119 protein-coding genes and 2 tRNA genes (2 of these 121 only partly in view) are annotated in these 109,123 nt (G+C 62.5%); 57 read left to right on the top strand and 64 right to left on the bottom strand.

What is annotated here, in order from left to right; translation table 11 throughout:
* Positions 1–76 carry the 5' portion of a hypothetical protein gene (locus tag FJ978_RS20365; RefSeq protein ID WP_140573492.1) on the bottom strand. Its footprint begins 125 nt before the window's first position, so 76 of the gene's 201 nt are visible here — the first part of the coding sequence; the start codon lies at positions 74–76; its stop codon lies beyond the left edge, outside the window.
* A gap of 91 nt (positions 77–167) precedes the next feature.
* On the opposite strand from FJ978_RS20365, the gene FJ978_RS20360 reads away from it, so the two are divergent.
* Complete coding sequence (locus FJ978_RS20360; protein ID WP_140573490.1) at positions 168–1,715, top strand: anti-phage dCTP deaminase; 1,548 nt, start codon at positions 168–170, stop codon at positions 1,713–1,715.
* 293 nt (positions 1,716–2,008) lie between these two features.
* Here FJ978_RS20360 and FJ978_RS20355 read toward each other — a convergent pair whose 3' ends face one another.
* Positions 2,009–2,938 (bottom strand): hypothetical protein, encoded by a 930-nt coding sequence (locus FJ978_RS20355; RefSeq protein WP_140573488.1) that lies wholly within the window; start codon positions 2,936–2,938, stop codon positions 2,009–2,011.
* Positions 2,939–3,109: 171 nt separating this feature from the next.
* Positions 3,110–4,075 carry a DUF3592 domain-containing protein gene (locus tag FJ978_RS20350; protein WP_246678170.1) on the bottom strand — a complete coding sequence of 322 codons (966 nt, stop codon included), beginning with the start codon at positions 4,073–4,075 and terminating at the stop codon, positions 3,110–3,112.
* A 110-nt stretch (positions 4,076–4,185) separates the two neighbouring features.
* Here FJ978_RS20350 and FJ978_RS20345 point away from each other — a divergent pair, with 110 nt between their 5' ends.
* Positions 4,186–4,557: a VOC family protein gene (locus tag FJ978_RS20345; protein WP_140573486.1), complete on the top strand. Its 372-nt coding sequence runs from the start codon at positions 4,186–4,188 to the stop codon at positions 4,555–4,557.
* A gap of 37 nt (positions 4,558–4,594) precedes the next feature.
* On the opposite strand, the gene FJ978_RS20340 is transcribed toward FJ978_RS20345, so the two are convergent.
* Positions 4,595–5,218, bottom strand: coding sequence for a class I SAM-dependent methyltransferase (locus FJ978_RS20340; protein WP_140573483.1), 624 nt, complete (start codon positions 5,216–5,218; stop codon positions 4,595–4,597).
* Positions 5,219–5,400: 182 nt separating this feature from the next.
* On the opposite strand from FJ978_RS20340, the gene FJ978_RS20335 reads away from it, so the two are divergent.
* Complete coding sequence (locus tag FJ978_RS20335; RefSeq protein ID WP_013895819.1) at positions 5,401–5,589, top strand: hypothetical protein; 189 nt, start codon at positions 5,401–5,403, stop codon at positions 5,587–5,589.
* A gap of 34 nt (positions 5,590–5,623) precedes the next feature.
* On the opposite strand, the gene FJ978_RS20330 is transcribed toward FJ978_RS20335, so the two are convergent.
* The 6 genes from FJ978_RS20330 to FJ978_RS20305 all read right to left on the bottom strand — a co-directional run bounded on the left by FJ978_RS20330 (position 5,624) and on the right by FJ978_RS20305 (position 10,449).
* Positions 5,624–6,691: a GH25 family lysozyme gene (locus FJ978_RS20330; RefSeq protein WP_140573481.1), complete on the bottom strand. Its 1,068-nt coding sequence runs from the start codon at positions 6,689–6,691 to the stop codon at positions 5,624–5,626.
* A gap of 217 nt (positions 6,692–6,908) precedes the next feature.
* A complete protein-coding gene (locus FJ978_RS20325; RefSeq protein ID WP_140573479.1) occupies positions 6,909–7,700 on the bottom strand; it encodes a phosphodiester glycosidase family protein in 792 nt (263 codons plus the stop codon).
* 132 nt (positions 7,701–7,832) lie between these two features.
* Positions 7,833–8,459, bottom strand: a complete 627-nt coding sequence (locus tag FJ978_RS20320; protein ID WP_140573477.1) for a transglutaminase-like cysteine peptidase — start codon at positions 8,457–8,459, stop codon at positions 7,833–7,835.
* 143 nt (positions 8,460–8,602) lie between these two features.
* Positions 8,603–9,475 (bottom strand): undecaprenyl-diphosphate phosphatase, encoded by an 873-nt coding sequence (locus FJ978_RS20315; RefSeq protein ID WP_140573475.1) that lies wholly within the window; start codon positions 9,473–9,475, stop codon positions 8,603–8,605.
* A 226-nt stretch (positions 9,476–9,701) separates the two neighbouring features.
* Positions 9,702–9,899, bottom strand: a complete 198-nt coding sequence (locus tag FJ978_RS20310; RefSeq protein WP_013895824.1) for a hypothetical protein — start codon at positions 9,897–9,899, stop codon at positions 9,702–9,704.
* A gap of 151 nt (positions 9,900–10,050) precedes the next feature.
* Positions 10,051–10,449 carry a GFA family protein gene (locus tag FJ978_RS20305; RefSeq protein WP_013895825.1) on the bottom strand — a complete coding sequence of 133 codons (399 nt, stop codon included), beginning with the start codon at positions 10,447–10,449 and terminating at the stop codon, positions 10,051–10,053.
* Positions 10,450–10,563: 114 nt separating this feature from the next.
* Between FJ978_RS20305 and FJ978_RS20300 the strand changes: the two genes are divergently transcribed.
* Positions 10,564–11,607 carry a 2OG-Fe(II) oxygenase family protein gene (locus FJ978_RS20300; RefSeq protein WP_246678169.1) on the top strand — a complete coding sequence of 348 codons (1,044 nt, stop codon included), beginning with the start codon at positions 10,564–10,566 and terminating at the stop codon, positions 11,605–11,607.
* 49 nt (positions 11,608–11,656) lie between these two features.
* Here the strand turns inward: FJ978_RS20300 and FJ978_RS20295 are convergent, their stop codons facing one another.
* The 3 genes from FJ978_RS20295 to FJ978_RS20285 all read right to left on the bottom strand — a co-directional run bounded on the left by FJ978_RS20295 (position 11,657) and on the right by FJ978_RS20285 (position 13,577).
* Positions 11,657–12,607, bottom strand: coding sequence for an alpha/beta hydrolase (locus tag FJ978_RS20295; RefSeq protein ID WP_140573471.1), 951 nt, complete (start codon positions 12,605–12,607; stop codon positions 11,657–11,659).
* Positions 12,608–12,670: 63 nt separating this feature from the next.
* Complete coding sequence (locus FJ978_RS20290; RefSeq protein WP_140573469.1) at positions 12,671–13,156, bottom strand: SRPBCC family protein; 486 nt, start codon at positions 13,154–13,156, stop codon at positions 12,671–12,673.
* 172 nt (positions 13,157–13,328) lie between these two features.
* Positions 13,329–13,577 carry a ParB N-terminal domain-containing protein gene (locus tag FJ978_RS20285; RefSeq protein ID WP_140573467.1) on the bottom strand — a complete coding sequence of 83 codons (249 nt, stop codon included), beginning with the start codon at positions 13,575–13,577 and terminating at the stop codon, positions 13,329–13,331.
* 165 nt (positions 13,578–13,742) lie between these two features.
* Here FJ978_RS20285 and FJ978_RS20280 point away from each other — a divergent pair, with 165 nt between their 5' ends.
* On the top strand, positions 13,743–14,159 hold the full coding sequence (locus FJ978_RS20280; protein ID WP_013895830.1) for an acyl-CoA thioesterase: 417 nt from the start codon (positions 13,743–13,745) through the stop codon (positions 14,157–14,159).
* A 15-nt stretch (positions 14,160–14,174) separates the two neighbouring features.
* Here FJ978_RS20280 and FJ978_RS20275 read toward each other — a convergent pair whose 3' ends face one another.
* Positions 14,175–15,134, bottom strand: coding sequence for a LysR family transcriptional regulator (locus FJ978_RS20275; RefSeq protein WP_140573465.1), 960 nt, complete (start codon positions 15,132–15,134; stop codon positions 14,175–14,177).
* A gap of 137 nt (positions 15,135–15,271) precedes the next feature.
* Between FJ978_RS20275 and FJ978_RS20270 the strand changes: the two genes are divergently transcribed.
* From FJ978_RS20270 to FJ978_RS20225, 9 genes are all read left to right on the top strand, one after another.
* Complete coding sequence (locus tag FJ978_RS20270; protein WP_013895832.1) at positions 15,272–16,054, top strand: ABC transporter substrate-binding protein; 783 nt, start codon at positions 15,272–15,274, stop codon at positions 16,052–16,054.
* Positions 16,055–16,118: 64 nt separating this feature from the next.
* The gene (locus FJ978_RS20265; RefSeq protein WP_140573463.1) at positions 16,119–16,766 is read left to right on the top strand and encodes an amino acid ABC transporter permease; all 648 of its coding nucleotides are present in this window, start codon (positions 16,119–16,121) and stop codon (positions 16,764–16,766) included.
* Positions 16,767–16,777: 11 nt separating this feature from the next.
* Positions 16,778–17,437: an amino acid ABC transporter permease gene (locus tag FJ978_RS20260; protein ID WP_140573461.1), complete on the top strand. Its 660-nt coding sequence runs from the start codon at positions 16,778–16,780 to the stop codon at positions 17,435–17,437.
* The gene (locus tag FJ978_RS20255; RefSeq protein WP_140573459.1) at positions 17,434–18,198 is read left to right on the top strand and encodes an amino acid ABC transporter ATP-binding protein; all 765 of its coding nucleotides are present in this window, start codon (positions 17,434–17,436) and stop codon (positions 18,196–18,198) included. Before FJ978_RS20260 ends, FJ978_RS20255 begins: the two co-directional genes overlap by 4 nt.
* Positions 18,199–18,206: 8 nt before the next feature.
* On the top strand, positions 18,207–19,847 hold the full coding sequence (locus FJ978_RS20250) for a N,N-dimethylformamidase beta subunit family domain-containing protein (RefSeq protein WP_140573457.1): 1,641 nt from the start codon (positions 18,207–18,209) through the stop codon (positions 19,845–19,847).
* Between the two features lies 1 nt (position 19,848).
* On the top strand, positions 19,849–21,234 hold the full coding sequence (locus FJ978_RS20245; protein ID WP_140573455.1) for an aspartate aminotransferase family protein: 1,386 nt from the start codon (positions 19,849–19,851) through the stop codon (positions 21,232–21,234).
* A gap of 4 nt (positions 21,235–21,238) precedes the next feature.
* Entirely contained in the window at positions 21,239–22,168 is a 930-nt protein-coding gene (locus FJ978_RS20240) for a 3-keto-5-aminohexanoate cleavage protein (RefSeq protein ID WP_023764204.1), read from the top strand.
* A gap of 210 nt (positions 22,169–22,378) precedes the next feature.
* The gene (locus FJ978_RS20230) at positions 22,379–22,891 is read left to right on the top strand and encodes a GNAT family N-acetyltransferase (protein ID WP_140573451.1); all 513 of its coding nucleotides are present in this window, start codon (positions 22,379–22,381) and stop codon (positions 22,889–22,891) included.
* A complete protein-coding gene (locus tag FJ978_RS20225) occupies positions 22,888–23,916 on the top strand; it encodes a histone deacetylase family protein (RefSeq protein ID WP_140573450.1) in 1,029 nt (342 codons plus the stop codon). The genes FJ978_RS20230 and FJ978_RS20225 overlap by 4 nt, the downstream gene beginning before the upstream one ends.
* A 15-nt stretch (positions 23,917–23,931) precedes the next feature.
* Here FJ978_RS20225 and FJ978_RS20220 read toward each other — a convergent pair whose 3' ends face one another.
* The 3 genes from FJ978_RS20220 to FJ978_RS20210 form a co-directional block, all read right to left on the bottom strand.
* On the bottom strand, positions 23,932–25,200 hold the full coding sequence (locus tag FJ978_RS20220; protein WP_140573449.1) for a cysteine desulfurase-like protein: 1,269 nt from the start codon (positions 25,198–25,200) through the stop codon (positions 23,932–23,934).
* 48 nt (positions 25,201–25,248) lie between these two features.
* The gene (locus FJ978_RS20215; RefSeq protein ID WP_140573448.1) at positions 25,249–26,316 is read right to left on the bottom strand and encodes an aldo/keto reductase; all 1,068 of its coding nucleotides are present in this window, start codon (positions 26,314–26,316) and stop codon (positions 25,249–25,251) included.
* A gap of 121 nt (positions 26,317–26,437) precedes the next feature.
* On the bottom strand, positions 26,438–26,905 hold the full coding sequence (locus FJ978_RS20210) for a hypothetical protein (RefSeq protein ID WP_140573447.1): 468 nt from the start codon (positions 26,903–26,905) through the stop codon (positions 26,438–26,440).
* Between the two features lie 397 nt (positions 26,906–27,302).
* Between FJ978_RS20210 and FJ978_RS20205 the strand changes: the two genes are divergently transcribed.
* A complete protein-coding gene (locus FJ978_RS20205) occupies positions 27,303–27,467 on the top strand; it encodes a hypothetical protein (protein ID WP_013895844.1) in 165 nt (54 codons plus the stop codon).
* A gap of 54 nt (positions 27,468–27,521) precedes the next feature.
* On the opposite strand, the gene FJ978_RS20200 is transcribed toward FJ978_RS20205, so the two are convergent.
* Entirely contained in the window at positions 27,522–28,028 is a 507-nt protein-coding gene (locus FJ978_RS20200; RefSeq protein WP_140573446.1) for a DUF1993 family protein, read from the bottom strand.
* Between the two features lie 140 nt (positions 28,029–28,168).
* Here FJ978_RS20200 and FJ978_RS20195 point away from each other — a divergent pair, with 140 nt between their 5' ends.
* Positions 28,169–29,221, top strand: coding sequence for a DUF1176 domain-containing protein (locus FJ978_RS20195; protein ID WP_140573445.1), 1,053 nt, complete (start codon positions 28,169–28,171; stop codon positions 29,219–29,221).
* Between the two features lie 27 nt (positions 29,222–29,248).
* On the opposite strand, the gene FJ978_RS20190 is transcribed toward FJ978_RS20195, so the two are convergent.
* From FJ978_RS20190 to FJ978_RS20155, 7 genes are all read right to left on the bottom strand, one after another.
* Positions 29,249–30,100: an alpha/beta fold hydrolase gene (locus FJ978_RS20190; RefSeq protein WP_041164266.1), complete on the bottom strand. Its 852-nt coding sequence runs from the start codon at positions 30,098–30,100 to the stop codon at positions 29,249–29,251.
* Positions 30,101–30,330: 230 nt separating this feature from the next.
* Positions 30,331–31,941, bottom strand: coding sequence for a molybdopterin-binding/glycosyltransferase family 2 protein (locus tag FJ978_RS20180; protein WP_140573444.1), 1,611 nt, complete (start codon positions 31,939–31,941; stop codon positions 30,331–30,333).
* Positions 31,938–32,642: an XdhC family protein gene (locus FJ978_RS20175; RefSeq protein ID WP_023776258.1), complete on the bottom strand. Its 705-nt coding sequence runs from the start codon at positions 32,640–32,642 to the stop codon at positions 31,938–31,940. Before FJ978_RS20175 ends, FJ978_RS20180 begins: the two co-directional genes overlap by 4 nt.
* 6 nt (positions 32,643–32,648) lie before the next feature.
* On the bottom strand, positions 32,649–32,987 hold the full coding sequence (locus tag FJ978_RS20170) for an XdhC family protein (RefSeq protein ID WP_140573443.1): 339 nt from the start codon (positions 32,985–32,987) through the stop codon (positions 32,649–32,651).
* 50 nt (positions 32,988–33,037) lie between these two features.
* Entirely contained in the window at positions 33,038–34,282 is a 1,245-nt protein-coding gene (locus FJ978_RS20165) for a VWA domain-containing protein (RefSeq protein ID WP_140573442.1), read from the bottom strand.
* A 3-nt stretch (positions 34,283–34,285) separates the two neighbouring features.
* Positions 34,286–35,215 (bottom strand): MoxR family ATPase, encoded by a 930-nt coding sequence (locus tag FJ978_RS20160; protein ID WP_140573441.1) that lies wholly within the window; start codon positions 35,213–35,215, stop codon positions 34,286–34,288.
* Complete coding sequence (locus tag FJ978_RS20155; protein ID WP_013532115.1) at positions 35,212–35,739, bottom strand: flavin reductase; 528 nt, start codon at positions 35,737–35,739, stop codon at positions 35,212–35,214. Before FJ978_RS20155 ends, FJ978_RS20160 begins: the two co-directional genes overlap by 4 nt.
* A gap of 180 nt (positions 35,740–35,919) precedes the next feature.
* Here FJ978_RS20155 and FJ978_RS20150 point away from each other — a divergent pair, with 180 nt between their 5' ends.
* Positions 35,920–36,987 (top strand): ABC transporter substrate-binding protein, encoded by a 1,068-nt coding sequence (locus FJ978_RS20150; protein WP_041164269.1) that lies wholly within the window; start codon positions 35,920–35,922, stop codon positions 36,985–36,987.
* Positions 36,987–38,012, top strand: a complete 1,026-nt coding sequence (locus FJ978_RS20145; protein ID WP_140573440.1) for a P1 family peptidase — start codon at positions 36,987–36,989, stop codon at positions 38,010–38,012. The genes FJ978_RS20150 and FJ978_RS20145 overlap by 1 nt, the downstream gene beginning before the upstream one ends.
* A gap of 9 nt (positions 38,013–38,021) precedes the next feature.
* On the opposite strand, the gene FJ978_RS20140 is transcribed toward FJ978_RS20145, so the two are convergent.
* A complete protein-coding gene (locus FJ978_RS20140) occupies positions 38,022–38,276 on the bottom strand; it encodes a DUF2171 domain-containing protein (protein WP_013895855.1) in 255 nt (84 codons plus the stop codon).
* Positions 38,277–38,410: 134 nt separating this feature from the next.
* Here FJ978_RS20140 and FJ978_RS20135 point away from each other — a divergent pair, with 134 nt between their 5' ends.
* Genes FJ978_RS20135 through purB form a run of 3 tightly spaced genes read left to right on the top strand, consistent with a single transcriptional unit; the run spans position 38,411 to position 41,012 of the window.
* Positions 38,411–39,136, top strand: coding sequence for a DUF2259 domain-containing protein (locus tag FJ978_RS20135; RefSeq protein WP_140573439.1), 726 nt, complete (start codon positions 38,411–38,413; stop codon positions 39,134–39,136).
* Complete coding sequence (locus FJ978_RS20130; protein WP_181176794.1) at positions 39,133–39,645, top strand: hypothetical protein; 513 nt, start codon at positions 39,133–39,135, stop codon at positions 39,643–39,645. The genes FJ978_RS20135 and FJ978_RS20130 overlap by 4 nt, the downstream gene beginning before the upstream one ends.
* A gap of 59 nt (positions 39,646–39,704) precedes the next feature.
* Positions 39,705–41,012: an adenylosuccinate lyase gene (gene purB, locus FJ978_RS20125; protein WP_140573438.1), complete on the top strand. Its 1,308-nt coding sequence runs from the start codon at positions 39,705–39,707 to the stop codon at positions 41,010–41,012.
* 195 nt (positions 41,013–41,207) lie between these two features.
* Here purB and FJ978_RS20120 read toward each other — a convergent pair whose 3' ends face one another.
* Entirely contained in the window at positions 41,208–42,020 is an 813-nt protein-coding gene (locus FJ978_RS20120; RefSeq protein WP_140573437.1) for a VOC family protein, read from the bottom strand.
* Between the two features lie 239 nt (positions 42,021–42,259).
* Between FJ978_RS20120 and FJ978_RS20115 the strand changes: the two genes are divergently transcribed.
* Both FJ978_RS20115 and FJ978_RS20110 read left to right on the top strand, forming a co-directional pair.
* On the top strand, positions 42,260–42,808 hold the full coding sequence (locus FJ978_RS20115; RefSeq protein ID WP_013895860.1) for an alpha/beta hydrolase: 549 nt from the start codon (positions 42,260–42,262) through the stop codon (positions 42,806–42,808).
* Between the two features lie 137 nt (positions 42,809–42,945).
* Positions 42,946–43,125, top strand: coding sequence for a hypothetical protein (locus FJ978_RS20110; protein ID WP_140573436.1), 180 nt, complete (start codon positions 42,946–42,948; stop codon positions 43,123–43,125).
* Between the two features lie 31 nt (positions 43,126–43,156).
* Here the strand turns inward: FJ978_RS20110 and FJ978_RS20105 are convergent, their stop codons facing one another.
* Together FJ978_RS20105 and FJ978_RS20100 are read right to left on the bottom strand one after the other, a co-directional pair.
* Entirely contained in the window at positions 43,157–43,930 is a 774-nt protein-coding gene (locus FJ978_RS20105) for an HpcH/HpaI aldolase/citrate lyase family protein (RefSeq protein WP_140573435.1), read from the bottom strand.
* Between the two features lie 164 nt (positions 43,931–44,094).
* Entirely contained in the window at positions 44,095–44,415 is a 321-nt protein-coding gene (locus FJ978_RS20100; protein WP_013895863.1) for a DUF1476 domain-containing protein, read from the bottom strand.
* Positions 44,416–44,691: 276 nt separating this feature from the next.
* On the opposite strand from FJ978_RS20100, the gene purC reads away from it, so the two are divergent.
* From purC to FJ978_RS20085, 3 genes are read left to right on the top strand one after another with little or no spacing between them, the layout of a single operon-like run.
* Positions 44,692–45,486: a phosphoribosylaminoimidazolesuccinocarboxamide synthase gene (gene purC, locus FJ978_RS20095; RefSeq protein WP_140573434.1), complete on the top strand. Its 795-nt coding sequence runs from the start codon at positions 44,692–44,694 to the stop codon at positions 45,484–45,486.
* Positions 45,487–45,515: 29 nt separating this feature from the next.
* Positions 45,516–45,758 (top strand): phosphoribosylformylglycinamidine synthase subunit PurS, encoded by a 243-nt coding sequence (purS, locus tag FJ978_RS20090; protein WP_013895864.1) that lies wholly within the window; start codon positions 45,516–45,518, stop codon positions 45,756–45,758.
* Positions 45,759–45,777: 19 nt separating this feature from the next.
* On the top strand, positions 45,778–45,996 hold the full coding sequence (locus FJ978_RS20085; protein ID WP_140573433.1) for a hypothetical protein: 219 nt from the start codon (positions 45,778–45,780) through the stop codon (positions 45,994–45,996).
* Here FJ978_RS20085 and FJ978_RS20080 read toward each other — a convergent pair.
* Positions 45,982–46,728 (bottom strand): hypothetical protein, encoded by a 747-nt coding sequence (locus FJ978_RS20080; protein ID WP_140573432.1) that lies wholly within the window; start codon positions 46,726–46,728, stop codon positions 45,982–45,984. The two genes, FJ978_RS20085 and FJ978_RS20080, sit on opposite strands and share 15 nt — an antisense overlap.
* 119 nt (positions 46,729–46,847) lie before the next feature.
* Here FJ978_RS20080 and purQ point away from each other — a divergent pair, with 119 nt between their 5' ends.
* The 4 genes from purQ to FJ978_RS20060 all read left to right on the top strand — a co-directional run bounded on the left by purQ (position 46,848) and on the right by FJ978_RS20060 (position 49,300).
* The gene (purQ, locus tag FJ978_RS20075; protein WP_140573431.1) at positions 46,848–47,516 is read left to right on the top strand and encodes a phosphoribosylformylglycinamidine synthase subunit PurQ; all 669 of its coding nucleotides are present in this window, start codon (positions 46,848–46,850) and stop codon (positions 47,514–47,516) included.
* 70 nt (positions 47,517–47,586) lie between these two features.
* Positions 47,587–48,252 (top strand): glutathione S-transferase family protein, encoded by a 666-nt coding sequence (locus FJ978_RS20070; protein ID WP_140573430.1) that lies wholly within the window; start codon positions 47,587–47,589, stop codon positions 48,250–48,252.
* The gene (locus tag FJ978_RS20065) at positions 48,249–48,656 is read left to right on the top strand and encodes a hypothetical protein (protein ID WP_140573429.1); all 408 of its coding nucleotides are present in this window, start codon (positions 48,249–48,251) and stop codon (positions 48,654–48,656) included. Before FJ978_RS20070 ends, FJ978_RS20065 begins: the two co-directional genes overlap by 4 nt.
* A gap of 2 nt (positions 48,657–48,658) precedes the next feature.
* Positions 48,659–49,300 carry a Pr6Pr family membrane protein gene (locus FJ978_RS20060; RefSeq protein WP_140573428.1) on the top strand — a complete coding sequence of 214 codons (642 nt, stop codon included), beginning with the start codon at positions 48,659–48,661 and terminating at the stop codon, positions 49,298–49,300.
* A 5-nt stretch (positions 49,301–49,305) separates the two neighbouring features.
* Here FJ978_RS20060 and FJ978_RS20055 read toward each other — a convergent pair whose 3' ends face one another.
* Positions 49,306–49,551 carry a DUF1127 domain-containing protein gene (locus tag FJ978_RS20055; RefSeq protein ID WP_140573427.1) on the bottom strand — a complete coding sequence of 82 codons (246 nt, stop codon included), beginning with the start codon at positions 49,549–49,551 and terminating at the stop codon, positions 49,306–49,308.
* Between the two features lie 92 nt (positions 49,552–49,643).
* Here FJ978_RS20055 and FJ978_RS20050 point away from each other — a divergent pair, with 92 nt between their 5' ends.
* Positions 49,644–51,062: a PLP-dependent aminotransferase family protein gene (locus FJ978_RS20050; RefSeq protein ID WP_140573426.1), complete on the top strand. Its 1,419-nt coding sequence runs from the start codon at positions 49,644–49,646 to the stop codon at positions 51,060–51,062.
* Positions 51,063–51,119: 57 nt separating this feature from the next.
* Here the strand turns inward: FJ978_RS20050 and FJ978_RS32845 are convergent, their stop codons facing one another.
* Positions 51,120–51,284, bottom strand: coding sequence for a hypothetical protein (locus tag FJ978_RS32845; protein ID WP_013895873.1), 165 nt, complete (start codon positions 51,282–51,284; stop codon positions 51,120–51,122).
* A gap of 162 nt (positions 51,285–51,446) precedes the next feature.
* Between FJ978_RS32845 and purL the strand changes: the two genes are divergently transcribed.
* The 5 genes from purL to FJ978_RS20025 all read left to right on the top strand — a co-directional run bounded on the left by purL (position 51,447) and on the right by FJ978_RS20025 (position 56,503).
* On the top strand, positions 51,447–53,678 hold the full coding sequence (purL, locus tag FJ978_RS20045; protein WP_140573425.1) for a phosphoribosylformylglycinamidine synthase subunit PurL: 2,232 nt from the start codon (positions 51,447–51,449) through the stop codon (positions 53,676–53,678).
* Positions 53,675–54,199: a hypothetical protein gene (locus tag FJ978_RS20040; protein ID WP_140573424.1), complete on the top strand. Its 525-nt coding sequence runs from the start codon at positions 53,675–53,677 to the stop codon at positions 54,197–54,199. The genes purL and FJ978_RS20040 overlap by 4 nt, the downstream gene beginning before the upstream one ends.
* A gap of 124 nt (positions 54,200–54,323) precedes the next feature.
* Positions 54,324–54,557: a BolA family transcriptional regulator gene (locus tag FJ978_RS20035; RefSeq protein ID WP_010909092.1), complete on the top strand. Its 234-nt coding sequence runs from the start codon at positions 54,324–54,326 to the stop codon at positions 54,555–54,557.
* 152 nt (positions 54,558–54,709) lie between these two features.
* Entirely contained in the window at positions 54,710–55,045 is a 336-nt protein-coding gene (grxD, locus tag FJ978_RS20030; protein ID WP_013895877.1) for a Grx4 family monothiol glutaredoxin, read from the top strand.
* Between the two features lie 234 nt (positions 55,046–55,279).
* Positions 55,280–56,503 (top strand): multidrug effflux MFS transporter, encoded by a 1,224-nt coding sequence (locus FJ978_RS20025; protein ID WP_181176797.1) that lies wholly within the window; start codon positions 55,280–55,282, stop codon positions 56,501–56,503.
* 64 nt (positions 56,504–56,567) lie between these two features.
* On the opposite strand, the gene FJ978_RS20020 is transcribed toward FJ978_RS20025, so the two are convergent.
* The 5 genes from FJ978_RS20020 to rpsD all read right to left on the bottom strand — a co-directional run bounded on the left by FJ978_RS20020 (position 56,568) and on the right by rpsD (position 59,999).
* A complete protein-coding gene (locus tag FJ978_RS20020; protein WP_140573423.1) occupies positions 56,568–57,005 on the bottom strand; it encodes a VOC family protein in 438 nt (145 codons plus the stop codon).
* 66 nt (positions 57,006–57,071) lie between these two features.
* Positions 57,072–57,500, bottom strand: coding sequence for a hypothetical protein (locus tag FJ978_RS20015; RefSeq protein WP_140573422.1), 429 nt, complete (start codon positions 57,498–57,500; stop codon positions 57,072–57,074).
* Between the two features lie 55 nt (positions 57,501–57,555).
* The gene (locus tag FJ978_RS20010) at positions 57,556–58,383 is read right to left on the bottom strand and encodes an inositol monophosphatase family protein (RefSeq protein WP_140573421.1); all 828 of its coding nucleotides are present in this window, start codon (positions 58,381–58,383) and stop codon (positions 57,556–57,558) included.
* On the bottom strand, positions 58,373–59,248 hold the full coding sequence (gene ttcA / locus FJ978_RS20005; RefSeq protein WP_140573420.1) for a tRNA 2-thiocytidine(32) synthetase TtcA: 876 nt from the start codon (positions 59,246–59,248) through the stop codon (positions 58,373–58,375). The genes FJ978_RS20010 and ttcA overlap by 11 nt, the downstream gene beginning before the upstream one ends.
* Positions 59,249–59,381: 133 nt before the next feature.
* Positions 59,382–59,999 carry a 30S ribosomal protein S4 gene (gene rpsD, locus FJ978_RS20000; RefSeq protein ID WP_013895883.1) on the bottom strand — a complete coding sequence of 206 codons (618 nt, stop codon included), beginning with the start codon at positions 59,997–59,999 and terminating at the stop codon, positions 59,382–59,384.
* Between the two features lie 376 nt (positions 60,000–60,375).
* Between rpsD and FJ978_RS19995 the strand changes: the two genes are divergently transcribed.
* Positions 60,376–60,573 (top strand): hypothetical protein, encoded by a 198-nt coding sequence (locus FJ978_RS19995; RefSeq protein ID WP_013895884.1) that lies wholly within the window; start codon positions 60,376–60,378, stop codon positions 60,571–60,573.
* A gap of 77 nt (positions 60,574–60,650) precedes the next feature.
* Here FJ978_RS19995 and FJ978_RS19990 read toward each other — a convergent pair whose 3' ends face one another.
* A complete protein-coding gene (locus FJ978_RS19990) occupies positions 60,651–60,839 on the bottom strand; it encodes a DUF3008 family protein (RefSeq protein WP_013895885.1) in 189 nt (62 codons plus the stop codon).
* A gap of 114 nt (positions 60,840–60,953) precedes the next feature.
* Between FJ978_RS19990 and FJ978_RS19985 the strand changes: the two genes are divergently transcribed.
* Positions 60,954–62,333, top strand: a complete 1,380-nt coding sequence (locus tag FJ978_RS19985) for an RNB domain-containing ribonuclease (RefSeq protein WP_140573419.1) — start codon at positions 60,954–60,956, stop codon at positions 62,331–62,333.
* Here FJ978_RS19985 and murI read toward each other — a convergent pair.
* Both murI and FJ978_RS19975 read right to left on the bottom strand, forming a co-directional pair.
* Positions 62,303–63,130: a glutamate racemase gene (gene murI / locus FJ978_RS19980; protein ID WP_140573418.1), complete on the bottom strand. Its 828-nt coding sequence runs from the start codon at positions 63,128–63,130 to the stop codon at positions 62,303–62,305. The two genes, FJ978_RS19985 and murI, sit on opposite strands and share 31 nt — an antisense overlap.
* Positions 63,123–64,043 carry an RNA methyltransferase gene (locus FJ978_RS19975; RefSeq protein ID WP_140573417.1) on the bottom strand — a complete coding sequence of 307 codons (921 nt, stop codon included), beginning with the start codon at positions 64,041–64,043 and terminating at the stop codon, positions 63,123–63,125. The genes murI and FJ978_RS19975 overlap by 8 nt, the downstream gene beginning before the upstream one ends.
* A 215-nt stretch (positions 64,044–64,258) precedes the next feature.
* Here FJ978_RS19975 and FJ978_RS19970 point away from each other — a divergent pair, with 215 nt between their 5' ends.
* Complete coding sequence (locus FJ978_RS19970) at positions 64,259–65,470, top strand: NADP-dependent isocitrate dehydrogenase (protein WP_023764159.1); 1,212 nt, start codon at positions 64,259–64,261, stop codon at positions 65,468–65,470.
* A gap of 70 nt (positions 65,471–65,540) precedes the next feature.
* On the top strand, positions 65,541–66,167 hold the full coding sequence (locus FJ978_RS19965) for a glutathione S-transferase family protein (protein ID WP_140573416.1): 627 nt from the start codon (positions 65,541–65,543) through the stop codon (positions 66,165–66,167).
* 235 nt (positions 66,168–66,402) lie between these two features.
* Here the strand turns inward: FJ978_RS19965 and alaS are convergent, their stop codons facing one another.
* A complete protein-coding gene (gene alaS, locus FJ978_RS19955; RefSeq protein WP_140573415.1) occupies positions 66,403–69,069 on the bottom strand; it encodes an alanine--tRNA ligase in 2,667 nt (888 codons plus the stop codon).
* A gap of 262 nt (positions 69,070–69,331) precedes the next feature.
* Positions 69,332–70,432, bottom strand: coding sequence for a recombinase RecA (gene recA, locus FJ978_RS19950; protein WP_013895892.1), 1,101 nt, complete (start codon positions 70,430–70,432; stop codon positions 69,332–69,334).
* A 280-nt stretch (positions 70,433–70,712) separates the two neighbouring features.
* Between recA and FJ978_RS19945 the strand changes: the two genes are divergently transcribed.
* Together FJ978_RS19945 and FJ978_RS19940 are read left to right on the top strand one after the other, a co-directional pair.
* Positions 70,713–71,657 (top strand): carbohydrate kinase family protein, encoded by a 945-nt coding sequence (locus FJ978_RS19945; RefSeq protein ID WP_140573414.1) that lies wholly within the window; start codon positions 70,713–70,715, stop codon positions 71,655–71,657.
* Between the two features lie 73 nt (positions 71,658–71,730).
* On the top strand, positions 71,731–72,648 hold the full coding sequence (locus FJ978_RS19940) for a pseudouridine-5'-phosphate glycosidase (protein WP_140573413.1): 918 nt from the start codon (positions 71,731–71,733) through the stop codon (positions 72,646–72,648).
* A gap of 25 nt (positions 72,649–72,673) precedes the next feature.
* Here FJ978_RS19940 and FJ978_RS19935 read toward each other — a convergent pair whose 3' ends face one another.
* Positions 72,674–72,997 carry a TfoX/Sxy family protein gene (locus tag FJ978_RS19935; RefSeq protein ID WP_023776292.1) on the bottom strand — a complete coding sequence of 108 codons (324 nt, stop codon included), beginning with the start codon at positions 72,995–72,997 and terminating at the stop codon, positions 72,674–72,676.
* Positions 72,998–73,089: 92 nt separating this feature from the next.
* On the opposite strand from FJ978_RS19935, the gene FJ978_RS19930 reads away from it, so the two are divergent.
* Complete coding sequence (locus FJ978_RS19930; protein ID WP_140573412.1) at positions 73,090–73,587, top strand: GFA family protein; 498 nt, start codon at positions 73,090–73,092, stop codon at positions 73,585–73,587.
* A 134-nt stretch (positions 73,588–73,721) separates the two neighbouring features.
* On the opposite strand, the gene sufA is transcribed toward FJ978_RS19930, so the two are convergent.
* The 8 genes from sufA to FJ978_RS19885 form a co-directional block, all read right to left on the bottom strand.
* A complete protein-coding gene (gene sufA / locus FJ978_RS19925; protein ID WP_140573411.1) occupies positions 73,722–74,102 on the bottom strand; it encodes a Fe-S cluster assembly scaffold SufA in 381 nt (126 codons plus the stop codon).
* Between the two features lie 96 nt (positions 74,103–74,198).
* Positions 74,199–74,687, bottom strand: coding sequence for a DUF4375 domain-containing protein (locus FJ978_RS19920; RefSeq protein WP_140573410.1), 489 nt, complete (start codon positions 74,685–74,687; stop codon positions 74,199–74,201).
* Positions 74,688–74,699: 12 nt separating this feature from the next.
* The gene (locus FJ978_RS19915) at positions 74,700–75,092 is read right to left on the bottom strand and encodes an SUF system Fe-S cluster assembly protein (protein ID WP_140573409.1); all 393 of its coding nucleotides are present in this window, start codon (positions 75,090–75,092) and stop codon (positions 74,700–74,702) included.
* A 5-nt stretch (positions 75,093–75,097) separates the two neighbouring features.
* Complete coding sequence (locus FJ978_RS19910; protein ID WP_140573408.1) at positions 75,098–76,339, bottom strand: cysteine desulfurase; 1,242 nt, start codon at positions 76,337–76,339, stop codon at positions 75,098–75,100.
* A gap of 188 nt (positions 76,340–76,527) precedes the next feature.
* The gene (gene sufD, locus FJ978_RS19905; protein WP_140573407.1) at positions 76,528–77,796 is read right to left on the bottom strand and encodes a Fe-S cluster assembly protein SufD; all 1,269 of its coding nucleotides are present in this window, start codon (positions 77,794–77,796) and stop codon (positions 76,528–76,530) included.
* Between the two features lie 25 nt (positions 77,797–77,821).
* Complete coding sequence (gene sufC, locus FJ978_RS19900; protein WP_013895901.1) at positions 77,822–78,577, bottom strand: Fe-S cluster assembly ATPase SufC; 756 nt, start codon at positions 78,575–78,577, stop codon at positions 77,822–77,824.
* A gap of 227 nt (positions 78,578–78,804) precedes the next feature.
* Entirely contained in the window at positions 78,805–80,322 is a 1,518-nt protein-coding gene (gene sufB / locus FJ978_RS19890) for a Fe-S cluster assembly protein SufB (protein ID WP_013895903.1), read from the bottom strand.
* 243 nt (positions 80,323–80,565) lie between these two features.
* Positions 80,566–81,744, bottom strand: coding sequence for a cysteine desulfurase family protein (locus FJ978_RS19885; protein WP_013895904.1), 1,179 nt, complete (start codon positions 81,742–81,744; stop codon positions 80,566–80,568).
* Positions 81,745–81,982: 238 nt separating this feature from the next.
* Between FJ978_RS19885 and FJ978_RS19880 the strand changes: the two genes are divergently transcribed.
* Together FJ978_RS19880 and FJ978_RS19875 are read left to right on the top strand one after the other, a co-directional pair.
* Positions 81,983–82,657, top strand: coding sequence for an alpha/beta hydrolase (locus FJ978_RS19880; RefSeq protein ID WP_013895905.1), 675 nt, complete (start codon positions 81,983–81,985; stop codon positions 82,655–82,657).
* Between the two features lie 43 nt (positions 82,658–82,700).
* Entirely contained in the window at positions 82,701–83,369 is a 669-nt protein-coding gene (locus tag FJ978_RS19875; RefSeq protein ID WP_013895906.1) for an FMN-binding negative transcriptional regulator, read from the top strand.
* A gap of 12 nt (positions 83,370–83,381) precedes the next feature.
* Here FJ978_RS19875 and FJ978_RS19870 read toward each other — a convergent pair whose 3' ends face one another.
* The 4 genes from FJ978_RS19870 to FJ978_RS19855 form a co-directional block, all read right to left on the bottom strand.
* A complete protein-coding gene (locus FJ978_RS19870) occupies positions 83,382–84,044 on the bottom strand; it encodes a phosphatase PAP2 family protein (RefSeq protein ID WP_245264956.1) in 663 nt (220 codons plus the stop codon).
* 183 nt (positions 84,045–84,227) lie between these two features.
* Positions 84,228–85,877, bottom strand: a complete 1,650-nt coding sequence (locus FJ978_RS19865; RefSeq protein WP_013895908.1) for a glycosyltransferase family 39 protein — start codon at positions 85,875–85,877, stop codon at positions 84,228–84,230.
* Between the two features lie 42 nt (positions 85,878–85,919).
* The gene (locus FJ978_RS19860; RefSeq protein WP_013895909.1) at positions 85,920–86,252 is read right to left on the bottom strand and encodes a lipid-A-disaccharide synthase N-terminal domain-containing protein; all 333 of its coding nucleotides are present in this window, start codon (positions 86,250–86,252) and stop codon (positions 85,920–85,922) included.
* Positions 86,245–86,979, bottom strand: a complete 735-nt coding sequence (locus tag FJ978_RS19855; protein WP_013895910.1) for a glycosyltransferase family 2 protein — start codon at positions 86,977–86,979, stop codon at positions 86,245–86,247. The genes FJ978_RS19860 and FJ978_RS19855 overlap by 8 nt, the downstream gene beginning before the upstream one ends.
* A 309-nt stretch (positions 86,980–87,288) precedes the next feature.
* Between FJ978_RS19855 and tyrS the strand changes: the two genes are divergently transcribed.
* Positions 87,289–88,542: a tyrosine--tRNA ligase gene (gene tyrS / locus FJ978_RS19850; RefSeq protein ID WP_013895911.1), complete on the top strand. Its 1,254-nt coding sequence runs from the start codon at positions 87,289–87,291 to the stop codon at positions 88,540–88,542.
* A 7-nt stretch (positions 88,543–88,549) separates the two neighbouring features.
* Here tyrS and FJ978_RS19845 read toward each other — a convergent pair whose 3' ends face one another.
* Positions 88,550–91,930: a DUF3971 domain-containing protein gene (locus FJ978_RS19845; RefSeq protein ID WP_140573406.1), complete on the bottom strand. Its 3,381-nt coding sequence runs from the start codon at positions 91,928–91,930 to the stop codon at positions 88,550–88,552.
* A 95-nt stretch (positions 91,931–92,025) separates the two neighbouring features.
* On the opposite strand from FJ978_RS19845, the gene FJ978_RS19840 reads away from it, so the two are divergent.
* Positions 92,026–92,493, top strand: coding sequence for a peroxiredoxin (locus FJ978_RS19840; RefSeq protein ID WP_013895913.1), 468 nt, complete (start codon positions 92,026–92,028; stop codon positions 92,491–92,493).
* A gap of 74 nt (positions 92,494–92,567) precedes the next feature.
* Here the strand turns inward: FJ978_RS19840 and FJ978_RS19835 are convergent, their stop codons facing one another.
* Both FJ978_RS19835 and FJ978_RS19830 read right to left on the bottom strand, forming a co-directional pair.
* Positions 92,568–93,710 (bottom strand): GNAT family N-acetyltransferase, encoded by a 1,143-nt coding sequence (locus tag FJ978_RS19835; RefSeq protein ID WP_140573405.1) that lies wholly within the window; start codon positions 93,708–93,710, stop codon positions 92,568–92,570.
* Positions 93,707–94,702 (bottom strand): sterol desaturase family protein, encoded by a 996-nt coding sequence (locus FJ978_RS19830; protein WP_140573404.1) that lies wholly within the window; start codon positions 94,700–94,702, stop codon positions 93,707–93,709. Before FJ978_RS19830 ends, FJ978_RS19835 begins: the two co-directional genes overlap by 4 nt.
* A 301-nt stretch (positions 94,703–95,003) precedes the next feature.
* Between FJ978_RS19830 and FJ978_RS19825 the strand changes: the two genes are divergently transcribed.
* Positions 95,004–96,308 carry a M23 family metallopeptidase gene (locus tag FJ978_RS19825; RefSeq protein WP_140573403.1) on the top strand — a complete coding sequence of 435 codons (1,305 nt, stop codon included), beginning with the start codon at positions 95,004–95,006 and terminating at the stop codon, positions 96,306–96,308.
* A gap of 32 nt (positions 96,309–96,340) precedes the next feature.
* Here FJ978_RS19825 and FJ978_RS19820 read toward each other — a convergent pair whose 3' ends face one another.
* On the bottom strand, positions 96,341–97,228 hold the full coding sequence (locus tag FJ978_RS19820; protein WP_181180426.1) for a class I SAM-dependent methyltransferase: 888 nt from the start codon (positions 97,226–97,228) through the stop codon (positions 96,341–96,343).
* 10 nt (positions 97,229–97,238) lie between these two features.
* Positions 97,239–98,417, bottom strand: coding sequence for a M24 family metallopeptidase (locus FJ978_RS19815; protein ID WP_140573401.1), 1,179 nt, complete (start codon positions 98,415–98,417; stop codon positions 97,239–97,241).
* 217 nt (positions 98,418–98,634) lie between these two features.
* Here FJ978_RS19815 and FJ978_RS19810 point away from each other — a divergent pair, with 217 nt between their 5' ends.
* The 6 genes from FJ978_RS19810 (at position 98,635) to FJ978_RS19785 (ending at position 104,066) form a co-directional block, all read left to right on the top strand.
* A complete protein-coding gene (locus FJ978_RS19810) occupies positions 98,635–99,801 on the top strand; it encodes an ROK family transcriptional regulator (RefSeq protein ID WP_140573400.1) in 1,167 nt (388 codons plus the stop codon).
* Positions 99,798–100,562, top strand: a complete 765-nt coding sequence (locus FJ978_RS19805) for an ATP-binding cassette domain-containing protein (RefSeq protein ID WP_140573399.1) — start codon at positions 99,798–99,800, stop codon at positions 100,560–100,562. The genes FJ978_RS19810 and FJ978_RS19805 overlap by 4 nt, the downstream gene beginning before the upstream one ends.
* Before the next feature lie 39 nt (positions 100,563–100,601).
* Entirely contained in the window at positions 100,602–101,642 is a 1,041-nt protein-coding gene (locus FJ978_RS19800; RefSeq protein ID WP_140573398.1) for a sugar ABC transporter substrate-binding protein, read from the top strand.
* Positions 101,643–101,762: 120 nt separating this feature from the next.
* Positions 101,763–102,758, top strand: coding sequence for an ABC transporter permease (locus FJ978_RS19795; RefSeq protein ID WP_140573397.1), 996 nt, complete (start codon positions 101,763–101,765; stop codon positions 102,756–102,758).
* A gap of 30 nt (positions 102,759–102,788) precedes the next feature.
* Positions 102,789–103,559 (top strand): SDR family oxidoreductase, encoded by a 771-nt coding sequence (locus FJ978_RS19790; RefSeq protein WP_140573396.1) that lies wholly within the window; start codon positions 102,789–102,791, stop codon positions 103,557–103,559.
* A gap of 240 nt (positions 103,560–103,799) precedes the next feature.
* Complete coding sequence (locus FJ978_RS19785; RefSeq protein WP_140573395.1) at positions 103,800–104,066, top strand: hypothetical protein; 267 nt, start codon at positions 103,800–103,802, stop codon at positions 104,064–104,066.
* Positions 104,067–104,168: 102 nt separating this feature from the next.
* Here FJ978_RS19785 and FJ978_RS19780 read toward each other — a convergent pair.
* Positions 104,169–104,244: transfer RNA gene (locus tag FJ978_RS19780), tRNA-Val, on the bottom strand.
* A 217-nt stretch (positions 104,245–104,461) separates the two neighbouring features.
* Between FJ978_RS19780 and FJ978_RS19775 the strand changes: the two genes are divergently transcribed.
* Both FJ978_RS19775 and FJ978_RS19770 read left to right on the top strand, forming a co-directional pair.
* Positions 104,462–104,538: transfer RNA gene (locus tag FJ978_RS19775), tRNA-Asp, on the top strand.
* A gap of 342 nt (positions 104,539–104,880) precedes the next feature.
* The gene (locus tag FJ978_RS19770) at positions 104,881–105,396 is read left to right on the top strand and encodes a hypothetical protein (protein WP_181176784.1); all 516 of its coding nucleotides are present in this window, start codon (positions 104,881–104,883) and stop codon (positions 105,394–105,396) included.
* Between the two features lie 196 nt (positions 105,397–105,592).
* Here FJ978_RS19770 and rbsK read toward each other — a convergent pair whose 3' ends face one another.
* From rbsK to ugpC, 3 genes are read right to left on the bottom strand one after another with little or no spacing between them, the layout of a single operon-like run.
* Complete coding sequence (rbsK, locus tag FJ978_RS19765) at positions 105,593–106,537, bottom strand: ribokinase (RefSeq protein WP_140573393.1); 945 nt, start codon at positions 106,535–106,537, stop codon at positions 105,593–105,595.
* A 4-nt stretch (positions 106,538–106,541) separates the two neighbouring features.
* On the bottom strand, positions 106,542–106,994 hold the full coding sequence (locus FJ978_RS19760; protein WP_013895930.1) for an RbsD/FucU family protein: 453 nt from the start codon (positions 106,992–106,994) through the stop codon (positions 106,542–106,544).
* 57 nt (positions 106,995–107,051) lie between these two features.
* On the bottom strand, positions 107,052–108,101 hold the full coding sequence (gene ugpC / locus FJ978_RS19755; protein ID WP_140573392.1) for a sn-glycerol-3-phosphate ABC transporter ATP-binding protein UgpC: 1,050 nt from the start codon (positions 108,099–108,101) through the stop codon (positions 107,052–107,054).
* A gap of 293 nt (positions 108,102–108,394) precedes the next feature.
* Here ugpC and FJ978_RS19750 point away from each other — a divergent pair, with 293 nt between their 5' ends.
* Positions 108,395–109,123, top strand: the beginning of a protein-coding gene (locus FJ978_RS19750; protein WP_013895932.1) for a sugar ABC transporter substrate-binding protein. Its footprint extends 936 nt past the window's final position; 729 of the gene's 1,665 nt are visible here — the first part of the coding sequence; its start codon is at positions 108,395–108,397; its stop codon lies beyond the right edge, outside the window.

The following is a 109,123-nucleotide window of genomic DNA, read 5'->3' as shown; positions in this document are numbered from 1 at the left end:
AAGTTTGAAAATCCTCTCTGCGCCGCTCAATTTCCTTAGATTGATTATTCATGTAGCGACCCTCCAGTTGCGCCATTCGGACTCAGGCGATGATAATTCGAATTGCCGATTTGGAATATAGTAAACCGAAGTTAATGGTACGTTCCTGACACGTTTGTGAGGTCTCGATGGAAACGCAGCTAACGCCGGTGGAGTTCCCGGAATTGGTGATCGGAATTGCAGGGCCAATTGGGGTCGACATCGATCGCCTCACCAGTTCCATCTCTTCGTGTCTGGAACAGGTAAAATATCGTACTCAACTCATCAAACTGACTTCGGAGATGGGCAGGTTTGGAACGCCTGGCAAAAAAGCGGACGGACCGGACCTTTTTAGCCAAATAAATTGGAAAATGGATTGCGCGAATGAAATTCGAACGATGTATGGTCGACCTGACACGCTTGCACGGATCGCAATCCAAACTATCCGGGAATTCAGACGATCTTTCTCTGGCAAGGAAAGCATTCCTGCCCCTTCACAGGCCTATCTCATACGGCAGCTCAAACTTCCCGAAGAAGTTCAGTTGTTGCGTCGCACCTATGGGAGGCAATTCATCCTTGTCTCGGCATATGCAAGCGAAGCGCAACGGTTCGATTTGCTAGCCAGGGATATCGCACGAAGCTTGCCGACGGATACGCCCGAAACCGACATCGCTCACAAGGCTTCCATGCTCATAGCCCGCGATGCTCGAGAGGAAACGGATCCCCTGGGACAGAATCTAAGGGAGACGTTTCACTTAGGAGATGTTTTCACACACGGAGTAGACAAGGACTCCATGGAAACAACACTGGAGCGCTTTTTCCAAGCCTTTTTTGGCAGAAACGATATTACTCCGTCGAGAGATGAATACGGCATGTATACGGCCAAGTCAGCCTCACTGCGGTCAGCTGACCTATCTAGACAAGTTGGATCTGCCATCTTCTCCAAAGACGGCACAATCGTATCCCAAGGCTGCAACGAGGTGCCTAAATCGAGTGGAGGAAATTATTGGGATGGAGACGTTCCAGATTATAGAGACATCAGAAGAGGATTCGATCCGAACGACACTCTTAAAAAAGAACTTCTTCGGAACGTTTTAGAGAGGTTGAGCAACGGCGGCTTTTTGTCAGAGAAAGCTCAGAAAATCGGAAACAGCTTCGATATGGTTGCTAGCATGACAAACAAGAAAGACAAGGAAAACGGCATACTATCTGACGCAAAGATAATGGATGTTACAGAGTTTGGTCGTGTCGTCCATGCAGAGATGAACGCGATTTGCGACGCCGCTCGTATTGGTAACCCGATCCAAGGTACAACCTTATATTGCACCACGTTCCCGTGTCACAACTGCACCAAACATATAGTAGCATGTGGAATAAAGAGGGTTGTCTTCATGGAGCCTTATCCGAAGAGCAAGGCTCATGAGCTGCACGGCGATGAGATCCAAATTGAATCGGAAAGCGATCTCAATCGGGTTTCGTTCGTACCATTCCTAGGCATCTCCCCCTATCGTTACCGAGACATTTTTCAGAAAGATCGTCGGAAGGCAAAAGACGGCAAAGCGGCACTTTGGTATGCCGAGCACCCAAAACCAATGGTCGAGATTGAATTTCCTTCCTATTTGGTGGCCACAGAACCGTGGGCTATTGCGCCTCTCCTTGGCAATATTGAATTGGGGGAAAGCCCAAGCTCCTCTTGAGCGTCGACCCAAACTGAGCGGCCAGCCCGATCGTCTTGTCGGTAACCATTTTGCGGACGCATTTGTCGTTGAACAGGAGCGACGACGCGCCACGGCGAAAAGAGTCACGGATGCAAACAGGGCGCAGTTCTGACGATCTAGCGCGTGGCGTTATTCATCGCGGCATCCGGTCAACGTGAAGGCACCCCACTCAGAGGCGCCGGAATTGGCGCGGGCCGAACCGGCCCATTCGGTGAAGAGCAGGTCGCTCCAAACGGTTGTTCGGAACTGCATCACCCGTTGAAAGAACCGTTCTAAAAGCCCAGAGCCTTTCGGAAAGTAACCTCTTCGACGAAGTTTATGCGACCACCGTTCTCGCGAAGCTTCCGGGCCTCCATGATCTTGGTTCCCTGATGGCTGTGGAGCCAATCGCGCGACGCGATGGCGGCTACGATCAGGTAGTCGGTGCTGCGAGAGACGGTTCTCGATACCAGCCCTCCCCGCTCCACGATCCATCCTTCGATAATTTTTTTAGGCCCAATGCTAAAGGCACCCGTCACTACGAATCCCGCATTCTCAAACACCAACAAGCTCGAGTCTCTCAGGACGCCGTCTATGGCTGGCGTATTCCCGTAGGTTGGTAGCCCCGTGTCTGCGCAACTATCGCCGACCAATCGAACTATCCACTCGCCGATATCTTCCTCTTCCTCCATCGACAAATGCCCATCCGATATCGCCTCGACCGCCACTGCCTTCAAAGCCACAATCCTAGCGTCATCGAGAAGATGAGCATTCCGGTCGATGCGGTGGATCAGCTTTTCGACCTCCTTGATTTTTAGGCGATTGTCGCAGGCGATCCCTGCACAGAACCCGAAGAACCGATTGCAGCAGTCATTTGGGCTGCTCTCGGAAAACGGTCTCAAGCGATAGTCGACGATTCCGGAGATGATTCCGAATATCTCCTCGTGGAAATCACTATATGCCGTGTCTAAGTCTTGGATAAGGTCGGCGGCGTCGGCATCTTCAAAAAGCTGGAGGAACTGTTCAGCTTCGGCTTGGATCGAAGCGACCTCCAAGTTCTCGATGGATTCGCTGGCCAGAACACCTTCAAGAAAACCCAGCCAGTAAGCCTCGGCCTTCCGGCGGTTGCTCTTCGCGTGGATTCGCCCAAGCGCAGATCCGCCATACTTTAATTGATCTGATCCCACAGTCGTCCCCTCCCTGAACAGCAGTTTATGAAGCATATTTGCTATCAGTCATCGGCGCAACGAAATCAGTCACAAGAACTGCCTTGCTCCAGATAGACTTTGAGACAGGGCAATAGCATTCAGCTCAACTAGATCTCGCGCGAGCCGGGTCGTACGTTTTGCCGCCGACGATGCGAAAGGAACACAACCAGCGTTGTCAAAGCCCGTTCAAACCAGCCCGACCAGCAATGCCGCGCCGCCGAGAAAGCCCACCGAACAGACCCACAGCAGCCAGAGCCCGCGCACCCGGCATTCCAGCACCGCAGAGCCGGGATTGGCGGGGTCGTAGTGGACTTCGACCTGGCTGCCCTCGGCATAGCTTCGTGCCTGGCCGCTGACGAGGGCGGGCAGCGAAGCGGTGACCGTGGCGCCGAAGGTGACGCGGTCTGAGGTGTAGCGCTGGCCGGCGACGCCGTAGCTGTAGACGATGCGGGATTTGAAGACGGTGCGCCAGCGTCGATAATTGCTATGGCTGCGGAGCGCCTGCAGGCCCGAGGCGTCAATGCGGCCGGCGGCGACCGGCCATTTCGCGGCCTGCTCGGCAAGCGACTTCTGGGCGAAACCCATGCGCAGCGCGAACAGGCCCATGAACAGCAGCAGTGCCGCGGCGCCGAGGTTCTGCGGCTTGGGCAGATACGGCCGGATCGCCTCCAGCAGACCGCCGACGGAAAACACCAGAACCAGCGCGCCGATCACCAGTCCGGCCGAAAGCTGGAACATGAATTTGAAGGCGCCGTCCGGCATGGTGCGCTCGATGACGGCCTCGCTCGGATCGGCCGGATTGTAGAACACGGTCACGTCGGCGCCGCGCGGAAACTGCGCAAGGGTCTCGGTAACCTCGAAATTCCCCAGATTTTCCTGCACGCTGTAGCGCGAGCTTTGAAATTTCTTGCCGCCCACCTTGTATTCGAAGGTGATCGCCGGAAAATTGCGCATCTCGGTGGTATCGCTGCTGTCCGAGCCAGCGCCCGAGCTTCTGACTTCGCGCGCCTCGACCCGCGACGAGATGATCTTTCCCGGCGTCGGCAACCAGTGGCTGAGCGCCCGCACCTCCCGCCATTTCATGACGGTGATGAACGACAACATGCCGGCGACCGCGCAGACAAAGCCGACAAGCAGAATCTTGAGTTCCACCCTGATCCCCCCGGAGTGCAGGAACCGGCACTAGACAGCACCGCGACGGTATTGTCTCGCTTATTCGCAAAATCGCAAGGCAACCCATCACATCCCAGACGGAGCACCAAATGATCGATCATGTAACCATCGAAGTGGGTGATCTGGAGAAGAGTAAGCTCTTCTACGAACGCGTTTTCGCGCCCCTGAAATATCGCCTGTCCTTCGGCAAGGAAGGCGTATTCTGGGCTTTCGATGTCGGCAATGGCTGCCTGTTCGAGATTCAGCGAACCGGCGAAGCGCCACCGCTATCCCATCTGCACGTCGCTTTCCGCGTCGGCAGCAAGGCAGAGGTCGACGCGTTCCATGGGGCAGCGCTGGAGGCCGGTGCCAAAGACAATGGGGCGCCCGGCCGGCGTCCGGATTATGCCGAGAATTACTACGCCTGCTTCGTGCTCGATCCCGACGGCTACAACATCGAGGCGATGATCAACGAGGCGTGACGCGCGCTTCGACGAGGGAAAAGGGAAAAATATCGCTTCATGCCGGCCTCACAGCCAGAAACGTGTTCCATTCCTCGTTGTTGCGGCCGATGTTGAAATCATCCCTGAGGAGGACCAGTCCGGCGCTTTCGAGACGGGCCGCGAAGTCGTCCCTGCGCCAGTAGACCGTATGATATTTGCCTGATGTCTCGCCATCGCCATTGCGCATCGATACGAGGAAGGCGCCGCCTGGCCGCAGTGCCCCGGCAATCTTGCCAAGCACCTGGTCGGTCTGGTCGCGCGGCACATGGATCAGGACGGCTAGGGCCAGGACGGCGTCATAGGGGCCGCCGAGATCATCGGTGATGAGATCGAGAAGCTCACCATGCCTGCCGCGCGCGGCCTGCAGTTCGAGAAACCGCTTTGTCGCGTCGGTGCGGCGAACCTTCACGCCCAGGCCCTCCAGAAAATCCGCGTCGTAGCCGGCACCCGACCCGACTTCCAGAATCCGGCCGGATGTGCCGGCAATCGCCACAAGGCGCTTCAACGACGCCTGCTCTCTCTCGTTGGGGACATGCCGCACGATGGCATCGTAGCGTTCCGCATAGTCCTCATAGGCATTGATCGTCCGGCGGCTCTTGGCCAGAGCCTTCGACAACATCTTTCCCTCCCTTGCATCCATGCTGGTCAAAGAGCTTCCTTCAGCGAATGGTGCCGGCAAATACGCGTCCGTCAAGCATGCCGATGTCGTCCTGGGAAATGATCCGACATGCGCCCATCGACACGACGACGTGATAAAAGGGTCATTTGACGATCGATGCGATCGGATGAAAAATCCAGGGAGACAACAGCCGGAAGGTGCGCATGAGCGACGAACCCGAGGATGACGGCGACATCGTGAACCAGCTCGCCTATGTCAGGGCCGATCCGACCCAGCACGACACGCTTACGCTTCTCACCATGATCGATGCCGCGATTGCCGAGATCATGGCCTTGAGGAGGAGCCTGCGGCTGAGCGAGGAGCGGAACGACCGGAGCAACCAGCTCCAATAGGCAGCCGGAACGAGCAGCAACGCGCGAAAAAGCCCTAGTCCGCGTCGGCCACCATCTGCCGGCCGCCGGCCCAGGCGCGCCATTGCCGCTCGTCGCCATTGAAGACGTTGAGGTCGATGCGGCCGGTGACACCATGCGACAGGCCGGAGCCGGAATATTGCCAGAACAGCCATTTGCGGTCGGGATAGACCTTTGACGGATGCCTCGCCACCGCGCGCAGCCAGAACGAATAGTCGAGGAATTGGCCCCTGAGATTGTCCCGGTAAAAATCGGGCGCGGTGTAGATGATCGGCCGCTGGCCGTAATGGCGCTCGAGCTTGTCCATGAACACCTGCATCTTCTCCAGCACCTTTTCGCGCGACGGGCGTCGCTTGCAGCTGGAGTCGCCGTTCCACTCGACATCGATCACCGGCGGCAATGCGCCGTCGACCTTCGGCACGTTGCGGATGAACCAGTCGGCCTGTTCGCCGGCGGTGCGGCACCAGTAGAAGAAGTGGTAGGCGCCGCGCTTCAGCCCGGCGGCGTCGGCGTTGCGCCAGTTTTTCATGAACATCGGATCGAGATGGTCGCCGCCGTCGGTTGCCTTGATGTAGGCGAAATTGGCACCCTGGGCGCGCAGCTTCTCCCAGTTCACGTTGCCCTGCCAGCGCGACACGTCGACGCCATGCACGGCAAGGTGCCGTGGCGAGGAGCGGCCGAAATTGATCGGCTTGGCGTCGCGAAAGCCGTAGCGCGTGACTGGACCGGCGAGCATGGCAGGGGCTGCCCGCGTCAGCAGTTTCGGCGGCGAGACCAGGGCTGCCGGCTCGACCGGAGCATCGGCGCTGTCGGGCAATTCGGGCGCTGGAAACGCTACCGTCTCCTCCTCCGCCAGGCCGAAAGGCTGAACATTGTCGTCCGCAGGCGCGGCCTCAGCCACTCTGCGCGCATTGCCGACCTTCGCCATAGGGACGGATGCGATCGGCGCGCTTGGCCGCACCACCGAACTGGTCGTCTCGTTCGACGGCCTCTGCACGTCGAGCGCGTCCATGCCCGATGTCGACGAGCAGCCGGCAAGGCACAGCGATGCGATCATGAAACTGACGACGCCTGGTAACCGCATCTGGACCTGTACTCGAAACACAACAGACCGAGGGCAACGGCCGACGGACAACCGGACCAGTTATGAACGAGAAATTACCAATAAAGATTGAATCAAGTTTTTTACCATGCCTGTGGCCGGTTTCGGACATTCGCCGCCGGCGCCATCGCAGTGATGATCGTCGCCGTGGTCGTCATCAGGCTGCGTGGCAGGCGGGCCGCGCGAACCTGGCCATATCCTAGCCACTTTTCCTGAAGACGCCGATCATCGGTCCCAGATTCCAGTAGTCGTCGTTGCGGCCGAGGGCCGGGGCGAGCAGGCTCGATATCGTGCCGTCGAGAAACAGCGCGTTGTCGCAGCCGAGCGCATCGCGGAACAGCCGGGCGAATGCATGGAACGTCACCGTGCCGTTCGAAATGGCAAAGACCGTGACACCGTCCTTGCGCACCCCGACACCGTCGCGGGTCTTGCGCGATGTGCCGTCGGCCTGAAATTTCGGATGAAGCTGGCCGTCGATCACCAGCATCGGTCCCGATTGCGTCGCATAGTCGGTGGGCGGCCGCTTCCTGACGAAGTCCCTGGTCGCCCGGACCGCGGCCTTGCCGTCGCTGACGTAGAAGATGCCATTTGGCTGCAGCGAGAAATTGCCGCTGCCGGATCCCGTCTTGACCGTCGCCATTTCCCGGCCACGCTCGACATAGAGGCCGACCGGCCTGAGGTCTGGATGGTACATGCCGGCATTGATGGCAAACAGCATCGTGCGGCCAGCCATGCGCTGGGCGGCGTCGAGATTGTGCAGCGATTGAAATGGCTTGCCTGTCTGGTCCTTCCAGAACAGCTCGACCGAATATTGCTTGGGGTCGACCTCGCAGACCAGATAGCTGGTCGCCTCGAAGGTAAAGTCGCGGCACGGCGGCACCGTCGCGAACCATTGGCCGAATGCCACCGTCGTGGCGACCGCCTGCGGCAACGTGGCCTTGATCAAGGCCAGCAGCAGCGGCGCGGAATTGAAAAGCGTCAGAAAATCCATGCACCCACCCAGCTCCAACGAGCTACCGTGGATAGCATCGCTGGCCGGCATTGTGGAAGCTCGGCCTGGAACGGCGTGGATCGGCAATGGGATGTCGCGGACCCGAGGGCACTGGCCGCGGAGCCGACGAGACTATTTGACAGCACTGACCAGCTGTTCGTCGCCACCAAGAATGGAGACCCAGTGTCCGGTGTCGTCGCTCGCCTGCCGCTTCAGATAGCGGTAGCTGGTCTGGTTCCAGAGCCGGACCTTGTCGGTCAGATTGTCGAGGATAAAGTCGCCCTTGTCCGTCCGCACCGTCAACACGGCATGACCTTCACCATCAGGCTTGCGAACCACCGTCATCAGCAGATTGGCTACGGCAATGCCCAGCCTGTTCAGTTCACGCCGCTTTTCCAGCGCGTAATCCTCACAGTCGCCGAAGCCGTTGTCCGGATAGGCCCACCACTCGTCCTTGCCGTAATTGTCCACGTCGCTCATCGGCTTGACGCGCGTGTTGACCGAGAGATTTACGGCTGAGATCTCGTGCAGCAGCTTGCCGGTCATCTGTTCCGGCACGCTGTCGTGTGAGCGGACCGAACATTCGGCGGCATGGATCTTGCAGAAATCATAGTGGCCAATCGGCTGGGAGGTCGAGCCGCCGACAACCATGGAAACAGGAGCCGCGTAGGCGAAACTCGCTGCGGAACACAACGCGGTCAGAGCAACCGCCAGCCCCAGCCCCTTCGCCTTTCGGCGCCAACCCTTCGAGGATGCCATCCGGCCCCGCCCATCTGTTTTGTTAACAGAACGTTAAAGGCTGTTACCTACCGAAGTCAATCAAGCCGGCTGATCACATCTTTGCGGACCGAAGCGTGGAGGTTTCAAGGTTGCTCCCGCGCAACACAGAGCCGACCACGAGCCTAGGCAAGCCACCCGATCGCAACGCCCAGCAGCAAGACGATGCCGAGCAGGCCACGATAGATGACGAAAGGCCAGGCGGAAAACCGTTCCAGCACGCGCATCAGTCCCCAGATGGCGAAGAAGGCGGAAATCGAGGCGACGACCAGTCCGGTGGCGAGAATCGACCATCCGTGGGCATCGAGATGGACCTTGTGCAGTTCCCAAAGCTCCTTGAGGCCGGCAAGAGCGATGGCCGGCAGCCCGAGCAGGAACGAGAAGCGCGCTGCCTCGGCCCGCTTGAAGCCGAGCCCAAGTGCTGCCGTCAGGGTCGAGCCCGAGCGCGAGACGCCGGGTATCAGCGCGCCGATCTGGGCGACGCCGACAAGCAGCGCATCGGCGAGCGAGGCTTCGCCCATGGTGCGCCGGTGGCGGGCGAAAATCTCGGCCAGCGCCAGCAGGACCGCCATGGCGATGCAGGACCAGCCGATCACGCTCAGGCTGCGCAGCGGTGAATTGCAGGCGTTGAGGATGCCTGACAGCGCCACGCCGGCAATGACGATCGGGACCGTCGCCAACACGATCCAGGAAGCCAGCCGGAAATGCCGGTCGGCAAAATCGCGGCGTGTGAGGGCGTCGATGGAACCGAACAGCAGGTCCCTGACATCGCCCCAGAAATAGCTGACGACGGCGGCAAGGGCCGCAAGCTGCATGGCGGCGGAAAAGGCCGACCCGGGATCCTGCCAGCCGAGCACCGCCGGTACGATGCGCATATGGGCGGTCGAGGAGATCGGCAGCAGTTCGGTAATGCCCTGCACAAGGCCGAGAAAGGCGACCTTGGCATATCCCAGGCCGACAAAGCCCGTATCCAGGCCCTGGGTACAGATGTCAGCCATGTCGGGTTCCGTGTGTGAGGGATCGAATTTGCGCGGGTTCGACCAGCCTTGGCCTGTCCCGCCTTGGCCTGTCCCGGGCAAGCCTTACCGTCATGGACGGGATAATCAATTTACGGATTTGTAAGCTGGTGACGCAGCACTGAACGCGCGTCGGTCGGGGCCGGCCCCAATGGGCCGGCCTACGGTCTCACAGGGAGTGTTCCCGCAGGAGAAAAAGACAAGGCGATTACGGACACAGCCAGAGTTTCTGGCAGGTCCTGGCGATCACATGCGCCGGCGGAACGACGGGTTCGTCGACGGAAGGCCGGCGAGCCCGTTCGAGCAGCATGCGCACCTGTTCAGGGCGCACACGATCGCGCTCCATCACAAGCAGGACCATCGGATCGCTCAAAAGCTCGTCCAGGGTGCTGATGCTGTCGTTCATCCGTCGTCTCCTCGAATGCCGGCCCGCGCAGCATAGATAGGAAGACAATCATGGCCCGCCAATGACGTTTTGCCGGCTATCGCGTGATGTTTTGGATTAAATTTTGGTCATCGCCTTACTGTCCCGGCGCCGCCGCGTGGCGAGGGAAAGTCTAGGCTGGTGGCGGAGCGCCTTCATATTGCGGCAAGCCATCATCGAGCACCACCCAAGGCTGTTTCGAGGCGGTGAAAATGTGCATCTGCGGCCTGAAGGCCGACGGGTCGTCGAGCGAACCGGTGGTGACGCCGATGATGCCGGCGGTTGCGCGCCTGGAAAACATTGTCGTGCCACAGCCCGGGCAAAAACCGCGCTCGAGATCCGGCGAGCTGTTCACCGTCGCCAGCGGTCCCTCGATCGTCACATCGTCGATGCGAAACAGCACGCGCGCGTTGAAGGCAGCGCCGATCGCCTTCTGGCACAGCCTGCAGTGGCAGATGCGTTCGTTGATAGGAGCCGCGTCGGTGCTGTAGCGCACCGCTCCGCACAGGCAGCCGCCCTGATGTTTAGCCATCGTCTTGTTCCGCAAATCGAGAAAATAAGCGGCAAGGTAGTCGCACGGCCGACAGGGTCAATTGAAAAGCCTTGATACGATGCCATCGATAATCGGAATGCGATGGAGTTTGTCGTGGCGCAAGAGATCGAGACCATCGGAATTGCCGACCTGTTCGAGCCGCCCTCGCCGGCTCGCGACCATGTCGACACCAGGATCATGGCCGCCGCCTCGGGGATCGGTTTCATGGCTGTCCGTGACTTTCCCGGCGATCACTGGCTGACGCCGGACAGGCGAGCACAATTGCTGCGCATCTTCGCGCTGTCCGAAGCCGAGAAGCAGAAGTTGCTGCGCTGGAATTTCGACCCGACCAGGAAGAACGTCTACCGCGGCTGGTTCCCGCTGCAGCCGACAGCCGTTTCCTACAAGGAAGGCATCGACATCGGGCCGGATATCATCGGACCGGATATCGCCGATGCCGGAGGTTTTTCGGCCTCCGACGATCCGCTGCTTGAGCCGACGCCATTGCCGGTCGAAGACGCCCTGCCCGGCTGGCGCGCCGCGGCGGCGGACTACTACCGGTCGATGGAGAGCGTCGGCAAGGCACTGATGCGGTCGATCGCGCGCGGGCTTGGCCTGCCGGAAACGATCTTCGATGCCTATTTCGATGACGGCGTCTCGACGCTGCGCCTGATCCGCTATCCCCTGCGCGATGCCAACGCCGGCGTCGACACCAGCGGCCCGGAGTTTTCCGTGATCCACAAAGGCGAGACGCGCACCATCATCGGGCGCGAGCATGCCGATTCCGGTTTCGTCACCTTGCTGGCGCAGGACGGTGTCGAAGGCTTGCAGGCCAAAAACCTCGCCGGCGAATGGATCGACGTACCGCCGGCCAACGGCACGCTGGCGGTCAATTTCGGTCAGTTGCTGGAGCGCTGGACCGGCGGGCGCGTCCGTGCGACGCGGCACCGGGTGATCGCGCCGAAGACGGTGCGGCTGTCGATCCCTTTCTTCTACGAACCCCGCGTCGATGCCGAAATTGCGCCGCTGCCATTGAAAGGCGCCGAGCCCTTCGAGCCGTTTCTCTACGGTGACTATCTCTGGGAAGCGGCGACGAATTTCGTCGAGATGAGCGGCATCAAGCATCTCAGGCAGCCGCGCCGCGCCAAGGCTTCATAGGCAACGCCGGCCATCTCGTCGCAGAGACGGCCGGCGGGGAAATGACAGGCTACTCCGTTTCGCCGACCACTTCGTCCCAGCTCTTCACCTTGGTCTCGCCGTTGAGGAAGGGCAGCGCGGCGGCCGTCAGTTCCGGGGCGAAGAAGACGTCGTAATGTGTGCGGTTGGGCAGGATCGCCAGGCGGTTCCGCGACAGGTTCTCGCGCATCCAGCCCGCATCTTTCAGACCGCCGCCGAGCATCTGGTAGAACTTGATCTCGTGCTCGGGTTTGTACATGTCACTGTCGCCATAGGCCAGCATGACCGGCATCTTCAGCTTGGGAACATCGGCCGAGTAGTCCCTGTTCTGGCGCATGAAATTGCCGAGCGCGTCGAGCAATTTGGGGAAGTCTTCCGGATGCGGCGCAACCGCGACGTAGGACTTGTACATCGGCGTGTCCTTCATGAACGGCGCGGCGGCGGCGCTCACCTGCGCCTGCTGCGGGCGCATCTCGTCATAGAAACCGTCCGTGGCATAGCCGGTCGAGACCAGCACAAGGCGGCGCACCATCTCGGGATGGCGGACAGCCATGCGGAAAGCGACACCGCCGCCGAGCGAATAGCCCATGACGTCGACCTTGTCGTAGCCGAGCGCCTTGACGATATCGGCCATGTCGTCACCAATCGCCTCCACGCTGAATGGCCGGTCGCCGAGCGCCGTGCGGCCATGGCCTTGCAGGTCGACGCCGATGACGGTGCGATTTTCGGTAAACTTGGGCAGGATCGGCGCGAACATGTCGGTCGAGCCAAGACCGCCATGCAACAGAAGCAGCGGCTCACCCTTGCCGTAGACGGCGTAATAGTAATTCAGGCCGTTGATCGGCAGCAGGCCGGACTTTTCCGGCTTCAGCGGTGTTCTCGTTTCGGTCGTCATGGCAGGTTCCTTTGCATTGGTGGTGCCCGGGCAGGCGAGAAGCGCCGCGGCCGAAGCAAGAATGGCGAAAAACAGGGTTCTGGACATATCGGTCTCCTCCAGTCCTGCCGGTGTCAAAGCGTCTTGTCGGTTCAAAGCGTCTTGTCGGTGTCAAAGCGTCTTGGCGAGATCTTCAAGCTGGTCGGCGCACTGGCCCCAACCCTGATGAAAACCCATCGCCTCGTGCTGTTCGCGATCGGCGACGCTCCAGTGCCGAACGCGCACGATGTAGCGGGTCTTGCCATCGCCTTCGTCCTCGAAGGTCAGCACCACGGTCATGAATGGCTTTTCCGACGGCTCCCACGCCTGTGTGTAGGCATCGGTGAGGACGATCTTCTGGCCGGGGATAACTTCCAGGAAGACACCGGGGTTGGGAAACTCATTGCCGTCCGGGCTAGCCATGACAACCAGAGTCGAGCCGCCGGTGCGCACATCCATCTCGGCGCGCGGCGTCGTCCACGGCTTTGGCGAAAACCACTGCGTGACCAGCTTCGGGTCGGTCCAGCAGCGATAGACGTTGTCGCGCGGCGCATCGATGATGCGGGCAAGAACCAGTTCGCGATCGTTGTCGGGGGCGATGTCGAGCTTGGTGGCCACGGTGGTCTCCTCGGGTTTGATCGGTTTGATCTTGGGGGTTGATCCGGCTTCCGTCCCCAAGGACGAGCCGATGCAATGCAACCCGACACCGCCAGTAAAAAAATCTGGCGACTGGAGAAAATCTGGCGACGGCTTGTATGGTCTGAAGGCTGGGCGGGAAAAGCGGCCCGTGTCAGTGGCGCTTGGCTTGCACCAGATAGGCGTCGATCTCGGTTTCGCCGAGCCACCTCGCGGCCTCGAGCCGATGCAGGCCTTCGACCAGTATATGGCGCTTGCCGTCGTGGCGGACCTGGATCGGCGTCTTCATGCCGTTCTCCAATATGTCCTCGGCGAGATGGCGGACGGTCTCGGGGTGCAATGTCTTCTTGCGCGCCGTCGGCACATAGATGTCGTCGACCTTGACCTTTTGCACTCTGAGCATGCCGATCCCCGTGGCGGAAAAGCGCCGTCGTCACTCCTGAGATAGTCGGTTTGGTCCGGAGGGCCAAGAGCGCGGCCAACGAATACGGCGAAGCGTTTGCCTGTCATCGCACGTTTCGATATTGCGTCTTCGCGGTCGTCGATGGTCACGGAGCAAGCAATTCCCATGAGCGAACCCCTGGTCACCTTCGTCGGCGTCGCGCATCCCTGGATGTGCGACGTGATGGGACACATGAATGTGCGCCACTACGCGGCAATGTTCGACGACGCCAGTTTCCAGCTGCTCGGCCATATCGCTGAGCAGGACGGCAACCAGCCGTCGCAAACCGGGTGGGCCGACGTGCGCACCGAAATCGACTACCGCCATGAAACGAAAGCCGGCTCGCTCCTCACCATCCGCTCGCATGTGGTGAAGATCGGCCGCACCTCCATCACCTTCGAGCAGGTGATGTCGGGATCGCTCGACGGCATCGTCCACGCATCGAGCCGGACGACCAGCGTGCGCTTCGACCTTGCCGCGAGGGCCTCGGTGGCCCTGGACGAGCCGATGCGCGATCGCGCGGCAGCGTTCCTGATCGAATAGACCGGGCTTGGCCGTTCAGCCATTGTAGATACGGTCGTTGAGCGGCGTCTCCGTGATCAGCGCCTGCAGCCCTGACAGCAATGCCTTCTCGGCACGGTTCATCACCTTGTCGGGATTGGTGAGCAGGAAGATGTCGATGGCCGGCGGCGCATCGTAGGGTGGCAGCCGCCACAACGTGCCGTCAGCCACGTCGCGCCGCGCCACATGCAACGGCAAGGGGCCGATGCCGAGCCCGGCGACGATCATGCGCCGTACCTCCTCCAGGCTTGAGGACACGCCGACGACATCGGCGCTCAGCCGGGCTTCGCTGCGCAACAGCGCGACCGGCCGCAACGCGTCCGAAATATGGTCGGTCTGGAAGGAAACCGAAGGCTCGCCCCGCAGATCCGCCAGCGCCAGTCCGGTTTTCCCGTAGAGCCTGTGCTGGGGGCCACAGAAGAAACCAAAGAATTCGCGATAGACCATCGCATAGTCGAGCGCCGGATCGCGCTGGCTGACCAGGCAGATACCGAAGGAGGCGCGCCGCTCCCGCACCTGCTTGGCCACTTCGGTGCTTGCCGCGACCGAGATGGTGATGCTGGCACGCGGATAATCGCGATGAAACTCCGCCAGCGCCCGGTCGAAGAGCGGCGAGACGACATGGCTTGCCGTGGCAATCACGACGTGGCCGGTGACATCGTCGCTGATGCCGCGCATCAGCAGCGGCAGCTGCGATATCGTGCCGAACACCTCGACGCTCTGCTCGTAGAGAAGCCGCCCGACTTCAGTCAGTTCGAAGCGGGTCGCGTCACGCTCGACCAGCCGCCTGCCAACCCGGTCTTCAAGCCGCCGCAGCGCGTTGCTGACGCTGGGCTGCTTGAGGTTGAGCCGCTCGGCGGCGCGGGTGATGCTCTTCACTTCCGCGATGACGACGAAGGTCCGCAGAAGGTTCCAGTCCAAGTCCCAGACCAGACGTTCGGGGCGCGACAAGGCCATTCCTGATATCTATGCTCCCTATTCGCATTATCTATTTGCGCAATGCTGCCGCAAAAAGCAATCATTGCCGTCAGGAGCGCGCCCCAACGCCTCCCAACAACAAGCCTTCGCGCTCCAATACAGAGGTCAGGAACCAGATGAACAGGGTATTTTCCGGCATTGCGGTCGCGGCGCTGCTGCTTGCGTCGACCTTCACCGCCGTTTCGGCCAAGGCCGACGACCTCGAAAAGATCAAGGCGGCGGGCGAACTGAAAATCTCCATGAGCGGCCAGTACCCGCCCTTCAACTTCGTCAACGACCAGAACGAGGTCGTCGGCTTTGACGCCGATATCGGCAAGGCGATCGCAGAGCGCATCGGCGTCAAGGGCACGATCATCACCACCGCCTGGGACGGCATCATTGCCGGTCTGCTCGCCAACAAATACGACACCGTCGTCGGCTCGATGACGATCACCCCCGAGCGCGAGAAGGTGGTCGATTTCGTGGGCCCCTACTACCACGCCGGCCGCGCGGTCTTCGTGAACCAGGATTCCAAGGTGCAGAGCCTCGACGAACTCAAGGGAAAGACCCTTGGCGTAACGCTCGGCGAGACGCACGAGAAATGGGCGCGCGAACAGGGTGGCTGGGACATCCGCACCTACAAGGGACTGCCGGAACTGCTGCTGGAACTGAAGGCCGGCCGTGTCGATGCCATCGTCGTCGACAACATTCCGGTCATGGTCGCCGTCAAGGAAACCGGCGAGAAGGTCCGCAAACTCGATACGCCTGATATCGAAGGCGGCAGCGTCGCCATCGGCATCGCCATCCGCAAGGACAACCCAGCACTCAAGGCCGCCATGCAGAAAGCGCTGGACGAGATGATGGCCGACGGCACCTACGAGAAGATCTCCAAGCACTGGGTCGGCAGCGACATCCGCTAATTTCCCAGGCCCCAGGCGACGCAAGTTCGCCTGAGGCCGCCTGTCGTTTCTGCTGGGCTGCCCCATGGATTTCTCCTTGATGAGCCGCGTCTTCCCCTTCTTCGTGGAGGCCGCGCTGGTGACGCTGGAACTGACAGCGCTGGCCCTGGTTCTGGGGCTGGCGGCGGCAGCGCTGGCCGCGGCCGCCAAGATGTCGAGATCCGCGATCCTGCATGCGCTCGGCGCTGTTTATGTCAGCCTGTTTCGCGGCACGCCCTGCCTGATCCAGCTGTTCGTGCTCTATTTCGGCGGCCCGCAGATCGGGATCAATCTGGATCCGTTCGCGGCCGGCGTCATCGGCCTTGGCCTCAACATCGGTGCCTACATGGCGGAATCGATCCGTGGCGCGGTGATAGCGGTCGACCGGGGCCAAACCGAAGCTGCCCGCACCATCGGCTTCAGCCGCTTCCAGACCTTGCGCAAAGTGGTGCTGCCGCAAGCCGCCAGGCTGATGATCCGCCCGCTCGGCGTCAACACCGTCGCTCTTTTGAAGGGCTCGGCATTGGTGTCCACCATCTCGGTGGTGGAGCTGACCTACACCGCCCAGCGCTTCATTGGCTCCACCTACAAGCCATTCGAGATCTTCGGTGTCGCGGCACTGCTCTACATGGTCATGGTCTACGCCGTCGCCCGCATCGTCGACATGCTCGACAAGCGCTTTGCAATCGTCTGACGGGGAACGAGATGCAAGGTCTGGATTTCACCATCGTCGCGCCTTACTGGGACCTTCTGCTGACAGGCGCCTGGTGGACCGCCGTGTTGACGATTTCGGCGGGAGCCTTAAGCTTCGTCTTCGGCATCCTGTTTGCCATCACCGTGCTCTATGCTCCGGCAATCCTCGCTTATCCCGTGCGCGCGCTCATGTGGCTGTTCATGGGGACGCCGCTGCTGCTGCAGCTCTTCCTGATCTATTTCGGACTGGTGCAGGTCGGTATCGACATCCCGGCACTTGCCGCCGGTATCGTCGGGCTTGGCCTGCACTTTGCCGTCTACAATGCTGACGTCATCCGGGCAGGTATCGTGGCTGTCGACATCGGCCAGACGGAGGGCGCACGCAGCATCGGCTTCGGCAAGTGGCAGACGCTGCGCTATGTCGTGATACCGCAGGCCATCCGCAACACTGCACCGCCGATCGGAAGCAACCTGATCGCGCTGCTGAAGGAATCCTCCGTCGTCTCGGTCATCGGCATCGCGGAACTGGTTCATTCGGCGCAACTGGCGATCAGCGAAACGTTCCGCCCCTTCGAATTCTACATCACGGCCGCAGCGCTTTATTACGTCTTGAACCTCGTGCTCGAAGCGGCCTTGCATCGGTTTGAAAGACATGTGGAGGTCTCCCGATGACCACGCAGCGGCCAATGGTCGAGGTCCGCGGTGCGCGCAAATCCTTCGGCGCCGTCGAGGTGCTGAAAGGCATAGATTTGTCGGTCGAGCGAGGGCAGATCGTCGCCATCATCGGGCCGAGCGGCTCCGGCAAGAGCACGCTGCTGCGCTCCATCAACCATCTCGAGACATTGGACGGCGGTGAGGTCTGGCTGGACGGCGTGCAGGTCAACCAGCCACTGCACGGCCAGGCTTTCGAGCGGCACATCAACAAGGTGCGCCAGCAGATGGGCATGGTGTTCCAGCACTTCAATCTGTTTCCACACCTGACCGTGATCGACAACATCACCATGGGGCCGATGATCCTGAAAGGCATGCCGAAGGCGGATGCCCGGGCTTTGGCGCATGGGCTGTTGTCCAAGGTCGGGCTCGCCGACAAGATCGACGCCTATCCGTCGCGTCTTTCGGGCGGCCAGAAGCAGCGCGTGGCGATTGCCCGAGCGCTAGCCATGCAGCCCAAGGTGATGCTGTTCGACGAAGCCACTTCGGCGCTCGACCCGGAACTGGTCGACGAGGTCAACGCAGTGATGAAACAGCTTGCCGCGGAACACATGACCATGCTCATCGTAACGCACGAGATGCGCTTTGCAGGCGAAGTGGCGGACCGTGTGCTGTTCATGGACGGCGGCGTGGTGGTGGAAGAGGGACCGCCGGGCGACATGTTTCGAGCCCCACAGAAACAACGCACCCGCATCTTCCTCAAGAAATATCTTTCCGCCTGAGTACGATGATGATCAGATTGCCCACGGAATTCCCCGATTTCGGACTGACGCCAGAGCGGCGCCGTCACGCGGTGCGCGGCCACTACTACGAATGGCCTGGGATGGACGGCGAGCGCGGCGAGATCTGGTGCTACTCGGACCGCTTTTCCTATCGTGCCGGCGAGACGGTGACGCTGCATGTGAGTTCGACGGCTCCGTCGTTTAGCATGACGATCATCCGCGATGGCGGCACCGAAACGAAAGTGTTCGAGAAACCGGGCATCGCGGCACGCTGGCAGGACAGTCCGGACCAATGCTCGGCCGAGGGCTGCGGCTGGGAAGCCTCCTTCGAATTCCGCGTCGGCGGCGACTGGCCGTCCGGCGCCTATCAGATAACGCTGACTGCCGACGGGCGCGACGGCAAACCGATCCAGTGCCATCATCTGTTCATCGTCAGCCCGCAACCTGGCAAGAAGCCCGGCCGCGTGCTGCAGGTTGCGGCGACGGGCACCTGGCTCGCCTACAACACCTGGGGCGGCTCCAACCACTATCAGGGCAACACCGGGCCTGACCGCAACCAGTATTCGCCCATCGTATCGACCCAGCGCCCCTGGTGCCGGGGCTTCGTCGTGCTGCCGAAGGATGCGCCGCGCGTGCCGCTGGAAGTCGCCGTGCCGCCGAAGACCGTGCCGCGCTATCCACACATGGAATGGGCGCTCGCCACCGGCCATTCGAAGAAATACGCTTCGTCGGGCTGGGCCAGCTACGACAGCCATTTCTTCCGCTTCGCCGAGCGGGCCGGCTATGCCGTCGACCTCGCCAGCCAGCACGACCTGCATTTCTCGCCCGACATCCTCGACGGCTATGACTGCGCCGTCTTCGTCGGCCATGACGAGTACTGGACCTGGGAAATGCGCGACGCGGTCGACAATTATGTGGAGCGCGGTGGTCATGCGGCGCGCTTTGCCGGCAATTTCATGTGGCAGACGCGACTGGAGGACGAGGGGCGCCGCCAGGTCTGCTACAAATACCGTGCCCGCGCCGAGGATCCCGCCTATCGCGGCGGCGACGTGACCCGCGCCACCAACTCCTGGGAAGCGCCCGAAATCGGCCGGCCGGGCTCGGCGACCTTCGGGCTGAATGCCACCCGTGGCCTCTATGCCGGCTGGGGCGGCTGCGCGCCGCGCGGCGTGCGCGGTTTCCCGGTCTATCGGCCGGAACATTGGGCCTTTGCCGGCACCGGCATCTACTATGGCGACCTGCTCGGCGCCGACAGCCATGTCTATGGCTATGAGGTGGACGGACTCGACTTCGAGATCCGCGGTGGCCTGCCCTACCCCACGTCAGACAGCGGCGCGCCGGATGGATTGCAGGTTCTCGCCGTCGGCCTGGCTTCCCAGGTCGAGGAAAGCGCCGATATCCCGATCGAGGACCAGTTCCTCACCGACGAGGATGGCCGCTTCAGCGCCGAAACGCTGTTCGGCGAGGGCAGCGACGCCAATCTGGAGAAAGTCAAACGCGGCAACGGCATGATCGTCAATTTTCCGCGCGGCAAGGGCGAGGTGTTCCACGCCGGAAGCTGCGAATGGGTTGCCGGCCTGCTAAGACAGGACCCGATGGTCGAACGCGTCACAAGAAATGTCCTCGATCGTTATCTCGGAAAGTCCTGACATGTCGAAAACCCAGACCGCCGCTCAACCGACTGAAGTCCGGCGAGACTCGCATCTGTTCTATCTCTCCAGCTTGCGCCGACCGCTGATCGACCGCGCCGAAGGCATCTACATGTGGACGCAGGACGGCCGCCGCTTCATCGATGGATCGAGCGGGCCGATGGTCGCCAATATCGGCCATTCCAACCGCAACGTGCTCGATGCCATGAAGCGGCAGATGGACCGCGCCACCTTCGCCTATCGGCTGCATTTCGAGAACGAGCCGGCGGAAGAACTGGCGCGGGAACTCGCGGGGAAACTGCCCGAGGGCATGGATCGCATCTTCTTTGTCTCGGGCGGCTCGGAAGCGACAGAGTCCTGCATCAAGCTGGCGCGGCAATGGGCGGTCGCCACCGGACAGGCCAGCCGTTGGAAGGTGATCACCCGCTTCCCCTCCTATCATGGCGGCACGCTGGGTTCGCTCTCGATCACCGGCGACGATGCGCTGTCCGAAACCTTTGCGCCGATGATGCGGCCGATGCCGACCGTGCCGGCGCCGACCGCCTGGCGCGACCGCGACAATCTTTCAATGGAGCAGCGCGGGGTTCGCTATGCCGACATGCTGGAGGAGAATATCCTGGCCGAGGGTCCAGAAAGCGTGGTCGCCTTCATCATGGAGCCGATCGGCGGTGCCGCCACAGCAGCCCTGGTGGCGCCGGACAGCTACTATGCCCGCATTCGCGAGATCTGCGACCGCCATGGCATCCTGCTCATCCATGACGAAGTGATGAGCGGCGCCGGCCGCACCGGCAAATTCCTCGGCGGTGACCACTGGAACTGCAGGCCCGATATCATCGCGCTGTCAAAGGGACTGGGCTCGGGCTACGCGCCGCTCGGCGCGCTCGCCGCACCGATGCGGCTGGTGCAGCCGTTGCTCGCCTCCGGCGGCTTCCAGCATGGCCACACCTATGCCGGCAATCCGCTCGCCTGCGCCGCCGGTCTCGCGGTTCTGGGTGAAATGGACCGGCTCGACCTGATCGCCAATGCGGCTGCGATGGGCGATGTGCTGATGGACGGATTGAAGGGACTTGCCAAGCGCTTCCCGTTCATCGCCGACGTGCGCGGCAAGGGTCTGCTCACCGGCGCCGAGATGGTCGCCGATCCAGAGACGCTGCGGCCGATCGACCAGGGCAAGAAAGCGACGCAGCGGCTGCTCGACCTTTCCTATGCGCGCGGGCTGATCATCTATGGCCGCAGGGTCAAGGGTGGCGTCGACGGCGACAATTTCATGGTCGCGCCGCCAATGATCGTGACCAGCGAACAGGTCGGCGAAATCGTCTCCATCATCGGTGACGCGCTGGAGGTTCTGGCTTCCGAGCTCGACCTGCCGGTCGAAGGCCGGGGGTAAGGGAATGGCGCCGCGAAAAGTCATCATCACCTGCGCGGTCACCGGCTCCGTGCATACGCCGTCGATGTCGCCCTACCTGCCGGTGACGCCGGACCAGATCGCGACGGATGCCATCGCGGCTGCCGAAGCCGGTGCCTCGATCCTGCACCTCCACGCCCGCGACCCCAGGGATGGCCGCCCGACCGCCGATCCGGACGTCTTCATGCAGTTCCTGCCGCGCATCAAGCAGGCAACCGACGCGGTGATCAACATCACCACCGGCGGCTCGTCGCTGATGACGCTCGACCAACGGCTGGCTGCGCCACTCCGCGCCGAGCCCGAAATGTGCTCGCTCAACATGGGCTCGATGAACTTCGCGCTGTTCCCGATGCTGGACAAACCACGGGAGTGGCAGCACGAATGGGAACCGAAACTGCTAGAAGCCACCCGCGACACCATCTTCAAGAACACCTTCGCCGACATGGAGGGCGTGCTCGAAAGACTCGGAAAAGGCTGCGGCACGCGCTTCGAATTCGAGTGCTATGACGTCGGCCACCTCTATTCGCTGGCGCATTTCCGCGACCGGGGCCTGGTGTCGGGGCCGCTGTTCATCCAGTTCGTGCTGGGTATCCTGGGCGGCATCGGCGCCGACCCGGACAATCTCGTCCACATGAAGCGCATCGCCGACAAACTGTTCGGCGACAGCTACCAGTTTTCGGTGCTGGCCGCCGGCCGCAACCAGATGCCGCTGATCTCGATCGCCGCGGCGATGGGCGGCAATGTCCGTGTCGGGCTGGAAGACAGCCTCTATGATGGCCGCCAGCTGGCGAAATCCAATGCCGATCAGGTGCGGCGCATCCGTGGTATTCTCGACGGGCTGTCGCTGGAAGTTGCCACACCGGCCGAAGCGCGCGACATGCTGGCGCTCAAGGGTGGGGATAGGGTGGCGTTTTGAGATGCCCTTGACTGAGATGTTTGCGTTCCGTCACACCCCCCTCTGTCCTGCCGGACATCTCCCCCGCAAGGGGGGAGATCGGATGTCAATTCGGTTTTCGCAGATCTCCAACGTCAAAACAGTGGCGGCAAGGCCAAAGCTGCCAATCTCCCCCCATGCGGGGGAGATGTCCGGCAGGACAGAGGGGGGTGCCTTGGCACCATACCTGTCTTGAGCAACTCATCCAAAATCCTCCTCCGCCCCGGCCGCATCGAAGACGTCGAAACCATCCACGCGGCAATCCTGAAACTCGGCACCCATATCGGCGCGCCCGAGGAAATCGTCTCGACGGCGGACGATCTCAGAACCTGGGGCTTCGGCGAAAAGCCCGCCTTCTCGACCCTGATCGCCGAAGTAGGCGGCGAGTTCGCCGGGCTGTGCCTGTATTTCCCGATCTTTTCGACCTGGATGGGGCGGCCTGGCGTCTACGTGCAGGATCTCTACGTCGAGGACCGGTTCCGCGGCCGCAAGATCGGCGAGCGGCTGTTGCGGCGCGTCGCAGCGCAGTGCCGAAAAGAAGGCGGGGTCTATCTCAGACTGTCCGTCGACACCGACAATGAAGGCGCCAAGGCTTTCTATGAAAGGCTGGGCATTGCCTGGTCGAGCTACGAACAGACGCAGAAGATCATCGGCGAAGCCTTTTTCGCCTTCGCGGATGCGCCGGAAAATGGGGAGCAGGAATGAAAGCCTTTTATGCGCAGGAGCAGAAACGCCACGACCCCAAGGCCTTTCTTTCCAGCGGTGCCGCACAGCCCAATCCGGAAAAGCCCGAACGCGTCGAGAGATTGTTAGCCGGCGCGATATCTGCGGGCTGCACGATCGAACGGCCGCGCAATCACGGGCTCGGCCCCGTTTCGGCGGTGCACACGCCCGAATATCTCGACTTTCTCGAGCACATCTTTGAACGCTGGCAACGCATCGATGGCGCATCCGCCGAGGTGATCCCCAACATCCACCCGATCGCCCGCAACGGTTCCTATCCGGCCTCGGCGGTCGGCCAGGCCGGCTATCACATGGCCGACACGGCTTGCCCGATCTCCGGCGAGACATGGCAAAGCGCGCTGTGGAGCGCCTGGAGCGCGGTCGAAGCCGCCGAAACGGCGATGGCTGGCGCACCGGCCGCCTATGCGCTGTGCCGCCCGCCCGGCCACCACGCTTTTGCCGATGTCGCCGGCGGCTTCTGCTTCATCAACAACTCGGCCGTTGCGGCTCAGGTTTTGCGCAGAAACGCAGCCCGCGTGGCAATCCTCGATGTCGACCTGCATCACGGCAACGGCACGCAAGGCATCTTCTATGCACGGCCCGATGTGCTCACCGTCTCATTGCATGCCGACCCGGTGCGTTTCTATCCGTTCTTCTGGGGTCATGCCGACGAGCGAGGCGAAGGGCCGGGCCTCGGCTATAATTTCAACTTGCCGCTGCCACGCAAATCCGCCGACGCGGCGTTCCTCGAAGCGCTTGAGGTCGCGTTCCAGCGCATACGTGCCTTTTCGCCGGATGCGCTTGTCGTGGCGCTCGGTCTCGACGCATTCGAGGGCGATCCGTTCGGCGGTCTCTCAGTGACCACGCCCGGCTTCTCGCGCATTGGCGAAGCCATCGCCGGGCTCGGCCTGCCGAGCGTCATCGTCCAAGAAGGCGGCTATCTCTGCGACGCACTCGGCGACAATCTCACCGCCTTCCTCACCGGTTTCGGCGGCAAGGCGCGGTGACAATTCTGGCCGGCGTCAGGATCGCTGCTGCCTGAGCATCGCGATCACCCGGTGCACGCTCTCCAGCGTCTCGTCGATCTCATTGGGTGTGTTGTAGTGGGCGATGCCGATGCGAACGACGCCTTGCTCGGCTGGAATGCCCAGCTGGTGGACGATCTCCCAAGCGTAGTTATGGCCGGACCACAGGAAGATGTTTTCGGCGTTCATCTGCCGGACGATGGTTTCGGGAATGATGCCGTCAACGGTGAAGGAGACCGTCGGTACGCGATCTCCGAGCCGCTTCGGGTCGGTGATGCCGTGGATGGTCAGGCCTGAAATGTCGGCCAGGCTATCGATCAGCCTCTGCGCCAGCGGGTTTTCATAGGCAATGGAGACTTCGAACGCCCTCGCGATCTTCTGCCTGCGCGAACCGCCTTCGCCCGCCGAAGCTCCAACGTCAGCAAAATAATCGACCGCCGCCGTAAGACCGGCCATCAGCTCGATCTGCGGCGTGCCGAGTTCGAACCGCTCCGGCAGGCCATTGGACGAGCAACGGCATTTGTAGGCCTTCAGACCATCGATGATATCCAGCCGTCCCCACAATATGCCCATATGCGGGCCGAAGAATTTGTAGGCCGAGCAGATCAGGAAATCGCAGCCGAGTTCCTGCACGTCGATCAGGCCGTGCGGCGCGAACTGGACGGCGTCGACATAGACCAGCGCGCCGGCCTGTTTTGCAATGGCAGTCAGGGACTTAACCCGGTTGATCGAACCGGTGAGGTTGCTGGCATAGTTCAAGGCGACCAGCCGCGTCTTGTCGGATAGCAGGTCGGCCAGCGTTGCCTCCTCGACCTGCCAACTCCTTTCGTCGAAGGGCAGCCAGCGCACCACAAGGCCAAGATCCTCGGCCAGCTGCAGCCAGGGCGAGACATTGCCCTCATGGTCCATGCGGGTGAGGATGATCTCGTCGCCGGGCTTCATGGTGCGGCCGAGTGTGCGGGACATGTGATAGGTCAGCGTCGTCATGTTGGCGCCGATGATGATTTCCTCGCGGCTCTCCGCGCCGAGGAAATCGGCCATTGCCTGATGCGCGTCATCGACGACAGCTTGAGCGGCGATACTCGTTTCGAAATAGCCGCCGAGATTGGCGTCGGTGGTGAGCAGGCAGCGCGACACCGCGTCGGCGACAGCCTGCGGCACCTGCGTGCCCGCGGGGTTGTCGAGATAGATGCGGCGACGCCCTTTGTCGGTCAGGGACAGAGCCGGGAATCTTGCTCGCACCGCCTCGATCGGAAAGTCCGCCATTGTCTCCACCCTTTTGTCATTCCTGATTAATTCCGTGCCTTGCACCAATCAAGGACAAGGATTGCCGACCCGCTGATGGATCGCATCCACCGCCTTCTGCATCTCTTCGGTCCAGACGACATCCACCGAGGACAACGCCATTTCCAACTGCGAAATAGTCGTGGCGCCGACGATGCTCGAGGTGACGAACGGACGGCTCGATACATAGGCATTGGCAAACAGCGCCGGCTCCAGCCCAAACGAGCGCGCCAACTCGTTGTATTCGAGTTGCACCTCCGCGGCATTGGGCGTCTCGTAGCGCTGGCCGCGATTGAACAGCTGCGAGCGCGACCCTTGCGGGCGGGCGCCATGGTCGTATTTGCCGGTGAGATAGCCCTGCGCCAGCGGCGAATAGGCGAGCAACGACACCTCCTCGCGTTCGCAGACCTCGGCGAGGTTGACCTCGAAGGTGCGGTTGACGAGATTGTAGGCATTCTGGATCGACGCGACGCGCGGACCAACGCTCTTGTCGGCCTCTGTCAAGAAACGCATCACCCCCCAGGAACTCTCGTTCGAGAGGCCGAAATGGCGGATCTTTCCCGCCTTCACCAGTTCCTCGAAGACGGCAAGCGTCTCTTCTATCGGCGTTTCGTCGGTCGGCGCGCCGATCGCATCGGGACGCCGCGCTACGGCGCCGACGCGTGTCGGGTTGGCGCCCCAGGGAATGTCCCTTTCCGGCCAATGAATTTGATAAAGGTCCAGATAATCGGTGCCGAGCTTGGCCAGCGACTTGTCGATGGCGTCAAGAATATCGGCGCGCACCAGTTGCGACGGCCTGTCGCCGCGAAACCAGCTGTTGGCGGTGCGGCCGACGACCTTGGAGGCAAGGATCACCTTGTCGCGGTTGCCCTTGGCCTTCATCCAGCTACCGATGATCTTTTCGGTCCGCCCTTGCGTCTCGGCCTTCGGCGGGATCGGATAGAGTTCAGCGGTGTCGATGAAATTGACGCCGCGCGAAAACGCCAGGTCCATCTGCGCGTGGCCTTCGGCCTCCGTGTTCTGCTGGCCCCAGGTCATTGAACCCAGGCAAATCTGGGTAACAAGGAGATCGGTCCGACCGAGACGGCGTTTGTGCATGGAATTTCTGCTCCGGAGGGAAAGCATGCGCGGCAGCGCGGGAATGAGGTCAGCATCTATAGGGAAAGCAGAGGCGCTCTCCAAGCCTCGGCAAGCCGACTTTTGCGTGAACTGGCGTTGTTTAGCGGCGAGCGCCGGCCACCGCGCGGCGCTTGGCTTCGTCGATCAGCATATTGGCCACCTGCATGCGGATCATGGCGCGCTGGCGCAGATGCGGGGCGACGCGGTCCGGATGGTTGGCGAAGGCAAAGCTGCGGCGCACGCGGCCGAAATCGGCGGTGCTCTTTGGCTGATCCAGTCCCAGTTCGACCGCGATCGATTCAGGATCGATCGGCGGCAATATCTCCTCGGGCTTTGGTTCTTCGCCGGCCAGAGCGAGCTTGGCGTGTTCGAGCAAGGCAGCGAATTCGCTGGCCAAGTCGGTACCCGCCTCACGATATTCGGCCGCGGATACCTTGATACGGCCGGAATGGAGTTCATCGGCAACGGACAGATAATCGAACGGAATGGACGGACGCGCACCGGCCCCGTCGCCCTCGATGCCGTCGCCCCCGATGCCGTCAGACGCAACGAAGAGGTCGTCGAGCAGCGAAGCGAAATCGCGCTTGGCGCTGGTAGCGATGTCAGCCTCCCACTTGCCCGACTGTCTGGGTTACAGACCATAGAACCGGCTCGTTAAAAATACATGCCACCGATGTTAACGAATTTAGCCGTTGCGAGGATTGCCGCCCGAGCACCCAAAGCTCCTCAAACAAAAGCCGGACTGCACTTTCATGCAGCCCGGAAATTCGCCAGGAGTGGCGAGGAAAAACTGGCCATGTGCCAGCGTTCAAGCCTACGGGTCCTGCGGCCCAAAAGTTTCACCAGGCCCCAAAAAAATTTTATGCAAATCATTCCGACATGGCAGGCATGCAAATGCTGCACTGCACAATTGTCACGATTCATCTATATTGCCGGTTGTGGAGGACCAACCAGGAGCCTGAGTCATGGGTTTCTTCACTGAAATGTTCGCCCGGCCGCGCCCGCAGGAACATCTGAGATATCGCGCGGCTCTCGCGCTGCTTCATTCGATGAGCAATGCCGACCGTGCCGACATCGGCGTCAAGCCCGCCGATTTTCCGCGCATCGCCCGCGAAATGTCTATTCGCTAAATGCATATTGCGAGATGTCCCGGATCGGTCCGGGACATCTCGACGTCCAATTCCTCAGCGCGATCCGAGGAATGTCGACTTGCCCAGCGGCACGCCATTGTGGCGAAGAATGTCGTAAGCGGTGGTGAGGTGGAAATAGAAGTTGGGCATGGCAACATGCAGCAGATACTGCATGCCGCCCAATGTGGTTTCGCGCCCGCCAAGCTTCAACTGGATCATCTTGTCGTCCGAACCATCGATATCGGCAGCCGAGAACGTTGCCAGAAGCGCGAGCGTCTTGGCGATCCGCGCCTCGAGATCGGCAAAGCTTGCCTCATTGTCCTCATATTTCGGCACTTCGCGGCCGGCGAGCCGCGACGGCGCGCCCTTGGCATGGTCGGTGGCGATCTGCACCTGCCGGGTCAGCGCGAACATGTCGGGCGCGAGGCGCGCCGTCAAAAACACCTGCGGGTCGATCTTGCGGTCAAGCGCATTCTGTTCGGCTGATGCCAGCACATTGGAAAGTGCTTTCAGCCGGGCCGAAAACACGGGCACGGATGCCTCATACATCGATATCGTCACGTCAAATCTCCCGTCCGGCCGAACGCCGGCGGTCGGGAGGTAGCGCCTTCGCGCTCGATTCTTCAAGCGCCGTCGACGCGGCGTCACCACGCCGCCGCAATCGCCGTGGTAGAATCTTCGTTATCGAGCGGAGATTCCCGATGAGACGCGCCCTTCTCGCAGCGATTGCCCTTCTCTCCCTTGCCACGAGTGGCCAAACGGCCCTGGCCGCCGGTGATGCCGCCGAAGCGCCCTATGTCGATGATCGTTCGAGCGCCGAGGCGGTCATCCATTCGCTCTACAGCGCCATCAACCGGCACGAATTCGCCCGCGCCTGGAGTTATTTCGGCGATACAAAGCCGGCAAAGGATTTTGACAGCTTCGTCAAGGGCTATGACGGCACCGCAAAGGTCGAGGTCGAGACCGGCGCTATCTCGGACGAAGGTGCCGCGGGCAGCATTTTCTACAACGTTCCCGTCGCCATCCGCGCCACCGACAAGACCGGCGGCGAAAAGGTTTTCGCCGGCTGCTACACGCTGCGCCAGGTCAATGCCCAGATCCAGGCCGCGCCGCCTTTCGACCCGATCCACATCGAAAAGGGCGCGCTGAAGCCCTCCACCGCCGATTTCGAGGAGGCGGTGCCGCCTAGCTGCGGCGACGGGCCGCCGCCACCGAAGAAGGACACGGCGTTGGAACAGGCCAAGAAGGCCTTTCTGGCGACCTATGGCGACCAGTGCGACAAGGATCTCGTGGCCAATGAGCCGGAGGTCTTTTCGATCAAGTACAAGGACAAGGATGCCCGGCCCGGAGATCCCGACAAGGAGACGCGGCTGTTCCATTTTTCCTGCTCGGCGGCCGCCTACAATGAAAGCTCGGTCTACTACATGACCGACGAGTTGTCGGCCGTGCAGCAATTGCAGTTCGCCGAACCCAAGATGGACATCCGCTACGAGAACAATGACAGCAATGGCAAATTGCTGGGCATGAGCATCGTCGGCTTCCAGACGAGCGGCTGGGCGGTCAATTCCGACTATGATCCGGATGCCCATACGATCACCACGTTCAACAAGTGGCGCGGTGTCGGCGATGCGTCGGACGCCGGCACCTATCTGTTCCGCAATGGTAATTTCTCGCTGGTCCAGTACGACGTCGACGCGTCCTATGACGGCAAGGAGAACCCGCAGACGGTCGTCGACTACAACACCGCGCCCTGAGCGCCGGCCTGCTTCAAGCCGCGTCGATTACGGCGCCTTCGACAGCATCCAGTTGAGCGTCCCGCGCCAGTCGACCATGCGGATGGGCGTGCCGTGCGTGCCGGTCTCGAAGCGGACGAACCGGGTCGGATAGGCTTTCGATTTGGCGATGATGGAACGGAAGAAGGCCTCCTGGCTTGCCACGGGAAAGACCACGTCATGGCTGCCCTGGCCGAAAAAGACCGGCACGCGGCGCTTGAAGGCAGGGCTGGCGAAAAAGCTGTCGTCCCACAGCGAGCCGAGCAGCAGCAGGCCATTGATGCGGCCGCCGGTGTCCTTGCGGGCGGCCAGCTTCCAGCAAAGCGCACCGCCCATCGAGCCGCAGGCGACGAAGATCTTCGCGCCCGGCGACTGTTCGGCGTAATGATCGATCAGCGCCGCCAGCTGTGCCGCGCCCTTGTCGCCGAAATCGGGAAAATCAGGACTGAGATAGAGGCCGCCATTGGCGGCCATCAGGTTCTTGAGGCGGTTGAAATTGCCGCCGAAGGTGAAGTCGTCGACGCCTTGCTTGCGGCTGCCACCCTGCCCGTGCAGGTAAAGCACGATAATGCCGGCGCCCTCCGTCTTGCCGACGGCGACATGCCTGACGTCGCCGGCATCGGTCTTCAGGAGCAGATCCTGCTGCACCTTGCGCACGCCGGTGTCGGTGTACTGCGCATGCACACGCTTTTCCGGCACCTCGTCGCGCTGGTTGATGTCGCGCATTTCGCGATAGTCGATGACCGTGTAGGCACCGTTGGTGTCGGAGGAAAGCGCAGCCGGATAGGCGAAGAGATCGTCCTTGAAGGATTTTAGGGACAAAGTGTCGGCGTTGGCGGCCGAAGAAAACAAGAAAAGCAAGGCAGCTAGGACAGCGCGGCACGCCCCCCTCTGGCCTGCCGGCCATCTCCCCCTCAAGGGGGAAGATCGGATGTCATCACGGCTTTCGCCAATCACCGCCGCTGGAGAAAGAGTGTCGATGCGGAAGCTGCCAATCTCCCCTCTTGAGGGGGAGATGGCCGGCAGGCCAGAGGGGGGTGCGACGGTACGAATAGCCATCCCCAAGCCATGCTTAATTCAGTTCGGGTTTGTCAATCCTGCAGCACCCCGCCGGCGCCTTCCAGCGCCTCGCGGGTATCGACATCGACGGATGCGCCCTCGCCGATCTCGACGTCGACGACGTCGAGCCCTTCGGCTTCGACCAGATGGCGTGCGCCGGTATCGCCTTCGAGATGGGCGACGGCGGGGAATAGCGAGCGAGGCAGAAGCACCGGGTTGCCGCGCTTCCCAAGATGCGAGGCGCGGACCACGGAATTGCCTCCGGCCCGACGGAATGCGTCGATCAGCCGGTCGAGATCGTTGGACGCGACACCCGGCATGTCTCCGAGAACGATCATCACGCCGGCGGTGTCTTGCGGCAGATAGGCAATCCCGGCTTTCAACGACGTGGACAGGCCATCGGCAAAATCTGGATTGTCGGCGAAGGTGACATCCAGGCCCGACAATGCCGCGCGCACCCGTTCGCGCTGATGGCCGGTGACGACAATCGTGCCCGCGGCCTTCGAGGCGAGAGCGCGCTCGGTGGTGCGGCGCACCAGCGGCTTGCCGTCGAACAGCGCCAGCAGCTTGTTCGGCCCGCCCATGCGGCTCGACCGGCCTGCCGCCAGGAGCACGGTCGCGACCTTGAGCTGGTTCTTGGCCGGCACCGGTTCGCGCGGCTGCGGCCGCGTCGGGATTTCCATCAGCAGCCCGCCGACGCCCATGCCGGCGATGTCGCGCGCGGTGACATCGAGGCCGGCAACCAACCGATCGAGCACCCAGTCGAAGCCGTTTTCCTTGGGGCTGCGGGCGCAGCCGGGCGCGCCGATGACGCGCTTGCCACCGAGCGTGCCGAGCACCAGCAGATTGCCGGGATCGACCGGCATGCCCGCGCGGATCACGGTACCGCCGGCCCTTTCGATCGCCGCCGGCACGACATCGGCGAAATCGCTCATCGCGGAGGCGCCGAAGATCACCACCATATCGTTGTCGCGCGCCAGCGCGGCCGCGGCCTCCGCCACGGGCGCAATCTCATGCGGCGTGCGGCGCTCCGCCGTCAACCTGCCGCCCGAGCGCGCCAACCGCGCTTCGGTGACACGCAGCGTCTTGTCGAGCACGCCAGGCTTGGTGCCCGGCAAGACCGTCTGGATGACGCCGACGCGCACCGGCTGGTAGACGTTGACGGCAAAGATCTCGCCGCCGGCACAGAGTTTGGTCACCGTGTCGACCAGCATGGAGGCGACGGCGAAGGGGATGATCTTGACCGTCGCGACCATCTGCCCTTTCTCGACCGGTGCGTGCTGGGCCAGGGTGGCGATGGTGATGGCGGGATCGACGGCGTTGATGGCATCGATGACCGCGGCATCGACCGTGAAGATACCGGCCGCCTTGGCATGGAGATTGACGCGGCCGGTGGCGGCGGGCCTCGCCTCGATGCCGCTGAATGTCATGCTCTCGGCAATTCTTTGCGCCGCAGCGTCCTCGCCCAGATCGTCCGGGGCCAGCACGGCCGCGACGACCTGCGAAATCCCGGCCCCCTTGAGTATGGAGATGTCTTCGGCGGTCAGCCTGTGCGCCTTGCGAAACCGCCGTTCGCCGGCGGTGGTGGCATGCGCCAGCACCGCGCCTTCGGCCGCGTCGATCGGAATTGGACCGAATTTCACGCTGCCGCGCCTTTTACATCGAGGCCGCGCGAGCGGAAGGCAAGGATGGTCTGCGCCAGAATGGCGACGGCGATCTCGGCGGGGCTCGCGGCACCGATATCGAGGCCGATCGGCGCATGGATGCGGGCGATCTGGTCGGCGCTCGCGCCCAGCGCCAGCAGGCGTTCGACGCGCTTGGCGTGGGTCTTGCGGCTGCCAAGCGCCCCGACATAGAAGCATTTGGCGTCGAGTGCGGCCTTCAGCGCGAAATCGTCGATCTTGGGGTCATGGGTGACGGCGGCGAGCGCCGTATAGCTGTCGAGCGGCTGGCGCGTAAGCACATCCTCGGGCCATTCCGCATGCAAGGCGACATCGGGAAAGCGGTCAGGCGTGGCAAAGGCGGTGCGCGGATCGATAATCTCCAGGGGATAGCCGGCGATGCGTGCCATCGGGGCGAGCGCCTGGCTGATGTGGACGGCGCCAATGACCAGCAGGCGCGGCTGCGGCAGATGCGCGTTGAGAAAGAAGGTCCGCCCCTCCGCCTCGACGGAACCGGAATTGCCCGATCGAAAGGCCTTGGCGATCGCCGTTCCGAGATCGCCGGCGACGTGGTCGCCCTCGCGCACGATACGATCGCGGCCGTCACCGAGATCGGTGACGAGGATCGCCGCACGGCGGGCGCGGCGCTCGGCATTCAAGGTTTTTAGGGTATATGGATCCATCTGAGATCAGCCTAATCGCTCGACATACACCTTGATGCGGCCGCCACAGGACAGGCCGACCTGCCAGGCGGCCTCGTCGGCAACGCCGAATTCCAGCATCCTGGCCTTGCCGGAGCCGATGACGTCGATCGCCTCGGTCACCACGGCGCCCTCGACGCAGCCACCCGAAACCGAACCGTGGAAATTGCCTTCGGCATCGATGACAAGGTGGCTGCCGACCGGGCGCGGCGCCGAACCCCAGGTCTCGACCACCGTCGCGATAGCGACGTCCTTGCCCTCCTTCATCCAGCCTTCGGCGATGATCAGCGGATCGCGGGCTTCATCGAGGTAAAGACTGTCGCTCATGGTTGCTTCTCTCAGGGTCTGTTTTTCAAGGGAACAGGCAAAACATATGGTTATGCGGCATGCCTCTCGCCAGCATCCATCCATCGCCGCGGATCGACCGACAGCGCCGATTTCTTGTCCAGCGAGGCGCAGAGGTCGGCGAGCGCGTCGAGATTGTGCACCGAACGGAATTCGTCGACATGCGGCAGCATCGCCTTGACGCCGCGGGCGCGCGCCTGAAAACCGTCAAAGCGCAGCAACGGGTTCAGCCAGATCAGCCGCCGGCAGGATTTGTGCAGCCGCTCCATCTCCTCTGAAAGCCCGGCGACATCGTCGCGCTCCAGCCCGTCGGTGATCAAAAGCACCACCGCGCCCTGCCCCAGCACGCGCCGCGACCAAATCAGGTTGAACTCGGCCAGCGTGTCGCCGATGCGCGTGCCGCCCGACCAGTCCTTGACCGCCGCCGAACAGTCGGCAAGTGCCACATCGGGATCGCGGTGGCGCATCTGCCGGGTCAGATTGGTCAGCCGCGTGCCGAAAACGAAAGTGTGCACGCGCCGGCGCTTTTCGGTCAACGCATGCAGGAAATGCAGGAAGATGCGGGTGTACTGGCTCATCGAGCCCGATATGTCGGCCAGCACCACCAGCGGCGGGTGGACTTCACGGGCCGAGCGGAATTTCGGCAAGATCAGTTCGCCGCCGGTTCGCGCGGCCGAACGCATCATGGCGCGCGGGTCGATACGGTGGCCATACGCATCGGCCTTGAAGCGCCTGATACGCACCATGTCGACGGGCAGACGCAGCCCGGCGATCGCCTTCCTGGCGTCGGCGATCTCGGCGGCGTTCATCTGAGCGAAATCCTTGCCCCGCAAAACCTCGTTGCCGGAAAAAGTGAAACGGGCATCGACCTCGATCTCGGGGATTTCCTGCGGCGGCTGATTCTTCTGGTGGCCTTCGAACATCGCCTGGCTGACGCGGTTCTCGGCCGCGCGCGGCTTCTGCTTCTCCCTGGCGTCGGGCGCCACAGGCGAAAACATCGCCAGCATCTTCTCGATCAACTCGCGCGATTTCCAGAACAGCCGGAAAGCTTCGTCGAAGATGACGTGATCCTCGTGCCGCGAGACCAGCACAGCACGCAGCGTCCAGTAGAAATCATCGCGCGAACCGATACCGGCGACGAGCACGGCCTCGATGGCGTCCTTGACCGAGGCTGGCCCGACACGCATGCCGGCCTTGCGCAAGGTGCGGGCGAAATAGACAATGTTGTCGGCGATCCGGCCGTCCGCTGTCGCCTCTTTCGGTTCGGGGCGCAGCATGGCCTATTCCGCCGCCGAAAGCTCGGCCTTCACCTCTTTGAGGATGCGCCGGCCTTCACCCTGTTCGATGCGGGCTATGTCGTCCTGGTATTTCAACAGCACGCCGATCGTGTCGGATACCGTCTCCGGATCGAGCGCGACCTTGTCGAGCTCGGTCAGCGCACCGGCCCAATCGATGGTTTCGGCGACGCCCGGCACCTTGAACAGCTCCATCTGGCGCAGTTTCTGGATGAACGAGACCACCTCGGCCGAGAGCCGCTGGTTGGCCTGCGGCACCTTGCGGTGCACGATCTCAAGCTCACGCTCGGCATTGGGATAGTCGACCCAGTGATAGAGGCAGCGCCGCTTCAGCGCGTCGTGTATCTCGCGGGTGCGGTTGGTGGTGATGATGACGATCGGCGGCTCTTCCGCCTTGATGGTGCCGAGTTCGGGCACCGTCACCTGGAAGTCGGAGAGGATTTCGAGCAGGAAGGCCTCGAAGGCTTCGTCGGTGCGGTCGAGTTCGTCGATCAGGAAGACCGGGGACGCACCCGCCTTGCCGGTCAGCGCGTCGAGCACCGGGCGGCGGATCAGGTATTTTTCCGAGAACACGTTGCGTTCCATGGCGGAGCGATCGACCTTGCCGGCCGCCTCCTCCATGCGGATCTCGATCATCTGCGCGGCGTAGTTCCACTCGTAGACCGCCGAGGAGACATCGAGCCCCTCATAGCACTGCAGGCGGATCAGCCGGCGGCCAAGCGCCTGCGCCAACACCTTGGCGATCTCGGTCTTGCCGACGCCGGCCTCGCCCTCGAGGAACAATGGCCGTTTCATGCGCAGCGACAGGAAAAGCACGGTCGCCAGCGACCGGTCCGCTACATAGTCCGCGCCAGTCAGGAGATCGAGTGTTTCATCGATCGTCCGCGGCACGGCTCGCGGTTTCAGCTCGTTCATTCTTTCTCCGTGAACGCCGCTGCTCCGCTTTCCAGAACGTGGTAGCCGCGGGCGTGGTAGATCAGCGGCCGCAAATTATCGCCCATGCGCAGGCCTGTCACCTTGCCAAAAAGCACACGATGGGTGGCAAGGTCCTTGGTGTCGATCAACTCACAGTCGAAAACGGCGAGCGCGCCCTTCAAGGTCGGCGCGCCGGTGGAAATCACGTCCCATTCGCCGAGCGCGAAACGCTCCTCGACCGGCAGGCCGGTGATGCCTGAAAACCCGACCGACAGCGGCTCCTGGTGCGAAGCCAGTGTGTTCAGAGCAAATCGGCCGTTCTTCACGAACGGCTCATTCTTGGGATTCTCACGGTTGAGGCAGACCAGAATGGTCGGCGGCGTGTCCGACACCGAGCAGGCCGCGATCACCGTCGCGCCGCGTTTGCCGGCTGGCCCGTCGGTGGTAACCACATGGACGTGACCGGCAAAATGGCTCATCGCGTCGCGATAGGCCTGAGGTCCAATGTCATTCTTCTTCAGCACCAGAATTTTCCACAGCCAGAAACCTCACCGCTATATATGGCTAGACATGACATGCCACAAGCGAAGTGCTTGGCCCATATCGCCAAATTCGCGTGTTGCACCAAGGCCGGGCAGCCTTTAGGTCTTGGCGGGAGCTGGTGCCTGCGCGATGTCGCGGGCTTGGAGGAACACTTCGGCAGGATGCGATCCCGGGCAACGATATCCGCCGCGCTGGCCTGGCTGCTGCTGGCCGGCGCCGCCAACGCCCAGACGCTCACGATCGGCGTTGCCGCACCCCTGTCGGGACCGTCGGCCATTCTCGGCAAGCAGGTGGAGGCCGGTGCCGGGCTCGCGGCGGAAGCAAACGGTGTCGAACTCAAGACCGTGGATGACGCCTGTACCGCCGATGGCGGGGCAGCCGCGGCCAGGGACTTCGTGGCAGCCAAAGTCAATATCGTCGTCGGCTTCCTCTGCACAGACGCGATCGAGGCGGCGATGCCGATCCTGAGGGACGCCAACATCGCGGTCATCACCGTTGGCGTGCGAACCGAAAGCTTGACCGACCGCCGCGCCAAGACCGGATGGCCGGTCTATCGCCTGGGGCCGCGTGGCGACGATGAGCGCAACGCCGTTGCCTCCACCCTCACCCACCTGTGGCAGAACGAGCTGTTCGCCATCATCGACGACGGTACCATCTATGGCCGCGAGATGGCCGAGACGTTTCGCGCCGCAGCGGAGCAAGCGGCGCTGAAACCCGTCTTCGTCGACACGTTCCGGCCGCAGCTCGACAACCAGATCGGCCTCATCGGCCGGCTGAAGAAGGCCGGCGCCACGCACGTTTTTGCCGGCGGCGATGGCGACGACATCGCCATCATGGGCCGCGATGCTGCACAGCTCCAGGCGGGCATCGTCTTTGCCGGCGGTGAAAACCTGCGCACGCCGCCCGGCGACGTGCCCTATGCGACGGGCACGCTGATGATCGCGCCGCCCGAATGGGCCGATGTCGCCGATCCCAAGGTGCTGGAAAGCTTCGCCGCGCAAAAGATCGTGCCGGACGGCTACACGGTGCCGGCCTATGCGGCGATCGAAATCGCCAAGTCGGCGGCGGCATTGTCCTCGGGCATGCCGCTGACCGAGGTGCTGACCGGGCATGATTTCACCACGGCGATCGGGCCGATCCGCTTCGACGCCAAGGGCGACCTCAGCCAGAGCCCCTATCGCGTGTTCCGCTTCGACGGCACGCGCTTCGTGCCCCTGGAAGGCAACTGATGTTCCGCACCGGCCCGCGCAACCTGATCACCGATGTCGCCGGCCTGCGCGTCGGCAATGCGACCGACGCCCTGTTGAAGTCCGGGGTGACGACCGTCCTTTGCGACGAGCCGGCGATCGCCGGCGTGCAAATCCTGGGCGGCGCGCCGGGTACCCGCGAGACGGACCTGCTCGAACCGCACAATTCGGTCGAGGCGGTGCATGCCGTGGTGCTGTCGGGCGGTTCGGCTTTCGGCCTCGACGCGGCGTCCGGCGTGCAGGCGGCATTGCGCGAGCGCGGTATCGGCTTCGAGGTGGGCGGCTTTCGCGTGCCGATCGTGCCGGCGGCGATCCTGTTCGACCTGCGCAATGGCGGCGACAAGGACTGGGGCCGTTATCCGCCCTACCGCGACCTCGGCTATGAGGCAGCGCAAACCGCGGCAATGGATTTCCAGCTCGGTACGGCCGGCGCCGGCACCGGCGCGCTGACCGCAGGGCTGAAGGGCGGCCTGGGTTCCGCCTCGACGCTGCTGGACAATGGCGTCACCATCGGCGCGCTGGCGGCCGTCAACCCGACCGGCTCGGCGACCGTTGGCCGCACACGCCATTTCTGGGCGGCGCCTTTCGAAATCGGCGACGAATTCGGCGGGCTCGGCTATCCCTCGCCAATGCCGGACGATGCGAAGAGGATCTTGCTGAAATACCGCGACAAGCATGCCGGGGGGCAGATGGAGACCGGCGGCAACACGACCATCGCCGTCATTGCCACCGATGCGGTCCTGACCAAGGCTGCTGCAAAGCGCCTGGCGATATCGGCGCATGACGGCTTCGTGCGCGCCATCTGGCCGACGCACACGCCGGCCGATGGCGACCTGGTGTTCGCGCTGGCAACCGGCAAGAGCGGCATCCGGCTCGAAGCCGACGCGGCAATCGACCTTTATGCCGCTGCCGGTGCCACCATGGCGCGCGCCATCAGCCGCGGCGTGTTCGCCGCAACACCTGCCGAAAACGATCTTTTCCCGGCCTGGTCGTCGCGCCCCGGCTGAACCGGTCGATCACACACGATCGGATCTTTCTTCCTCGAAGGTCACCGCGACATCGGAATTCGCCGACAGCCAAACCTTCTTGCCGTCGACTTCGGCAACCAAGGCCAGAGGGACGTAATGGTGATGGCCCTTGTGAGCGCCCTCGCCGCTGTCGGCCTTGGTCAGCTTGATGCGCTGGCCGTCGACCTTGTCGACGGTGCCGATATGCACGCCATCGGCGCCAACGACTTCCATATGCTCACGAATTTTGCTGGTGTCGGTCATGGTGGTTCTCCATTGGGACTGCCGACAATAACAAACGACCGGCCGATTGGATGCATCGGCTTTCAGGCAGCACGACGTTTTGATTCCATCATGCTAGGGGACTAGACGATCACGAACACCGGGGGTGAAAGACGATGCGGATCCTTTTGCTGTTTGCCGTTTGCCTGTTAGCACAGGTCACGACGCCGATCGTGGCCCGTGCCGGCGATGTCGCCCAGCTCGAAATCCTGGGATTCACCAAGGACGGCGGCGTGTTCGCCTTCGAGGAATATGGCGTCCAGGATGGGTCGGGTTTCCCCTACGCCAATCGCTATTACATCGACACCAATGACGACAGCTTTCTCAAGGGAACGCCGATCCGAGTGCGGCTGGACGACGAGACCGCCACGATCGAGGCAGCGCGCCTGCAAGCCCGGCAGAAGGGCGAGGCCATTGTCAGCCAGGCCGAGTTGAGCGCCAACCGCGGCATCACCGCCGGTTTCAATCCGGTGACCGAACTTTCGGCCGATCCACACCGCATGGTGGTCAACCCACGCCCGATCTTCTCGCCGGTCGACCAGCCGCTCGAGTTCCGGCTGGACGAGTTGGGCATGAACAACACCGAAGGCTGCGAGAGCCAGGGCGAGATCAACGGCTTTCGGTTGCTGCGCGTCGAGGCGCGGGACGGCGGCACCATCAGGCTGCTGCACGAGGACAAGTCAGTCCCCAAGAGCCGCGGCTGCCCGAACGGCTACAGCATCGGTGCGGTCCAGACGTTCTCGATGGACAGCCTCAGCGCCTATGCGGTGCTGATCGCGGTGCGTCAGTACGGCTTCGAGGGGCCGGACTATCGTTGGATTGCCGTGACGGGCCGGCTGTGACACCGCACGCCGCCAGCCCCGGCCCGAACTATGTCCGCCGCGCCTTGCCGGGGTGGCGGACGGCGTTTCTCGGCGCCTTGGTGTGGGCCGTGATGATGGGCGGCAGCGCGCTTCTCAATCTGCTGCTGGACAATTGGGAGACGCCGGAGAAGATACGCACCGTATTGCTGCTCTTTGCGATGGGTGGAACCCTGGCCTTTCCGTTTGGCCTGTTTGCGGCGCAGTTGCTGTCTCTCGGAAGGCGCCGGGAAGTTGCCTTCGCGGCAGCGTTCGTGTGCCTCGCCGCAGCAACGATCGGCTTGACCGGCGGGCTCTATGCCCTGCAATACCGCTCCTACTATGCCGAGTGGCACGCGCCCGCCCTCACCCACACCTGGGCTCTCCAGCTCGTCTTCACGACTTTGATCGCGTTCTACCAGTTCGTGGTGCTGGGTATCCGGCTTTACTTCCCGCTCGGTTTCATCGCCTTGTTCGCCGCGAGCGTATGGTTTGCGCGGCGGCGGCGTTGAGCATTTTGTCCGCCTCTGTTAGGACGCGGGCAAACCTCTCTATATGTCAGGACTGACCGATGATCCCACGCTATTCCCGGCCGGAAATGGTCGCCATCTGGTCGCCCGAAACCCGGTTCCGCATCTGGTTCGAGATCGAAGCCCATGCCTGCGACGCGCTGGCCGAACTCGGCGTCATCCCTAAGGCAGCCGCGAAAACCATCTGGGAAAAGGGCGGTGCCGCGAAATTCGATGTCGAGAAGATCGACGAGATCGAGCGCGTCACCAAGCATGACGTCATCGCCTTCCTGACCCATCTCGCCGAATTCGTCGGGCCGGACGCCCGCTTCATCCACCAGGGCATGACGTCTTCGGATGTTCTCGACACCTGTTTTGCCGTGCAGTTGACCCGCGCCAGCGACATCCTGCTCGCCGATATCGACGGGCTGCTCGCGGCGCTCAAGCGCCGTGCCTTCGAGCATAAGGACACCGTCACCATCGGCCGCAGCCACGGAATCCATGCCGAGCCGACAACCTTCGGCATCAAGCTGGCGCAGGCCTATGCCGAATTCTCGCGCTGCCGCGAGCGGCTGGTGCATGCGCGGGAGGATATCGCCACCTGCGCCATTTCGGGTGCGGTCGGCACCTTCGCCAACATCGAACCCTATGTCGAGGAGCATGTGGCGGCAAAACTCGGGCTGAAACCGGAGCCGGTGTCGACGCAGGTGATCCCGCGTGACCGCCACGCCATGTTCTTCGCCACGCTCGGTGTCATCGCCTCGTCGATCGAGCGGCTGGCGATCGAGGTCCGGCATCTGCAGCGCACCGAAGTGCTGGAAGCGGAAGAGTTTTTCTCGCCCGGCCAGAAAGGCTCGTCGGCCATGCCGCACAAGCGAAACCCGGTGCTGACGGAAAACCTCACCGGCCTCGCCCGCATGGTGCGCTCCATGGCATTGCCGGCGATGGAGAATGTGGCGCTCTGGCACGAGCGCGACATCTCGCATTCCTCGGTCGAGCGGATGATCGGTCCGGATGCCACGGTGACGCTCGATTTCGCGCTGTCGCGGCTGACCAGCGTTGTCGACAAGCTGGTCGTCTATCCCGAGAACATGTTGAAGAACATGAACAAGTTCCGCGGCCTGGTGCATTCCCAGCGCGTCATGCTGGCGTTGACGCAGGCCGGCCTGTCACGCGAGGACTCCTACCGGCTAGTGCAGCGCAACGCCATGAAAGTGTGGGAACAAGGCGCTGATTTTCTTGAGGAACTTTTGTCCGACAAGGAAGTAACCGCAGCGCTGCCCGAGGCGCAGATCCGCGAGAAATTCGACCTGGGCTACCACACCAAGCATGTCGACACGATTTTCAGGCGGGTGTTCGGCGAGGCTTGAGCTTTCCTTCTCCCCGTTTACGGGGAGAAGGTGCCCGACGGGCGGATGAGGGGCGGCGCGGACTTCGGCGGTTAAAGCTACCCATCGCCTTGTGCAGAAACGATAACCTCCCAACCTCGGCGCGGCCCCTCATTGCCCTGCCGGGCATTTCTCCCCGTATAGTGACGGGGAGAAAGAAGCTGTGCCGATGTCAAATCAAGCCTTGCCAGGCACGGTCTTGATCACTGTGCCCCAAGGGTCCTCACGGGTCGTTTCACTGCTCACATTGTCCGAGCGCATCTCGACCCAGGCGAGACCCGATCGCGACGCGTCGCGACGACCCGCACCGGAGCTCTGCCAGGCATTGGCGCCGATGTGGTGGTGGTAGCCGCCGGACGACAGGAACACTGCCTGGCCGCCGTATCTGGCCATCGTGTCGAAGCCGAATTCCTGGTTCCACCAGGCTTCAGCTTCTTCCGGCCTGCCGACGCGCAGATGAACGTGGCCGACAATGCTGTTTTCCGGCGCGCCTTGCCAGCCGGCATCGCCGGCCGGCACTTCGGCGACGACGGAAGGAATGTTCAGCCGTTCGGTCGCCATGGCGATCTTGTCGCCATTCCATTTCCAGTCCTGCGGACGGCGGTCGGCATAGATCTCGATGCCGTTGCCTTCGGGATCGGTCAGGTACAGCGCTTCGCTGACCAGATGGTCGGAAGCGCCCTCGATGGCGATCTTGTCTGATATCGCATGGTTGATCCAGCGGCCGAGATCGGCGCGGCTGGGCAGCAGGAAAGCCGTATGGAACAGGCCGGCGCTGCGCGGATCGTCCGGCTTGGCGGAAGCATCCGGTTCGAGGACCAGCAACGGACGGCTGCCGGCGCCAAGCGTGATCGCGCCGTCGGCGCGGCTCAACTCCTGCAGGCCGACGACCCTGCGGTAATAGGCTGCGAGGCCTTCGGCATCGCGCGCCTTCAGCCCGACGCGGGCTACGCTCACCGGCGTGGTGGCGGCAAATGGCAGTTCGCTCATCATTGTCTCCGTTGCGGCCACGCTCCACGGAACTCCCAAAGCCAAGAGCCCTGCGCCGCCGATCATCCTACGTCGTGTCAGCGCCAAAATCCGGTCCTTCACGGCTGTTTCTTTTCCAACGACAAATCGTCGATCGCGATCGTTCACACAAGACAGCGAAAAGCGAACATCGTGTTCACCATTACGAGGGGCGCCCATCAGCGGTTGCATGAGATAAGCGCTCTCGCTATCTCAGCGCCATGAAAGTCAAAGACGCAGATATTCTGATCGTTCCGGGCTACACCAATTCCGGGCCCGAGCATTGGCAGACCCGCTGGCAATCGAAATTGTCGACGGCGCGGCGGGTCGAGCAGGCGGAATGGTCAAAGCCGGTGCGCGAGGACTGGACGGCGAGCGTGGCCAAAGCGGTCAATGAAGCCGAGAGGCCGGTTGTCATCGTCGCCCACTCGCTGGGGGTCGCCGCGGCGGTGCAAGCCATTCCGCGGTTCCAGAAGCCGGTCGCCGGGGCCTTTTTCGTGGCGCCGCCCGATGTCGCCAATCCAAAGATCAAGCCAAGGCACCTGATGACCTTCGGCCCCTACCCGCGCGAACCGCTGCCTTTTCCTTCGATCGTGATCGCCAGCCGTAACGACCCGTTCTGCGCCTTCGATGTCGCCGAGGACATTGCCGGCGCCTGGGGCTCGCTGTTCATCGACGCCGGCGAGACCGGGCATCTCAGCGAGGATTCAGGCTTCGGCCCTTGGCCCGAAGGTTCCATGACCTTCGCCAAGTTCCTGACGGACCTGTAATATATACGGTCAAAGCCTGAACACGAAGCTGCTCGGCAGGCCATCGCGCAAGGATGCTTCACTCGAATTGTTGAGAGGCCGCACTCGTTGTTCTGAATGGGCATTGTTTGCGTGCTTTCGCGCCATCGCCGGAGGGCATGGTGCTGGCCAGCGGTTCAGCCGTATTCGCCACCGCTGCCGCCATAGCAGGTTCGATCCTCGTGGCCTTGCCGCTGATGGCCTTCAACAACCGCTGGGTTCAAGCGCTCGGCGCCTTGTTCGACAAAGTCAGAGGCAGCAGGCCCTCCGCAGCGGCGCCCGCGGCAGCCAAGGCCTGACCACGCGACGCTTGCGGCAGCCGGTTCGGGTTCAGGATCCGATCGAATCCTTGATGCTCTTGAGCAGGGTCTTTGCGCCCAGCGAAATCAGCGCATGCTCCGAGCCAGTGGCCAGCAGGCGATAACCCATCGACACGACACGACCGGCTATTGCCGGTTCGACGACATAGATCGCCGCATGCTTGCCGGCCTTGCGGGTGCGCTCGGCAACCGACGCTACCGTCTCCATCATGCTCTCCAGCGTGGAACTGACCGCAGCGCCGTTGGTCCAGGCGATCGAGAAATCCGACGGCCCGAGGAAAATGCCGTCGATGCCCGGCGTGTCGAGAATGCCGTCGAGCGCGTCGAGCGCGGCGCGCGTCTCGACCATGGCGAAGGCCATAGTGCGTTGATTGGTGTCGCGCAGCCATTCGGCTTGGTCGCCCTTGCCATGGCGTGGAAAGGCGTAGGTCGGACCCCACGAACGCTCACCGAGCGGCGGATATTTCATCGCCGCTGCGAACAGCCTTGCGTCGGCCACCGAGTTCACCATCGGGGCGATAACCGCCTCGGCGCCGAAATCGAGCGCCCGGCTCGCCATGTCGAAACGGCCGACCGGTATGCGCACCAGCGCGGGTTTGTTCGCGGCAAGCACCGGCACCAGACCGCGCAGGACGCTGTCCTCGTGATGGCCGCCATGCTGCATGTCCAGCGTCACGGCATCGAAGCCCTGCTTGGCGAGGATCTCGACGGTCAGTGCGTCGGGCACGCCCGACCATGCGGTGACCAGCGTTTCATCGGCGGCGAGACGGGACTTCAGGGACATGGACACTTTCCTTGTTAACGATCGCAGTTTCAGCCGGAAACCATGGCAAAGGCAAAGAAAAACCGCCCGGCTGGACCGGGCGGTCGATTGGTCCAGTTATTCTTTTTGTCGCAGGTTCCGTCGCAAAACCGTGGGACACTTTTGCGGAACCAGATTCGGCCGGATCAGGTGTTCTTGATCTGCTCGATCGCTTGGGCCATCAGCTCGTCCATGGTGCGGCGGATCTGATGGTCGGACTGGTCGACGCCAGCGGCATCGAAATCCTTGCGGATCTTGCGGAACACGTCGTGGTCGCCGGCTTCCTCGATGTCGGAAACCACCACTTCCTTGGCATAGACATCGGCGTCAGCGCCCGACTTTCCGAGCTTTTCGGCGGCCCAAAGGCCGAGCGCCTTGTTGCGGCGGGCGGAGGCCTTGAACCGAAGCTCCTCGTCGAATGCGAATTTGCGTTCGAAGCCCTCTTCGCGGTCTTTCATGCTGCTCATGGCGTCCCTCCGGGTCAAATGCGATTCGTTTGCAAAAGGATATGTGTGTTGCCAAAGCACAAACCAAAAGGTCGCGGGCCGGTCAATACGCTTCGTCGCATGCTGCGCTGCGGCATTTCGGTCCCGAAAGCGGTTGATTGGGGGGATTTGCCGATTGAGCAAACGATGTGATTGGGATAGACCCGGCATTGAACCCAACCGTCGCCACACTAATTTAGGCAGACGGACAGGAACTGGTCGCTTGCCGCCTGCCCGCAAATCCAGAGAAAAATTCAGATGAAAAATCGCCGCCGCATTTATGAAGGCAAGGCCAAGATCCTCTATGAAGGACCCGAGCCGGGCACGCTGATCCAGTTCTTCAAGGACGATGCAACCGCGTTCAACAAGAAGAAGCACGAGATCATCGACGGCAAGGGCGTGCTCAACAACCGCATTTCCGAATATATCTTCAATCACTTGAACCGCATGGGCATTCCGACCCACTTCATCCGCCGGCTCAACATGCGCGAGCAGCTGATCAAGGAAGTCGAGATCATTCCGCTGGAAGTGGTGGTGCGTAATGTCGCCGCCGGCTCGCTGTCCAAGCGCCTCGGCATCGAGGAAGGCACCGTTCTGCCGCGCTCGATCATCGAATTCTATTACAAGGCCGACGCGCTCGACGACCCGATGGTGTCGGAAGAGCACATCACCGCATTCGGCTGGGCAAGCCCGCAGGAGATCGACGACGTCATGGCCCTGGCCATCCGTGTCAACGACTTCCTCTCCGGCCTGTTCATGGGTGTCGGCATCCAGCTCGTCGACTTCAAGATCGAGTGCGGTCGCCTTTTCGAGGGCGACATGATGCGCATCGTCGTCGCCGACGAGATTTCGCCGGACTCCTGCCGCCTGTGGGACGTGGCAACGCAAGACAAGCTCGACAAGGACCGTTTCCGCCGCGACATGGGCGGCCTGGTCGAAGCCTACCAGGAAGTCGCCCGCCGCCTCGGCATCATGAACGAGAACGAACCGCCGCGCCCGACCGGCCCGGTGCTTGTCGCCTCGACCGACGGCCTCAAAGGCAAGCCGCACTAACCAAGAGTTCGAACAGGAGCATGTCCAGCGTGATCAAGGCCCGCATTACCGTTACCCTCAAGAATGGCGTGCTCGACCCGCAAGGCAAGGCGATCGAACACGCGCTGTCCGGACTGGGCTTTGATGGCGTGGGCGCAGTGCGGCAGGGCAAGGTGTTCGACGTCGAGCTGGCGGAAAGCGACAAGGCCAAAGCCGAGGCAGACCTGAAAGCCATGTGCGACAAGCTGCTGGCGAACACGGTGATTGAGAATTATAGTGTGACGCTTACCTAGGGTTGTGCCGGAGGCACCGATGCCTGAAGTCACGAATGAGCTGATGTACGAGCTTCTGAAGCGCCTAGATCATCGACTCGGTGAGCTTTGCCAGGACTTTTCCGACGTGAAGTCCGAGCTTAGCTCCATTCGCGGTCATCTCATCGCCACCGAGAGCGACATGAAGAATATCTATGGCGTGCTGGCTCGTCGGGATGCCCGGCTTGAGCGCATCGAATTCCGCCTAAAGGACGCCTAAAACGGCGGCCAACTTGTATAGGCTATGCACCGCTATGAATAGCAAGAAACCTACAAAAGCCATCAGGGAAAATGTCCATGGCGGCTTTTGTATCGGCCGATGAACGGCACCGTATTTGGCGTGGATCGCCAATATTTCGGCACGAAATGCTGGATCCTTCGGTAGATCGCTGTAGTTTCTCTTAAAGTATATAATTCTAAAGAATATGATATCCACCGTGATGGCTATCCATGATCCAACAAAAAGCCACGCACTCATGACATAGACGCGAAGGAAATCGGTACTGTGACTTTGCGTGCATGCATCCACTATACTTAAATGTGCCGAAATAGACCTACGGGTGGTGGAGTCAAGCCAAAGGCCGTCATCCTTCATGGCCAACGCCAGAAAGATGAGCAGCAATACTAACGTTCCTAGCGCAAGCTTGAGATACCGCATCCTGCTTGTAGCATCAGCAATGGCTGCGACGCCAAGGGCGAACACAAATCCTAGCAGGACGAGGCAAATCGCCAGCGCATAGGCAATCTGGGCCATGATTAAATTGGCAAAGGATGAAGAGCAAAGTCCAAGATCGACTTTAAGCGAAAAAATTCTCGAAAACGCCGTAGCGAAATTGGCGTCGGCCTGAGAGAAAAACGGATAAATGAATGCCGACAAAAGCAGCACCGTCGCACCGGAAACGCCAGATGCCCAACGTTGGTCTTCGAATTTGAGTTCCCAGCCGCTCTTCAAATTTGCCTGCCCAGTTTGCAACCGCAAAATAGCTTAAAAGCCTTAACTGGCGCTTGACCCGCAAATACGCTGCCGATACGCCAGTTCCGGATATGCCTCTTGAATCAGCTGGACATGTCATGAAATCAGCCGTCGTCCTCCTTCCCGGCCTCAACCGCGACCGCGACATGATCGCGGCGCTGACCAAGATTTCGGGAAAACCGCCGGTTACGGTCTGGCAGACCGACACTGAAATCCCCGATGTCGACCTGATCGCCATCCCCGGCGGCTTCTCGTTCGGTGACTATCTGCGTTGCGGCGCGATCGCGGCGCGCATGCCGGTCATGCGGGCGGTCGCCGAAAAGGCGGCCAAGGGCGTGACGGTCATCGGCGTCTGCAACGGTTTCCAGATCCTGGTCGAGGCCGGTCTCTTGCCTGGCGCCTTGATGCGCAACACCTCGCTAAAGTTCGTCTGCCGGCAGGTGAAGCTCGAGATCACCAATGCCAACACCATGTTCACCAGCCGCTACAAACCGGGCCAAATCATCCGCTCGCCGGTGGCGCATCATGACGGCAATTATTTTGCCGATGCCGGCACACTTGCCCGCCTCGAAGGCGAAGGACAGGTGGTGTTCCGTTATGCCGAGGGCACCAATCCCAACGGTTCGATCAACGACATCGCCGGCATCGTCAACGACCGGGGCAATGTGCTCGGCCTGATGCCGCATCCTGAAAACCTGATCGAAGCCGCCCATGGCGGCAGCGACGGCCGTGCGCTGTTCGAGAGCGCGCTCGGCATCGCCGCTTGACGATTTCAGCCGAGAATGCGCTAAAGTTTACAAGGACATCAAGTCCATTGCTCTGGGGAGAGAGACGGTCATGAAACTCTATTCGCGGCCGTTGTCGCCCTACTCGTCGATCGTGCGGGCGCTCGCCTACGTCAAGGACGTGCCGATCAAGATCATCGCGCCGCCGCCGGGTTTTCCCATCCCTGAAGGATTTCGCGCCATTTCGCCGATGAACCGGATACCGGTGCTGATCACCGGCTCGGGTGAAACGATCGTCGAATCGGTGGTCATCGCCGAATATCTCGAGGAGCGCTTTCCGGAGCCGGCGCTGCTGCCACCCGATTCCAAGGACCGCGCGTTGGTGCGCATGTTCGCGCGCATCACCGATCTCGACGTGCTGACGCCGATGATGAAGCTCTTCAAACTGCATTCTGTGCCGAAGCGCAACAGCGCGGAGATCGACGCCCAATTCGCCCGCCTGCACCATGGGCTGGCGGCGATCGAGGCGCGCATGGCGCAAGGCCCCTTCGCGCTCGGCAACGACATCAGCTTCGCCGATGCTTGGCTGACCCCAACGCGGTTCATCTTCAACAATTTCCGCGCCATGACAGGCCGTAACGACCTGCTCGACGCCTATCCCAAATTCGATGCCTATGAGCAGATCGCCCTGCAGCATCCGGCGTTGTCGCGGGTATGGGGCGAAATGACCGATGGCCTGGAGACCTTTCTGTCCGAACTCGAGATGGGTGCCGCTTGATCAAGACCAGGACGATCGCATTGGTTGCCGCGGCAGGCTTCGCCCTTGCTTCCTGCCAATCCACCCCCAAGAACGTGCCGGTGCCGTCGGGCAAGAGCGCGGCGCTGCTGGCCATGGAGCAAGTGGCGATAGCAGCTCACAAATGCTGGATCGCCAGCAAGGATCCGGCCTTCAAGCAATATCAGATGGCCAACGAACTGAATTCGTTCAGCGGCACGCCGCGTTTCCTTTTGGTGCCGGCCAAGCATTATGGCGGCAAGCCCCTGCTGGTCGTGCAGGCGCAAGGCAATTCGAGCCGCGTCGACGTCTTCGGACCACTGATGAACGATCCGCTCGGCGCGCGCATCGGTTCGGACATTGCCCGCTGGCAAGCCGGCAACCCGGCTTGCGCCGCGACCGCCTGACCATGGGTCGTTTTCTGCAGGTCGCGGGTCTGATCATCGGCCTGGCCGGACTTGTCCTGCAGTTCTGCATCACCGTTCCGGCATCGATGGAAGCCGGCCGCGGTCTGCTCGGCTCGATCGTCTTCTATTTCAGCTTCTTCACCATCCTGACCAACATCGGCGCGGTGCTGGTGCACGCCTCGCTGCTGTCGCCCACCGGCTACGCATGGCTGCCTGCCTTCGCCGGGCCACGGATGCGTGCGGGTGTCGCGGTTTCGATCGCCATGGTCATGATCGTCTATGCCACGGTGCTGGCACGCCTCTGGCAGCCGCAGGGCCTGTTCCTGCTCTGCGATGTCCTGCTGCACTATGTGACGCCGGTGCTGTTCGTGCTGTGGTGGCTGATGTCGGGCGCCGACGGCAGGACGCGTTGGAGCGACATCTCCTGGTGGGTGCTCTACCCCATCGCCTATCTGATTTATGCACTGGCGCGGGCGCCGCTCGCCGGCGAGGTGCCCTACCCGTTCCTCGATGTCGCCAAGAACGGCTGGGGCAGCGTCGCCATGGCGTCTTTGGCCATCACCGGGCTGTTCCTGGTGATATGCGTCGTCGCCGTTCTCGCAGACCAGGGAGTTGCCCGCCTGCGGACCAAAACCGCCCGCTAGGGCGTCTATTCCCAGATCGGCCTGATGCCCTCGCGATGGGCGTCGCAGCGGGAGATGCCGATATCCTTGAGTTGATCGTCTGTCATTTCCAGCAATGCCAGTCGGCTGCGCCGGCGATCCAGCAGATAGTCGATCCACCTCGCCAGCGACCTGGCCAGCCGCGCCAGACGGCTGACGAAGCCGCGCTGGCCGGTCGGGCGCATAATCTGGCCCTCGGTTCTCGAATGACGTATTGTCGCGATTGTATCCATTTCTCTCTGCCAATGGTCTAAATTGCACCTTTTTTAGCGCATGGCTGATATGTATTGACTCATAATTCGGTGCAATATAGAAAATTGTCACCATGACAAGTTGGCTTCCAGACCTGACCGCCGGCTCGGGCCCGCTATACCAAAGGCTTGCGGATTCCATCGAAACGGACATCGACCGTGGCGTGATCGATGCTGGCGCAAAACTGCCGCCACAGCGCGACCTCGCCTATGACATCGGCACAACGGTTGGCACGGTCGGCCGGGCGTATCAATTGTTGCGCGAACGGGGGCTGGTGAGCGGCGAAGTCGGGCGCGGAACCTATGTGGTCGGCCAGCGCGCCGATGGCGCAAAACCGGACTTCCTGGCTCCGGACGTCGGTGGTGAAGGCACACGCACTATCGACGCGCCGCGCGGCGAACTGCGTTTCGACAGCATGGCGGCGCCCGACATCGGCCAGGGCGCTGATGTCGCCGATGTCCTGTCGCGCGTGGCGCAGGACCATCCCCATGAGATATCAAGCTACACGCGCGATTTTCCCGACCGCTGGTACGAGGCCGGTGCCCGCTGGCTGTCACGCAATTCTTTCCACCCAAATGCCGACGCCGTTGTCCCGACGCTCGGCACGCTTGCCGCGGTGATGTCAGCGATCGCCGCGCTGACCACCCCTGGCGATTATGTCGCCTTCGAGCACCTCACCTATTCACAGATTTCCCGCAGCGCCAGCCTGATCGGCCGACGGACGGCGTTGGTGGCATCGGACGATGAAGGCCTCGACCCCGATGATTTCGAGCGTGTCTGCGCGCAAAAACATCCCAAGATGATCTTCCTGATGCCGACGGTGCAGAACCCGACGCTGGCGACCTTGTCGGCGGCGCGTCGCGAGGCGATCGCGCGGGTTGCGCGCGAATACAATGTCATCCTGATCGAGGACGATCTTTATGGTCATCTGACCGACGATCCGACACCGTTGCTCGCTGAATATGCCCCTGAACGCACCATTGTCGCTGGCGGCCTGTCGAAGTCGGTCGCGGCCGGCGTTCGCGGCGGCTGGCTCTCCTGTCCGCCTGCCTATCGCCACCGCATCCGTGTCGCCCACAAGATGATGACCGGCGGCATGCCCTTCCTTCTGGCGGAGGTGAATGCGCGGCTGGTGCTTTCCGGTCAGGCCAGCGATATCCGCAAGCGCAGCATCGCTGAAATTAGCGCCCGCATCGCCATCGTGCGCGAGACTTTGGCCGGCTTCGCGTTCAAGTCGCACGAGAAGGTGCCCTTTGTCTGGCTTACACTGCCAGACCCGTGGCTTTCCGGCACCTTCAAGAATGCCTGCCTTGAGCACGGCGTGCTGATCAATGATGAGGACCAGTTCAAGGCCGGGCGCTCCGAGCAGGTTTTCCACGGCATCCGCTTCGGCGTTTCACAGCCGAGACAGCGCGGGGACGTCGCCGACGGCGTTGCGGTTATCCGGCGTCTCCTCGACGAGGGCCGCGCCGGCTACGACAGTTTCTCCTGAGCCGTTGCACCACGCAGGCCGGCTTGCGAAACTGCCGCTCGGAAGCCTGATCTCGGATCAGCCCTCCGCCTTGAAGTTCTTGGCTTCCTTCTTGGCCTTCTCCTTGCCGTGCTTCTCAGCCAGTTCCTTGGCTTGCCGGGGCGAAACGTCGGTGGTCTCCGCGATATGGATGGCCTCCTTGTCCGAGAGGCGATTGTCGTTCTTGCCTTGCTTGTCAGCCATGGTGCGGGTCTCCTCAGTGGTTGAGACCCTAACGGCGGGACACCCTTAGCGTTCCCAAGGTTGCTTTCTGTCTTTTTCCTCGATCGACGGGTGTATCGGCCGCAAAGCTTGCGATAAGAGGGGACTCAAAATCCCCGCTCCCATGGACATCAACCGCCGCCCATGACCATTTCCAATTCCGTGCCGATCACCCCAGAGCTCATTGCCGCGCATGGGCTGAAGCCCGACGAGTATCAGCGCATCCTCGATCTCGTCGGACGCGAGCCGAGCTTTACGGAGCTCGGCATCTTCTCGGCGATGTGGAACGAGCATTGTTCGTACAAATCCTCGAAGAAATGGCTGCGCACGCTGCCGACCACCGGGCCGCAGGTCATCCAGGGCCCAGGCGAAAACGCCGGCGTGGTCGACATTGGTGACGGCGACTGCGTCGTCTTCAAGATGGAGAGTCACAATCACCCCTCCTACATCGAGCCCTACCAGGGTGCGGCGACCGGCGTCGGCGGCATCTTGCGCGACGTCTTCACCATGGGCGCGCGTCCGATCGCGGCAATGAACGCGCTGCGCTTCGGCGCGCCCGACCATCCCAAGACCAGGCATCTCGTTTCAGGCGTGGTTTCCGGCGTCGGCGGCTACGGCAACGCCTTCGGCGTGCCGACGGTCGGCGGCGAGGTCAATTTCGACGCCCGCTATAACGGCAACATCCTGGTCAACGCCTTTGCCGCGGGCCTGGCCAAGACCGATGCGATCTTCCTGTCGGAGGCCAAGGGCGTCGGCCTGCCGGTCGTCTATCTCGGCGCCAAGACCGGCCGCGACGGCGTCGGCGGCGCCACCATGGCCTCGGCCGAATTCGACGACAAGATCGACGAGAAGCGCCCGACCGTGCAGGTCGGCGATCCCTTCACCGAGAAATGCCTGCTGGAGGCTAGTCTTGAACTGATGGCCTCGGGCGCGGTCATCGCCATCCAGGACATGGGCGCGGCCGGCCTCACCTGCTCGGCGGTCGAGATGGGCGCCAAGGGCGACCTCGGCATCGAGCTCGATCTCGACAAGGTGCCGGTGCGCGAGGAGCGCATGAGCGCCTACGAGATGATGCTGTCGGAAAGCCAGGAGCGCATGCTGATGGTGCTGCGCCCCGAGAAGGAAAAGGAAGCCGAGGCGATCTTCCACAAATGGGGGCTCGACTTCGCCATCGTCGGCAAGACCACCGACGACCTGCGCTTCCGTGTGCTGCACCAGGGCGACCAGGTCGCCGACCTGCCGATCAAGGATCTCGGCGACAAGGCACCGGAGTACGACCGGCCGTGGGTCGAGCCGAACAAGCCGGCGCCGCTTGCCGCCAACGACGTTCCGCAGGCCGATGTTGCCGATGCGCTGCTGAAGCTGCTCGGCGGACCGGATCTCTCCTCGCGCCGCTGGGTGTGGGAGCAATACGACACGCTGATCCAGGGCAACTCGCTGCAGCTGCCCGGCGGCGATGCCGGCGTGGTGCGCGTCGAGGGCCATCCGACCAAGGCACTCGCCTTCTCCTCCGACGTCACGCCGCGCTATTGCGAGGCCGACCCTTATGAAGGCGGCAAGCAGGCAGTGGCCGAATGCTGGCGCAACCTGACCGCCACAGGCGCCTTGCCGCTCGCTGCCACCGACAATCTCAATTTCGGCAATCCGGAACGGCCCGAAATCATGGGCCAACTGGTCGGCGCGGTGAAAGGCATCGGCGATGCCTGCCGCGCGCTCGGCTTCCCGATCGTGTCGGGCAATGTCTCGCTCTACAACGAGACCAACGGCCGGGGCATCCTGCCGACACCGACCATTGGCGGCGTCGGCCTGATCGCCGACTGGTCGAAAATGGTGCGAACCGGCTTTGCCGCCGAATCTCAGATGATCCTTCTGGTCGGCGCACCCGCCTCCTGGGGAACGCATCTTGGCCAATCGGTCTATCTCAGGGACATCCACGGCCGTTCCGACGGTCCGCCGCCGCCGGTCGATCTCGAGCACGAGAAGCGCGTCGGCGACCATGTGCGCTCGCTGATCGCGTCCGGCATCGTCACCGCGGCGCATGACGTTTCCGATGGCGGCATCGCGGTCGCCTTGGCCGAGATGGCGATGGCGTCGGGCATAGGCGCAACCGTTCCCGGCCTCGTCGGCACCGATCCCATTCCGGTCTGGTTCGGCGAGGACCAGGGGCGCTACCTCCTGACGCTGTCGATCGATCCACATGGCGATGAATGGGATGCCATCCGCAAGCAACAGGGCGAACTCGGCATCTTCGCGCCGTGGATCGGCTCGACCGGCGGCAAGACGCTGAAGCTCGGCGAAGCCAGGGCGATCCCGGTCAGCGATTTGACCGCCACTCACGAAGGCTGGTTCCCGCGCTTCATGGATCAGGCCAGTTGAGCAGACTGGCTGCCCGGGCGCTGCTCGCAGTCGTTTTCTGGCCGTCGCTGTTCTTCTTCTGGTGCCTCGGGCCGTTCGTCTTCTTCCTGCTGTCGACGACCTCCAGCGAGGTTTGCCCCAGGCTGGAAACCCGCGCCGAGTTCCTCGCGGCGGCCAATGGCACGCTTCCGATGCTGGTGCTGCAGAACCTCATCTATGCGGTTCCGCTCATCTGCCTGGTGCTGTGGAGCCGGCTCTTGCCGGACCAGGCGCGGACCAGGCACGCCGTCACCTGCCTCAAGCTTTTCGCCGTGGCGGCCATCCTGGGGGCGCTGTGGGAGTACGGCTCTTCGCTTGTCTGCGATGGCTACGGCCAGCCGTTCTTCTCGCCCGCCTGGCGGATGACCAGCTATCTGCCGATTGCCGACATGGCGGTCAACATCCCGCTCTATGTGCTGGTCTTCAGCCTCGGTCGCACCTTCTCGATGCGCGAAGACGATCCTCCAGCCGATGCAGCCCATCCGGATGAGAATGCGCCATAGACCACAATCGCGACGGTGCTGGACGGAACGGCTTCAATCCCGGCCGGAAAGGCTCTAGGTTTATCCCGACTCTCATCGCACGGGCAGCCACGCCGCAGCCCGCCCGAAAACAGGAATTTCTTTCATGGCAATGGACGCCCACGACATCGAAAAACTGATCAAGGACGGCATTCCGGACGCAAAGGTGACGATCCGCGACCTCGCCGGTGACGGCGACCACTACGCGGCCGAGGTCGTGGCCGAAAGCTTTCGGGGAAAGAGCCGCGTCCAGCAGCATCAGATGGTCTATGACGCGCTGAAGGGCAATATGGGCGGGGTGCTGCACGCACTTGCGCTGCAGACCAGCGTTCCCGACTGAGGCATACAGCCTCAGACCCGCTTGGCCCAAAACGCCCCATCCTTTGCGCCATTTGGCCGATGGCTTGGCTAAACTCTTGTTTCGGGCAACCTATGGGTTTATTTGAAAGGCATGCTTCGAGCCTGACTCCCACAGGCGTGAAAGGATATTCCATGAGCGGTATCAACGACTACATCGACAACGAAGTGAAGGGCAACGACGTCGTCCTTTTCATGAAGGGCACGCCCGGTTTCCCGCAGTGCGGGTTTTCCGGCCAGGTCGTCCAGATCCTCGACTATATCGGCGCCGACTACAAAGGCGTGAATGTTCTGGACTCGGCCGAACTGCGCCAGGGCATCAAGGACTATTCCAACTGGCCGACCATCCCGCAGCTCTACGTCAAGGGCGAGTTCGTCGGCGGCTGCGACATCATCCGCGAGATGTTCCAGGCCGGCGAGTTGCAGACCTTCCTGGTCGAAAAAGGCGTGAGCGTCAAAGGCGCCGCCTGATTCCAGTTCTTGGGCATGTCGCTGTCGACATGCCTGACTTCTGTTTGTGGGCACCGGGGCGGCCCCACCTCGGCAATTTTTACGTCCCTGATGTCGGGCCCCTGATATCGGGACCCCCTGATATCAGACCAGGACGAGCCAATGCGCCGGCCCGCCGGCGCGTTTTCGTTTTTAGAGATCGGACTTGCCGTGGACCAGCAATCGATAGCGCCGCAATCGGCAAGCAAACTGTCTATTCCGCGCTGGGAATTCATCGCGCTGTGCGCGGCGCTGATGGCGCTGAATTCGCTGGCCATCGACATCATGCTGCCGGCGCTGCAGCAGATCGGCGCCTCGCTCGGCGTCGAGAACGAAAACCACCGGCAATATGTCGTGGTCGCCTATATGCTCGGCTTCGGCGGCGGCCAACTTTTCTTCGGGCCGATCTCGGACCGGTTCGGGCGTCGCGCGCCATTGGTCGCCGGCTTGATCATCTACGTGGCGGCGGCGGGCGCGGCAGCCATCGCACCCAGCTTTGAAACACTTTTGCTATGCCGCGTCGTGCAAGGCGTCGGGGCCGCGGCTACCCGCGTTATCGCCGTCTCGATCGTGCGCGATACATTCGAAGGCCGACGCATGGCCGAGGTGATGTCGCTGATCTTCATGGTGTTCATGGCGATACCGGTCATTGCGCCGGGGATCGGCCAGTTCATCATGCTGTTTGCCACCTGGCATTGGATCTTCATCACCATGGCCGTCGGGGCGCTGCTGGTGTCGGCGTGGTCACTGCTGCGCCTGCCTGAAACGCTGCGTCCCGAACATCGCCGGCCGCTGACGGCATCTTCCATCCTTGGCGGTTTCCGCATCGTGCTCACCAACCGCGTCGCGCTCTGCTACGCCTTCGCCAGCACCTTCATCTTCGCAGCCATGTTCGGCTTCATCGCCTCGGCGCAGCAGATCTATGTCGACATATTCAACGTCGGCGAGATGTTCCCGCTCATCTTCGCCGGGGTTGCGGGCGTGCTCGCCTTCTCGAACTTCCTGAACTCGCGCCTGGTCGGCCGCATCGGCATGCGCCGCCTGTCGCAAAGCGCGCTGCTGCTATTCTTGACCATCAGTCTCGCATGGCTGGTCGTGTCGCTGGAATTGAAGATGCCGCTGTGGCTGTTCGTCACCTTCTTTGCCGCCGCCATGCTGCCGTTCGGTGCGCTCGGCGCCAATTTCAATGCGTTGGCCATGGAGCCGCTCGGGCAACTGGCCGGCACGGCGTCATCGATCCTGGGTTTCATGCAGACTTTTCTCGGCGGCATTCTCGGCACGTTGATCGGCCAGGCGTTCAACGGCACGGTAACGCCGCTTGCCGCCGGCTTCTGCAGCGTTTCGGTCGCAGCGCTGCTGATGATCCTCATCGCCGAGCGCGGCAAGATGTTCCAGCCGCACAACCCGCCGGTTTCAGGGCACATTACCGACCTGCATTAGCCTGGTCCAACCCTTGGTGGGACGCTGACATTGGTCGGCCTTCGCTATCGTCGTCGTATTGCGCTCAGCCGAGTTCCTGGGCGAGTCCGATGAGAAGCCCTCCAGGCCCGCGGATGTAGCAGAGCCGATACACGTCCTTATACTGGACGACTTCGCCTACGAGCCGCGCGCCGTGCTTGCGGAGCCTTTCAAGCGTCTCGTCGAGGTCGTCCACGGCGAACATGGCGCGGAGGTAGCCCAGGGCGTTGACCGGGGCGTTGCGGTGATCCGCGACGACAGGCGGCGCGAGGAAGCGGGAAAATTCGAGCCGGCTATGGCCGTCCGGCGTGCGCATCATGGCGATTTCGACATGCTGATCGCCCAGTCCAGTGACACGCCCGGCCCACTCTCCTTCGATCGCGGCCCGCCCTTCGAGCTCAAGGCCGAGCTCGCGAAAGAAATCGATCGTCTCTTCGAGGTCATCGATGACGATTCCTATGTTGTCCATCCGCTTGAGCGCCATGCGTCCAATCTACAAGGTACCGTCGAGGCCGCAACTCATAAAACTGCCCCAAAACCGCCGCGCACCCTAGGATGCACCTTCAAGAGTTGCCGTGAAGCGAGGGGTCAGCATACGCCCGGCGATTGCCCCGCCCATGCTGTCCGAAAAGGGCAGTGGCAAGGCATCATCGAGAGCCTTGAGGATGGAAGCCACGAAGGCCCGGCTAAGCTGGGCGTCAGCCCCGAGATCGGAATAGGTGGCGCGAGGCTTGCCGATCAGCGTGCCGTTTCGGCGAAGCGAGAACTGCAATGTCAGGGACATGCCGGCGGTTCCAGATGGCGGCTTCCAACACGCGAAGATAGCCTTGGACATTTCCTCGATGGTGTCGATGGGATCAGGGCTGCGGCAGCCGCGTTGCCGTGCCCCGGCCTCATTGGAGCCCGCAAACAAGGCGATGGCCGCCGCGACCACCGCGCACCATAGTCGCCGGGTCTTTGGGTTCGCGAGTGGTCGCATCACTTCTTTGCCGGGATAAGCCGGCGGCCGAACGCCGCCCGCGGAAAATTTGATCCTATTGCGACCACAGTTCGCGGCGCAATTCCTGCCAGCTTTCCCGGTCCGGCGCGACCAGCAGACCGCCGCCGACATGCGACGGCAGATAGGGTGTGCCGTCAAACCGCGCGGCATGGCCGCCGGCCTCGGCATGGATCAGCACGCCGGCCAGATGATCCCAGGGCATCAGCTTGTTGTAGACGACGAAATGGCCGTGGCCGCTGGCCAGCAAGCGATATTCGTGGGCGGCACAGTGGTAATTGAACTGCGACAGCGTTTTGGTCTGGTTGCAGGCCAGCCGCGTGCGGTCGGGCTCGGCCATGTATTGCCAGGAGACCGCGCCGGTCATCTCAGAGATCGGTACGCTCGCGGCAACCCGCACTGTCTCCAGCGTGCCATGCGCATGACGGATATGGCTGCCGGCCCCCCTGGCGCCGATCAGCCAGTCCTTGCCGACCGGATCGTGGATGATGCCGGCGACCGTCTCGCCCTTGACCACCACGCCAAGCATGACGCCGAACAGCGGCACGCCGGAAGCGAAGTTGAAGGTGCCGTCGACCGGGTCGATGACGAAAGCAAGATCGGCATCGCCCAGACCGTCGAGCAGCGCCGGATTGTCGGAACAGGCCTCCTCGCCGACGACCATGGCGCCGGGATAGCGTTGGCGAAGCCTGGCGGTGATCAGCCGTTCGGCATTGACGTCCGCTTCCGTCACCAGGTCGGCGGCGGAAGTCTTCTGCCTGACGTCGCCATCGCCCAGCCGGCGAAACCGGGGCATGATTTCGGTGTCGGCGGCTTCAGCCAGCAGGCCGGCCAGCCAGTCGATCGCGGTATCGTCAAATGTCATCGGCTTGCCTGTGGGTTTCGTTGAGGGCAGCAAAATCGAACAGTTTCCGGTCCAGCAGATGCGACGGCCTGGTGTTGGACAGCGCACGCAGCATGGTGTCCTTGCGGCCAGGCATACGCTTTTCGATGTCGTCCAGCATCGCCTTCATGGCATTGCGCTGGAGGCCCTCCTGGCTGCCGCAGAGGTCGCAGGGAATGATCGGGAACCGCATGGCGGCAGCGAATTTTTCGAGGTCGATCTCGGCGCAGTAGCTCAACGGCCGCAAAACCATGACGTCGCCGTCGTCGTTGAGCAGCTTTGGCGGCATGGCGGCGAGCCTGCCGCCATGGAACAGATTCATGAAGAAGGTCTCGAGAATATCCTCGCGGTGGTGGCCAAGCACCAGGGCAGAACACCCCTCCTCGCGCGCGATCCGGTAGAGATGGCCGCGGCGCAGCCGCGAGCACAGCGAGCAATAGGTGCTGCCCTGCGGCAGCTTGTCGGTGACGACCGAATAGGTGTCCTGGTATTCGATCCGATGCGCGATGCCGTTGGCGTTGAGATAATCCGGCAGGATGTGCTTGGGAAAATTCGGCTGGCCCTGGTCGAGATTGCAAGCCAGCAAGTCGACCTGCAGCAGCCCGCGCCATTTGAGATCCAGCAGCACGGCAAGCAGGCCGTAGGAATCCTTGCCGCCCGACAGCGCGACCAGCCAGCGCTCGCCGGGCCTGACCATGGAGAAATCCTCGATCGCCTGGCGGGTCAGCCGCAGCAGCCGCTTGCGCAGCTTGTTGAACTCGACCGAGGACGGCACATCGGTAAACAGCGGGTGGAAACCGCCTTCGGCGATCGGTTCAAGCGTTTCGATGTCTGGCTGCATGTTCATGGCGCGACGGCCCCGTATGTGACTACCGACCGGATTAGCGCATCGGCCGGAAAACCGAAACGGCAAAGCGGATGCACGAAACAAAAAGGCCGCCTCGAGGGCGGCCTTTCCGATATCGCAAAAAAGCGTTCGCTTAGCGCGAATAGAATTCGACGACCAGGTTCGGCTCCATCTGCACGGCGAACGGAACGTCTGCCAAGCCGGGGATGCGCGAGAAGGTCGCGACCATCTTGTTGTGATCGGCTTCGATGTAGTCCGGAACGTCGCGCTCGGCGAGACCGACCGATTCCAGGACGATCACCAGCTGCTTCGACTTTTCACGCACTTCGACGACGTCGCCCGGCTTGCAGCGGTACGAACCGATGTTGACGCGCTTGCCGTTGACGTTGACGTGGCCGTGGTTGACGAACTGACGGGCGGCGAAAATGGTCGGCACGAACTTGGCACGGTAGACGACCGCGTCGAGACGCGACTCGAGCAGGCCGATCAGGTTCTCCGAGGTGTCGCCCTTGCGGCGGTCAGCCTCTTCATAGACCTTGCGGAACTGCTTTTCCGAAACGTCGCCATAGTGACCCTTCAGCTTCTGCTTGGCGCGCAGCTGCAGGCCGAAGTCGGAAAGCTTGCCCTTGCGGCGCTGGCCGTGCTGGCCGGGGCCGTATTCACGCTTGTTGACCGGGGACTTCGGGCGGCCCCAGATATTTTCGCCGAGACGGCGGTCGATCTTGTATTTCGCGGATTCGCGCTTGCTCATCGCATTCCCTTTTCAAAAACAACACACCCGGCACCTCATGGTCCGGGTGAAGGAAACGCGCCCTCCTCTGGCCTCCGTTTTCGAGGCCTGACAGGGTTTTCCCACGCAACGCGGCGGAAAGCCCACGGGACACGTCAGTTCAAACAAGACCAGAAACAACCAGGGTCGCCGACCTTGCGCATACAAAACAAACACCGGACATCGCTGCCCGGCGTTGGCGGCTGGTTAAACCGAGATTTAACCGATGTCAAGCTTGTGAGTGGCGCGGCGTAACACAACCTTATACCGTCCGGGACGTAGATGCGATGCCGGTTGTGGCGGGAGGTTTGCGCCAACGGCACCAGGAAGCGACTGGAGCTAGAGGAGTCCAATGAGCATGAAGAAGTTCTTCCTTACCTTGGCCGGTGCCGCGGTATTGGCCGGGTCGATGGCGGTTGCGCCGGAGCCGGCGATGGCCCGTCATTGGCACGGGCACAAGCAGGTCTGCCGCGTTATCGTCAAGAAAAGGGTGGTATGGCGGCACGGCCATCGCCGGGTGATCGTACAGAGGGTGAGGCGCTGCCACCGCTGGTAAGCTGCCCAATGCAACAATCCAAGGCCAGCGAACCGTCGCTGGCCTTTTCATTCAATAGTCAGGCTGGCTCGAAGCGCTCAATCCTTGGATTTTTTCTCCGGCAGTCCCTTGCGCTTCGTCTCGGCGAATTCCTCAAGCTGCTTTTCGCTCATCGATTTATACATGCCCTTGGAAGCGCCCTGGAGTTCGCTCTTTTTCGTCTCTCCGCGCTTGGCCGACAGGGCAGCGCCGGCGGCTTTCTGCTGGGCTTTCGAGGTGGCTGGCATGGCCGTTTCTCCTTTGCTGTCAGGAGAAACGCCCGCGCCTCGGCGGCGGTTCCGTCGCCAGCGGCGCCCAGTTCCCGCCTTCCCGTGTCCGGAGCGCCAGTGTAGGACTGCGGCATGAAATCACTGACCGATCCCTCACAAGCACTCTCCACGGGCTTGACGAAAATCCGCACCGAATTCCACGTGCCGAATGGATTTCCGGCAGTCGTAATGGCCGCCGCTGAGGTGGCGGCCAAACGCGTGCCCAGCCAGCACACCGATCGAACAGCGATGCCCTTCGTCACGCTCGATCCGGCAAGCTCCACCGATCTTGATCAGGCGTTTTCAATCGAGGCGAGCGGCGGCGATCTGCTGCTGCATTATGCCATTGCCGACGTAGCCTGGTTCGTCGAGGACGGCGACGCGATCGATCTCGAGGCCTGGACGCGGGGCGAGACGCTTTACCTCCCGGACGGCAAGGCCGGGCTCTACCCGCCGGCACTCGCCGAAGGTGCAGCGAGCCTGCTGCCGGATGGACCGCGCCCGGCGGTCGTCTTCACCGTCCGGGTCGCCGAGGACGGTCTGGTGAAATTGGACGGTGCCGAGCGGGCAATCATTCAAAGCCGCGCCAAGCTCGCCTATGACAGCGTGCAGGCCTCCGATCTTCCGGCCGGCTTCGCCGAAATGGCACGGCGCATGGCGATGAACGAGAAGCGGCGTGGCGCGTCCCGCGTCGACCCGCCCGAGCAGGAGGTCGAAAGGCTCGCCGACGGCACGTTCCGGCTTTCGTTCAGGCCGCTGCTGCAATCCGAGCAAGACAACGCCGCGCTTTCCCTGGCCGCCAACATGGCGATTGCCGACGCCATGCTTGCGCACCATACCGGGTTGTTCCGAGTGATGTCGGAGCCGGATGCTTCCAAGGTGCAAAGACTGCGCAACGCGGCACTGGCTCTGGGGCTGTCCTGGCCGGCCTCTACCAGCTTGCACGACTACCAGCGAACCCTTGACCCGGCCGATCCGCAACAGGCGGCGCTGATGCTGGAAATCCGCCATGCGAGCCCCGGCGCGTCTTACCAACCCTATCAGGAAGGTGTCGTCCCCTGGCATGAGGCGATGGCGGCGACCTATGCCCATGCAACCGCGCCGCTCAGGCGACTGGCCGATCGCTACGTCGTGCGCTGCGTGCTGGCAATCGCCAACGGCCAGCCCGCACCGCAGGCCGTCACCGATGCGTTCACCAGATTGCCGAAGGTGATGGGACGGGCGGGTGCCCGCGCTTCGCAGATCAACCATGCGGCCATCGACCTTGCCGAGGCGGTGATGCTCAGGGGACGCGAGGGGGAGACGTTCAAGGCCGTCGTGACCGACGTCAACCATGGGGTGCGCGTCCAGCTTGCCGACATGCCTATCGTTGCCAACCTGAACGCGGCCGGGGTCAGACAGGGTGACGGCCTAACGCTAAGGCTGGTCCTGGCCGATCCGGATCAACGCCGAATCGTGTTCGAACCTGCCTGAACGGCGGACGCTTCCGCCACCAGTCCAAAGCCCTGCATCAGCCGGCTGACGGCGAAATCCGCTTTGCCCGAGGTGAACACGGCGATATCAGGCTCGCCTTGCGGCAGCGCCCCATCGACGGGCGGCAGGAGGGAAAGCGCCCGTCGCGCGATCGCTTCGGCCGGATCGATCCAGTCGACCGGCCAGGGCGCCGTCTTGCGCATGCGGTTGACCAGAAATGGATAGTGGGTGCAGGCCAGCACGACGATGTCGGTCCTGCGCCCGTCATGTTCCATGAAACAGGGGGTGATCTCGGCGCGCACGGCCTCCTCGTCGACGAAGCCCTCGCGCATATAGGCTTCGGCAAGCCCCGCCAGTCTGTCGCTGCCGACCAGGCGGACATGGCATTTCTGCGCCCATTTGCTGATCAGGTCGCGCGTGTATTGCCGCTTGACCGTGCCCGGCGTCGCCAGCACCGAGACCAGCCCCGAGCGCGTGCGCTCCGCCGCCGGCTTGACCGCCGGAACCGTGCCGACAAAGGGATGGCCGGGAAACCTGTCGCGCAGCGCATCGATGACTAGCGTCGAGGCTGTGTTGCAGGCGATGACCGAAATGACCGGCGAAAACCGGTCGAGCAGCCTGGCAAACAGGTCCAGTATATGGGTGCGCAGCGCCGGTTCTTCCCAGGCGCCGAAAGGAAAGGCCGCATCGTCGGCGACATAGACGAAGCGGCGGTCCGGCATCAGCACGCGCGCCTCGCGCAACACGGTCAGGCCGCCAACGCCGGAATCGAACATCAGGATCGGCTGGTCAGTCATTGTCGGCTCCCTTGCCGCCGAGCGGCGGCGTGTCCGTGTCATCGCCGTCGGCGTCCGGTGCCTGGCCAGCCGTATCCGCCTTGCGGGCACGCGCGGCTGCCGCGGGCAACCGGCGTGGATCGTCGCCCGGCGAACCATCGCCGCGCGGCATTGCCGGTGAGAACCTGTCGAGCGACGAGATAATGCCGCGCAGCACTTTCAGCTCCGGCTCGGCAAAGCCGGCGCGCGTCAGCACGGCGCGCAGATTGTCGACCATCTTCGGCTTCTTCGGCGCCGGCCGGAAATAGCCGCGCGCCTCGAGCGCGCCTTCGAGATAGGCGAACAGGCCGTGCAGCTCTTCCTTGCTGGCCGGCTTCATGTCCGGACCGGAGAAATTCGTCCTGGTCTCGTCCTCGAGGCCCGACTTCATCCACTCATAGGACATCAGAAGTGCTGCCTGGGCGATGTTGAGCGAGGAGAAATCGGGGTCGACCGGGAAGGTGACGATCTCGTCGGCGAGGCCGACCTCGTCATTGTAGAGGCCGAAGCGCTCGCGGCCGAACAGGATGCCGGTGCGCTGGCCCATTCCGTGACGGGCCCGCAACACCCTGCCCGCTTCGACCGGGCCGCGCACGGTCTTGAAGCCATCGCGTTGCCTTGCAGTGGTGGCGAAAACGAAATTCAGGTCGGCAAGCGCCGAGGCGAGATCGTCGAACACCTTGACCGCATCGATGACGTGATCGGCACGGCTGGCGGCCGCGCGTGCCTTCTCGCTCGGCCAGCCGTCGCGCGGGTTGACCAGGCGCAACTCCGCCAGGCCGAAATTGGCCATGGCGCGCGCGACCATGCCGATGTTCTCGCCAAGCTGCGGCTCGACGAGGATGATGGCCGGACCGGCGGCTGAAGCGTTGTCGGGATCTTTGGTGATGGGCATGATTGTCAATGAACTGCTGTTTGCGGCATTTCAGCGTCCCCTGCCATATTCGGCGGCGAAAATGAAGCATTCGCAAATGATCGCGGCGGCAGCCTCACATTCGTGACCGATCGCCGTTTGCGCGGCCAAAAGCGCTTTGATATACGGGCGGCATCCCCCGGCCGAACGCCACACGGGCAAGGCCGTCCATATCCCAGCAACGAGGCATTCTTTCCATGGCGAAGATCAAGGTGGCGAACCCGGTCGTCGAACTCGACGGCGACGAGATGACCCGCATCATCTGGCAGTTCATCAAGGACAAGCTGATCCACCCTTATCTCGACCTCAAACTCGAATATTACGACCTCGGCATCGAGCATCGCGACGCCACCAATGACCAGGTGACGATCGATTCGGCCAACGCCATCAAGAAATACGGTGTCGGCGTGAAATGCGCGACGATCACGCCCGACGAGCAGCGCGTCGAGGAATTCAAGCTGAAGAAGATGTGGAAGTCGCCGAATGGCACCATCCGCAACATCCTCGGTGGCACGATCTTCCGCGAGCCGATCATCATGAAGAACGTACCGCGCCTGGTGCCCGGCTGGACCAAGCCGATCATCGTCGGCCGCCATGCTTTCGGCGACCAGTACCGCGCCACCGATTTCCGCTTCCCCGGCAAGGGCAAGCTGACCATCAAGTTCGTCGGTGAGGACGGCCAGGTGATCGAGCACGATGTGTACGATGCGCCCGGCGCCGGCGTCGCCATGGCCATGTACAATCTCGATGAGTCCATTCGCGAGTTCGCCCGCGCCTCGCTGAACTACGGCCTGCTGCGCAACTATCCGGTCTACCTGTCGACCAAGAACACCATCCTCAAGGCCTATGACGGCCGCTTCAAGGACATTTTCCAGGAAGTCTACGAGGCCGAATTCGAGGCCGAGTTCAAGTCGAAGAAGCTGTGGTACGAACACCGCCTGATCGACGACATGGTGGCCTCCGCCCTGAAATGGTCGGGCGGCTATGTCTGGGCCTGCAAGAACTACGATGGCGACGTCCAGTCCGACACGGTGGCGCAAGGCTTCGGGTCGCTCGGCCTGATGACCTCGGTGCTGATGACGCCGGACGGCAAGACGGTGGAAGCCGAAGCCGCGCACGGCACCGTCACCCGCCACTATCGCCAGCACCAGAAGGGCGAAGAAACCTCGACCAACTCGATCGCCTCGATCTTCGCCTGGACGCGTGGCCTGGCCCACCGTGCCAAGCTCGACGACAATGCCGAGTTGAAGCGGTTTGCCGACACGCTGGAGAAGGTCTGCATCCAGACCGTCGAGAGCGGCTTCATGACCAAGGACCTGTCGCTCTTGATCGGCCCCGACCAGCCCTGGCTCTCGACCACCGGCTTCCTCGACAAAATCGACGAGAATTTGCAGAAGGCGATGGCGTAAAACACCGGCAGTTCTAGATGCGAAGGCTCCGAAAGGAGCTTTCGCTTTTTAGGCCACCGAGAGCGAAAACATGACCAAGCCAATCCTCTACGGCGCGGATTACAGCGTCTATGTGCGCATCGCCCGGATGGCGCTGGAGGAGAAAGGCGTCGACTACGAACTCGTGCCGGTCGATATCTTCGCCGCCGAGGGCATCCCCGCCTGGTATCTCGAGCACCATCCTTTCGGCCGCATCCCGGCTTTCGAGCATGACGGGTTTCGCGTTTTCGAGACCAATGCGATTGCCCGCTATATCGACGAGGCCTTCGACGGACCGGCGCTGCAGCCTGCCGACGCGCGCAGCCGCGCCAGGATGGGCCAGATCATCGGCATGCTCGACGCCTATGCCTACCGGTCAATGGTCTGGGATGTCGCCGTCGAGCGGCTGAAAAAGGAAGCGGCGGATGAGGCTTTGATCGCTGGCGGGCTGCGGCAAGCGGAGACGGTGCTCAACGTGCTGACCTCGCTGACGACGGAGGGACCATGGTTGCTCGGCGAGCAGCTGACACTGGCCGATCTGCATGCTGCGCCGATCATTGCCTATTTCGTCAAGGTCAGCGAGGGGCAAAAGCTGCTGGCGCGGTTCGCGGATATCCGGGACTGGTATGCGCGCATTGCGGCGTGGCCGAGCTTCGTTCGGACTGAAAAAGTCGGCTGACAAGTGTTGAGACGTCTGCGGGACAGTGCCCCCCTCTGTCCTGCCGGACATCTCCCCCACTTGGGGGGAGATTGGCAGCGTCCGCTGGCGCGCCTATTCCGGCGCGGTTGTTTCCACGTGGGAGATTGGCGAAAGCCGATGCGACGTCCGATCTCCCCACTCGTGGGGGAGATGTCCGGCAGGACAGAGGGGGGCGCTGTCCCTCCAACCATTGCAATAAATTCAGCCCACTTGCCTACACCGCCTCGAGCGCCGCCTTCACAGCCGCAATCGCGTCGTTGGCCTTCGACGCATCCGGGCCTCCGGCTTGGGCCATGTCCGGCCGGCCGCCACCGCCCTGCCCGCCCAACGCGGCCGAGGCCACTCGGACCAGGTCGACGGCGCTGAAGCGGCCGACGAGGTCGTCGGTGACGGCGACGACGACGCTGGCCTTGTTGTCCTCGCCGGCGCCTACGAAGACGACGACGCCGGAGCCGAGCGACGTCTTGCCGGCATCGGCCAACGGCTTCAGGTCCTTCGGCGACACGCCCGAGACCGTCTTGCCGAGGAAGCCGACACCCGCGACCGTCTCGTTTTCAGAGGGCGCGCCGGCCGCGGCACCGCCGCCCAGCGCCAGCTTCTTGCGCGCTTCGGTCAATTCCTTCTCGAGCTTCTTGCGCTCTTCGAGCAGCGTCTCGACGCGCGCCGGCACATCGGCCGGCGAAATCTTCAACACGGCTGCCGTCGCCTTCAAACGCCTGTCCTGCTCGTCGAGATGTTTGCGCGCGGCTTCGCCGGTCAATGCCTCGATGCGGCGCACGCCGGCGGCGACGGCGCTGTCCGACACGACACGCACCAAACCAATATCGCCGGTCGCCCGGACATGGGTGCCGCCGCAGAGTTCGACCGAATAGGGTCGGTTGGCCTTGGCGCCGTGCACACCGGTGCCCATCGAGACGACGCGCACCTCGTCACCGTATTTCTCGCCGAACAGCGCCATCGCGCCCTCCGCGATGGCGTCGTCGACGGACATCAGGCGCGTGGTCACCGGGCCGTTCTGGACGACGATCTCATTGGCCATGCGCTCGACCTCTTCGAGGTCCTCCGGTGAGATCGGCTTGTTGTGCGAGATGTCGAAACGCAGGCGCTCGGGCGCGACCAGCGAGCCCTTCTGCGCGACATGGGTGCCCAGCACCTCGCGCAGCGCCTCATGGATCAGGTGCGTCGCGGAGTGGTTAGCCCGCAGCCTGGTGCGGCGCGCATGGTCGACCTTGAGCTCGACAGCAGCACCCGTATTGACGGTACCGCTTGCCACCTTGCCGAGATGCACGAACAGCCCGTCGGCCTTTTTCTGCGTGTCGGAGATCTCGATCGAAAACCCTTCGCCCGAGATGATGCCGGTGTCACCCATCTGGCCGCCGGACTCGCCATAGAACGGCGTCTGGTTGACGACCACCGCAACGGCGTCGCCCTTGCCGGCGCTGTCGACGGTCTTGCCGTCCTTGACCAGCGCTTGGACGAGGCCTTCCGCCTGCTCGGTCTCGTAGCCGAGGAACTCGGTGGCGCCGGTCTTTTCACGCACGGAGAACCAGACCGTCTCGGTGGCGGCCTCGCCGGATCCGGTCCAATGCTTGCGCGCCTCGGCCTTCTGCTGCTCCATCGCATTGGTGAAGCCGGCAAGGTCGACCGAGATGCTGCGCTGGCGGAGCGCGTCCTGCGTCAGGTCGAGCGGAAAGCCGTAGGTGTCGTAGAGCTTGAAGGCTGTCTCGCCGTCCAGCATGTCGCCGGCCGTGAGTGTTTCCGTCGCCTCCGAGAGCAGGCCGAGGCCGCGCACCAGCGTTTTGCGGAAGCGCGTCTCCTCGAGCTTCAGCGTCTCCGTGATCAACTGTTCGCCGCGCAGCAGTTCGGGATAGGCCTGGCCCATCTCACGCACCAATGCCGGCACCAGCTTCCACATCAGCGGCTCGTTCGCGCCGAGCAACTGAGCGTGGCGCATGGCGCGGCGCATGATGCGGCGCAACACATAGCCGCGACCTTCGTTCGACGGCAGCACACCGTCGGCGACCAGGAAGGAGGACGAGCGCAGGTGATCGGCGATGACGCGGTAGGACGCCACGGCTTCCGCATCGGGAGCGCGCCCGAGTGCGGAGGACGCCACGTCGATCAGGTGCCGAAACAGGTCGGTCTCAAAGACGCTTTCCACCCCCTGCAGGATGGACGCCATACGCTCCAGGCCCATGCCGGTGTCGATCGACGGGCGCGGCAGGTCGATCCGCTCCTCCTTCGTCACCTGTTCATACTGCATGAACACCAGGTTCCAGAATTCGAGGAAACGGTCGCCATCCTCTTCGGGACTGCCGGGAGGACCACCCCAGATGTGCTCGCCACGATCGATGAAGATTTCCGAGCACGGGCCGCAAGGACCGGTGTCGCCCATCGCCCAGAAATTGTCCGAGGTCGGGATGCGGATGATGCGGTCGTCCGAAAAACCGGCGATCTTCTTCCAGAAGCCGGCGGCCTCATCGTCGGTGTGATAGACGGTGACCAGCAGCTTGTCCTTCTTCAGCCCGAACTCCTTGGTGATCAGGTTCCAGGCAAGCTCGATGGCGCGTTCCTTGAAATAATCGCCGAAGGAGAAATTGCCGAGCATCTCGAAGAAGGTCAGGTGGCGCGCGGTATAGCCGACATTGTCGAGGTCGTTGTGCTTGCCGCCGGCGCGAACGCTCTTCTGAGCAGTCGTGGCGCGCGAATAGGGCCGCTTCTCCAGGCCGGTGAAGACGTTCTTGAACTGCACCATGCCGGCATTGGTGAACATCAATGTCGGGTCGTTGCGCGGCACGAGCGGGCTCGAGGCGACGACCTCGTGGCCCTCCCTGCGGAAATAGTCGAGGAATGTCGACCGGATTTCGTTCACGCCACTCATGACTGCTGCCTTTTTTCGCGAAAACCGCCGGCGACCCGGCGGAAATGGGCTCTGCTTTTTCCAGAGATAGATTGGGCCTTTTAGCGGGCACGCTTCACCCTGTCCAGAAACACGGAATTGGGCCAATCCACCAGCTTGCCGGCAGCCCAAAAACAAAAACCGCCGGCTCGAAGGCCGGCGGTTTTGGACGCGGTACTAAAGAACTCGATTACATAAGCATTGGATCATAGGCAGGAATTATGGCCGAACTCCGGCCATTGGCCTACATTGCGCCGGCTTCATCCTCGAAACCGTCGTCCCCATTGCCCTCGGAGCCACCATTTTCGAGGAATTTCTCGGCGATCAGCCCGGCATTCTGCCGCAGCGCCAGTTCGATCTCACGCGCCGTATCGGGATTGTCGCGCAGGAACAGTTTTGCATTTTCGCGGCCCTGGCCGAGACGCTGCGAATTGTAGGAGAACCAGGCGCCCGATTTCTCGACCACGCCGGCCTTGACGCCGAGATCGACCAGTTCGCCGGTTTTGGACACGCCTTCACCGTACATGATGTCGAACTCGACCACCTTGAAGGGCGGCGCCAGCTTGTTCTTGACCACCTTGACGCGTGTCTGGTTGCCGACGACCTCGTCACGGTCCTTGACCGAACCGATGCGGCGGATGTCGAGGCGCACCGAAGCGTAGAACTTCAGCGCATTGCCGCCAGTGGTGGTTTCGGGCGAGCCGAACATGACGCCGATCTTCATGCGGATCTGATTGATGAAGATGACCATGGTGTTGGAGCGCGAGATCGAGGCGGTGAGCTTGCGCAGCGCCTGGCTCATCAGACGGGCCTGCAGACCGGGCAGCGAATCGCCCATCTCGCCTTCGATTTCGGCGCGTGGCGTCAGCGCCGCGACCGAATCGACCACCAGCACGTCGATGGCGCCGGAACGCACCAGCGTGTCGCAGATTTCCAGCGCCTGCTCACCGGTGTCGGGCTGCGAGATCAGGAGGTTTTCGAGATCGACGCCAAGCTTACGAGCGTAGACCGGATCGAGCGCATGCTCGGCATCGACGAAGGCGCAGATGCCGCCCTTTTTCTGGGCTTCCGCCACCGTGTGCAGCGCCAGCGTCGTCTTGCCCGAGCTTTCCGGCCCGTAGATCTCGATGATGCGGCCGCGCGGCAGGCCACCGACGCCAAGCGCGATGTCGAGGCCGAGCGAGCCCGTCGGCACCGTCTCGATCTCGACGACCTGCTCGTTCGCGCCGAGCCGCATGATCGAGCCCTTGCCGAAAGCCCGCTCGATTTGCGACAGCGCCGCATCCAGAGCCTTTGATTTGTCCACTGCCTTATCCTCTACAAGCCGCAAAGAATTCTGAGCCATGATACATCACCCCTTGGTCGTCAATGAAGGCCGGACAATCCGTAATCCCTACCATTTTGTACCTTTTTTGTTCTCGTTTGGCAAGAGGGATCAAACATCTGAAAAACAAGCGATATCCGGATTTGTTCTTTTTTCGTACCAAGAGATCGAACAGCAATGCACCTCGCATTGGGCCAGACAGCTCGATTGTTTCGGTTCGCCGAATCGCTGCCTTGCGTGCGAAACTCCATCCGCAGCCTAACGCTTGTGCGGCAGGAATAACAAAGGGCATATCGCCGGCATGGTGAAATCCGCAAAGATACTGGCCGTGGGCGGCGCCCATATCGACCGGCGTGGCCAGGTGTCCGGCGCCTATGTGCCCGCCGCGTCCAATCCCGGCACGATGCGCGAGGATGTCGGCGGCGGCGTCTTCAATGCATTGCGCAGCACAGTGCGGCGCGGCGTGTCGGCCTCCCTGATGTCGATGCGCGGCGGCGATGCGGCGGGCGACACCGTTTCGCGCGCCATAGCGGAAGCTGGCATCGCCGATCTGTCGGCGGTGTTCCTCGACCGAACCACGCCGAGCTACACGGCGCTGATCGACCGCGAGGGCGAACTGATCGTCGGCTTTGCCGACATGGCTCTCTACGACCTGGCGTTTCCCAAGCAGATCAGGCGTTCCAAGGTGCGGGAGGTGGTCGCGGCCGCCGATGCCATCTTGTGCGACGCCAATTTGCCGTCCTCGGCGCTGGAGCGGCTCGTCGCACTCGCCGCGGGCAAGCCGGTGTACGCGATTGCCATTTCGCCGGCCAAGGTGGTGCGGCTGATGCCGGTGCTCGGCGCGCTGGCGCTGGTCTTCATGAACCGGAGCGAGGCCATCGTGCTGGCGGGCGTCAACGCAAACGCCACGAATAAGGATGTCGTCGACGGGCTGCGCTGCAGCGGTCTCAGAAACGGTGTGGTCACGGCAGGTGGCGGCGCGGTGCTGGGTTTCGACCAAGCAGGCGCCTTTTCGATCCTGCCGCCTGCCCCGAGAAAAATCGCCGATGTCACAGGAGCCGGCGACGCATTGGCGGGCGCAACGATCGCGGCCTTGCTGCGCGGTCTGCCTTTTCGCGAGGCCTTGCGCGACGGCGTCGCGGCGGCGACGCTGGCCATCGAAAGCGCCGATGCCGTTCCCGATTTCAGCGAGGCATCCTTCGTGCAAGCACTGGCCCTTGTGCCGGATGCGCAGGAAGTGGCATGAGACCGGCAAATTCATGGTCCGCAGCGCCGGCTAGCGTCGAGATAGATGCGGGCGCTTCAGCTTGGAGATCCAGATGAACCCGGAAACCGCCCACCCCTTCATCGACGTCCACGCGCCGGTGGCGCGGGCCCTCGCCGCCGGCCAACCGGTGGTGGCGCTGGAAAGCACCATCATCACCCATGGCATGCCCTACCCCGACAATGGCGCCATGGCGGCGGATGTGGAAAAGATCATCAGTGACGGCGGCGCCGTGCCGGCGACGATCGCCGTGGTCGGCGGCCGCATCAAGATCGGCCTCTCGGATGGAGAGCGGGAATCGCTGGCCATGACGGGTGACGCCATGAAGCTGTCGCGCGCCGATCTCGGCTTCGCCGTCGCGCAAGGGCGCACCGGCGGCACCACGGTCGCCGCCACGATGATCGCGGCGCACATGGTCGGGATAAAAGTATTCGCCACCGGCGGCATCGGCGGCGTGCACAAGGGGGCGGAAAAGAGTTTCGATATCTCGGCCGACCTCGACGAACTGGCGCGCACGCCGGTCATCGTCGTCTCGGCCGGCGCCAAGGCGATCCTCGACATCGAAAAGACGCTGGAAGTACTGGAGACGCGCGGCGTGCCTGTCGTCGGCGCTGGCTGCGAGACGATGCCGGCCTTCTGGTCACGGCAGTCGCCGTTCCGCGCGCCGCTGACCCTGCATGGACCCGAAGAGATCGCGCATTTCTTCCGGACCAGGGCTGCACTGGGCTTGAGTGGCGGCATGCTGATCGCCAATCCAGTGCCGGAAAACCACGAAATCCCGGCTGAAGAGATGGCGGGGTACATCGAGGCGGCTCAGAAGGCGGCAGAGGCGCTCAATGTGACGGGCAAGGCGGTGACGCCGTTCCTGTTGTCGAAAATCCTCGAACTGACCGGCGGCCGCAGTTTGAAGACCAACATCGCGCTGGTTGAGAACAATGCACGGCTGGCGGCGCGGATTGCGAAGGCGCTGTAGGGCGGCCAATGTCGGCAAGTTGGCATCACTTCCCAGCTCTTCGCCCCGCCTCATACGCGCGGCGCGCCCACACCGTCATCTCGTCGGGATCATCGAAAGCACTGTCTGGAACGCTCCAATAGGGCATGGCGACCAGCTTGCCGTGGCGAGAGCCGGTGTAGGTCCATTGCTTGCAGCCGGCAGCTTCGAAATCGGGCGCGCTTTGTTCGTCGGCCTTCAGCAGCAATTCGCCGCGCAGCACGATGGCGACGATGACGCCGTCGAAATAGATGCCCTTGCCGCCGAACAGCTTGCGGATGCTGACCGGGCCGAGGCCTTCGAACAGTTCGGCGATGCGTTCGTTGTCCATGCCGCGATCATGTCATCGGCGTCAGGCCTTGTCATCGCCGCAACCAAAATCATGCTGACAGGTTGAAAGAGGATCGATCGGAGTTTCCCGCCATGCCTGCCCTGCTCAAAGGCTCGTGCCGTTGCAATGCCATCCGTTTCGAGGTGGAAAGCCACACACCGGTGCCGTTCATGCTGTGCTACTGCTCGATCTGCCGCAAGCAGCAGGGCGGCGGCGGTTTCGCCATCAATCTCGGCGCCGACAACGAGACCTTGAACATAAGGGGCAAGCGAAGCCTTGGCGTCTACAGGGCGGAGATCGAGGACGACGAGCATCCGCATTGCGAAGTCTCGACCGGCGAGCGCAATTTCTGCAAGAAATGTGGATCAGCACTTTGGCTCTACGACCCGACCTGGCCGGAGCTGGTGCATCCCTTCGCCTCGGCGATCGACAGCGACCTGCCGAAACCGCCTGAAAAGGTGCATCTGATGCTGAAATACAAGGCGAACTGGGTCGAGCCGGATGTCGGCAAAGGCGACAAGACTTTTGACGTCTATCCCGAGGAATCGATCGCCGACTGGCACAAGCGGACGGGGATGTGGGTGGAGTGAGTTCCTTCTCCCCGTTTTACGGGGAGAAGATGCCGGCAGGCAGATGAGGGGCGGAGCTAACTCTGGAGAGGCTGGCGCGGCCCCTCATCCGGCCCTTCGGGCCACCTTCTCCCCGTGAACGGGGCGAAGGAAGATCAGGCCGAAGCGCGTGCCTCGGCCAGCGCCTTCAGGTCGGCCGGCTTCAGCTCGACGGATTCGCCGCAGCCGCAGGCCGAACTCTGGTTCGGGTTGTGGAAGGTGAAGCCGGTGCGCAGCGTCGTCTGCTCGAAATCCATCTCGGTGCCGAACAGGAACAGCGCAGCCTCCGGTGCCACATAGACATGGGCGCCGTCGCGCTCGATGTGGTCGTCCTTGGTGTTGGGCTCGGTCACCAGGTCGACCGTGTATTCCATGCCGGCGCAGCCGCCCTTCTTGATGCCGAGGCGGATGCCATGCGCGTTCTCACGCGTGGCGACGATCTCGCGCACCCGGTCGGCGGCCCTTTCGGTCATGGTGATGACGGCAAAGCGTCCCATTCTTTTTCCTTCTCCATTCCATGCAGGTTCAAGGCCTGCCGAATGATTCCTCACCTAAAATGGTGAAGAATGTCAGCCAGCGCAACCCCGGCCCGTTCAATGTGCCTTCGACAGCAATTGGTTGGCTTGCCGCTGAAGTACCTCGTTCATTCCTATCGGATGGCTGTCTTCTGCCGCATAGAACTGATCCGTCACCTCGTCGAATGCTGTCTCCGGCAATTCGTCCATCATGTTCATTCTGGCAAGGCGATCTTGAGGGAAGTCTGCGCCAAAAACCATCAATGCACTTCTGGTAGCTTCGGCATGGCCTGGCAGGCCAAGGATCTGCATCGCGGATATGGCCCGCTCCACCGTAACTCCAAAGGAATTGTAGAAATATTGGTGGAAGCCTCCATTCAAGACATCACCGAGTAGCAAGTCGGCACAAAGAACGTCGGCAACGTCGGCGGGCAACTCTCGCATGACCGCCTGAAACTCGATTGCGCTATTGCACGCATTTAGAAACCTGTCCCCACCCCAGCGCTGCATGAGTTTCATAGTTGCAGGCGGCATGAATTCGGGAACGTCTATTTCCCATTCCTCCACCTGCAGGCCCCTTCAGTACCAGCCCACCGCCACCTGCGCCTCTTCCGACATGCGGTCGGGCGACCAGGGCGGATCGAAGGTCATGTTGACCTCGACGCCGGAGACGCCTTTGACGGCACCGACGGCATTTTCGACCCAGCCCGGCATTTCGCCTGCCACCGGGCAGCCGGGGGCGGTCAGCGTCATATCGATCTTGACCGAGCGGTCGTCCTCGATGTCGATCTTGTAGACAAGGCCGAGCTCGTAAATATCGGCGGGGATTTCCGGGTCGTAGACCGTCTTCAGCGCGGAGACGATGTCGTCGGTCAACCGCGCCAGTTCGTCGGCGGGAATGGCGGACGCCGAAACCACGGCGTTGGCGGCGGTTTCCGCGGTGGTCTCGGCAGTGGGGCTCGCGTCATCCATCATCGTCACCCGAAGAACTTGCGCGCTTTTTCAAGCGCTTCAGCCAAAGCGTCGACTTCGGCCCTGGTATTATACATGCCGAACGATGCCCTGCATGTGGAGGTTACGCCAAAGCGTTTCAACAGCGGCTGGGCGCAATGGGTGCCGGCGCGGACCGCCACGCCTTGCCTATCTATCACCATCGACACGTCATGGGCATGAATACCCTGGAGTTCGAACGATATGATGGCGCCCTTGCCTGGAGCGTCGCCGAAAATGCGCAGCGAGTTGATGGCGCGCAGCCGTTCATGAGCATAGATCTTGAGGTCTTCCTCATGCGCGGCAATGCGCTCGCGGCCGATTTTTTCCATATACTCCAGCGCGGCACCGAGCCCGATCGCTTGGACGATCGGCGGCGTGCCGGCCTCGAAGCGGTGCGGCGGCTCATTGTAGGTGACGATGTCTTCCGTCACCTCCTCGATCATCTCGCCGCCGCCCATGAAGGGGCGCATGCCCTGGAAAATGTCCTTCTTGCCATAGAGCACGCCGATGCCCGAGGGCCCATAGACCTTATGGCCGGTGAAGACGAAGAAGTCGCAGTCGAGGTCCTGGACGTCGATGGGCATATGGACAGCGCTCTGGCTGCCATCGACGAGCACCGGAATGCCCCGCGCGTGCGCGATGCGCACGATTTCCTTGATCGGGGTCACCGTGCCCAGCGCGTTCGACATCTGGGTGATGGCGACAAGCTTGGTGCGGTCGGTCAGGCGCTTCTCGAATTCCTCGATGTGGAAGATGCCGAGATCGTCGACCGGCACCCAGACCAGTTTCGCGCCCTGCCGCTCACGGATGAAATGCCAGGGCACGATGTTGGAGTGGTGCTCCATGATCGACAGCACGATCTCGTCGCCCTCGCCGATGTTGGGCATGCCATAGCCATAGGCGACCGTGTTGATGGCCGACGTCGTGTTCGAGGTGAAGACGATGTTGTCGGTACTTGGCGCGTTGAGAAAACGACGCACCGTTTCCCGCGCCTTTTCATAGGCGTCGGTGGCCGCATTGGACAGGAAATGCAGGCCGCGATGGACGTTGGCATATTCCTGGGAATAGGCATGCTGGATCGTATCCAGCACCACCTGCGGCTTCTGTGCCGAGGCGCCATTGTCGAGATAGACCAGCGGCTTGCCATAGACTTCCCGCGACAGGATGGGGAAGTCGCGGCGGATCGCCTCGACGTCGTAAGGGATGTTTTCGACTTTCTGGTCCATTTCAAAGTCCTTGCCGTCCAAGGCCGCGTTCCTCGCAACACCCCTCATCCGACCGAGCTTCGCTCGGCCACCTTCTCCCACAAGGGGAGAAGGAAGAGCGCCCAACCTTCTCCCCTTGTGGGAGAAGGTGGATCGGCGCATAGCGCCGAGACGGATGAGGGGTGGCTTTGCCGGGCCCCATCCAATAATTACCCGTGCGCCACGAACCAGCTGTCGAGCCGCGCCTCGAGCGCGTCGACGATCGCTTCGTCGTCCAGTTCCTCGATCACCTCGGCGACGAATGCCTTGACCAGAAGGCCCCGGGCGCTCTTCTCGTCGACACCGCGCGCCATCAGGTAGAACAGATGGTCGTGGTCGATCTCGGTGACCGTCGCGCCGTGGCCGCAGACGACGTCGTCGGCGAAGATTTCGAGCTCGGGCTTGGTCGAGAACTCGCCGTCGTCCGACAACAGCAGCGTGTTGCAGGCCATCTTGGCGTTGGTCTTCTGCGCATACTGATGGACGTTGATGCGGCCCTGGAAGACGCCGCGCGCCTTGCCCGTCACCACGTTGCGGACGATCTCGGTCGAGGTCGTGTGCGGCACGGCGTGATCGAGCACCATGGTCACGTCGGTGTGGGTGTCGCCAGCCAGCAGATTGATGCCGCGCAGCTTGAAATCGGCGCCTTCGCCGGTTGTCCTGACCACGATCTCCTGGCGCACCAGTCTGCCGCCGGCATTCATGACGAACAGGGTCAGCTTCGCGTCCTTGCCGATATGGGCCTTGAACTGCGCCAGATGCGTCGCCGTCTCCGGCTGTTCCTGGACGATCAGCCACGTCACCTCGGCGCCCTCGCCGAGCACGAGTTGGCTGACCGAGCTGGTCAACGCCGCGCCCTCGCCGGCCTGGCGTTCGACGATGACCGCCTTGGCGCCGGCGCCAACACGCACCGGCAGGCGTACATGCGTCTGGCCGCCGGCCTGCAAATTCTGCAATTCGATCGGCTTTTCCAGTTCGGCACCGTCGGCGATGTCGACAAAATACCCATCGGCGACGAATGCCGTGTTCAGCGCCCCGATGGCATCGTCGCTGCCATAGGGATCGAGCCCCGGCGCGATGCTGCCGTCGGTCAGCTTTTCCGACAGGCGCTCAACGGTGACGCCGTCCACAGCCGGCGTCTTCGCATCGGACTTGCCGTTCAGGATCGCCAACACGGCAGAGCCTTCGACGATCGGCGCGACGGCCTTGGGGGCGGCGGCCGGATCGAAGTCCGGCACCGCGTTCAGCAGCCGGCGAAGGTCCGTGTAGTGCCAGGACTCGACGCGCCGCGTCGGCAGGCCGTGCTTGATCGCTTCAATGGCGTCGTCGCGCTTCAGCATCACCGCGCCGTCGCCCGGCAGCAGCGACAGCCGGTCGCCGAAGGCGTCGATCAACGCCGTCTCGGCCGGTGTCCGCTGGGGTTGTGTGTGAATATTCATCAGTTTGACCTTGCCTTCTGGCATCTCACGCGGCTTGCCCGATCACGCCGGCATAGCCGTTGGCTTCGAGGTCGAGCGCCAGCGATTTGTCGCCGGACTTGATGACCTGGCCCTTGTAGAGCACGTGCACGCTATCGGGCACGATGTGTTCGAGCAGGCGCTGGTAATGAGTGATGACCAGGAACGCCCGGTCCGGCGCGCGCAGCGCGTTGACGCCATCGGAAACGATCTTCAGCGCATCGATGTCGAGGCCGGAATCGGTCTCGTCGAGCACGCAGAGCTTCGGCTCCAGGAGCTTCATCTGCAGGATCTCGGCACGCTTCTTCTCGCCGCCGGAGAAGCCGACATTGAGCGGCCGCTTCAGCATCGCCATGTCCATGCTGAGCGAGGCGGCGGCTTCCTTCACGCGCTTCAGGAATTCCGGGATCTTCAGCGGCTCCTCGCCGCGCGCCTTGCGCTGCTCGTTCATGGCCACTTTCAAGAATTCCATGGTCGCCACGCCCGGTATCTCCATCGGATACTGGAAAGCGAGGAAGATGCCCGACGTCGCGCGCTCGGCCGGATCCATTTCGAGGATCGACTGGCCATTGTACAGGATGTCGCCCTCGGTCACCTCATAATCCTCGCGGCCGGCGAGGATGTAGGACAATGTCGATTTGCCCGAGCCGTTCGGGCCCATGATCGCGGCGACCTCGCCGGCTTTTACCGTCAGGTTCAGGCCGCGGATGATTTCGGTGCCGTCATCGACGATGCGGGCATGGAGGTTTCTGATTTCAAGCATTTCCATTCGTCCTATCAGTAGCCGTCTGCCTGGCTAAACTCGATTCAACAACTGCTTCAAGGCTTCCCAAAGCCCCTGCCAAAAGCCATCCGGCGAGTAGGCCGCAGCGAGCAGCGCTATTCCTATCGCGCACAGCCAGAATGCGAGGCCCAGGCCCGCTTCCCAGTTATCCACTCGATCCCGCAGGTAGACATGTCTTTCTGCGGGTTCGCGTTTGCGCGCCTTTGTCACCCCACGCTTCCCTCCAGCGAGATGCCGATCAGCTTCTGCGCCTCGACGGCGAACTCCATCGGCAGCTGCTGGATGACATCCTTGACGAAGCCGTTGACGATCAGCGCGATGGCTTCCTCCTCGGGAATGCCGCGCTGCATGACGTAGAACTTCTGGTCCTCGGAAATCTTCGAGGTCGTCGCTTCGTGCTCGAACTGCGCCGTCGAGTTCTTGGCTTCCATGTAGGGCACGGTGTGCGCGCCGCACTGGTCGCCGATCAGCAGCGAGTCGCAGTTGGTGAAGTTGCGGGCATTGGTCGCCTTGCGGTGCGCCGAAACCTGACCGCGATAGGTGTTCTGCGAGAAGCCGGCGGCGATGCCCTTGGAGATGATGCGGCTCGACGTGTTCTTGCCGAGATGGATCATCTTGGTGCCAGAGTCGACCTGCTGGTAGCCGTTCGACACCGCGATCGAATAGAACTCGCCCTGGGAATCGTCGCCGCGCAGGATGCAGCTCGGATATTTCCAGGTGATCGCCGAGCCGGTCTCGACCTGCGTCCACGAGATCTTCGAACGGTTGCCACGGCAGTCGCCGCGCTTGGTGACGAAATTGTAGATGCCGCCCTTGCCCTCGGCGTCGCCGGGGTACCAGTTCTGCACCGTCGAATATTTGATCTCGGCATCGTCGAGCGCGACCAGTTCGACGACGGCGGCGTGAAGCTGGTTCTCATCGCGCTGCGGCGCCGTGCAGCCTTCGAGATAGGAGACGTAAGCCCCCTCCTCGGCAATGATCAGCGTGCGCTCGAACTGGCCGGTGTTCTTCTCGTTCATGCGGAAATAGGTCGACAGCTCCATCGGGCAGCGCACGCCCTTGGGCACGAAGACGAACGAGCCGTCGGTGAAGACAGCCGAATTCAGCGTGGCATAGAAATTGTCCGACGTCGGCACGACCGAGCCGAGATATTTCTTCACCAGTTCCGGATGCTCGCGGATGGCTTCCGAGATCGAGCAGAAGATGACGCCGGCCTGCGCCAGTTCCTTCTTGAAGGTCGTGACCACCGAGACGGAATCGAACACCGCGTCGACGGCGACACGGCCCGACTTGTAGACATTGTCGCTGGCTTCCTCGAGCTCGGAAACATCCGTCTTCTGCACGCCGGCGAGGATTTCCTGCTCGCGCAGCGGAATGCCGAGCTTCTCATAGACCTTCAAGAGTTCGGGATCGACGTCGCTGAGCGACGACGGGCCAGGCGTGCTCTTGGGCGCCGCGTAGTAGTAGATGTCCTGGAAATCGATCTTGGGATAGTTGACGCGCGCCCAGGTCGGCTCTTCCAGCGTCAGCCAGCGGCGATAGGCTTCCAGGCGCCATTCCAGCATCCAGGACGGTTCGTCCTTCTTGGCCGAAATGAAACGGATGATGTCTTCGCTCAGCCCCTTGGGAGCCTTGTCGACGGCGATCTCGGTCTGGAATCCATATTTGTATTGGTCGACGTCGATCTTTCGGACCCGATCGATCGTGTCCTGCACAGCAGGCATATGCGTTCTCCATCCACGCCGGGGTCAAGGCCCGACAGTTTTCAAACTATGGCACCGCCGAAATGACCGCCAAAGAAGCGCTCGCGGCAGCGTAAGTTCCATATAATGCGTCTCGACCGGAAATTCACCCGGCCAACATGAAACGCACGGCTCTACCAGGTCAAAAAGACCCAAAACATCTTAGTCAAGCATCGGATTTTCCCGAAAACCGCTACGCACTTTTCGGTCCGATGCTCCCAACCGCTACGCGGCTTCTTCTCTATCCGCCTTTTCCCTGGCGGCCTGCCTTGCAGCGATGCCCGCCAGTGCGGTCCTGAACAGCTCGATATCCTCGGCGCCCGTCGCCGAACCGATCGACACGCGCAAGGCACCAAGACTGTCACCGTAACCCATGGCTTTCAGCACATGGCTCGGCCCGACCTTGCCCGACGAACAGGCGGAGCCCGCCGACAGCGCCACGCCGGCAAGATCGAAGGCGATCTGCGCGGTTTCGGCCTTGACGCCGGGAATAGCGAAGAATGTCGTGTTGGCAAGCCTTGGCGCGCCGGTTCCAAAGATTTCCGCCTCGGGCACCAAGGTTTTCACGATGGCCTCGATCTCGTCGCGGCGCTTGCGCACCGTATCGATCGCCTGCAGCCCGTTCAGGGCCTCACGCGCGGCAGCGCCAAAACCGGCAATGGCGGCGAGGTTTTCCGTGCCGCCGCGATGGCCCTTTTCCTGACCGCCGCCATTGACCAGGGGCTTGGGCATCATCAGGTCCGCGGCGGCGACAATGGCGCCGACACCCTTGGGGCCGCCGATCTTGTGCGAAGACAGAACCAAATAATCGGCGTAACCCGCTGACATATCGATCGAAACGCGGCCCGTTGCCTGGACCGCGTCAACCACCAGGACACCGCCCGCCGCCTTGACGATTTCGGCGATGCGATCGATCGGCTGGATGACGCCGGTCTCGTTGTTGGCGGCATGGATCGCGACCAGCGGCAGGCCATCGGCCTTGTCGTGACCGCCAAGCGCTGTGGCCAAAGCGCCGAAATCGGCAATGCCGTTGGCATCGACGCCGATGCGCGTCACCTGCGCCGCGGGAAAGCGCCCGCCATTCAAAAGGCAGGGATGGTCCGCCTCGGAGACGTAGAGCCGGCTCATGCGCACGCTGCCGCGTCCCATCTGCCAGTCCGGGGAAAGCAGCGTCGAGGCGGCTTCGGTCGCACCGGAGGTGAACACGACATGTTCGGGCCTGGCATTCACCAGCGCCGCCACCTCGCGCCTCGCCGTCTCGATCAGGCGCCGCGCCGCGCGCCCCTCCGCGTGGACCGATGACGGGTTGGCGGCAACATCAAGTGCCGCGACCATGGCCTCGCGCGCCGCGGCAAGCAGCGGTGCACTGGCATTGTAGTCGAGATAGGCACGTTTTGCGGCCATTTTCGTCCAGTTGGTCCCGTCAGAAGCCATTCGGTTGTCGTATGGCGTTATTTCCTTGAAATTCCAAGGCGAGCCGTCCTATTTACGCGGCTTGCGGCGCCGGTGGCCGGGCTCGACGTCTGGCCACTCAGTTTTGAACAGTTCTAAACTAGCTTCTAGGAAGACGCTCGCCCTGCGTCAAGGCCAGAGGAAGGTTCGTTCCGGGCGCCGCGCATTCGTATTACAAGTGGAGTATTTCATGCCTGAGGTCATTTTTACCGGTCCGGCCGGCCGTCTGGAGGGGCGCTACCAACCCTCAAAGGAAAAGAGCGCGCCGATTGCCATCGTGTTGCACCCGCATCCGCAGTTCGGCGGCACGATGAACAACAAGATCGTCTACGACCTCTTCTACATGTTCCAGAAGCGCGATTTCACCACGCTGCGCTTCAACTTCCGCGGCATCGGCCGCAGCCAGGGCGAATTCGACCACGGTACCGGCGAGTTGTCGGACGCGGCGGCTGCGCTCGACTGGGTGCAATCGCTGCATCCGGATTCCAAGAGCTGCTGGGTCGCCGGTTATTCCTTCGGCTCGTGGATCGGCATGCAGCTCCTGATGCGCCGGCCCGAGATCGAAGGCTTCATCTCGATCGCGCCGCAGCCCAACACTTATGACTTCTCATTCCTGGCGCCCTGCCCGTCATCGGGCCTGATCATCCATGGCGACGCCGACAAGGTGGCGCCGCCGAAGGATGTGCAGGGCCTGGTCGACAAGCTGCACACCCAGAAGGGCATCACCATCACGCAGAAGACCTTGCCCGGCGCCAACCATTTCTTCGCCAACGACGCCGATCTGCTGATCGAGGAATGCTCCGACTATCTCGACCGCCGGCTGGCTGGAGAATTGTCGGATCCGCGGCCCAAGCGGTTGAGATAGCAAAAGGGCGGCTGAGATAAGCAAAAGGAAGGTACGAGCGCGGATGTATGAGCCTCCCCAGTTCCAGGAAACGCGGCCGGATGTCCTGCACGGACTGATCCGGGCGCATCCGCTCGGCATGCTGATCTCGAACGGGCCGGACGGCCCGGTGGCCAACGCCATTCCCTTCTTGCTCGATGCCCCCTCTGAACTTAGTGAAAGCCTGCCGCCGAACGGCAGGCTGCGCGCGCACCTGGCCAGGGCCAACCCGCAATGGCGCCTCATCGCCGACAATCCGGCGTCGCCCGTGCTGATCGTCTTCCAGGGCACCGATGCCTATGTGACGCCGTCCTGGTACGAGACCAAGCGCGAGACCGGCAAGGTGGTGCCGACCTGGAACTACGCCATCGTGCAGGTGCGCGGCACCGTCAAGGTGATGGATGACCAGGACTGGCTGGCACGACAGATCGCGGATCTGACCGCCTCCCAGGAAGGCGTTCGCGAGGCACCCTGGGCGGTGACGGACGCGCCGGCGCCCTTCATCCAGTCGCAGATCAAGGGCATCATTGGGCTGGAGATCGAGATCGGCGAGATCCACGGCAAGTGGAAGGTCAGCCAGAACCGTCCCGTCGCTGATCGCGTCGGCGTCGCGCACGGACTTGAAAGCGAAGTCGCCGATTCGTCCGATATGGTTCGCCTGGTAAAGTCTTACGGTGGCCTGGACGGCAATTAAGCCGGCAGCGACCTATCGTTCCGGCGCAATCAGCCGGAACGATGCTTTGCGTACCGGCAAACCGGAGGCTGCCGGGCGGAAAATGAAGCCCAGCCGGGCAAAGACCAATCCGCATGCGAGAGCGAAGGCGCAGCCGAGGCCGAAGCCGGCAACGGTGTCACTCGGATAGTGCGCGCCGACGAAGACCCTGGTCGAGGCGATGCAGGCCGTGACCATCAGGGCGATGGCCCAGCGCCGTGGAAACAAGAGCAGAAGAATACCGAACACGGCGCCCATCGTCGTGGCATGGCCGGAGGGAAAACCGGCGAAGCGCGCGTCAAAGGCGAATGGATGCAACGCCAGGACACCAAAATCCTGGAAGTAGAGCGGGCGGGCGCGGCCGATCGCATATTTCAGGACATTGACCAGCAAGCCGGAAAGGCCAACCGAACTCAGCACCAGGAATGCCAGGCAGGTCCAGTTGTAGACGAGCATCAACGATCGCCGTGAAAGGCCTCGCCAATCGATCAGATTGGCCGCGACGAGCAAGAGCGCCGATGGGATCAGATACCAGCCGCCGAGAGCGAACTGGGTCGTGAACTCGGCAAACCGTGCCCCCGACCATTGGCCATGAAGCATCCCTGCCGGTGTGTCGAGACGGACAAAGGCCGCCGCCGTCAGCAGCACCCAAACCACGATCCAAACCGGCCATGCAACGTCAGGGTAACGTGCTGGACGAACGGCAAAGCGCCTTCTCACGATCCGCAACGTGTCGCGAAAATTGTCGAGGGAGCGGCGTCTCACCGCTACAAGCCTGGCGAAAGCGGAAGGGCGCGGTTTCACGAGCATTGGGAATTCGACCCTGTCATGGACCAGCCGTCATGGCGCCACACGATAGAGGCCGAGCGACAGTTTGTCTCCCGACGAATAGTTGAGGCCATCGACCTCGGCGAGGCGGTTCACGGATTTGCCTTGCACCGACAGCATGCCGTTCAGTTTCTGCTCGTCTTCGATCGGCGCCAGTCCCAAGCCGCAGGCAGGATCGGCCAGCAGATGTTCCGCCACGCCGCCGATATCGGTCAGCACCGTTTTCGTGCCCACCAGGAATACCAGGCTCGGTTCCTGATACCGCGCCGAGGCCAGCACCGTGGTATCGCAAGGCTTGTAGGCGCTGACCGCGGTCTCGATGGTCGGGCTCAGCCAGATCGGCTTCAGCGACGGCGCGATGACGCCAAACAGCAAGCCATAGGTGATGCCCGCACAGGCGGCGATGGCGCCGATGCGGGGCAGCGGCACCTGCAACTGCCACGAAAAGGCGAGGTAGCCGGCGCCGAGCGCCGCCGCCGCGGCCGGGATGCTCCACCATGAGAATGTGTGCGTGAGGTAGATCGGTGCGCCCACGCAGACCGCCGCCAGGCCGAGGCTGACCACGACCAGGCCAAATGCCGTCGACCACCACAACCAGGTCTGCCAGCGCTTGAGCGGCGCATTGGCATCCTCGGGCTGCAAGGTCAAAAGCCAGCCGATCAGCAGCGCCATGCCGGGATAGGCCGGCAGGACATAGTGCGGCAGCTTGGTCGGGATCAACTCGAAGACCAGCCAGAACGGGATGTACCAGGCAAGGCAGAAGCGCAGCCTGGGGTCGTCGCGCAACCGGTTGAGGGCCTGCAGCCCGGCGCCGACCGCGATCAGGCCGAACGGCCACATGAACAGCGAATAGGTCAGCATATAGAAGCCCGGCGGCATGCCGTGCGATTCCTCGCCCGACGCGACCTTGCCAAGCATGTCCTTGCCGACGGCCTGCTGCAGGAAGGCGCCATGGCTTTTCCAGGTGATCGCGGCGAGCCAGGGCAGCGCAATCACCACGACAAGCAGCAGGCCGCGCCCGATCCTGAGCTTCGACAGCCAGCGCCCATCGCGCTCGAAGGCAAACAGCACCGCGATGGTCAGCGCCGAAAGCAGCGGCGCGATCGGCCCCTTGATGAGGATCGCCGCGCCTTGCGCGATCCAGAAAATCCACCAGAGATGGCCGGCGACCGGCTCGTTGCGGCGCGATGCCAGGTAGATCTGCGCCAGCGCGCCTTGCGCGGCCACGCAGCAGGCCAAAAGCATCGCATCGGTCTTGGCATCCCGCCCCTCGAAGGCGGTGGCGAAGATCGCAGCCATCACCAGGCCAGCGACGACACCGGCATTCGCTCCGAAAAGATTGGTTCCCGTCCACGCGATCGCCAGCACCGCAATGGCGATGCCGAGCGCCGAGACCGTGCGGTAGACCCATATCGGTGCTTCAGCGCCCTTGCCGCTCAGCGTCACGGCTGCCGATTGCAGCCAGTAGATGCCAACCGGCTTCTGGTAGCGCGAGGCCTCCTGGAAGCGGATGTCGACATAGTCGCCGCTCTCCGCCATCTGCTTGGTAGCCTGGACGAAGCGCGACTCGTCGCGGTCGATCGGCGGCAGGGATGCCAGCCCCGAGGCCGTCATCATCAGGCTGAACAGGAAGAGAAGGATGTAGTTCCTGTTCAACGCCATTTTTGAGCCTCTCCGATCATGTTCTTCACGCACACGGGCCGCTCAATCGACCTTGGTCATCGCCGCCTTGCGCTCATTGGCGATCAGCCAGAGATTTCTGATGTAGATGAACAGGCCCATGGCCTGGCCGGCGATGAACACCGGATCCTGGCGCTGGATGGCGTAGATCAGAAGCAGGCCGCCGCCGAACAGCGAGAAGAACCAGAAGGCAACCGGCACAACGCTGCGCTTGGCCTTTTCGGAGGCCAACCACTGCACCAGAAAGCGCATGGTGAAGAAGAACTGGGCGATGAAGCCGAGCAGGACCCACGCATCGAATTGCTTGATGAAGACCTGATGAAGCCAGGTCCCCAGTTCCTGAAGCACGTTAAACACGCTTGATTTCCTCTACTTTTGGCATTCTGCGGCGCCGGCGGCGCAGCCACCAGACGCCACCAAGATCGAGCGCGCCCTGCAGGCCACGATCGAAGATGCCGTAATTCGATTTGCCGTGCCGGCGCGAACGGTCGACCACGTCGCAGTGCACGACGCGGTACCCCTCCTGGATGACCAGAGCCGGCACGAAGCGATGCGTGCCGTCGAAGAACGGCAGTTTGCGCAGGATGTCGGTATGAACAGCCTTCAGGCCGCAGCCGGTATCGCGCGTCTCGTCATGCAGGATGGCGTTCCTCAGCCAATTGGCGAAACGTGACGCCAGTTGCTTGACCTTGCTGTCGCGACGCTTGAGGCGCTGCCCCTGTGCGGCGCCGAAATCGGGGCCGGCCTGCCGCAAGGCGTCGACCAGCACGGGAATGTATTGCGGATCGTTCTGGCCATCGCCATCGATCGTGGCGACGATGCCGCCGCGCGCTGCCCAGGCGCCCGAACGCACCGAAAGGCTCTGGCCGGCGGATTTCCGGTGCCGCAATTCCCGCACCGGGAACGGGCGAAGACCTGCCTGTTCGGCAAGAACGGCCGCGGTGTCGTCGGTCGAGCCATCATTGACGATGATCAGTTCGAAGTCGCGCCCTACCATCGCCGCCTCGATCTCGTCGATCAGCAACGGCAGGTTTGCCGCCTCGTTCCGGCAGGGAATGACAATGGATATCAATGCGTCCGGCATGTCGCGTCGGGGCTCTGTCGTCGGATATGGCATGTTTTGAATGCCGTACGGTGCCGCTGGAGGTCGTGGGCTGCAAGAACCTTGTGGCGCGGCGCCTCATTACGCCAGCCGAAACGATGAAGCAAGCATGACGGACATCATCCGTGCGTGCCACAAAACCGCATCCACCCCCTGCTGGTCGCAGCCCCTCGGTTGGCAGGCAATCCGGCGCAAGATCGGAATCCACTTTTGCTGATCGCGCTTGGATGCTAAACGCGCCCGTTCACATACGCCCGCGCCGGACGGGCGGACGCTTTCGGGAAAGAAACCATGCCTGCCTTCAAATCCGACTTCCTGCGCACGATGAGCGAGCGCGGTTTCATCCACCAGACTTCGGATGATGCCGGCCTCGACAATCTCTTCGCCACGGAGACGGTGACGGCCTATATCGGCTTCGACGCCACCGCCAAGAGCCTGCACGCCGGCTCATTGATCCAGATCATGATGCTGCACTGGCTGCAGCAGACCGGCCATCGGCCGATCGCGCTGATGGGCGGCGGCACTTCGATGATCGGCGACCCTTCCTTCAAGGACGAGGCGCGCAAGCTTCTGACCCCGCAGGACATCGACGACAATCTCGTCGGCATCCGTCGCAATTTCGTGCCGTACCTCAAATTCGGCAGCGGTCCGAATGACGCCATCATGGTCAACAACGCCGACTGGCTGATGGAGATCAACTACGTCAATTTCCTGCGCGATGTCGGCCGTCACTTTTCGGTCAACCGCATGCTGGCGTTCGATTCCGTCAAGCTGCGGCTCGACCGCGAGCAGTCATTGTCCTTTCTCGAATTCAACTACATGATCCTGCAGGCCTACGACTTCGTCGAACTCTACAAGCGCCTCGGCTGCCGTCTGCAGATGGGCGGCTCCGACCAGTGGGGCAACATCATCAACGGCATCGATCTCGGTCGCCGCATGGAGGACGCGCAGCTTTATGCGCTGACCACGCCGCTGCTCACCACCTCGTCGGGCGCCAAGATGGGCAAGTCCGCCTCGGGCGCGGTCTGGCTCGATGCCAGCATGCTCTCGCCTTACGAGTTCTGGCAGTATTGGCGCAACACCGAGGACGCCGATGTCGGCCGGTTCCTGAAACTCTACACGACGCTGCCGTTGGACGAGGTCGCGCGCCTCGGGCAGCTCGGCGGATCCGAGATCAACGACGCCAAGAAGGTGCTCGCCACGGAGATCACCGCATTGCTGCATGGTCGCGCGGCGGCGGAACAGGCCAGCGACACGGCACGCAAGACGTTCGAGGAAGGCGCGCTCGCCGAATCGCTGCCGACCGTCGAGGTTGAGAACGCCAAGCTCGAAGCCGGCATCGGTATCCTGTCGCTGCTGGTGACCGCCGGGCTGGCGGCGTCGAACGGCGAAGCGCGGCGGCATGTGCAAGGCGGTGCGGTGCGGTTGAACGACCAGCCTGTCAGCGACGAGCGCCGGCTGGTGACGCTTCAGGATCTGAGTCCGGAAAACGTCGTAAAGCTATCTTTGGGCAGGAAAAAGCACATTTTGGTGCGGCCTATCTAAGGCCGCTTCACCGGTATTCGAAGATCGACCTGAATATCCCCGGCGCGATCACCGAGAGCGGATTGATGTCGAGCACCGGTTTGTTGGCATTGCCCCTGAGCCGGTAGGTCACGCCGATGAGGCCCCTGTCACGGCCGTTGCCGAGAAGCGCCCCGACGATCGGCAGCTCGCCGAAGATGCGGTTGAGGCCGTAGACCGGCATGAAGGTGCCGGTCATGTCCATGTTGTTGTTCTGGTCGTAGAGGATGCCCTGGAAGGTCGTGCCGATACGCGGCCCCCGCAGCACGCCGTTGGCCAGCTTCAGATAGCCGCTGCCTTTCTCGATCTCGGCGTAGCCGCGCTCGAACTTGACCCGCGACGTGTCGAGCTTGCCCTTGACCGCCTGGTTGAGGCTGCGGCTGTCGCCGGCCGGGGTGGTCGAGACGATGGAGGCGAGCTTCGGTTCGTTGACGACGAAGAAATTGCTGGTGTCGACCTTGCCCTTCATCGGTCCGTCGCTGGCTCCCGACAGGGCCAGCATGATCGACCCGCCTTCCATGTGCTCGTAGACGTTCAGGAACCTCAATATGGCGCCGGCGTCCGCGGACTGCACGTTGAGCGCCCGCTGGCCGTCACCGGTGGTGTTGCTGATGGTGATGGCGGCGCCAGAACTCGCCGTCGCACTGACCTTCAGGCCGTTCACCCGCGAGCCGGCCGCGCTGTAGTCGAGCTTCAGGTTGGACAGTTGCTCGTCGTGGAAACCGGTGAGCCGATCGACGTCGGCGCTCACCGAAATGGCGTCGGCGCCAGTGGTCTTGGTGGCGGTGTCGACGTCCGAGGTGAACTGCTTGATCAGCGAGCGGGCATCCAGGGCGTTGCCGCTGACGTTGACAGCATAGCCCTTGCCCGATCGCCTGACGGACACGGCCACGTCATCGCCTCGGTTCAGGGTAACCTTGCTGAACTTTGCCGACGACAGGGCGCCGTTGAGCAGGACAACGTTGCCCTCGATGGAGAAAGTCTTGCCGTCGAGCTCGAAGTCGGACAGCGTCGTGGTCTCGCCCGACTTTGTCATGACGAATGTAGCGGTGGCGGGAACCCCTGCCCCCTTGCTCCAGCCGGCCCAGGGAATGTCCAGCCTGGCATTGGTCAGGTCGGCCGAGACGTTCTGATTGCCGCTGCCGCTCTTGTCGATCGCGACCTTCACCGTGCCGGCAAGCAACGGCGTAAGGCCGGGCATGGCGGCGGCACGGATCTTGTCGTCGAGCACCAGGGCGACCTTGCGGCTGCGCGCCGGCCCATCATCGGCCAGCGGCTCGACGAGGTCGAGTTCGGCCGGAATGCCGTTCAGCGACGCCTTGGCCGAGATCACCGCCTTTTCGGGATCGACCGTGATCGAGCCGTCGGCATCCGCCACGGTCTGCCCTTCGAACGGCTTGGCCAGTGAAAGGCCGGTGTAGTCGAGCGATACGAGCCAGTCGAGTTTGGAGCTGTCGACGCCGGACTGAAGCGGGATATCAGCCTTGACATGGCCGGTGACGCTGCCGGACAGGTCATCCGGCAGAAAGCCGACATGGCGCATGGCATTGATCGGTTCGTAGGAGGCCAATTCGGCGACGGCCGCCGCGTCGCCGGCAACGTCGATGTCGAGCGCGCCGATGACCGGCGGGCGGTTCGCCGCCTTAACCGCCAGCGTGCCGTTGCTGGCCGCCACGGTGCGGCCGCTGGGCATGAAGACGGTGCCCGAGGACAGGGAGACGTCGACGTCATTGCCGTGGAAGGCGACGACACCGACGGCGTCGCGTATCGGCGGAATGCGACCGGCCGTGTCGAAACGCGTCCCGTCGATCTGGAAGCGGCCGAACACTTCGTCGGCGGAAAGCGGCACACCGTTGCCGAGGCGATCGGGCACCACCTGGAACTGGAGATTGCCGTCGATGACGCGGCCTCCGAACAGATTGCTCAGCACCCAGAGCCGCGCATTGCGCGCTGAAAACCACGGCCAGAGCTGCTTGACGTGGGAGACCAGCATGTTGTGAACGTTGAAGGCGAGGTTGATCCCGGGCGCCTTGCCGTCGACGAACTCGACGGCGGCGGTTCCCAGCACTTCGCCACTGGTGTCGGAACGAAGCGCGATCTGCTCGGCCACCAATTTGTGGCTTTTGGTCTGGTACACGCCGGCTATTCGCGCAAGGAAGCTCAATGCGGGCTCGGGTGACTCCGATGGCGCCAGCGACGAACCGTCGCTGGTCAGATCGTAGCGGTAGGCGGGTTCTTCGCCGGCCGCTCCCGACGCCGGCTTCGGCCCGATGGAGCCGGCGAAATCGAATGTCGACCGGCCGGTCTTGAACAGCATCCTGTCCACCTGGATCTTGTTGCTGCCGGCGACAAGCGTCGCATCGACCGCGACGTCCGCCGGCAGCAATCCACGTGTGCCGAGATCGAGCACCGACCCGGTCGATGACAAGGCGGCCGTCAGTTGCGACGCATTCGTGCCGGCACCTTCCGATCCCTTCAGCTTCAACGCCACGGCGCCCAGCTTCCCGGCGCCGGCCGTGGTGCTGGCGGGAGCCGCCAGATCGATGCTCGCTTCCAGCGCCGTCACGCGATGCGCCGCGACATCGCGTGTGGCGGAAGCGGCAACCTTGATCGTCCTGCCGTCGACATCGGCCTGTGACGAAAATTCCATGCCGCCCGGCCCCGACTGAGCGACGGTGGCGTCGGCGATCTTGACCAGCTTGATCGATCCGGTATCGGGCAGCACGAATTCGACATTGCTGAGATCGATCCGGCGCATCGAATCTTCCCGCACGGCGTCGAGGGCGCGATGGATGTTGCCGAACACCGCGTCCGACAGTTTCTCGGGATCGACGAGGCCGTCCTCATTGCGCAGCGCGGCGGTCCAGTCGCCGCCGGAGGGCATCGCCGCCATGACGATGCGCGCATCGGAAATCCTGGCGCTCGTCAGTCGCACCTCACCCCACAGCAGCGGCACAAGGCGGACACCGAAGCGCACACGCCCGGCGTCGGCCATGGGCTTGCCGTCGTTCGTCTTCAGGCTGACGTCGCTGACCTGGAGCGCAACGAAACTCGAACTGTCGAGCGTGATGCGAGCGGGCCCGACCGCGACATGGACATCGACGCCGGCGAGTTTCTCGATGGCGGTTTCCGCCTCGACGCGCAGCCGGTCCGCCCCGATGCCGGAAAGACCGATGAGATAGACGGCTATCGCGACCAGCAGCGTGAGCGCAATCATGCCCGCGAACACGCGCGAAAGGATGCGAAGGCCACGTCCGATCCGGGCCTGACCAAGCGGCGGCACCCGGCACGCGGACGGCAAGGTCCCCAGGTCGGCGATCTCATCCCGCCTGAACCTGATCTTCTCGTGCTGCGGTTGCTCCTGATCCACGCAATCTTCCGTTGTACGAACTCGCTCGTGGACGAATCCCCGCTCGACACTATATCGGTGTGGCTTCGCGCGTAACCTCAAACAAGGGCATCGGTATGGCTGACCTCGTCGTGGGCGATCTTGCGCCGCAATTCGACCTGCCGCGAGACGGCGGCGGCTCGATCAGCCTTGCCGCATCCGCCGGCAAGCCCGTGGTGCTCTATTTCTATCCGCAGGACGACACAACAAGCTGCACGCAGGAGGCGATCAGCTTTTCACAGCTCAAGCCGGAATTCGAGAAGGCCGGAGCGGTGGTGATCGGCCTGTCGCCCGACCCCGTCAAGAAGCACGACAAGTTCAAGTCCAAATACAGCCTCACCATCGACCTCGCCGCCGACGAGGAGCGCAAGGTGATCGATGCCTACCATCTGTGGGTCGAGAAATCGATGTATGGCCGCAAATACATGGGCGTCGAGCGCGCCACGTTCCTGATTGGCCGCGATGGCCGGATCGCCAGGATTTGGCGCAAGGTCCGGGTGAAGGGCCATGCCGAGGAAGTTCTCGAGGCCGTCCGCGCGCTTTGAGCGCCACGAAGGCCGACGCTGATACGGCCTTATGTCGGCGCACGAAATCCGGCTGATGCCGAAATCAGGCGTCCTTACTCTTCGGGTGTTTCCACCTTCGGCTGCCGTCGCGCCCGCCAGGATTTCGAAACATGGTTCAGATGATCGGCCAGCGCGGCGAGGTGGCCGCGCAAGCCGCGCGCGCCGATCACCGATGACAGCCTGACCGATTGCGTGGCGAAGCGCCGCTTGAAATCCTCGCCGCCGCAGAGGAAATCAATTTTGCCAAGGCCACGGTCGAGCGACCATTGGATATAGTCCACCATCAGCACCATACCCGGCGAGGCGCGCTCGTATTCGGGATCGTAAGTGGTGACGAAAGCCATCATGGTGCCGTGCTGTTCGAAATTGATCGAGACGGCGACGATCGTATCGTCGAGCTCCAAGACGAAGATGCGCAACAGCCCGAGCTCGGCCAGCACCGACACAAGCGCGGCGAGAACGGGCGAGCCTTCATCGAACAGGTCCGAGACGCGCCCGTGCCGCGCCAGCCACAGCCGCTTCAGCGCCGCGACCCGGGCGAGCACCGGCTCAAGCGGTTCGCCGATATCCATCAGGCGAAAACGCAATGCGCCGCCTTCTTCCATGAACTTGCGGCCGCGACGGTAGTTCTGCCGGGCCTTTTTGGACAGCGTCTCGAACCAGTCCGCGCCACGCGGCCAGGAACCCTCGACACGGTAGCTGATTTCCCAGCGATGGTTGCGCCGAAGCGCCTTGCCGTGGCGCGAGGCCGGACCCAGCAGGGCACGGAAACCGGCATCCGGGAGCAGACGATTGAGATAGATGAGGTCGAAGCCGCCCTGGTCGAGAACATACTGCCAGAGCCGGGAGAGTTGTTGCGGGTCGCCGCCGGGGGCAAACAGCGCGTTGCCATAGTCGCTGTGATCCTTCGCCGCCCATTCGAGAACGCGGATGCCGGAGCGCCTGAAGGTGGCGAGCGCTATCACGCCTTCGAGCCGGTCGCCGTTCCAGGCCAGCCCGATCCTGAGCGTGCGCCGCTCCTGATGGGGGGTGGTGCGCCACCAGGCCGCGATCCAGGCCGGATGCTGGAAGACAAGCCCGCCGGCTCGCTGCCAAAGCGCACTCCAGGCCGGGGCGATCTCGTCCAAACGCGCCGCCGATGTCACGACTTCGAAGACGAAGCTCCGCGGAATAGTGGGCACCACGGGAGCGTTCACGACCGAGCCCTCTGCGATGCTCGCGTTGTCTCCGGCTTTCCGGGACGGACGCGCCGAGCGATATGTCGCCACATTCGCTTCAGCGGCATGACATAGAGGCCGGCAAGCGACTGGTAGTCGCGCACATCGCGATCGACCAGGCCGAACTTGAAATCCTCGTCGGGCTTTGGCACGCACAATGTTCCGAAGAGGCGATCCCAGAACGAGAAGAGCAGCCCGAAATTCTTGTCGTAGTGGCGCGGATCGGTGCTGTGATGCAGCTGGTGCCAATGGGGACACAGGATCAAATTGTTGAGCGGGCCGAACGAGATCTTGAAATGCGTGTGCCTGACGAAATCCATCATCAGGATGTTGCGCATGACGTAGACGTTGACGCCAAAGACCGTCAGTTCGACCAGGTTCAGCGAAATCAGCGACCAGATGCCGAAGCAGATGCCGACCACGATGCCGTCCCAGGCGCGGTTCATCAGTTCGTCGAGCGGGTGGACCCGGTCCTTGGTGATACCGACCATCACCTCGGCCGAGTGATGCACTTTGTGCAGTTCCCAGAGCACCGGATAGCGATGCTGGGCGACGTGATAGAGATAATAGGAAATGTCGTAGGCGAGCAGCATGGTGATGGTGAAGATCAGCACCGTTACCGGACCCGCCGGCCCCTCGATCAGCGGCGGCTGGAACTGGAACAGTGTCGAGAACAGCCAGTTGGTCCCGTAGCCTACCGCCGTGACGAAGACAATTCCGGCGGGCAGCATCAGGAAGGGCATCAGAGCTTTCTTCGTCACCCAGAACAGCAGGTCGGCTCTCGCCGAGGGATGAGTGATAACCTCATGCGGGACGGCGAACTCGAAAAACTCCTTCCAGCTCTTCTCCTCCACCGTGCGCCAATAGGCCACGAGCGCACTGATCAAGGCAGTCAGCAGCAAAAGCCCGGTCGCCAGCAGACTGGTGCCGGAGAGCTTGTCGAGGACCTTGCCAACCAGATCGCTCAGCATCCCTTGGACCGCCTTCTTCAATAGATTCCCAAACCCCATCACGCCTTTAACCGAAAACCGTCAAGTAAATGCGATCAAAGAGAGTTAAGGATTCTTGACCTTAATCGGCGAGTGACCCGCTCCTCTGGTTGAAACATGGTGCGTGACGCGCCGCACGATGGCCGCTCCCTTGGCAGTTTTGATGCAACCCACTGCCCTCACCGCGTGTATTCGTTGCCGCGCGATCGATCCGGCAAGCCTTTGTTAACCCTAATAATGTGTAATCAAGCCGTCGTGGTGTCGTAAACGAAAGCTTGGTCCCGTGAACGCAACCGGTCAGTCCGCAGTCTTCGGCAGGCGCAAGGAACCCCACACGGTCATCATTGCCCGGGGTAACGAGATCAGGCACTTCACGATCCGACCCTGGCTCGCGGCATTCATCGGCTCGGCACTCGCCGCCATTGCCGTCGGCTACCTGCTGGCCACGTCCTACCTAGTGCTGCGCGATGACTTGATCGGCGCCACCACCGCGCGCCAGGCGCGCATGCAGCAGGCTTACGAGGACCGTATTTCGGCACTGCGCGCCCAGGTCGACCGCATCACCAGCCGCCAGCTGCTCGATCAGCAATTGATGGAGACCAAGGTCAGCGAGTTGCTTGACCGGCAGACGCAGCTCAGCCAGCGTCACGGCCGCCTCGGCCCGTTGCTCGAACGCGCAGCGAATGACGTCGGAACAGCGCCAGGCGAGGCCCCGCCAGCAGCCGCGAAGCCTGACAAACCCGCTGAGGTGACCGGCAGCATCAGCCAGCCGGCGCAGAATTACGCGGTCGCCAGCCTGAGCGCGGACCTGGGGGCGGCCGACACCAGGCCGTTCTCCTTGTGGTCGACCCGCTCCGATCCTTTGCCAAACGATTCAGCCGCCGATCGTGCCGACAAATTGTTCGTCTCGATCAACCAGTCGCTGAAATCGATCGAGACCGAACAGCTCACCCGCATCAGCGCGCTCGCCGACAACGCCTATAAGAGCGCCGACGCGATCACCCAGGTGCTGCAAGCAGCCGGACTGCCGGTCGACAGCGATTTCGGCAAGGACCAGAGCGACGTCGGCGGACCGCTGATCCCGCTCGACAGCTCGATGATGTTCGACAGCAAGGTCAAGGAACTGGACGAAGCCCTGGATACGCTCGACCATCTCAAGAAGGAAGCGCGGCAACTGCCGCTGTCCAACCCCGCACCCGGCCACTCCGTCACCAGTCCGTTCGGCGTTCGCACCGATCCCCTCCTCGGCACCGCCGCGCTACATTCCGGCATGGATTTCAGGGCGCCGATCGGCATGGCGGCAAGGGTCACGGCGCCCGGCGTCGTCACCAAGGCCGGCTGGAACGGCGGCTATGGCCGCATGGTGGAAGTCGACCACGGCAACGGCTTTGCGACCCGCTACGGGCATCTGAGCGAAATCGACGTGACCGTCGGCGAGAAGGTCGATGCCGGCGCCGTCCTCGGCAAGACCGGCAGCAGCGGCCGCTCGACCGGCCCGCATCTGCACTACGAAGTGCGCCACAATGGCGAAGCGATCGATCCGCTGCGCTTTCTCACCGTCGGCAAGAAGGTCGCGCAGTATCTCTGAGGCGCGCCAGTCCTCGGAGTGAAACCTTATTGTCAGTTGATGACAAGCGCGGCCCGCTGCTCTTCGAACGCTGCCCAGGTGTACCGGTCTTGATCCAACACCTCGTTCAGCGCCTTGTACTCTCCAAATCGCCATCCTGGGTAGCAGAGCAGTTCGTCAAACAGGACGACACTGCCACTGACAAGCCTGTCCTTGCAGAGCGTGAGAATGGCTTTGCAGGGCGTGTAGGTGTCCGTGTCAATATGAATGAAAGCAATTGGACCTTGGTGCTGCTTAAGAAACGTTGGAAGCGTATCTTCAATCCAGCCCTTTATCAGATTCACATTTTGCCGAACCTTCGGCACAACGCCGTCCCTGTTGAATTGCCGGCCTCTGGCCTGGAAGCCAGTTCCAGTCCAGTTTTCCTGAAGACCTAGGAAAGCATCAAATCCAAAGATTGACCGCGTGTCGCCAGATGACGAAAGTCTCCCTGCGAAATGGTTGATGCTTGTCCCGTCAAAGACACCAAATTCCAGCAGAAACCCGGATTTCGCGACTTTCTCGATTGCATAATTTCGTATTTGCTGGTGGTCGTCGAAAAGCAGCGCATTTTCCATGTGCGGCGCCGCAAAATCGGCACTCTCGATAACGCAGCGCTCGTGCAATATTTGTGTCATACGCCGTTCTGGAAGCACAACAGCCGATGGCCGGCGCTTTCGCTTGAGACCGTGGCCCTCCAGAAAACTTGTAAGTTTTGACACTATTCGCGCTCCCCCAAATGCGCCCTTTTGAGTGAGGTGGGATGGAAAATCAAGCGGCCATGGACTTGCCTGCTTGGTCCATACCGCACCGGCCCGCCGACATCTGAAGCCTGGATTGCAGCGCCTCCGACAATAACAGGCCTGGCCAACACCGCCGGAAATCGCGCCACCGTCGGCCATGACCGATCCCTCAGGCTTTGACATGGATCTCCCGCGGGAACCTGGTCAGCGTCTCATGGCCGGTTTCGGTGACCAGGATGGTTTCGCTGATCTCGATACCCCAGCCGTCCATCCACATGCCGAGGATGGAATGAACGACGTTGCCGGGTTGAAGCACCGTCTTGTCACCCGGGCGGAGGCTGATCGTGTGTTCGCCCCAATCCGGCGGATAGGCGACGCCGATGGAATAGCCGATGCGCGACTCCTTCTTCAGCCTGTAGCGCTGGATGACCTTGCGCCAGGCTCCTTCGACCGCTTCGGCGGTCGTTCCCGGCCTCACCGCATCGAGCACCGCGTCCATGCCCTCGATCACCGCCTTTGCCGTGTCCTCGACACGCGTCGGCGTCTTGCCAAGCTGCATCGTTCTCGCCAACCCGGCGGCATAGCGGCGGCAGACGCCGGCGAGTTCCAGGGCAATGGTCTCGTTGTCCCCGAACCGCCGGTCGCTCCACATGATGTGCGGGGCCGAGGCGTTCTCGCCGCCGAGGATGGTCGGCGGAAGGGCTGTGATGTCGCCGGCGAAATCCGGGCTGCCGGCGATCTGCGCCGCCTGGATGGAGGCAATCGCATCGCACTCGCGCACACCCGGCGCGATCACCTCGAAGGCCCGCGCCACCGCCGCTTCGGCCAGGGTCGACGCCTTGCGCAAATAGGCGATCTCGGGCGCCGATTTGACCGCACGGATCCAGTTCACCAGGAGATCGGCATCGTGCCATTTTGCATTGGGAAGGCCGGCGACGAGCCGCGCATGCGCTTTCGGGGAGAAATAGTAGGCTTCGAGCTCGATGCCGATATGCCTGGTACCCCAGCCCTTGGCCACGATCCAGTTGGCGATCCAGTCCATCGGATGGCGATCGACACGCTGGACGTGATCTTCCGGGAAGCCAACCACGTTCTCGGGTCTCATCCAGGCCGTGAGAAGACCGCCGGCGGCATCCATGGCGCGCCCGATCCAGACCGGCTCGACGTCTTCCACGGGAACCAGCACCACCTGCGGCGTGTAGAACGACCAACCGTCATAGCCGGTGATATAGTGCTGGTTGGCAACGTCGTTGACGATCAGGAGCTCGAGACCGCGCTCCGCCATCTCGACGCGGATCTTGCGAAGCCGCTGCTGGTACTCTTCGCGGGCAAACGGCAATTCGATCATCTTTGCTCCATGCTGTGTTGGGTCGCGGTTGCTTGGCCGCCATTGAAGCGGTTCTCGCGATTGCGGCAATCGGCCAAGGGCGGCACCTGAACAGGTCCTAAACCAGCGACATCCATCCCAGCGCCTTTTGCCCCGGGCCTTTTGCTGATTTATTTTTGAATTCCATTTGACTGAATAAATCTTTGATGCAAACTTGCATCCATTGGGAGTGCAAGGCATGGCGTTGCGGGGGACCAATCAGGAATTCGGGCGGCCGTACAACCGGCGCATCGTGCTCGAGTCGATCCGCCGTAACGGCCCCATCGCCCGTGGCGATATCGCCCGGCATGTCGGGCTCACCGTCCAGACCGTATCGACCATCGTCCGCGAGCTTGAGGAACAGGGCTACATCTTGTCCCTGCGAGAGGAACCCAAGGGGCGCGGCCTGCCTCCGGCGACGCTGCGCATCAATCCAGAGGGCGGCTATGCGGTCGGCATCCATTTGACGCCGCTCGGGATAGATGCAGCACTAATCAATCTCAGCGGCGACGTGATCGAGAGTTCGCACCGCGAAGCGCCCAACGCGGCGCCCGATCATGCGTTCGATGAGATCGGCGGCATGGTCCGCGACCTGACGGGGAAGCGGGCCGGCGGCCGTGTCATCGGCATCGGCATGGCGCTTCCCGGACCGTTTGGCGTGGAGGCCATGAGCTTCGTCGGGCCGACAACGATGGCTGGCTGGAAGGACGTGGCGCTGCGCGAGCGGCTGACGGCCGCGACGGGACTGCCGGCGTTCTTCGAAAGCGACATGGCGGCCGCCGCGATGGGCGAACGCCTCTACGGCATCGGGGCCCACCATTCCGAATATTACTATCTCTATTTCGGCGTCGGGCTGGGCAGCGCCATGATGCATGACGGCAGCGTGATGCGCGGCGCCTGGGGAAATGCCGGCGAAATCGGCCACATTCCCGTCGTTCCCGGCGGCGAACCCTGTCCCTGCGGCAACCGGGGCTGCCTCGAACGCTATCTTTCGCTCGAAGCGCGAGGGCGCTGGGCCGGCAACGACGCCGATTGGGTGGCTGAGGTCGGCCCGATCTTCCGCAATGCCATCGCCATCATCGAGAATCTGTTCGACCCCGAGACGATCGTGCTCGGCGGGCTGGCTGCGCCGGACCTGCTGCAACGCCTGGCGGGCGCGGCGGCGCCGCTGCTCAATTCGGTCTCGGCCCGCGGCGACCGCAAGGCGCCGCGCGTGGTCGTCGCGGGCGGCGGCCAGCAATCCGTGCTGCGCGGCGCCGCCGCCCTCGCGGTTTCAGGGGTGTTGTCGCCGCGCTTCGGGCAGATGTTCACCGCAGAACGCGAGCGTGGCCGCGATCTCCTGGCGGCCAAGGAGATTGCCGCATGAACGAACCTCTGCTGGTGCTCGACAACGTCACCAAGAATTATGGCGCGATCGAAGCGCTGAAGGGGATCAGCTTCTCGATCGGCAAGGGCGAGGTGGTAGCGCTGCTCGGCGACAACGGCGCCGGCAAATCGACGCTAGTCAAGATCATATCCGGCGGACTGGAGCCGACTTCGGGCCGCATGCTGTTCGAGGGCAAGGAGTTTCTCGCCAAATCGCCCGCCGAAGCCAAGGCCGCCGGCATCGAGACCGTCTACCAGGACCTGTCGCTGTGCACCAATGTCGACGTGGTGGCCAATTTCTTCATGGGCCGCGAGATCACCCGGAAGGTTCTCGGCATTCCGGTGCTCGACGAGCGCGCCATGGAGGCCGTCGTCGAAAAGGCGCTGGCCAGCGCCGGCACCCGCATTCCCTCGCTTCGCACCAATGTCGAGCACCTATCGGGCGGCCAGCGGCAAGCCATCGAGCTCAACCGGTTCGTGCACTGGGGCGGCAAGCTGGTGCTTCTGGACGAACCGTTCGCCGCCCTTGGCGTCGAGCAGACGCGGCGCGGCCTCGACATGATCCGCCAGGTGGCGAGCCAGGGCATCGGCGTCGTCATCATCACCCACATCATGCAGCAGGCCTTTCAGGTCGCCGACCGGATCGTGGTGATCCGGCAAGGTGTCGTGGCGGGCGATGTCGCACGCAACAAAACGAGTCCCGATGCGGTGATCAACATGATCACCGGTGAGACGCTTGCCGGTGCCGGACCGGCGGGCTGAGGGACAAAGAGGGGTCCGGCTTAACAGGGAGCCAACAACATGAAGCGAGTACTTCTTGCTGTCTTCGGTATCCTGGCACTGGCCTTTGCCACGCTCACGCCGGCATTCGCCCAGTCCAAGGGGACCGTCTATTACATGGTGCCGACACTGCTCGACGAGTTCCAGACCGGCTCGGTGAGCGCGCTGGAGCTGTTCCTCAAGCAGGTCGGCTATGAAGTGAAAACGCTGAATGCCGACAACAAGACCGACGCGCAGCAGTCGCAGATGAACGACGTCATCGCGCTGAAGCCGGCGGCCATCATCCTGGCCGCGGTCGATTTCAACGCGCTGAAACCGTCGATCGAGGCGGCGCGCGCGGCCGGCATCCCGGTGGTCGAGTTCGACCGCCAGATCACCTCGACGCCTTCCGACTTCACATCGGTCGCCGGAACCGTCGAGATCGGCCATGTCGCGGCCGACCAGGCTGAGAAACTGCTGAAAGCCAAGAACGGCTCGGTGAAGGGCAAGGTGCTGCAGGTGCTGGGCGACCCCGGCGATCCCTACACGCTCGACATCCAGAAGGGCTTCGAGGAGAAGATGAAGGCGTTTCCGGACGTCAAGATCATCTCGCTTCCGGCCATGCAGTGGGAAGCCAGCAACGCCGGCACCATCGTCGCCGACCAGATGCTGGCCAACCCCGACATCGACCTGATCTTCAGCCATGCCGCGCACCTGTCGGTCGCCGCCGTCGCCTCGCTCGAGGCCGCCGGCAAGAAGCCGGGCGACGTCATGCTGATGAGCTCGAACGGCGCTCCGGTCGGCCTCGACCTGATCCGCAAGGGCTGGCTCAACGTCGAGGTCGAGCAGCCGCTCTACGCACAGGCCGCGGCGGTCGCCATGTTCATGAACAAGGTGGTCAAGAAGGAAGAGATCAAGCCTGGCGACTATGACGTGCTTGGCCTGAAATCGGTCGTCACCAAGGAAGCCTGGGGCCCGAACATCAAGATCCCGGGTGCGGCCATCACCAAGGAAAACGTCGACAACCCGGCTTTCTGGGGCAACCAGAAGCCGCCGACGGACACGGTCAAGTCGGTCGAATAGGCATCCCGCCTGAAACGCTCCGGGCCCTCTTGGCCCGGAGCCAATCCTTCGCAATTCCAATCCGCGCATCGTCCGAAAATCGAACTGATTTTCGGAGGCATGCGCCAGCCGGATCAGGCCATGAACCCCCGCACCCGCCACGCCCTGGAGTTCGTCCTCGACAACCTCGTCTGGTTCATGCTGCTGTTTGTGCTGGTGGTGTTTTCCATCTTCGTCCCGAACTATTTCCAGCTCGGCATCTTCGCCAACATCATCGAGGCTTCGAGCGTGCTCGGGGTCATGTCGATCGGCCTGGCGCTGGTCATCATCGCCGGCCACATGGACCTGTCGGTCGAATCCGTCGCCGCGCTCAGCGCCATGGCGGTCGGTATCCTGTTCTGCTCGTCAGGCATCGGCATGGGCGTGCAACTGCATCCGGAATGGCTGATGGTGCCGGTATCGCTGCTGCTGGCGCTGGCCGTCGGCGGCCTCATCGGCGTCTTCAACGGTTATCTGGTGGTCAAGGTCAAGATGAGCGCCTTCATCATCACGCTGGCGTCCTACATCTGGGTTCGCGGCCTGGTGCTGGTCATTTCGGGCGGCCGCTCGGCGCAGGACCTGGCGCCGGCCATTCGCTGGTTCGGCATCCAAAGGCTGGCGGGCCTGCCGCTCACCGCCTGGATCGCCATCGCCTGTTTCGTCGTCTTCTCGCTGATCATGGCCAAGACGCCGTTCGGACGGCACCTGGTGATGATCGGCGGCAACGAGACGGCGACCTTCCGCGCCGGCATCCGCGTCAACCGCAACCTCGTCATCGCCTTCGTGCTCGCCGGCGCCATCGCCGGCCTGGCCGGCTGGCTGCTGGCGATCCGCACCTCGGGCGCCACCGCCAATCTCGGCGTCGGCCTGCTGTTCAACGCCTTTGCCGCGGTCGTCATCGGCGGCGTCAGCCTGAAGGGCGGCGTCGGCACCCTGCCCGGCGTCTATGCCGGCGTGCTTCTGCTCTCGGCCATCAACACGGCGATCAATTTGATGGGGCTGCCGGCCAACTTCACACAGGTGATCCACGGCCTGCTGGTGCTGGCGGCCGTGCTGCTCGACGCCTTCAAGCAAACCATTCGCCAAAGACTCGCATGACAGGACGATTCGCATGACAGGAAGGCGGGCATGACCGGACGACTGAAAGACAAGGTAGCGCTGATCATCGGCAGCGCGCGCGGCATCGGCAAAGGCATCGCACAGCGTTTCGCCGAGGAAGGCGCAAGGCTGGTGCTCGCCGACACCGAGGCGGCGACCGGCCAAGCGACCGCCAGCGAGCTCGGCGTTCCCTTCATCCGCACCGATATCTCGCGGATGAGCGATGCCGAGGCCGCGGTGGCTCTGGCGCTGAAGCAGCACGGCCGCCTCGATATCATCGTGCAGAATGCCGGCATCTATCCCTGGCAATTGATCGAAAACACCAGCGCCGACGACTGGGACCGCGTCATGGCCGTCAATCTGCGCGGCACCTTCAATGCCAGCCGCGCCGCACTGGTGCCGATGAAGGCGCAGCGTTTTGGCCGCATGCTCTACACCTCCTCCATAACCGGTCCGCACGTGACCAGCCCGGGCCACGGCCACTATTCGGCCAGCAAGGCCGGAATCAACGGCTTCATCCGGGCGGCGGCGCTGGAATTCTCGGGCTACGGCATCACCGTCAACGGCGTCGAGCCCGGCAACATCCTCACCGAAGCCATCCAGCAGCATCGCGGCGCCGCCTATATCAAGAACATGGAGGATTCCATCCCGCTCGGCCGGCTCGGCAGCCCGCGCGACGTGGCCAATGCCTTCCTGTTCCTCGCCTCGGACGACGCCAGCTATATCACCGGCACAACCATCGTCGTCGATGGCGGGCAATTGCTGCCCGAGGGCAATGATTTCCGGATGGTGCCGCCGTGACCCCTCAGGTGCGAAATCACGCCGACGAGGCGTGAGGAAGCTCGCACCGGTGGCCCGCAACCCCCTGATCGATGAAAAACCCGCCACGGGAGCGACCCGTGGCGGGTTTTTGGAGTGGCTACATCCCGGAGGAATCGACCGCTTGTAGGTGTATTGTGAACTGCCTGATCGTATTAGCCTATGGTGCGATCGCGGAAGACAACGGTGCCGCATGCTGCTGCGTGTGAACAGGAGGCCGACATGAGAATTAGGACAACCACCCATAACCATCCCGGCGAAGCTGGCGTCATCCTGCTCGACCAGCCTGTCAAAAACCTGATCGTGGCGACTGATATTCGCGACGGCACCACGACGCTGTTCGGGACGGCGACGCTGCAAGTGAACTATGCCGGCTCGTACGACATCCGGGTCGAACTCACACCAACGGAACTCACGCAAGTCTACCAGATATTGGTCAAAAACCTGCTTGAGGAAATCCAGGACCTGAAGAGCGCGCAAAATCCTTGACGTCGGCGCACCGACCCTCCAGCGGACATATATGCCGGTCAATCTCGTTGCAGTCCGTGCTGCTGACATCGACGCAGTGGTGAAGGGACTATGTGACCGGAATGGTGGGCGATGACGGGCTCGAACCGCCGACATCTTCGGTGTAAACGAAGCGCTCTACCAACTGAGCTAATCGCCCGCTCCGGGCCGGACCTTTAAGCGGTCGGGACCGGCTTCGCAAGGCCAAATGAAAAGGTGACGCGCTGTTCGCGGGCCGGATTTGCCAACAAAACGCCGGCTGTCAAAAAACCTTCTCCAGTTTGCCGTTATGATGGTTTGGTGCGCTTGACACCCGGTGGCGAACCCCTTATCCAGCGCCCCAACGACGAACACGGCTGACACGTGCTCGTCAATGCGCGGGTGTAGCTCAGTTGGTTAGAGTGCCGGCCTGTCACGCCGGAGGTCGCGGGTTCGAGCCCCGTCACTCGCGCCATTTCTCTCAAGGGTTTCAAACTCTTGGTACAAGGGAAATGCCGACATAAATTGTCAAAGTCCACTTTCGGAAATGAAGTGTCGAGGCGCGGTCAGTGATCGCTCCCCGCGCCGGTCGTACACGGCCGACGCTCTTCACAGCCGGCTTCAAAAAACAAACATGCATAAGCGACGGTGCGGCAAACGGGAGGCCACTCCAATATGCTGAAAAGCGGCTCTTGAAACCGTTGAACCGTGTTTGGTCGCGGATCCGGCTTGCGGATTTGCCCACAAAGCGCTCCATTCATTTCGCAGACAGCGGAGCTGCACAGATATGCTGCCGAAACGGCATGGAGGACTTACAGTGTCAATCGCACGAAACATTCCTATACGCACGATATTCACGCTCCTTTACCTGGGTGCCGTAACGACGATCGCCACCGCCCTTTTCCCAGCGACCGCGTCGGCCGACCGGCTGCAGCAGTGCGCGCGCGAGGGCGGCATCTGCCGTCTGCCGTACCCCGCCGAGGTGGTGTACGGCGCCCGGGGCCGCACGACCTCGCGCTATATCGAGCGAAACGCAGTACCCTGTTCAAATCGCGTTTTTGGCGACCCAGCACCGGGCAGGCCGAAGTCGTGTTTCATCGTCATGCGCGACCGGGACCAGTCGGATGACGATTACGACGCGCCGCGCCGCGAGAGCTGGGCAGTCTGTGCCGATGAAGGTGAGTTCTGCGACTTCGATGGCCGCAAAGTGGTCAGGTACGGAGCGCGCGGCCGATTCACGCAGGACGTGTTCCGCAACGGTGTCCAATGCGACAACGATGCATTCGGCGATCCCGCGCCTGATCAGAGAAAGCGCTGCTACATCAAGCAGTAATTGGTCAGACGATCGCCCACGGGACATCCAAGGCGCATCGCGTTGAAGCGGGTTCGTGCGACGCGCTTTGGGTTCTGAGTTTCAAGGCATGCCGTTCTACCAAAACCGAGGTCCCAAAACCGAGGTCATTGTTGGGCGGCATGCATTAGGGCTGGAACAGCCTGATGGTTCGGTCGGCTCGCGAACCTCAATTATCTCAACGCTTCGCCAGCAGCGCCTCGACCTCCTGCAGCGTCGGCATCGATGGCGCCGTGCCTGGACGGGTCACCGAAATGCCGGCGACGGCGCAGGCGAAGCGCACAGCCTCCAGCGGCTCCACGCCTCGCGACAGGGCCGCGGCGAAGCCGCCGTTGAAGGCGTCCCCTGCTCCGGTGGTTTCAATCACCGGGCCTGCGCTGATGACCGGAACATGCTCCGAGCGATCCTTCGCGTGCAGCAGCGCGCCCTTGTCGCCGAGCGTGACGATGACCGTGCCGACGCCCTTTTCGAGCAGTCTGTCCGCGGCGGCCCGTGCTTCGTCGACCGAAGAGACCTTCATGCCGGTCAATTCCTCCGTCTCGGTTTCATTGGGCGTGAGATAGTCGCAGAGCGTGTAGATGCGGTCGGGAAGCTTGGCCGCCGGAGCCGGGTTGAGGATGGTCGTCACGCCTGCCCCGCGCGCGATCTCCAATGCCCGCATCGCCGCATCGATCGGCTGTTCGAGCTGGGTGACAAAGACGCCGGCGGCGCGGATCAGGTCCGCGTTGGCCTCGATATCCGCCGGCGAGATCAGCATGGCGGCGCCCGGGCTGACGATGATGGCGTTGTTGCCGCTTCCCTCCTCGACGAAGATGTAGGCGGCGCCCGTGTAGCTGTCCGGCGTGTCGATGACGGCGCTTTTCACACCCGCCTGCGCCCAGGTCTGCTTCGCCATATCGGCGAAGGGGTCAACGCCAAGGCGGCTCAGAAACGTGACGTCGGCGCCGAGCTTACCGGCGGCCACCGCCTGGTTGGACCCCTTGCCGCCAGGTCCGAGCTTGAACGAATTGCCGAGGATCGTCTCGCCCATGCGCGGCTGGCGATCGGCGCGATAGGCGGTGTCGGCAACGAAGACCCCCAATATGACCACAGGCTTCATGACGACCGGCTTGCCCGAGGCCATGCCGCTACTCCGCGTCCGGCGGCACGACGCCCTTGCGGAAGGCAAAGCAGCCATAGAAGCGGCGCTCGCCTGTCTGGATGACGCAATAAGCCTGCTTGGCGCGCTCATAGAAGGCATAGCGCTCGACGGAGATCATCGGCCAGGCCTTGCCCTCGGCTTTGTCGATCTCCTTTTGCACTTCCGTCTGGACCGGCGGGATCTCGTCGGGCTTGCCGACGATTTCCATGCGCGCGGCCGAGTCGTCGACGAACGTATCGAGCGGGTAAAGCGACAGCACCGCCTTGACCACCTCGGCGGCCGGCGCATCGATGCGCAGGAGCTTGCCATGCACGGTCTGCTTCGCCACCGAAGCGGCCGGAAAATTGGTGTCGGCGATGATCAGGTCATCGCCATGTCCCATTGCCCGCAATGCCTGGAGCACGTCGGCATTGAGCAACGGATGGATCCCTTTGAGCATGATGGTCCTCGTGAAGTCCGTTTGAGATTGGAGACGCCGTTAGAGACGCTGATGAGATCAAAGACGTTGGCCGGTCTCGGCGTCGAACAGGTGGATATGGTCGAGCCTTGGCCGCAGCTTGAGCGTGTCACCGGGTTTGAAGTCGTGGCGCTCGCGAAACAGCGCCACCATCTCGCCATCGCCGAAGCGCAGGAAAACCAGCGTCTCCGAGCCGGTCGGCTCGACCACCGAAATCTTCGCTGGCACGCCATCGGGATGGATTTCGAGATGTTCCGGGCGCACGCCGTAAACGACGGCCTGACCGTCCTGCACGGCATTGTTGGGGGCGATCGGGAACAGCGTTCCGGCTATGTCGACGCCATCCTTGCGCACGACACCCTTGAGCAGGTTCATCGAAGGCGAGCCGATGAAGCCGGCAACGAAGAGGTTCGCCGGCCGGTCGAACAATTCCAGCGGCGCGCCGACCTGCTCGATGCGGCCGTCGCGCATGACGACGATCTTGTCGGCCATGGTCATGGCCTCGATCTGGTCGTGGGTGACGTAGATGGTGGTGGTCTTCAGCCGCTGATGCAGTTCCTTGATCTCGGTGCGCATCTGCACGCGCAGCTTGGCGTCGAGGTTGGAGAGCGGCTCGTCGAACAGGAACACCTGCGGATTGCGCACGATGGCGCGGCCCATGGCCACGCGCTGGCGCTGCCCGCCCGAGAGCTGCCGGGGATAGCGCTTCAGATAGGGGTTGAGGTCGAGGATGTCGGCGGCGCGCTTGACCCGCTCGGCGACCACGGCCGGATCGGTCTTCCGCAGCTTCAGCGCAAAGGCCATGTTCTGCTCGACCGTCTTGTGCGGATAGAGCGCGTAGTTCTGGAACACCATGGCGATGTCGCGCTTGGCCGGCGGCAAATGATTGACGACGCGGTCGCCGATGGCGATCGTGCCACCCGAGACGGTCTCCAGCCCGGCCACCATCCTGAGCAGCGTCGACTTGCCGCAACCCGAAGGGCCGACCAGCACCACGAATTGGCCATCGGCGATATCGACGCTGACTTCGTGCAGAACCTTGACGGTTCCGAAGGCCTTGGCCACTTTGCTGATTGCGACTTGAGCCATGTCTCCCCCATCGGCTCCACCAGCCGTAGGCGCAGAAGCTAACCAACGCGACCTGTCAGGGCAAGTCGGTCCCTTATAGATAAAAACCCGATCTCGTTGACACGCCATCGCGTTGCGAGAATAGTGATGGTCGCCAATTCCGAATGCCGGACCTTTGACCCGGAAGACGGAGCTCCAGGCGGACACTGGGTGGGGTCTCAGGTCCCTGTATTATCGAGGAGAACCGTCGACGTTCCGGCGTCCGAGAGAAGTTGGCATTTCAATCACGGCTGTTGTTCTGGGAGGAATGGTACATGAGAGTCGATCTTTACGAAAAACTGACCCGTGCCGGCGCTACAAGGCGCGACATATTGAAGGGCGCGGCCAGCATGGCGGCTATCGCGGCCGCATCCGGCGCCGGGCTCGGCGCCCTGACGCGCCCTGCTTCCGCGGCAAGCGAGCTGCGCAAGCAAATCCTGCAGATTCCCGGCGTTGGCAAAGGCCAGCCGACCGATGCCGACTTCCAGAAGGTCGGCGAGCTCTGCCTCGAAGCGACCAAAGCTAATGTCAAGGAAGGCGAATTCGCCGGCGTCGAGCTGACCTTCATGGGCCTCAATAACCAGAACCTGCACAATGTGCTGTTCCGCGGCTTCCTGAAGCCGTGGGAGGCCTATACCGGCGCCAAGATCAGCTGGATCGACCTGGCGCAGGCCGACTACAATGCCCGCCTGCAGCAGTCGATCGCCACCGGCACCGTCGACTTCGACATCATCGAGATGGGCGCGCCCTTCGAGGGCGATGTTTGCGGCAAGGGCCTGACCTCCGAGATGCCCGACTGGGTCAAGACGCAGATCGACTTCGACGATCTCGTCAACTACCTGAAACCGCCGGTCGGCACCTGGAACGGCAAGCAGTACCGCGTGACCGTCGACGGCGACGCGCACAATTTCAACTACCGCACCGACGTGTTCGCCGATGCCGATCTCGCCAAGGCCTGGAAGGATGGCGGCGGCGAAGGCGAATGGGGCGTGCCGAAGACCTGG

The organism is Mesorhizobium sp. B1-1-7 (assembly GCF_006442705.1).
Taxonomy (GTDB): domain Bacteria; phylum Pseudomonadota; class Alphaproteobacteria; order Rhizobiales; family Rhizobiaceae; genus Mesorhizobium; species Mesorhizobium opportunistum.
The sequence above is the reverse complement of the archived record's forward strand: the minus strand, read 5'-3'. Positions and strand labels throughout refer to the sequence as shown.

What these genes read in the sequence shown, in the direction of transcription:
- FJ978_RS20215 (WP_140573448.1), bottom strand. Translation starts at nt 26,316, where the DNA reads ATGCACAAACGCCGTCTCGGTCGGACCGATCTCCTTGTTACCCAGATT.
- FJ978_RS20135 (WP_140573439.1), top strand. Translation starts at nt 38,411, where the DNA reads ATGCGGATCCTTTTGCTGTTTGCCGTTTGCCTGTTAGCACAGGTCACG.
- FJ978_RS19790 (WP_140573396.1), top strand. Translation starts at nt 102,789, where the DNA reads ATGACCGGACGACTGAAAGACAAGGTAGCGCTGATCATCGGCAGCGCG.
- FJ978_RS19985 (WP_140573419.1), top strand. Translation starts at nt 60,954, where the DNA reads ATGAAATCACTGACCGATCCCTCACAAGCACTCTCCACGGGCTTGACG.
- purC (WP_140573434.1), top strand. Translation starts at nt 44,692, where the DNA reads ATGAAAAATCGCCGCCGCATTTATGAAGGCAAGGCCAAGATCCTCTAT.
- FJ978_RS20140 (WP_013895855.1), bottom strand. Translation starts at nt 38,276, where the DNA reads ATGACCGACACCAGCAAAATTCGTGAGCATATGGAAGTCGTTGGCGCC.
- FJ978_RS20280 (WP_013895830.1), top strand. Translation starts at nt 13,743, where the DNA reads ATGAGCGAACCCCTGGTCACCTTCGTCGGCGTCGCGCATCCCTGGATG.
- FJ978_RS20145 (WP_140573440.1), top strand. Translation starts at nt 36,987, where the DNA reads ATGTTCCGCACCGGCCCGCGCAACCTGATCACCGATGTCGCCGGCCTG.
- ttcA (WP_140573420.1), bottom strand. Translation starts at nt 59,248, where the DNA reads ATGAACATGCAGCCAGACATCGAAACGCTTGAACCGATCGCCGAAGGC.
- FJ978_RS32845 (WP_013895873.1), bottom strand. Translation starts at nt 51,284, where the DNA reads ATGGCTGACAAGCAAGGCAAGAACGACAATCGCCTCTCGGACAAGGAG.
- sufC (WP_013895901.1), bottom strand. Translation starts at nt 78,577, where the DNA reads ATGCTTGAAATCAGAAACCTCCATGCCCGCATCGTCGATGACGGCACC.
- FJ978_RS20160 (WP_140573441.1), bottom strand. Translation starts at nt 35,215, where the DNA reads ATGAACGAGCTGAAACCGCGAGCCGTGCCGCGGACGATCGATGAAACA.
- murI (WP_140573418.1), bottom strand. Translation starts at nt 63,130, where the DNA reads ATGACTGACCAGCCGATCCTGATGTTCGATTCCGGCGTTGGCGGCCTG.
- alaS (WP_140573415.1), bottom strand. Translation starts at nt 69,069, where the DNA reads ATGAGTGGCGTGAACGAAATCCGGTCGACATTCCTCGACTATTTCCGC.
- FJ978_RS19990 (WP_013895885.1), bottom strand. Translation starts at nt 60,839, where the DNA reads ATGCCAGCCACCTCGAAAGCCCAGCAGAAAGCCGCCGGCGCTGCCCTG.
- FJ978_RS20295 (WP_140573471.1), bottom strand. Translation starts at nt 12,607, where the DNA reads ATGTCCAGAACCCTGTTTTTCGCCATTCTTGCTTCGGCCGCGGCGCTT.
- FJ978_RS20305 (WP_013895825.1), bottom strand. Translation starts at nt 10,449, where the DNA reads ATGGCTAAACATCAGGGCGGCTGCCTGTGCGGAGCGGTGCGCTACAGC.
- FJ978_RS20050 (WP_140573426.1), top strand. Translation starts at nt 49,644, where the DNA reads ATGACAAGTTGGCTTCCAGACCTGACCGCCGGCTCGGGCCCGCTATAC.
- FJ978_RS20165 (WP_140573442.1), bottom strand. Translation starts at nt 34,282, where the DNA reads ATGCTGCGCCCCGAACCGAAAGAGGCGACAGCGGACGGCCGGATCGCC.
- FJ978_RS19865 (WP_013895908.1), bottom strand. Translation starts at nt 85,877, where the DNA reads ATGGCGTTGAACAGGAACTACATCCTTCTCTTCCTGTTCAGCCTGATG.
- FJ978_RS19760 (WP_013895930.1), bottom strand. Translation starts at nt 106,994, where the DNA reads ATGCTCAAAGGGATCCATCCGTTGCTCAATGCCGACGTGCTCCAGGCA.
- sufB (WP_013895903.1), bottom strand. Translation starts at nt 80,322, where the DNA reads ATGCCTGCTGTGCAGGACACGATCGATCGGGTCCGAAAGATCGACGTC.
- FJ978_RS19800 (WP_140573398.1), top strand. Translation starts at nt 100,602, where the DNA reads ATGAAGCGAGTACTTCTTGCTGTCTTCGGTATCCTGGCACTGGCCTTT.
- FJ978_RS20310 (WP_013895824.1), bottom strand. Translation starts at nt 9,899, where the DNA reads ATGAACGACAGCATCAGCACCCTGGACGAGCTTTTGAGCGATCCGATG.
- rpsD (WP_013895883.1), bottom strand. Translation starts at nt 59,999, where the DNA reads ATGAGCAAGCGCGAATCCGCGAAATACAAGATCGACCGCCGTCTCGGC.
- FJ978_RS19815 (WP_140573401.1), bottom strand. Translation starts at nt 98,417, where the DNA reads ATGATCGAATTGCCGTTTGCCCGCGAAGAGTACCAGCAGCGGCTTCGC.
- FJ978_RS20205 (WP_013895844.1), top strand. Translation starts at nt 27,303, where the DNA reads ATGGGTTTCTTCACTGAAATGTTCGCCCGGCCGCGCCCGCAGGAACAT.
- sufA (WP_140573411.1), bottom strand. Translation starts at nt 74,102, where the DNA reads ATGGGACGCTTTGCCGTCATCACCATGACCGAAAGGGCCGCCGACCGG.
- FJ978_RS19885 (WP_013895904.1), bottom strand. Translation starts at nt 81,744, where the DNA reads ATGGCCGCAAAACGTGCCTATCTCGACTACAATGCCAGTGCACCGCTG.
- FJ978_RS20220 (WP_140573449.1), bottom strand. Translation starts at nt 25,200, where the DNA reads ATGGCGGACTTTCCGATCGAGGCGGTGCGAGCAAGATTCCCGGCTCTG.
- purB (WP_140573438.1), top strand. Translation starts at nt 39,705, where the DNA reads ATGATCCCACGCTATTCCCGGCCGGAAATGGTCGCCATCTGGTCGCCC.
- FJ978_RS20330 (WP_140573481.1), bottom strand. Translation starts at nt 6,691, where the DNA reads ATGCGGTTACCAGGCGTCGTCAGTTTCATGATCGCATCGCTGTGCCTT.
- FJ978_RS19820 (WP_181180426.1), bottom strand. Translation starts at nt 97,228, where the DNA reads ATGGCCGACGGTGGCGCGATTTCCGGCGGTGTTGGCCAGGCCTGTTAT.
- FJ978_RS20035 (WP_010909092.1), top strand. Translation starts at nt 54,324, where the DNA reads ATGGCAATGGACGCCCACGACATCGAAAAACTGATCAAGGACGGCATT.
- FJ978_RS20175 (WP_023776258.1), bottom strand. Translation starts at nt 32,642, where the DNA reads ATGGATCCATATACCCTAAAAACCTTGAATGCCGAGCGCCGCGCCCGC.
- FJ978_RS20345 (WP_140573486.1), top strand. Translation starts at nt 4,186, where the DNA reads ATGATCGATCATGTAACCATCGAAGTGGGTGATCTGGAGAAGAGTAAG.
- FJ978_RS20320 (WP_140573477.1), bottom strand. Translation starts at nt 8,459, where the DNA reads ATGGCATCCTCGAAGGGTTGGCGCCGAAAGGCGAAGGGGCTGGGGCTG.
- FJ978_RS20285 (WP_140573467.1), bottom strand. Translation starts at nt 13,577, where the DNA reads ATGCTCAGAGTGCAAAAGGTCAAGGTCGACGACATCTATGTGCCGACG.
- FJ978_RS20110 (WP_140573436.1), top strand. Translation starts at nt 42,946, where the DNA reads ATGGTGCTGGCCAGCGGTTCAGCCGTATTCGCCACCGCTGCCGCCATA.
- FJ978_RS20100 (WP_013895863.1), bottom strand. Translation starts at nt 44,415, where the DNA reads ATGAGCAGCATGAAAGACCGCGAAGAGGGCTTCGAACGCAAATTCGCA.
- FJ978_RS20060 (WP_140573428.1), top strand. Translation starts at nt 48,659, where the DNA reads ATGGGTCGTTTTCTGCAGGTCGCGGGTCTGATCATCGGCCTGGCCGGA.
- rbsK (WP_140573393.1), bottom strand. Translation starts at nt 106,537, where the DNA reads ATGGCCTCGGGCAAGCCGGTCGTCATGAAGCCTGTGGTCATATTGGGG.
- FJ978_RS20150 (WP_041164269.1), top strand. Translation starts at nt 35,920, where the DNA reads ATGCGATCCCGGGCAACGATATCCGCCGCGCTGGCCTGGCTGCTGCTG.
- FJ978_RS20270 (WP_013895832.1), top strand. Translation starts at nt 15,272, where the DNA reads ATGAACAGGGTATTTTCCGGCATTGCGGTCGCGGCGCTGCTGCTTGCG.
- FJ978_RS20315 (WP_140573475.1), bottom strand. Translation starts at nt 9,475, where the DNA reads ATGGCTGACATCTGTACCCAGGGCCTGGATACGGGCTTTGTCGGCCTG.
- FJ978_RS19965 (WP_140573416.1), top strand. Translation starts at nt 65,541, where the DNA reads ATGACCAAGCCAATCCTCTACGGCGCGGATTACAGCGTCTATGTGCGC.
- ugpC (WP_140573392.1), bottom strand. Translation starts at nt 108,101, where the DNA reads ATGGCTCAAGTCGCAATCAGCAAAGTGGCCAAGGCCTTCGGAACCGTC.
- FJ978_RS19945 (WP_140573414.1), top strand. Translation starts at nt 70,713, where the DNA reads ATGGTGAAATCCGCAAAGATACTGGCCGTGGGCGGCGCCCATATCGAC.
- FJ978_RS20010 (WP_140573421.1), bottom strand. Translation starts at nt 58,383, where the DNA reads ATGACATTTGACGATACCGCGATCGACTGGCTGGCCGGCCTGCTGGCT.
- FJ978_RS20195 (WP_140573445.1), top strand. Translation starts at nt 28,169, where the DNA reads ATGAGACGCGCCCTTCTCGCAGCGATTGCCCTTCTCTCCCTTGCCACG.
- FJ978_RS19940 (WP_140573413.1), top strand. Translation starts at nt 71,731, where the DNA reads ATGAACCCGGAAACCGCCCACCCCTTCATCGACGTCCACGCGCCGGTG.
- FJ978_RS20055 (WP_140573427.1), bottom strand. Translation starts at nt 49,551, where the DNA reads ATGGATACAATCGCGACAATACGTCATTCGAGAACCGAGGGCCAGATT.
- FJ978_RS20085 (WP_140573433.1), top strand. Translation starts at nt 45,778, where the DNA reads ATGCCTGAAGTCACGAATGAGCTGATGTACGAGCTTCTGAAGCGCCTA.
- FJ978_RS20120 (WP_140573437.1), bottom strand. Translation starts at nt 42,020, where the DNA reads ATGAGCGAACTGCCATTTGCCGCCACCACGCCGGTGAGCGTAGCCCGC.
- purL (WP_140573425.1), top strand. Translation starts at nt 51,447, where the DNA reads ATGACCATTTCCAATTCCGTGCCGATCACCCCAGAGCTCATTGCCGCG.
- FJ978_RS19975 (WP_140573417.1), bottom strand. Translation starts at nt 64,043, where the DNA reads ATGCCCATCACCAAAGATCCCGACAACGCTTCAGCCGCCGGTCCGGCC.
- FJ978_RS19935 (WP_023776292.1), bottom strand. Translation starts at nt 72,997, where the DNA reads ATGGACAACGAACGCATCGCCGAACTGTTCGAAGGCCTCGGCCCGGTC.
- FJ978_RS20020 (WP_140573423.1), bottom strand. Translation starts at nt 57,005, where the DNA reads ATGGCGCTCAAGCGGATGGACAACATAGGAATCGTCATCGATGACCTC.
- FJ978_RS19810 (WP_140573400.1), top strand. Translation starts at nt 98,635, where the DNA reads ATGGCGTTGCGGGGGACCAATCAGGAATTCGGGCGGCCGTACAACCGG.
- FJ978_RS20245 (WP_140573455.1), top strand. Translation starts at nt 19,849, where the DNA reads ATGTCGAAAACCCAGACCGCCGCTCAACCGACTGAAGTCCGGCGAGAC.
- FJ978_RS19910 (WP_140573408.1), bottom strand. Translation starts at nt 76,339, where the DNA reads ATGGACCAGAAAGTCGAAAACATCCCTTACGACGTCGAGGCGATCCGC.
- FJ978_RS19805 (WP_140573399.1), top strand. Translation starts at nt 99,798, where the DNA reads ATGAACGAACCTCTGCTGGTGCTCGACAACGTCACCAAGAATTATGGC.
- FJ978_RS20275 (WP_140573465.1), bottom strand. Translation starts at nt 15,134, where the DNA reads ATGGCCTTGTCGCGCCCCGAACGTCTGGTCTGGGACTTGGACTGGAAC.
- FJ978_RS19915 (WP_140573409.1), bottom strand. Translation starts at nt 75,092, where the DNA reads ATGGATGACGCGAGCCCCACTGCCGAGACCACCGCGGAAACCGCCGCC.
- FJ978_RS20325 (WP_140573479.1), bottom strand. Translation starts at nt 7,700, where the DNA reads ATGGATTTTCTGACGCTTTTCAATTCCGCGCCGCTGCTGCTGGCCTTG.
- FJ978_RS20105 (WP_140573435.1), bottom strand. Translation starts at nt 43,930, where the DNA reads ATGTCCCTGAAGTCCCGTCTCGCCGCCGATGAAACGCTGGTCACCGCA.
- FJ978_RS20115 (WP_013895860.1), top strand. Translation starts at nt 42,260, where the DNA reads ATGAAAGTCAAAGACGCAGATATTCTGATCGTTCCGGGCTACACCAAT.
- FJ978_RS20260 (WP_140573461.1), top strand. Translation starts at nt 16,778, where the DNA reads ATGCAAGGTCTGGATTTCACCATCGTCGCGCCTTACTGGGACCTTCTG.
- FJ978_RS20255 (WP_140573459.1), top strand. Translation starts at nt 17,434, where the DNA reads ATGACCACGCAGCGGCCAATGGTCGAGGTCCGCGGTGCGCGCAAATCC.
- FJ978_RS20265 (WP_140573463.1), top strand. Translation starts at nt 16,119, where the DNA reads ATGGATTTCTCCTTGATGAGCCGCGTCTTCCCCTTCTTCGTGGAGGCC.
- FJ978_RS20250 (WP_140573457.1), top strand. Translation starts at nt 18,207, where the DNA reads ATGATCAGATTGCCCACGGAATTCCCCGATTTCGGACTGACGCCAGAG.
- FJ978_RS19930 (WP_140573412.1), top strand. Translation starts at nt 73,090, where the DNA reads ATGCCTGCCCTGCTCAAAGGCTCGTGCCGTTGCAATGCCATCCGTTTC.
- FJ978_RS20360 (WP_140573490.1), top strand. Translation starts at nt 168, where the DNA reads ATGGAAACGCAGCTAACGCCGGTGGAGTTCCCGGAATTGGTGATCGGA.
- FJ978_RS19830 (WP_140573404.1), bottom strand. Translation starts at nt 94,702, where the DNA reads ATGCTGAGCGATCTGGTTGGCAAGGTCCTCGACAAGCTCTCCGGCACC.
- FJ978_RS20225 (WP_140573450.1), top strand. Translation starts at nt 22,888, where the DNA reads ATGAAAGCCTTTTATGCGCAGGAGCAGAAACGCCACGACCCCAAGGCC.
- FJ978_RS20355 (WP_140573488.1), bottom strand. Translation starts at nt 2,938, where the DNA reads ATGCTTCATAAACTGCTGTTCAGGGAGGGGACGACTGTGGGATCAGAT.
- FJ978_RS19795 (WP_140573397.1), top strand. Translation starts at nt 101,763, where the DNA reads ATGAACCCCCGCACCCGCCACGCCCTGGAGTTCGTCCTCGACAACCTC.
- FJ978_RS19855 (WP_013895910.1), bottom strand. Translation starts at nt 86,979, where the DNA reads ATGCCGGACGCATTGATATCCATTGTCATTCCCTGCCGGAACGAGGCG.
- FJ978_RS20335 (WP_013895819.1), top strand. Translation starts at nt 5,401, where the DNA reads ATGAGCGACGAACCCGAGGATGACGGCGACATCGTGAACCAGCTCGCC.
- FJ978_RS19970 (WP_023764159.1), top strand. Translation starts at nt 64,259, where the DNA reads ATGGCGAAGATCAAGGTGGCGAACCCGGTCGTCGAACTCGACGGCGAC.
- FJ978_RS19995 (WP_013895884.1), top strand. Translation starts at nt 60,376, where the DNA reads ATGAAGAAGTTCTTCCTTACCTTGGCCGGTGCCGCGGTATTGGCCGGG.
- FJ978_RS19880 (WP_013895905.1), top strand. Translation starts at nt 81,983, where the DNA reads ATGCCTGAGGTCATTTTTACCGGTCCGGCCGGCCGTCTGGAGGGGCGC.
- FJ978_RS19785 (WP_140573395.1), top strand. Translation starts at nt 103,800, where the DNA reads ATGAGAATTAGGACAACCACCCATAACCATCCCGGCGAAGCTGGCGTC.
- FJ978_RS20240 (WP_023764204.1), top strand. Translation starts at nt 21,239, where the DNA reads ATGGCGCCGCGAAAAGTCATCATCACCTGCGCGGTCACCGGCTCCGTG.
- FJ978_RS19875 (WP_013895906.1), top strand. Translation starts at nt 82,701, where the DNA reads ATGTATGAGCCTCCCCAGTTCCAGGAAACGCGGCCGGATGTCCTGCAC.
- tyrS (WP_013895911.1), top strand. Translation starts at nt 87,289, where the DNA reads ATGCCTGCCTTCAAATCCGACTTCCTGCGCACGATGAGCGAGCGCGGT.
- FJ978_RS20340 (WP_140573483.1), bottom strand. Translation starts at nt 5,218, where the DNA reads ATGGATGCAAGGGAGGGAAAGATGTTGTCGAAGGCTCTGGCCAAGAGC.
- purQ (WP_140573431.1), top strand. Translation starts at nt 46,848, where the DNA reads ATGAAATCAGCCGTCGTCCTCCTTCCCGGCCTCAACCGCGACCGCGAC.
- grxD (WP_013895877.1), top strand. Translation starts at nt 54,710, where the DNA reads ATGAGCGGTATCAACGACTACATCGACAACGAAGTGAAGGGCAACGAC.
- FJ978_RS19840 (WP_013895913.1), top strand. Translation starts at nt 92,026, where the DNA reads ATGGCTGACCTCGTCGTGGGCGATCTTGCGCCGCAATTCGACCTGCCG.
- FJ978_RS20070 (WP_140573430.1), top strand. Translation starts at nt 47,587, where the DNA reads ATGAAACTCTATTCGCGGCCGTTGTCGCCCTACTCGTCGATCGTGCGG.
- recA (WP_013895892.1), bottom strand. Translation starts at nt 70,432, where the DNA reads ATGGCTCAGAATTCTTTGCGGCTTGTAGAGGATAAGGCAGTGGACAAA.
- FJ978_RS20170 (WP_140573443.1), bottom strand. Translation starts at nt 32,987, where the DNA reads ATGAGCGACAGTCTTTACCTCGATGAAGCCCGCGATCCGCTGATCATC.
- sufD (WP_140573407.1), bottom strand. Translation starts at nt 77,796, where the DNA reads ATGAATATTCACACACAACCCCAGCGGACACCGGCCGAGACGGCGTTG.
- FJ978_RS20015 (WP_140573422.1), bottom strand. Translation starts at nt 57,500, where the DNA reads ATGCGACCACTCGCGAACCCAAAGACCCGGCGACTATGGTGCGCGGTG.